General features: G+C 58.1%; 109 protein-coding genes (2 of these 109 cut by a window edge). 49 read left to right on the forward strand and 60 right to left on the reverse strand.

Going from position 1 to position 114,322, the window contains the following annotated elements:
* The 3 genes in view from V7730_RS01790 to V7730_RS01800 are tightly spaced (each overlapping or abutting the next) and all read right to left on the reverse strand, a layout consistent with a single transcriptional unit that may run on beyond the window.
* Positions 1-302 carry the 5' portion of an esterase-like activity of phytase family protein gene (locus V7730_RS01790; protein ID WP_335745865.1) on the reverse strand. Its footprint begins 562 nt before the window's first position, so 302 of the gene's 864 nt are visible here — the first part of the coding sequence; the start codon lies at positions 300-302; the stop codon falls past the left edge of the window.
* On the reverse strand, positions 299-1,243 hold the full coding sequence (mepA, locus tag V7730_RS01795; protein ID WP_335745866.1) for a penicillin-insensitive murein endopeptidase: 945 nt from the start codon (positions 1,241-1,243) through the stop codon (positions 299-301). Before mepA ends, V7730_RS01790 begins: the two co-directional genes overlap by 4 nt.
* On the reverse strand, positions 1,240-2,613 hold the full coding sequence (locus V7730_RS01800) for an MFS transporter (RefSeq protein WP_335745867.1): 1,374 nt from the start codon (positions 2,611-2,613) through the stop codon (positions 1,240-1,242). The genes mepA and V7730_RS01800 overlap by 4 nt, the downstream gene beginning before the upstream one ends.
* A 277-nt stretch (positions 2,614-2,890) precedes the next feature.
* On the opposite strand from V7730_RS01800, the gene V7730_RS01805 reads away from it, so the two are divergent.
* Positions 2,891-2,965, forward strand: a complete 75-nt coding sequence (locus V7730_RS01805) for a hypothetical protein (RefSeq protein ID WP_335745989.1) — start codon at positions 2,891-2,893, stop codon at positions 2,963-2,965.
* Positions 2,966-3,104: 139 nt separating this feature from the next.
* Here V7730_RS01805 and V7730_RS01810 read toward each other — a convergent pair whose 3' ends face one another.
* Entirely contained in the window at positions 3,105-3,647 is a 543-nt protein-coding gene (locus tag V7730_RS01810; protein WP_335745868.1) for an acyl-CoA thioesterase, read from the reverse strand.
* Positions 3,648-3,779: 132 nt separating this feature from the next.
* Between V7730_RS01810 and V7730_RS01815 the strand changes: the two genes are divergently transcribed.
* The 3 genes from V7730_RS01815 (at position 3,780) to yaaA (ending at position 7,029) form a co-directional block, all read left to right on the forward strand.
* The gene (locus V7730_RS01815) at positions 3,780-4,067 is read left to right on the forward strand and encodes a YggT family protein (protein ID WP_335745869.1); all 288 of its coding nucleotides are present in this window, start codon (positions 3,780-3,782) and stop codon (positions 4,065-4,067) included.
* 104 nt (positions 4,068-4,171) lie between these two features.
* Positions 4,172-6,220 carry a DNA helicase RecQ gene (recQ, locus tag V7730_RS01820; RefSeq protein WP_335745870.1) on the forward strand — a complete coding sequence of 683 codons (2,049 nt, stop codon included), beginning with the start codon at positions 4,172-4,174 and terminating at the stop codon, positions 6,218-6,220.
* Positions 6,221-6,249: 29 nt separating this feature from the next.
* On the forward strand, positions 6,250-7,029 hold the full coding sequence (gene yaaA, locus V7730_RS01825) for a peroxide stress protein YaaA (RefSeq protein ID WP_335745871.1): 780 nt from the start codon (positions 6,250-6,252) through the stop codon (positions 7,027-7,029).
* On the opposite strand, the gene V7730_RS01830 is transcribed toward yaaA, so the two are convergent.
* On the reverse strand, positions 7,014-9,215 hold the full coding sequence (locus V7730_RS01830; RefSeq protein ID WP_335745872.1) for a response regulator: 2,202 nt from the start codon (positions 9,213-9,215) through the stop codon (positions 7,014-7,016). The two genes, yaaA and V7730_RS01830, sit on opposite strands and share 16 nt — an antisense overlap.
* A gap of 133 nt (positions 9,216-9,348) precedes the next feature.
* Between V7730_RS01830 and V7730_RS01835 the strand changes: the two genes are divergently transcribed.
* From V7730_RS01835 to V7730_RS01845, 3 genes are read left to right on the forward strand one after another with little or no spacing between them, the layout of a single operon-like run.
* Positions 9,349-14,769, forward strand: coding sequence for an alpha-2-macroglobulin family protein (locus V7730_RS01835; protein ID WP_335745873.1), 5,421 nt, complete (start codon positions 9,349-9,351; stop codon positions 14,767-14,769).
* Positions 14,766-16,796 (forward strand): penicillin-binding protein 1C, encoded by a 2,031-nt coding sequence (gene pbpC, locus V7730_RS01840; protein ID WP_335745874.1) that lies wholly within the window; start codon positions 14,766-14,768, stop codon positions 16,794-16,796. Before V7730_RS01835 ends, pbpC begins: the two co-directional genes overlap by 4 nt.
* A gap of 27 nt (positions 16,797-16,823) precedes the next feature.
* Positions 16,824-17,735 carry an AEC family transporter gene (locus V7730_RS01845; protein WP_335745875.1) on the forward strand — a complete coding sequence of 304 codons (912 nt, stop codon included), beginning with the start codon at positions 16,824-16,826 and terminating at the stop codon, positions 17,733-17,735.
* Here V7730_RS01845 and V7730_RS01850 read toward each other — a convergent pair.
* Genes V7730_RS01850 through V7730_RS01870 form a run of 5 tightly spaced genes read right to left on the reverse strand, consistent with a single transcriptional unit; the run spans position 17,732 to position 24,873 of the window.
* Complete coding sequence (locus V7730_RS01850) at positions 17,732-18,160, reverse strand: GNAT family N-acetyltransferase (protein ID WP_335745876.1); 429 nt, start codon at positions 18,158-18,160, stop codon at positions 17,732-17,734. The genes V7730_RS01845 and V7730_RS01850 overlap by 4 nt on opposite strands.
* A 5-nt stretch (positions 18,161-18,165) precedes the next feature.
* Positions 18,166-20,208, reverse strand: coding sequence for a hypothetical protein (locus V7730_RS01855; RefSeq protein ID WP_335745877.1), 2,043 nt, complete (start codon positions 20,206-20,208; stop codon positions 18,166-18,168).
* Entirely contained in the window at positions 20,205-22,973 is a 2,769-nt protein-coding gene (locus V7730_RS01860) for a DUF4159 domain-containing protein (RefSeq protein ID WP_335745878.1), read from the reverse strand. The genes V7730_RS01855 and V7730_RS01860 overlap by 4 nt, the downstream gene beginning before the upstream one ends.
* Entirely contained in the window at positions 22,970-23,851 is an 882-nt protein-coding gene (locus V7730_RS01865) for a DUF58 domain-containing protein (RefSeq protein ID WP_335745879.1), read from the reverse strand. The genes V7730_RS01860 and V7730_RS01865 overlap by 4 nt, the downstream gene beginning before the upstream one ends.
* Positions 23,848-24,873 carry an AAA family ATPase gene (locus V7730_RS01870; protein ID WP_335745880.1) on the reverse strand — a complete coding sequence of 342 codons (1,026 nt, stop codon included), beginning with the start codon at positions 24,871-24,873 and terminating at the stop codon, positions 23,848-23,850. The genes V7730_RS01865 and V7730_RS01870 overlap by 4 nt, the downstream gene beginning before the upstream one ends.
* Before the next feature lie 70 nt (positions 24,874-24,943).
* On the opposite strand from V7730_RS01870, the gene V7730_RS01875 reads away from it, so the two are divergent.
* From V7730_RS01875 to V7730_RS01885, 3 genes are all read left to right on the forward strand, one after another.
* Positions 24,944-25,528, forward strand: a complete 585-nt coding sequence (locus tag V7730_RS01875; protein WP_335745881.1) for a DUF1285 domain-containing protein — start codon at positions 24,944-24,946, stop codon at positions 25,526-25,528.
* 141 nt (positions 25,529-25,669) lie between these two features.
* Positions 25,670-26,425 carry a hydroxypyruvate isomerase family protein gene (locus tag V7730_RS01880; RefSeq protein ID WP_335745882.1) on the forward strand — a complete coding sequence of 252 codons (756 nt, stop codon included), beginning with the start codon at positions 25,670-25,672 and terminating at the stop codon, positions 26,423-26,425.
* On the forward strand, positions 26,422-26,649 hold the full coding sequence (locus V7730_RS01885) for a DUF2798 domain-containing protein (protein WP_335745883.1): 228 nt from the start codon (positions 26,422-26,424) through the stop codon (positions 26,647-26,649). The genes V7730_RS01880 and V7730_RS01885 overlap by 4 nt, the downstream gene beginning before the upstream one ends.
* Positions 26,650-26,806: 157 nt before the next feature.
* On the opposite strand, the gene polA is transcribed toward V7730_RS01885, so the two are convergent.
* On the reverse strand, positions 26,807-29,605 hold the full coding sequence (polA, locus tag V7730_RS01890; RefSeq protein ID WP_335745884.1) for a DNA polymerase I: 2,799 nt from the start codon (positions 29,603-29,605) through the stop codon (positions 26,807-26,809).
* Between the two features lie 83 nt (positions 29,606-29,688).
* Positions 29,689-29,868 carry a zinc-finger domain-containing protein gene (locus V7730_RS01895; RefSeq protein WP_335745885.1) on the reverse strand — a complete coding sequence of 60 codons (180 nt, stop codon included), beginning with the start codon at positions 29,866-29,868 and terminating at the stop codon, positions 29,689-29,691.
* A gap of 518 nt (positions 29,869-30,386) precedes the next feature.
* Here V7730_RS01895 and gpmI point away from each other — a divergent pair.
* The 3 genes from gpmI to V7730_RS01910 are packed head-to-tail and all read left to right on the forward strand — an operon-like array spanning position 30,387 to position 34,367.
* Positions 30,387-31,904, forward strand: coding sequence for a 2,3-bisphosphoglycerate-independent phosphoglycerate mutase (gpmI, locus tag V7730_RS01900; RefSeq protein WP_335745886.1), 1,518 nt, complete (start codon positions 30,387-30,389; stop codon positions 31,902-31,904).
* Positions 31,901-33,028 (forward strand): murein hydrolase activator EnvC family protein, encoded by a 1,128-nt coding sequence (locus V7730_RS01905; RefSeq protein ID WP_335745887.1) that lies wholly within the window; start codon positions 31,901-31,903, stop codon positions 33,026-33,028. The genes gpmI and V7730_RS01905 overlap by 4 nt, the downstream gene beginning before the upstream one ends.
* Before the next feature lie 4 nt (positions 33,029-33,032).
* The gene (locus tag V7730_RS01910; RefSeq protein ID WP_335745888.1) at positions 33,033-34,367 is read left to right on the forward strand and encodes a S41 family peptidase; all 1,335 of its coding nucleotides are present in this window, start codon (positions 33,033-33,035) and stop codon (positions 34,365-34,367) included.
* A gap of 69 nt (positions 34,368-34,436) precedes the next feature.
* Here V7730_RS01910 and V7730_RS01915 read toward each other — a convergent pair whose 3' ends face one another.
* From V7730_RS01915 to ilvD, 5 genes are all read right to left on the reverse strand, one after another.
* Positions 34,437-34,874, reverse strand: coding sequence for a hypothetical protein (locus tag V7730_RS01915; RefSeq protein ID WP_335745889.1), 438 nt, complete (start codon positions 34,872-34,874; stop codon positions 34,437-34,439).
* Between the two features lie 73 nt (positions 34,875-34,947).
* Positions 34,948-35,322, reverse strand: a complete 375-nt coding sequence (locus V7730_RS01920) for a hypothetical protein (protein WP_335745890.1) — start codon at positions 35,320-35,322, stop codon at positions 34,948-34,950.
* Between the two features lie 42 nt (positions 35,323-35,364).
* The gene (locus tag V7730_RS01925; RefSeq protein WP_335745891.1) at positions 35,365-36,138 is read right to left on the reverse strand and encodes a DUF6478 family protein; all 774 of its coding nucleotides are present in this window, start codon (positions 36,136-36,138) and stop codon (positions 35,365-35,367) included.
* A gap of 136 nt (positions 36,139-36,274) precedes the next feature.
* Entirely contained in the window at positions 36,275-36,880 is a 606-nt protein-coding gene (locus V7730_RS01930) for a hypothetical protein (RefSeq protein ID WP_335745892.1), read from the reverse strand.
* Complete coding sequence (gene ilvD, locus V7730_RS01935) at positions 36,861-38,627, reverse strand: dihydroxy-acid dehydratase (RefSeq protein WP_335745893.1); 1,767 nt, start codon at positions 38,625-38,627, stop codon at positions 36,861-36,863. Before ilvD ends, V7730_RS01930 begins: the two co-directional genes overlap by 20 nt.
* 143 nt (positions 38,628-38,770) lie before the next feature.
* Between ilvD and V7730_RS01940 the strand changes: the two genes are divergently transcribed.
* The 5 genes from V7730_RS01940 (at position 38,771) to V7730_RS01960 (ending at position 45,387) form a co-directional block, all read left to right on the forward strand.
* Positions 38,771-41,842, forward strand: coding sequence for an ABC transporter transmembrane domain-containing protein (locus V7730_RS01940; RefSeq protein WP_335745894.1), 3,072 nt, complete (start codon positions 38,771-38,773; stop codon positions 41,840-41,842).
* Complete coding sequence (locus tag V7730_RS01945) at positions 41,842-42,738, forward strand: CPBP family intramembrane glutamic endopeptidase (protein WP_335745895.1); 897 nt, start codon at positions 41,842-41,844, stop codon at positions 42,736-42,738. Before V7730_RS01940 ends, V7730_RS01945 begins: the two co-directional genes overlap by 1 nt.
* Positions 42,739-42,797: 59 nt before the next feature.
* Positions 42,798-43,742: an acetyl-CoA carboxylase, carboxyltransferase subunit beta gene (gene accD, locus V7730_RS01950; RefSeq protein WP_335745896.1), complete on the forward strand. Its 945-nt coding sequence runs from the start codon at positions 42,798-42,800 to the stop codon at positions 43,740-43,742.
* A gap of 61 nt (positions 43,743-43,803) precedes the next feature.
* Positions 43,804-45,078: a bifunctional folylpolyglutamate synthase/dihydrofolate synthase gene (locus V7730_RS01955; protein ID WP_335745897.1), complete on the forward strand. Its 1,275-nt coding sequence runs from the start codon at positions 43,804-43,806 to the stop codon at positions 45,076-45,078.
* Between the two features lie 114 nt (positions 45,079-45,192).
* The gene (locus tag V7730_RS01960) at positions 45,193-45,387 is read left to right on the forward strand and encodes a hypothetical protein (RefSeq protein ID WP_335745898.1); all 195 of its coding nucleotides are present in this window, start codon (positions 45,193-45,195) and stop codon (positions 45,385-45,387) included.
* A 10-nt stretch (positions 45,388-45,397) separates the two neighbouring features.
* Here V7730_RS01960 and zapE read toward each other — a convergent pair whose 3' ends face one another.
* Positions 45,398-46,459 carry a cell division protein ZapE gene (gene zapE / locus V7730_RS01965; RefSeq protein WP_335745899.1) on the reverse strand — a complete coding sequence of 354 codons (1,062 nt, stop codon included), beginning with the start codon at positions 46,457-46,459 and terminating at the stop codon, positions 45,398-45,400.
* A gap of 166 nt (positions 46,460-46,625) precedes the next feature.
* On the opposite strand from zapE, the gene V7730_RS01970 reads away from it, so the two are divergent.
* Positions 46,626-47,807, forward strand: a complete 1,182-nt coding sequence (locus V7730_RS01970) for an MFS transporter (protein ID WP_443070177.1) — start codon at positions 46,626-46,628, stop codon at positions 47,805-47,807.
* 2 nt (positions 47,808-47,809) lie between these two features.
* Here V7730_RS01970 and V7730_RS01975 read toward each other — a convergent pair whose 3' ends face one another.
* The 7 genes from V7730_RS01975 to V7730_RS02005 all read right to left on the reverse strand — a co-directional run bounded on the left by V7730_RS01975 (position 47,810) and on the right by V7730_RS02005 (position 53,489).
* Positions 47,810-48,763, reverse strand: a complete 954-nt coding sequence (locus V7730_RS01975) for an alpha/beta fold hydrolase (protein ID WP_335745901.1) — start codon at positions 48,761-48,763, stop codon at positions 47,810-47,812.
* Positions 48,760-49,680, reverse strand: coding sequence for an ornithine cyclodeaminase family protein (locus V7730_RS01980; protein WP_335745902.1), 921 nt, complete (start codon positions 49,678-49,680; stop codon positions 48,760-48,762). The genes V7730_RS01975 and V7730_RS01980 overlap by 4 nt, the downstream gene beginning before the upstream one ends.
* Positions 49,677-50,297: an HAD family hydrolase gene (locus V7730_RS01985; protein WP_335745903.1), complete on the reverse strand. Its 621-nt coding sequence runs from the start codon at positions 50,295-50,297 to the stop codon at positions 49,677-49,679. The genes V7730_RS01980 and V7730_RS01985 overlap by 4 nt, the downstream gene beginning before the upstream one ends.
* Positions 50,298-50,340: 43 nt before the next feature.
* Complete coding sequence (locus tag V7730_RS01990) at positions 50,341-50,796, reverse strand: YaiI/YqxD family protein (RefSeq protein WP_335745904.1); 456 nt, start codon at positions 50,794-50,796, stop codon at positions 50,341-50,343.
* Positions 50,793-51,626: an S-formylglutathione hydrolase gene (gene fghA / locus V7730_RS01995; protein ID WP_335745905.1), complete on the reverse strand. Its 834-nt coding sequence runs from the start codon at positions 51,624-51,626 to the stop codon at positions 50,793-50,795. Before fghA ends, V7730_RS01990 begins: the two co-directional genes overlap by 4 nt.
* A gap of 67 nt (positions 51,627-51,693) precedes the next feature.
* Positions 51,694-52,635, reverse strand: coding sequence for an AEC family transporter (locus tag V7730_RS02000; protein WP_335745906.1), 942 nt, complete (start codon positions 52,633-52,635; stop codon positions 51,694-51,696).
* Positions 52,636-52,667: 32 nt separating this feature from the next.
* On the reverse strand, positions 52,668-53,489 hold the full coding sequence (locus V7730_RS02005) for a DUF3883 domain-containing protein (RefSeq protein WP_335745907.1): 822 nt from the start codon (positions 53,487-53,489) through the stop codon (positions 52,668-52,670).
* Positions 53,490-53,602: 113 nt separating this feature from the next.
* Here V7730_RS02005 and V7730_RS02010 point away from each other — a divergent pair, with 113 nt between their 5' ends.
* Positions 53,603-54,232, forward strand: coding sequence for a TetR/AcrR family transcriptional regulator (locus V7730_RS02010; protein ID WP_335745908.1), 630 nt, complete (start codon positions 53,603-53,605; stop codon positions 54,230-54,232).
* Positions 54,229-54,501 carry an I78 family peptidase inhibitor gene (locus V7730_RS02015; RefSeq protein ID WP_335745909.1) on the forward strand — a complete coding sequence of 91 codons (273 nt, stop codon included), beginning with the start codon at positions 54,229-54,231 and terminating at the stop codon, positions 54,499-54,501. Before V7730_RS02010 ends, V7730_RS02015 begins: the two co-directional genes overlap by 4 nt.
* Here the strand turns inward: V7730_RS02015 and paaK are convergent.
* Positions 54,498-55,808 carry a phenylacetate--CoA ligase PaaK gene (gene paaK / locus V7730_RS02020; protein WP_335745910.1) on the reverse strand — a complete coding sequence of 437 codons (1,311 nt, stop codon included), beginning with the start codon at positions 55,806-55,808 and terminating at the stop codon, positions 54,498-54,500. The two genes, V7730_RS02015 and paaK, sit on opposite strands and share 4 nt — an antisense overlap.
* A complete protein-coding gene (paaI, locus tag V7730_RS02025; RefSeq protein ID WP_335745911.1) occupies positions 55,805-56,248 on the reverse strand; it encodes a hydroxyphenylacetyl-CoA thioesterase PaaI in 444 nt (147 codons plus the stop codon). Before paaI ends, paaK begins: the two co-directional genes overlap by 4 nt.
* A 115-nt stretch (positions 56,249-56,363) precedes the next feature.
* On the opposite strand from paaI, the gene V7730_RS02030 reads away from it, so the two are divergent.
* A complete protein-coding gene (locus tag V7730_RS02030; protein ID WP_335745912.1) occupies positions 56,364-56,723 on the forward strand; it encodes a DUF2794 domain-containing protein in 360 nt (119 codons plus the stop codon).
* A 61-nt stretch (positions 56,724-56,784) separates the two neighbouring features.
* On the opposite strand, the gene V7730_RS02035 is transcribed toward V7730_RS02030, so the two are convergent.
* From V7730_RS02035 to V7730_RS02045, 3 genes are all read right to left on the reverse strand, one after another.
* On the reverse strand, positions 56,785-57,576 hold the full coding sequence (locus V7730_RS02035; protein ID WP_335745913.1) for a C40 family peptidase: 792 nt from the start codon (positions 57,574-57,576) through the stop codon (positions 56,785-56,787).
* The gene (locus V7730_RS02040) at positions 57,573-58,955 is read right to left on the reverse strand and encodes a leucyl aminopeptidase family protein (RefSeq protein ID WP_335745914.1); all 1,383 of its coding nucleotides are present in this window, start codon (positions 58,953-58,955) and stop codon (positions 57,573-57,575) included. Before V7730_RS02040 ends, V7730_RS02035 begins: the two co-directional genes overlap by 4 nt.
* 78 nt (positions 58,956-59,033) lie before the next feature.
* Positions 59,034-59,414, reverse strand: a complete 381-nt coding sequence (locus V7730_RS02045) for a hypothetical protein (protein WP_335745915.1) — start codon at positions 59,412-59,414, stop codon at positions 59,034-59,036.
* Positions 59,415-59,562: 148 nt separating this feature from the next.
* Here V7730_RS02045 and V7730_RS02050 point away from each other — a divergent pair, with 148 nt between their 5' ends.
* Genes V7730_RS02050 through V7730_RS02060 form a run of 3 tightly spaced genes read left to right on the forward strand, consistent with a single transcriptional unit; the run spans position 59,563 to position 61,537 of the window.
* Positions 59,563-60,213 carry a carbonic anhydrase gene (locus tag V7730_RS02050; protein WP_335745916.1) on the forward strand — a complete coding sequence of 217 codons (651 nt, stop codon included), beginning with the start codon at positions 59,563-59,565 and terminating at the stop codon, positions 60,211-60,213.
* A gap of 25 nt (positions 60,214-60,238) precedes the next feature.
* Complete coding sequence (locus tag V7730_RS02055; RefSeq protein WP_335745917.1) at positions 60,239-61,222, forward strand: sodium-dependent bicarbonate transport family permease; 984 nt, start codon at positions 60,239-60,241, stop codon at positions 61,220-61,222.
* 3 nt (positions 61,223-61,225) lie between these two features.
* Positions 61,226-61,537 (forward strand): P-II family nitrogen regulator, encoded by a 312-nt coding sequence (locus V7730_RS02060; protein ID WP_335745918.1) that lies wholly within the window; start codon positions 61,226-61,228, stop codon positions 61,535-61,537.
* Between the two features lie 748 nt (positions 61,538-62,285).
* Here the strand turns inward: V7730_RS02060 and V7730_RS02065 are convergent.
* From V7730_RS02065 to V7730_RS02095, 7 genes are all read right to left on the reverse strand, one after another.
* On the reverse strand, positions 62,286-63,905 hold the full coding sequence (locus V7730_RS02065; protein WP_335745919.1) for a DUF4139 domain-containing protein: 1,620 nt from the start codon (positions 63,903-63,905) through the stop codon (positions 62,286-62,288).
* A 105-nt stretch (positions 63,906-64,010) separates the two neighbouring features.
* Positions 64,011-65,033: an aspartate-semialdehyde dehydrogenase gene (locus V7730_RS02070; protein WP_335745920.1), complete on the reverse strand. Its 1,023-nt coding sequence runs from the start codon at positions 65,031-65,033 to the stop codon at positions 64,011-64,013.
* 79 nt (positions 65,034-65,112) lie between these two features.
* Positions 65,113-66,297: an MFS transporter gene (locus V7730_RS02075; protein WP_335745921.1), complete on the reverse strand. Its 1,185-nt coding sequence runs from the start codon at positions 66,295-66,297 to the stop codon at positions 65,113-65,115.
* A complete protein-coding gene (locus V7730_RS02080; RefSeq protein WP_335745922.1) occupies positions 66,294-67,070 on the reverse strand; it encodes an HpcH/HpaI aldolase/citrate lyase family protein in 777 nt (258 codons plus the stop codon). The genes V7730_RS02075 and V7730_RS02080 overlap by 4 nt, the downstream gene beginning before the upstream one ends.
* Positions 66,952-67,509 (reverse strand): hypothetical protein, encoded by a 558-nt coding sequence (locus V7730_RS02085; protein WP_335745923.1) that lies wholly within the window; start codon positions 67,507-67,509, stop codon positions 66,952-66,954. Before V7730_RS02085 ends, V7730_RS02080 begins: the two co-directional genes overlap by 119 nt.
* A gap of 28 nt (positions 67,510-67,537) precedes the next feature.
* Entirely contained in the window at positions 67,538-68,242 is a 705-nt protein-coding gene (locus V7730_RS02090; protein ID WP_335745924.1) for a winged helix-turn-helix domain-containing protein, read from the reverse strand.
* Positions 68,214-68,504 carry a hypothetical protein gene (locus V7730_RS02095; protein WP_335745925.1) on the reverse strand — a complete coding sequence of 97 codons (291 nt, stop codon included), beginning with the start codon at positions 68,502-68,504 and terminating at the stop codon, positions 68,214-68,216. Before V7730_RS02095 ends, V7730_RS02090 begins: the two co-directional genes overlap by 29 nt.
* Before the next feature lie 170 nt (positions 68,505-68,674).
* Here V7730_RS02095 and V7730_RS02100 point away from each other — a divergent pair, with 170 nt between their 5' ends.
* The 3 genes from V7730_RS02100 (at position 68,675) to V7730_RS02110 (ending at position 71,156) form a co-directional block, all read left to right on the forward strand.
* Complete coding sequence (locus tag V7730_RS02100) at positions 68,675-69,187, forward strand: hypothetical protein (protein WP_335745926.1); 513 nt, start codon at positions 68,675-68,677, stop codon at positions 69,185-69,187.
* A 147-nt stretch (positions 69,188-69,334) separates the two neighbouring features.
* Positions 69,335-69,949: a ribonuclease HII gene (locus V7730_RS02105; RefSeq protein WP_335745927.1), complete on the forward strand. Its 615-nt coding sequence runs from the start codon at positions 69,335-69,337 to the stop codon at positions 69,947-69,949.
* Between the two features lie 106 nt (positions 69,950-70,055).
* Positions 70,056-71,156: a site-specific DNA-methyltransferase gene (locus V7730_RS02110; RefSeq protein ID WP_335745928.1), complete on the forward strand. Its 1,101-nt coding sequence runs from the start codon at positions 70,056-70,058 to the stop codon at positions 71,154-71,156.
* A 430-nt stretch (positions 71,157-71,586) separates the two neighbouring features.
* Here V7730_RS02110 and V7730_RS02115 read toward each other — a convergent pair whose 3' ends face one another.
* The 3 genes from V7730_RS02115 to V7730_RS02125 are packed head-to-tail and all read right to left on the reverse strand — an operon-like array spanning position 71,587 to position 74,285.
* Positions 71,587-72,009 carry a response regulator gene (locus V7730_RS02115; RefSeq protein WP_335745929.1) on the reverse strand — a complete coding sequence of 141 codons (423 nt, stop codon included), beginning with the start codon at positions 72,007-72,009 and terminating at the stop codon, positions 71,587-71,589.
* Between the two features lie 60 nt (positions 72,010-72,069).
* Positions 72,070-73,221: an alkane 1-monooxygenase gene (locus tag V7730_RS02120; RefSeq protein WP_335745930.1), complete on the reverse strand. Its 1,152-nt coding sequence runs from the start codon at positions 73,219-73,221 to the stop codon at positions 72,070-72,072.
* Positions 73,222-73,250: 29 nt separating this feature from the next.
* Positions 73,251-74,285: an A/G-specific adenine glycosylase gene (locus tag V7730_RS02125; protein ID WP_443070178.1), complete on the reverse strand. Its 1,035-nt coding sequence runs from the start codon at positions 74,283-74,285 to the stop codon at positions 73,251-73,253.
* Positions 74,286-74,473: 188 nt separating this feature from the next.
* Here V7730_RS02125 and V7730_RS02130 point away from each other — a divergent pair, with 188 nt between their 5' ends.
* From V7730_RS02130 to V7730_RS02140, 3 genes are read left to right on the forward strand one after another with little or no spacing between them, the layout of a single operon-like run.
* Positions 74,474-74,983, forward strand: coding sequence for a DUF721 domain-containing protein (locus V7730_RS02130; RefSeq protein WP_335745932.1), 510 nt, complete (start codon positions 74,474-74,476; stop codon positions 74,981-74,983).
* A gap of 46 nt (positions 74,984-75,029) precedes the next feature.
* Positions 75,030-75,713 (forward strand): DsbA family protein, encoded by a 684-nt coding sequence (locus V7730_RS02135; protein ID WP_335745933.1) that lies wholly within the window; start codon positions 75,030-75,032, stop codon positions 75,711-75,713.
* Complete coding sequence (locus V7730_RS02140; protein ID WP_335745934.1) at positions 75,713-76,825, forward strand: CaiB/BaiF CoA transferase family protein; 1,113 nt, start codon at positions 75,713-75,715, stop codon at positions 76,823-76,825. Before V7730_RS02135 ends, V7730_RS02140 begins: the two co-directional genes overlap by 1 nt.
* 3 nt (positions 76,826-76,828) lie before the next feature.
* Here V7730_RS02140 and lpxK read toward each other — a convergent pair whose 3' ends face one another.
* The 6 genes from lpxK to V7730_RS02170 form a co-directional block, all read right to left on the reverse strand.
* The gene (lpxK, locus tag V7730_RS02145) at positions 76,829-77,821 is read right to left on the reverse strand and encodes a tetraacyldisaccharide 4'-kinase (RefSeq protein WP_335745935.1); all 993 of its coding nucleotides are present in this window, start codon (positions 77,819-77,821) and stop codon (positions 76,829-76,831) included.
* The gene (locus tag V7730_RS02150) at positions 77,821-79,053 is read right to left on the reverse strand and encodes a 3-deoxy-D-manno-octulosonic acid transferase (protein WP_335745936.1); all 1,233 of its coding nucleotides are present in this window, start codon (positions 79,051-79,053) and stop codon (positions 77,821-77,823) included. The genes lpxK and V7730_RS02150 overlap by 1 nt, the downstream gene beginning before the upstream one ends.
* A 7-nt stretch (positions 79,054-79,060) precedes the next feature.
* Positions 79,061-79,303: a DUF4170 domain-containing protein gene (locus tag V7730_RS02155; protein ID WP_335745937.1), complete on the reverse strand. Its 243-nt coding sequence runs from the start codon at positions 79,301-79,303 to the stop codon at positions 79,061-79,063.
* A gap of 70 nt (positions 79,304-79,373) precedes the next feature.
* A complete protein-coding gene (locus V7730_RS02160; RefSeq protein ID WP_335745938.1) occupies positions 79,374-80,150 on the reverse strand; it encodes a 3'(2'),5'-bisphosphate nucleotidase CysQ in 777 nt (258 codons plus the stop codon).
* Positions 80,137-81,483, reverse strand: coding sequence for a TldD/PmbA family protein (locus V7730_RS02165; RefSeq protein ID WP_335745939.1), 1,347 nt, complete (start codon positions 81,481-81,483; stop codon positions 80,137-80,139). The genes V7730_RS02160 and V7730_RS02165 overlap by 14 nt, the downstream gene beginning before the upstream one ends.
* 119 nt (positions 81,484-81,602) lie before the next feature.
* A complete protein-coding gene (locus V7730_RS02170) occupies positions 81,603-83,138 on the reverse strand; it encodes a DUF2125 domain-containing protein (RefSeq protein ID WP_335745940.1) in 1,536 nt (511 codons plus the stop codon).
* A gap of 166 nt (positions 83,139-83,304) precedes the next feature.
* Here V7730_RS02170 and V7730_RS02175 point away from each other — a divergent pair, with 166 nt between their 5' ends.
* Together V7730_RS02175 and V7730_RS02180 are read left to right on the forward strand one after the other, a co-directional pair.
* Positions 83,305-84,054: an SDR family oxidoreductase gene (locus V7730_RS02175; RefSeq protein WP_335745941.1), complete on the forward strand. Its 750-nt coding sequence runs from the start codon at positions 83,305-83,307 to the stop codon at positions 84,052-84,054.
* Positions 84,051-84,659, forward strand: a complete 609-nt coding sequence (locus V7730_RS02180) for an enoyl-CoA hydratase/isomerase family protein (protein WP_335745942.1) — start codon at positions 84,051-84,053, stop codon at positions 84,657-84,659. Before V7730_RS02175 ends, V7730_RS02180 begins: the two co-directional genes overlap by 4 nt.
* 132 nt (positions 84,660-84,791) lie before the next feature.
* On the opposite strand, the gene V7730_RS02185 is transcribed toward V7730_RS02180, so the two are convergent.
* Positions 84,792-85,109 (reverse strand): HNH endonuclease, encoded by a 318-nt coding sequence (locus tag V7730_RS02185; protein WP_335745943.1) that lies wholly within the window; start codon positions 85,107-85,109, stop codon positions 84,792-84,794.
* Between the two features lie 65 nt (positions 85,110-85,174).
* Here V7730_RS02185 and V7730_RS02190 point away from each other — a divergent pair, with 65 nt between their 5' ends.
* Entirely contained in the window at positions 85,175-86,506 is a 1,332-nt protein-coding gene (locus V7730_RS02190; protein WP_335745944.1) for a mechanosensitive ion channel family protein, read from the forward strand.
* The gene (locus V7730_RS02195) at positions 86,503-87,684 is read left to right on the forward strand and encodes a TIGR03862 family flavoprotein (protein WP_335745945.1); all 1,182 of its coding nucleotides are present in this window, start codon (positions 86,503-86,505) and stop codon (positions 87,682-87,684) included. The genes V7730_RS02190 and V7730_RS02195 overlap by 4 nt, the downstream gene beginning before the upstream one ends.
* On the opposite strand, the gene V7730_RS02200 is transcribed toward V7730_RS02195, so the two are convergent.
* The 5 genes from V7730_RS02200 to V7730_RS02220 form a co-directional block, all read right to left on the reverse strand.
* Positions 87,681-88,274, reverse strand: coding sequence for a glutathione S-transferase family protein (locus V7730_RS02200; RefSeq protein WP_335745946.1), 594 nt, complete (start codon positions 88,272-88,274; stop codon positions 87,681-87,683). The genes V7730_RS02195 and V7730_RS02200 overlap by 4 nt on opposite strands.
* Before the next feature lie 21 nt (positions 88,275-88,295).
* The gene (locus tag V7730_RS02205) at positions 88,296-89,294 is read right to left on the reverse strand and encodes a DNA polymerase III subunit delta (protein ID WP_335745947.1); all 999 of its coding nucleotides are present in this window, start codon (positions 89,292-89,294) and stop codon (positions 88,296-88,298) included.
* Positions 89,291-89,776, reverse strand: coding sequence for an LPS assembly lipoprotein LptE (gene lptE / locus V7730_RS02210; protein ID WP_335745948.1), 486 nt, complete (start codon positions 89,774-89,776; stop codon positions 89,291-89,293). The genes V7730_RS02205 and lptE overlap by 4 nt, the downstream gene beginning before the upstream one ends.
* The gene (gene leuS, locus V7730_RS02215; RefSeq protein WP_335745949.1) at positions 89,763-92,333 is read right to left on the reverse strand and encodes a leucine--tRNA ligase; all 2,571 of its coding nucleotides are present in this window, start codon (positions 92,331-92,333) and stop codon (positions 89,763-89,765) included. Before leuS ends, lptE begins: the two co-directional genes overlap by 14 nt.
* An 87-nt stretch (positions 92,334-92,420) precedes the next feature.
* Positions 92,421-92,906, reverse strand: a complete 486-nt coding sequence (locus V7730_RS02220) for a DUF3576 domain-containing protein (protein WP_443070175.1) — start codon at positions 92,904-92,906, stop codon at positions 92,421-92,423.
* A gap of 280 nt (positions 92,907-93,186) precedes the next feature.
* On the opposite strand from V7730_RS02220, the gene V7730_RS02225 reads away from it, so the two are divergent.
* Both V7730_RS02225 and V7730_RS02230 read left to right on the forward strand, forming a co-directional pair.
* The gene (locus V7730_RS02225) at positions 93,187-94,107 is read left to right on the forward strand and encodes a porin (RefSeq protein WP_335745951.1); all 921 of its coding nucleotides are present in this window, start codon (positions 93,187-93,189) and stop codon (positions 94,105-94,107) included.
* A gap of 98 nt (positions 94,108-94,205) precedes the next feature.
* Complete coding sequence (locus tag V7730_RS02230; RefSeq protein WP_335745952.1) at positions 94,206-94,862, forward strand: YggS family pyridoxal phosphate-dependent enzyme; 657 nt, start codon at positions 94,206-94,208, stop codon at positions 94,860-94,862.
* Between the two features lie 2 nt (positions 94,863-94,864).
* Here V7730_RS02230 and V7730_RS02235 read toward each other — a convergent pair whose 3' ends face one another.
* On the reverse strand, positions 94,865-95,344 hold the full coding sequence (locus tag V7730_RS02235) for a L,D-transpeptidase family protein (RefSeq protein ID WP_335745990.1): 480 nt from the start codon (positions 95,342-95,344) through the stop codon (positions 94,865-94,867).
* Between the two features lie 14 nt (positions 95,345-95,358).
* Positions 95,359-96,438: a GTP cyclohydrolase II gene (gene ribA / locus V7730_RS02240; protein ID WP_335745953.1), complete on the reverse strand. Its 1,080-nt coding sequence runs from the start codon at positions 96,436-96,438 to the stop codon at positions 95,359-95,361.
* Positions 96,439-96,603: 165 nt separating this feature from the next.
* On the opposite strand from ribA, the gene V7730_RS02245 reads away from it, so the two are divergent.
* The 5 genes from V7730_RS02245 to V7730_RS02265 all read left to right on the forward strand — a co-directional run bounded on the left by V7730_RS02245 (position 96,604) and on the right by V7730_RS02265 (position 100,156).
* Positions 96,604-97,290 (forward strand): response regulator transcription factor, encoded by a 687-nt coding sequence (locus tag V7730_RS02245; protein ID WP_335745954.1) that lies wholly within the window; start codon positions 96,604-96,606, stop codon positions 97,288-97,290.
* A 227-nt stretch (positions 97,291-97,517) separates the two neighbouring features.
* A complete protein-coding gene (locus tag V7730_RS02250; RefSeq protein WP_335745955.1) occupies positions 97,518-98,306 on the forward strand; it encodes an exodeoxyribonuclease III in 789 nt (262 codons plus the stop codon).
* Positions 98,307-98,385: 79 nt separating this feature from the next.
* Positions 98,386-99,303: a co-chaperone YbbN gene (locus tag V7730_RS02255; RefSeq protein ID WP_335745956.1), complete on the forward strand. Its 918-nt coding sequence runs from the start codon at positions 98,386-98,388 to the stop codon at positions 99,301-99,303.
* 26 nt (positions 99,304-99,329) lie between these two features.
* Positions 99,330-99,974: an LON peptidase substrate-binding domain-containing protein gene (locus tag V7730_RS02260; protein ID WP_335745957.1), complete on the forward strand. Its 645-nt coding sequence runs from the start codon at positions 99,330-99,332 to the stop codon at positions 99,972-99,974.
* On the forward strand, positions 99,971-100,156 hold the full coding sequence (locus tag V7730_RS02265) for a Trm112 family protein (protein ID WP_335745958.1): 186 nt from the start codon (positions 99,971-99,973) through the stop codon (positions 100,154-100,156). Before V7730_RS02260 ends, V7730_RS02265 begins: the two co-directional genes overlap by 4 nt.
* Positions 100,157-100,163: 7 nt before the next feature.
* On the opposite strand, the gene V7730_RS02270 is transcribed toward V7730_RS02265, so the two are convergent.
* On the reverse strand, positions 100,164-101,390 hold the full coding sequence (locus V7730_RS02270) for an FAD-dependent monooxygenase (RefSeq protein ID WP_335745991.1): 1,227 nt from the start codon (positions 101,388-101,390) through the stop codon (positions 100,164-100,166).
* Between the two features lie 84 nt (positions 101,391-101,474).
* On the opposite strand from V7730_RS02270, the gene V7730_RS02275 reads away from it, so the two are divergent.
* The 4 genes from V7730_RS02275 to V7730_RS02290 all read left to right on the forward strand — a co-directional run bounded on the left by V7730_RS02275 (position 101,475) and on the right by V7730_RS02290 (position 107,975).
* Positions 101,475-102,803 (forward strand): amidase, encoded by a 1,329-nt coding sequence (locus V7730_RS02275; RefSeq protein WP_335745959.1) that lies wholly within the window; start codon positions 101,475-101,477, stop codon positions 102,801-102,803.
* 117 nt (positions 102,804-102,920) lie between these two features.
* The gene (locus V7730_RS02280) at positions 102,921-104,108 is read left to right on the forward strand and encodes an aminotransferase class I/II-fold pyridoxal phosphate-dependent enzyme (RefSeq protein ID WP_335745960.1); all 1,188 of its coding nucleotides are present in this window, start codon (positions 102,921-102,923) and stop codon (positions 104,106-104,108) included.
* Positions 104,109-104,120: 12 nt separating this feature from the next.
* Positions 104,121-107,186 (forward strand): DNA translocase FtsK, encoded by a 3,066-nt coding sequence (locus tag V7730_RS02285; protein WP_335745961.1) that lies wholly within the window; start codon positions 104,121-104,123, stop codon positions 107,184-107,186.
* A gap of 198 nt (positions 107,187-107,384) precedes the next feature.
* A complete protein-coding gene (locus V7730_RS02290) occupies positions 107,385-107,975 on the forward strand; it encodes a LolA family protein (RefSeq protein ID WP_335745962.1) in 591 nt (196 codons plus the stop codon).
* A 73-nt stretch (positions 107,976-108,048) separates the two neighbouring features.
* On the opposite strand, the gene V7730_RS02295 is transcribed toward V7730_RS02290, so the two are convergent.
* Both V7730_RS02295 and V7730_RS02300 read right to left on the reverse strand, forming a co-directional pair.
* Positions 108,049-108,633, reverse strand: a complete 585-nt coding sequence (locus V7730_RS02295) for a transglycosylase SLT domain-containing protein (protein ID WP_335745963.1) — start codon at positions 108,631-108,633, stop codon at positions 108,049-108,051.
* Between the two features lie 76 nt (positions 108,634-108,709).
* Entirely contained in the window at positions 108,710-109,591 is an 882-nt protein-coding gene (locus tag V7730_RS02300; protein ID WP_335745964.1) for an AEC family transporter, read from the reverse strand.
* Between the two features lie 84 nt (positions 109,592-109,675).
* Here V7730_RS02300 and hspQ point away from each other — a divergent pair, with 84 nt between their 5' ends.
* A complete protein-coding gene (gene hspQ / locus V7730_RS02305) occupies positions 109,676-110,002 on the forward strand; it encodes a heat shock protein HspQ (RefSeq protein ID WP_259997474.1) in 327 nt (108 codons plus the stop codon).
* Between the two features lie 41 nt (positions 110,003-110,043).
* Here the strand turns inward: hspQ and V7730_RS02310 are convergent, their stop codons facing one another.
* The 3 genes from V7730_RS02310 to V7730_RS02320 form a co-directional block, all read right to left on the reverse strand.
* Positions 110,044-111,621 carry a gamma-glutamyltransferase family protein gene (locus tag V7730_RS02310; protein ID WP_335745965.1) on the reverse strand — a complete coding sequence of 526 codons (1,578 nt, stop codon included), beginning with the start codon at positions 111,619-111,621 and terminating at the stop codon, positions 110,044-110,046.
* A 264-nt stretch (positions 111,622-111,885) separates the two neighbouring features.
* On the reverse strand, positions 111,886-112,332 hold the full coding sequence (locus V7730_RS02315; RefSeq protein WP_335745966.1) for an ATP-binding protein: 447 nt from the start codon (positions 112,330-112,332) through the stop codon (positions 111,886-111,888).
* Between the two features lie 24 nt (positions 112,333-112,356).
* Positions 112,357-112,695, reverse strand: a complete 339-nt coding sequence (locus tag V7730_RS02320) for an STAS domain-containing protein (protein WP_335745967.1) — start codon at positions 112,693-112,695, stop codon at positions 112,357-112,359.
* An 88-nt stretch (positions 112,696-112,783) separates the two neighbouring features.
* On the opposite strand from V7730_RS02320, the gene V7730_RS02325 reads away from it, so the two are divergent.
* A complete protein-coding gene (locus V7730_RS02325; RefSeq protein WP_335745968.1) occupies positions 112,784-113,956 on the forward strand; it encodes a thiolase family protein in 1,173 nt (390 codons plus the stop codon).
* A gap of 81 nt (positions 113,957-114,037) precedes the next feature.
* Positions 114,038-114,322, forward strand: partial view of a GAF domain-containing protein gene (locus V7730_RS02330; RefSeq protein ID WP_335745969.1) — the 5' portion only. The gene runs 174 nt beyond the window's last position; the window shows 285 of its 459 coding nt (coding positions 1-285); its start codon is at positions 114,038-114,040; the stop codon falls past the right edge of the window.

Raw genomic sequence — 114,322 nt, forward strand, 5'->3', positions numbered from 1 at the left:
ATGCCCTCGGCATCGCTTGCTTTCTTGCCCAACCTTTCTCCGGCTGCTTTGCCCAATGCGGTTACGCGTTGCACACCGACGCCAGAGATGCGGCCGTTTGCGCGTTGCAAGCTCGCAGTCACAAGTTGCCCACGGTCGTTGATCACCGTCATCTGTGCACCTTGAGTACCAATCTCGATGCCGGACCAGCCCCCGAACCATGACGCGTCAAGCTGCCAACGCGGCGCTCCGTTTGCGTGCAGCGACGGCTCTGCAAGTACGCTTCCGCACAGGCAGATCAACGCCAGTGCAAGCCGGATCAATTTGCGTCAAGCACGGATTTACACTGTGCTGGAAGATCGGCCAGAATAAGTTCGCCACGCGGTTTGCTTGGCGTTTTCTTTGCGCCCGGTTTCGGCTTTGGTGGCTTGATGATGTTGGACTGCCATTGGCGGGCATCAGCACATCCATCCCCTGCTGGTGGCGGGTTCTGGTCCACACAGCCGCGCGCCCCTTTGGGGCAGCTCAGGCGCACGTGGAAATGGTAGTGGTGTCCGTACCAAGGCCGGATTTTGCGCAGATAGCTGCGATCACCCCGTTCGTCGTCACACATCTGGACCTTCGCGCCGGGGAATACGAAGATTCGTGCTACGCGCGGGTCTTTTGCCGCAGCTTTGATGATTTCATGATGTGACCGCGTCCAAAAGTTGTTCACATAGGCGCCGGCGGAACGGCGCGTAGAGATCGATGAGATGTTCTCGCGTTGGGTGCGCGTCAGGCTCAGTGACGTGGGCGGCAGCATCCAGATATCCGCATCCAGCCCCATTTGGTGGCTGCGGTGACCCGTTAGCATCGGACCGCCACGGGGCTGGCTCATGTCTCCGACATACAGGCCGTTCCACCCCGGTTTCTGGGCAGCAACGCGGCTGAGCTTTTTAACCATGTCGATCAGTTCGGGATGGCCCCAGTTGCGGTTGCGCGACAGCCGCATTGCTTGCCACGTCGGCCCGCTTTCTGGCAACTGCTCTGCTCCAGCCAAGCAGCCCTTGGCATAGCTGCCGAAAGCGCTGGGCGTTTGCGAGGTCGCAAATGACTTTGTGCCAAACAGCTTTTTCGCCTGCACATTGGCCAGCGGTCCGGCCAGTTCGCCTATGGCGGGCAGCACTGGCTGCTTTTCCTTGGAACCGCTGATGTCACGCGCGCCGCCGCAGCTGGCAACCAGAGCGCTTAGCACGGAGATCGTGAGTAATTTTCTGAAGTTCATTTGTTGAAATCCCCTCTCGGTTTAACCCAGATTAGCAGAACCAACCCGATGATGAACAGCCCCACAACGGGACTGACACCCAATCTTTGACTACCGGTGATCTGGCTGGTGAAAGCAATCAGCGCGGGGGCAAGAAACGATGTCGCCTTCCCGGATAGCGCATAAAGCCCAAAGGCTTCTGTCATTCGTTCAGGGTTGGCCTGCCGTGTCATCATGTTGCGCGAAGACGCTTGCAAGGCACCGCCAGCTGCCCCAATCACCGCACCGGCGATGAAAAAGGTCACATGAGGCAGGGTAGAGCCTTGGGCGATCGAGATAAAAAGAATTGATTGCGGTGTGATCGTCACGATGAGCAGCGACACAAAGGTCAGCGCCAGCACGCAAAAGATAATTACAGGCATTGGCCCCACGCGGCGGTCAACCCGTCCGGATATCCAGCAAAACACAGCGCCTGAAATTGCCGCGACGATCCCAAAAATGCCGACTTGGGCGATCGACCACCCCAATACACCCAAAGCATAGACTCCACCAAAGGTATAAAGACCATTGAGGGCGTCGCGATAGAACATGGACGATCCCAGATATGCCATCAGCGACGGATGGCGCGGCAACCCTTTCAGCGTCCGTCCCAGATCGCGGAGGCTTTGTCCGATCAGAAAGGGGGCCGCGCCGGTCACGCGTGTGTCGCGGGCATAGAGAAAGAAGGGCACCATGAAGACAGCGAACCATATCGCAGTAAGCGGCCCGACGACCCGCGTATCAGCCTTTGTTGTAGGATCAAGGCCGAACAACGGGGACAGACCGAACATCGTATTTCCGCTGGGTGTCGCCTGAAATAGGGCCAGCATCACGACAAGAGATAGCACGCCGCCGACGTATCCGAAGGCCCAGCCTGAGCCCGATATGCGCCCCAGTTCAGCCGTATCATCGTGAAGCTCGGGCAGGTAGGAATTTGTGAAAATCGTCGCGAATTCCATTCCGATTAGGCCGATCCCGAAAAAGAACAAAGCCCAGATCACCGAGAAATCCTGCGGGGCTGTCCACCACAAGGCATAAGAGCCGACGAAGTACATGACCGAGAACAACAATATCCAAGGCAGCTTGCGTCCGGAGTTGTCAGCGATTGCCCCCAGAATGGGTGCTAACACAGCGATGAATATGCCCGCCGCAGCAAGGCCCCAGCCCCAATAGGCTTGCGCCTGCGCGCGTGCGGCCCCTTCGGCCATCCCCTCGGCCATCAGATTGCCGGAAAGCGTACCGGTGAAATACGGTCCAAAGATAAAGGTGAGCAAAAGCGTGTTATAAGGCTGGCTCGCCCAATCAAAGAAATACCAGCCCCAGATGCGCTTGCGCTGTGACACTACTGACATTGAGCTGCCTCCCCCGTTTTCCCAACGTAGAGCAGCCTAAACCCTGTCGCGCAAGGGAGAGCTTTTTACTGACCACAAATCGGTTCGCCGACATCTTTGTTCTTGCTACCAAATTTTGTCTACCCTGAGCAGACAAGGTTTTAGGTAATACGACTGGACACGACCTATGATCGGGCTCGTGTATTTCAGCACAGCGACAAGCAACATGTCTTAAAGTGAGGTGGGTGCATGGGCCCTGAAATCGGCTGAAAAGAACCGTAAGCTTGGGATAAGTGGTGTGCTGGCTCTTAACGGGCGCAACTTTTGTCAGGTTCTGGAGGGGGAGGCGGATCAGGTGAACGGTCATCCGTGAGGATGGCCGCCACGCAGGCTTCAAAATCTTGGGTCAAATGCCGATTGAAAAGCGCCGCTTTGCAGAGTGGGCCGTGACGCGGGTGGACGAGCTTGATTTCTCCGATGTCATGGGCGCGATGGAGCCCTGAATATCTGCCTTAGCTGTCTTGCATCGGCGGCCAAGGCCGCATTGCCTCGGCTTCGGTCCATTTCTTGATCCAGTCCGGCATTACAGGAGAGGATACATCCAGCCCCAGCGCGGCCAATATGCGCGGCGGCTTCACGATGCCGTCCTTGTCAGTCATCGCGGCGCGGTACAGCACGTGACTGGCGCATTCGCCGTCTCGCTTCCACATGGACTGCTCAATATACATGAACTTGTCATCCCAGCACACCGCGCGGCTGCGCACCTCGAACCGCTCGAATCCGCGGATCCGGCGTCGGAACCGAACATGCGAGCCTGCCATTGTCATCCCCCAACCCTCGCGGCGGATCACATTCACCAGTCCCGCGCGCATGGCCATCGCACTGCGCCCCAGATCATAAAGCGTCAGCGCGCGCCCGTTGTTGAGCTCAAGAAACACGTCCAGATCATGGGGCCAGCAAATGTGGTGGGTCACATGGGTCTCGGTCAGGTTGGAAAAGCGCGGCTGGCGGCTGGCCAGAAACACGTCCTTGAATAGGCGAATAAACGGGAACATCGGGGTCTCCTTCGCGCCGTTCAAACGCCGCGAAGCGGGTCGGGGTCAACCACGAACCTTGCGGCACTCTTGCCCTTTTTGTGCTGCGCGCTTAACTGGAAGGTAGACCCACTTACAAAAGGACTGCCGCCTGTGACATCCCTGTTCATGATTTTGATGCTTTTGCTGAACATCCTGTGGTTCTTTATCATCGCCCATGTGGTGATGTCGTGGCTGATCAACTTTCAGGTGTTGAACACGCGCCAGCCTTTGGTTGCGCAGATTTGGTACGGGATTAACCGCCTGCTAGAGCCGATCTATACACCTATTCGCAATGTCCTTCCCAATATGGGTGGCATCGATCTGGCGCCGCTGGTTGTGCTGATCAGTGTGGCGGTTGCGCGGATCGTTCTGACCAACAACGCGGCGCTGTTCTACTAAATCAGGCAGTGTAAAAAGGCCGCACGCGCCTGAGTAGCCCTTGCCCCCCTTTCGACGATATGGGAGTTTGGCTGCGCTGCATTTCCCAACCCTAGGTCTGCCTTATGTCCGGCGCTGCCCCGCTGCTAAAAGATGTATTCGGCTTTGACGGGTTTCGCCCTGGACAGGAAGAAATCGTTGAGGCGGTGACCGCCGGTGAAAACGTGCTGGCCATCATGCCCACGGGCGGCGGCAAGTCTTTGTGTTTCCAATTGCCTGCGTTGATGCGTGAAGGGGTCACAGTGGTGATCTCTCCGTTGATTGCTTTGATGCGCGATCAGGTCCGCTCGCTGCAAGAAGTCGGCGTTGGTGCAGGTGCGCTTACCTCTGGCAATACCCCAGAAGAGACTGACGCGGTCTGGGCTGGCCTTGAGGCCGGTACACTCAAGCTTTTGTACATGGCGCCAGAACGTTTGGCCGCCGGTTCAGTCATCGGGATGCTCAAACGCGTCGGCGTTAAGCTGATTGCTGTAGATGAAGCGCACTGCGTCAGCCAATGGGGTCATGACTTTCGCCCGGATTATCTACGCATCGGAGAGCTGAAGCGCGCCCTTGGCGTACCGCTTGCCGCCTTTACTGCCACAGCAGATGCCGAGACTCAGGTTGAGATCATTCAGAAGTTGTTCGACGGCGAGCCACCGCGTGCGTTTCTCCGAGGATTCGACCGACCAAACATCCATCTGGCCTTTGCTGCCAAGAACTCTCCGCGCAATCAGATCCTGAACTTTGCCGCCGCGCGGCGTGGTCAGTCAGGCATCGTCTATTGCGGCACACGGGCCAAGACGGAAGGTATCGCGCGCGCGCTGAACGAAGCCGGACAAACCGCCATTCACTATCATGGTGGTATGGAAGCCGAGGACCGCCGCATCGCCGAGCGCCGTTTTCAGCAAGAGGACGGTCTGATCGTCGCCGCTACGATTGCCTTCGGTATGGGGATCGACAAACCGGACATTCGATGGGTCGCCCATGCCGACCTGCCCAAGAGTATCGAAAGCTACTATCAGGAAATCGGCCGCGCGGGTCGCGACGGTGCACCGGCTGAAACGCTGACATTATTTGGTCCCGAAGACATCCGCCTGCGTCGCACACAAATCGACGAAGGGCTTGCCCCACCAGAGCGGCGTAGCGCGGATCATGCGCGGCTGAATGCGCTTTTGGGCTTGGCCGAGGCGCTAGAGTGTCGTCGCAAAACATTGCTGGGGTACTTCGACGAGAGTGATGTCACCTGTGGCCGGTGCGATCTGTGTGACAGCCCTGTTGATACATTCGATGGCACTACGGCTGTGCGCAAAGCGTTATCCGCGATGCTGCGCACCGAGGAATGGTTCGGTGCTGGCCATCTGATTGATATTCTGTTGGGCAACGAGACCGACAAGGTCAAGCAACGGGGCCATCAATCTTTGCCGACCTACGGCGTGGGAACCGAATACTCCAAACCCGAATGGCAGGCCGTGTTCCGGCAAATGATGGGCCGTGATCTTGTCCGCCCTGACCCCGCCCGCCACGGCGCGCTTCGCATGACCGATGCGGCACTGCCGATCCTGCGCGACGAGGCCAAAATTACCCTGCGCCGCGACAGTATTAAGGCCGCAGGCAGCGCTAATCGCCGACCCGCCGTCAAAGCAATGGTAAGCGAAGAAGACGCGCCGCTGCTCAGCGCATTGAAGGCCAAGCGCCGCGGGTTGGCCGAGACAGCGAAGGTACCGGCCTACATCATCTTCACGGACCGCACCTTGATCGAAATGGCTGAAATGCGCCCTGCCAATCTGGACCAGATGGCGCAAGTCAGCGGCATTGGCGCCAAAAAGCTTGAAAGCTACGGCGCGGCTTTTCTGGAGGTCATCAACGGCGAGGCCCAGATGATGCATCCGCAGCGGCGCAAGTTGGCTGGGCGCGACGCGGGCAGTGTCTATGACCAATTGCTCGAGGTTCAGGCAGGGCTGTCACGCGGTGCGCTGGGCACGGAAAAGCCACTGAGCTGTTCGGCATCGTTGCTGGCCAAGGTCGCGCAGATGCGAAATGCAGATGCAGGCGGCATTGAGCGGATATTAGGAGAGCGGCGCGCCGAGCGTTTTGGGGCCGCATTTCTGGACGTACTGCGGCACGCTGACTAAGTACCCGTGCAGAACAAAGAGGGATACCTATGCTTGTTGTGATTTCACCGGCCAAGCGGCTGGATTGGGCTGAACGTGATGTAACAACCACAGCCCCTGATTTTCAGGAGGACGCGGTGCGTCTGGTCAAAACCGCGCGCAACCTGACATTGGGTGACATCAAATCGCTGATGTCGCTGAGCGATGATCTGGCCAAGCTCAACCGTGACCGTTTCAAAGCGTTCGAGGAAACCCCATCCACTGATCTAACCCGCCCAGCGGCACTCGCTTTCGCAGGCGACACTTATCAGGGGCTAGAGGTCGACAGCCTAGACGCTGATGAACTGGCCTTTGCACAAGAGCATTTGCGCATTCTCTCCGGCCTGTACGGTGTGCTACGTCCGCTTGATGCGATCCAGCCTTATCGGCTGGAGATGGGTAGCCGACTTAAAACGCGGCGCGGCAAGAACTTGTACGAATACTGGGGTAGCGATCTGTCCCGTGCACTGAATGCGCAGGCCGAAGCCACGGACAGCGACGTTTTGGTAAACTGTGCAAGTCAGGAATATTTTGGTGCGGTCGATCTTGAAGCGCTCAAGCTGCGGGTGATCACACCACAATTCATGGAAGACAAAGGCGACGGCAAAGGACCAAAGATTGTCAGCTTCTTTGCCAAGAAGGCACGCGGTGCCATGGCGCGATTTGTCATGCAAAACCGCATATCTGACACAGATGGTCTGTTTGATTTTGACACCGGCGGATACGCTTATACTCCGTCGCTGTCCAAGCCTGATGCGCCGATCTTTTTGCGTCCCTATCCAGCCTCCTGAACTACAGAGTTTCTAACAGGTAGTGTGCCTTTTGGTTGCGCCAGCAGGATGTGCTCTTCCAGCACTGCGCGGCGCAACGGTTTGGTCAGATAATGGTCAAGTCCAGCCTGCAGGATAGATTTGTCATCGTCCAAAAGCGCATGGGCCGTCATGGCGACAACGGGGATATGACCACCATTCCGAGCTTCGATCTCACGGATTTTGCGGGTGGCCTGTTTGCCGTCCATGCGCGGCATTGAGATGTCCATGAACACTAGATCCGGCTTGAACGTTTCATATAGAGCAACGGCTTCCTCGCCATTCGCTGCGAACTCCAGATCAATGTTCAGAGGTTTGAGCATCTTGCTTAAGACCAGCCGGTTGGTCCGGTTATCTTCTGCGGCGAGCACCCGCATCTTTCGCAATAGCTCCGTTCCTTGCGACGCTGGTAGTAGCAGGCCGCTCCGACCTTCATGCGATGGCGGCGGAGCAACTTGTTGCAAAGCTATGAAAAGCTTTTGCCGCGGCAACGGCTTTTGCAGCATTTCGGCAAAATTCCCGGCACGAGGATCATTTTTCAAACCAGCCAGGTTCGAGCTGAGCAGCAACACAGGCGCGGTAAATCCCCGTTTCTTCAGCTCTGTCGTTAGCGCAAGCCCATCAATCTGCGGCGGCTTGTGGTCGGTCATAACGAGATCAATCGTGGCATCCATCGCCTTTAACGCGTCGTCACTGGAGGATACTCCGACGGGCTGAAGCTGCAACTGCTCCAACTGCCGCTCAAGTACTTTGCGGTTGGCAGTCAAATCTTCGACGATCAGCACGCGGCGAATGTCCAGCGACAGCGAAGGATACGAAACGTCAATTGGCCCGGTGGCTGCCATTTCAATTCGGAAGCCAAAACACGATCCGGCACCTTCTTCGGAAGTGACCCAGATATCGCCCTCCATCAGTTGGACCAGCCGTTTGGTGATGGCAAGGCCTAGGCCCGTGCCATCGAACTGGCGGTTGCGTTCGTTCTCTACCTGATTGAACTCACCAAAGATGTGGTCGGTCATGTGGGATGGGATTCCTATGCCAGTGTCCTCCACTGCCATGTGAACGGCCACAGTTCCCTTACCTGCATTCGCAACGCCAGTCACGCGGATCAGGACGTGTCCCTGCGCAGTGAATTTGATCGCATTGCCGATTAGATTGGTCAGAACTTGGCGGACACGGCCCGCATCCCCCACTAGGTCGGTCGGTAGAAAAAGATCATAATCAAGAAGCAGTTCAAGCCCCTTTTCCCGCGCCATAGGTTGCAACAGCATGATGACTTCTTGGCAGGCCCGCTCCAGATCGAAGGCAGCGCTGTGTAACTCTAGCCTGTCGGCTTCGATTTTTGAGTAGTCCAGCACGTCGTTGATAATGACCAGCAACGCCTCGCCAGAGTTTCTGATTGTCTGGACGAACAGGCGCTGTTCTTCGTCCAGCACCGTATCGTCCAGCAGTTCTGCCATGCCAACGACACCGTTCATCGGGGTGCGGATTTCGTGGCTCATATTAGCAAGGAAAGCAGACTTTGCGCGGTTGGCGGCTTCGGCTTGTTGCCGTGCAGCGTCAAGCTCGCGCTCGTACACCACCGTAGCAGTGATATCGAGGCCGAGCGACACGACATCCCCCCCCGGTCCGCGCTGATCGATCATCTTGATATAGCTGCCATTCCACAGCTGGATCACTTCGGGTTCCGGATGGCGCGCCTGAAAGCGGGTGAGCATCCGCTGACGCCATGCCGTAGGCTCCATCCCGCCAAGGTCCACAATCCCCTCGTCGGTCAGCGCTTGAAGAATCGTGACGAAATTCACGCCCGGTTTGATGACTTCCAGCTCTTCGAACACCGCCAGATAAGACTGGTTTGCCATAATGAGCCGGTTATCTCCGTCAAAAAACGCAAACCCATCCTTAATTGTCTCGATCGAGTGCCAAAGCCGCCGTTCGACCACCGCGATCTTTTCATGTGCGGCACTTAAGTCAGATTTTACCTTACGATTCTCCGCGCCCATGCTTTCGACCAGCGCGCGCGTATCCCCGATCTCGTCGCTCAACTGGCGTGCGTGACGGCCGAGCTTGCGGTTTGCTGCAAACAGCTCCGCTTTCTTGAGCTCCAGCATCCGTTCGGCTGCCAAACGGCCGCGCCGCTCTTCGGTGAGTTTTTGCTGTAGACTCATCCATTCCTCACTGGTCGCATGCCGCAGGCCTATATGTGCGCTGATCTGCGTAAACATACGCTTAAGGTGAACGCCCTTGCTTGATGGCTTGGCCTCGTGGCACGCTGAAGACATTAGGAAATGGGATTCTGTCATGCGGTTTTTGCGGGTTTTTGCGGGGATGGTTCTCTGGCTGACGTTGGGGCTTTCGGCTGCTGTTGCGCAACAGGTCCTTCCCGATCACCGCTATGTAACGACGCCCGATACCGATTTTTTCGGCGCAGATTTGGGACCCTGGTTTGACACGTCGCGCGCCGCCTGTATGCGGGCCTGCGATGCGCAATCCAGCTGTGTTGCGTTTACCTTCAACACCCGTTCCAACGCCTGTTTTCCGAAATCCGATGTGACACGGGTAGAGTTCTTTGAGGGCGCGGTTTCGGCACGCAAAGTGCAAACCCCTGCGGCGGCGCAATCCCTGGCGTCACGCCGTAAAGCCGCGCTTGGATCATTGAAAGATGGTGATTACGCACAAGCTGAAGCGCTGGTGCAGATCAATGCGGACCGCCATCCTGACAGCGGCTTTTCGCTGGCCGATACCATAGCCGCCATGCAAGCCGCAATCACGCGAGGTGATACCGCTTCTGCCGCTCGCTTTGCTGGTAGCGCTGCCGCGTTGTCGGATCGGGGTGATCTCTGGGCACGACTCGCTTGGTTGGGGCTGCGTCCGCGCGGCATTACCCCGCGCGATCTTGCAAACCAGCTTGAGCGGGAGGCAGTGCCTGCTGCGCTAAACGCCTATCTGCGCGCGGAAACTGTTGATGCGCAGGTGACCGCGCTTGATCTGTTGGCCCGCGCGCTTGAGGAAAACCGTCGCGGGCGTGATATGATTGCCCCGCTGCGGCTGGCAATGGCACTGGAGCCGCGCGAGGAGTTGGGCACAGCGCTTGATACCGCCATCGAAAAATATGGATTTCGCATCACTGACACCCGTGTGGACAATAACAGCGCTCGCCCGCGTATATGCGCAGAATTCTCGGAGCGGTTGGTACAAGCGGGCACAGACTATCAGCCGTTTGTAAGAGTTCAGGACCCCACGCTGGTCGTTGAGGCGGACGAGCGGTCGCTGTGCATCGAAGGTGTCACTCATGGTGCGCGCTATACTGCGACTTTCCGTGCAGGTCTGCCTGCGGCCAGTGGCGGGATTTTGCACAAGGACGTGACCGTGACCCTTTATGTGCGGGACCGCGACCCTTCGGTCCGCTTTACAGGCCGCGCCTATGTACTGCCGCGCGGACCGGAAGCTGCCTTACCGGTTGAGACGGTGAACGCCGATTCCGTCACGCTTAAGCTGCGTCGCATCAGCGACCGCAACCTGCTGCGTGCGATGCAGGACAGCTATTTTGGCAAGCCGCTGAGCAAGTATGAAGAAGACAACTTCTCTAGCACCATTGCGCAGGATGTCTGGAGCGGTACGGGCATTGTTCAAAATACGCTCAACTCCGCAATGACCACGCGTATCCCGCTGGCCGAGGCGCTTAAGGACCAGCCCGCTGGCATTTATGCACTGACAGCGGGGATCAAAGGTGCTGACCCCTATGACAATCCTGCCGCTACCCAATGGTTCATCCTCACTGATTTAGGCCTAAGCACGATGTCCGGCACCGATGGATTGCACGCAACAGTGCGTGGTCTTGGCGATGCAGAGCCACGCGCTGGTGTGACGCTTTCACTGATCTCGCGTGCAAACGCTGTGCTGGGCGAAGCCGTGACTGACGCGGAAGGGCGCGCGCATTTTCCCGCGGGGCTGACCCGTGGCAGCGGCTCAGCTGCGCCCGCCTTGCTGACGGCATTGAATGCACAAGGCGACGGGGCTTTTCTGTCGCTAACCGATCCCGCTTTCGATCTATCTGATCGCGGTGTAGAAGGCCGACCTCCTGCGCCCGCGATTGATACGTTTCTGACCACGGATCGCGGTGCCTACCGTGTGGGCGAAACCGTTTTTGCCACCGTTCTCACTCGTGACGATCAGGGGCGCGCGTTAAATGGCCTGCCCTTGGTGGCGGTGCTGAACCGCCCTGATGGTGCTGAATATAGCCGAACTCTGAGTGCAAATGCAGTAGCGGGCGGTCATGTCTTTGCGCTGCCCGTGGGGGCGCAAGCGCCGCGTGGCGCGTGGCGTCTGGATATCTTTGCCGATCCTGTTTTGGGGCCGTTGGCATCCCAGACGCTATTGGTAGAGGACTTCCTTCCAGACCGGATCGAGTTTGACCTGAGCCTTTCTGATGCACCGATAGCCTTGGGCGATGAACCTGTGGCACAGATTGAAGCGCGCTATCTGTTTGGCGCGGCTGCCGCTGATCTGCCGGTCGAAGGGGAGTTGCGGTTGCGCACAACGCGCGTCCTTGATGCACATGTGGGCTACCTTTTTGGCCGCCATGATGAACGGTTTGACACTCGGACCTTGTACCTTGATCCGGTGCGCACGGATACACAGGGGATCGTGCAACTAAACCTCGCGATGCCGGATGTTTCGGAAATGCCCAGCCAACCGCTTAAGCTGGCGCTGGCCGCGCGCGTCGCCGAAGGATCGGGGCGTCCAGTTGAGCGTAGGCTCGACCGGACGCTTACGCCGCAAGTCCCCATGATCGGGGTGAAGCCCAATTTTGATGGCGTTCTATCCGAGGGTGCGGAGGCAGGGTTTAGCCTGATCTCAACAGCGGGTGAAATTCCTGTGCGCTGGGGCTTCAACCAAATCGAAACCCGTTACCAGTGGTACCAGAACGGAGGTGGCTGGGATTGGGAGCCTGTGACCCGCCGCATCCGTGTCGCCAGCGGAGAGTTGACGCTGTCCAAACAGCCCACTGATCTGGCACTGCCCACAACTTGGGGGCAATACGAACTGGTGGTTGAACGGACAGACGAGCCTTATGCAGCGTCCTCGGTCGCACTCGCGTCCGGTTGGTATGGCAGCGATGATGCTTCGGCCACTCCAGATTTTCTGGCCGTCTCGCTGGACCGTGAAGCCTACGCTACCGGTGATATTGCCCAGCTGCGCATCGTGGCACCAGAGGCGGGCGTGGCGATGATCTCTGTCCTGTCCAACCACGTGATCGAACAGCAAAGCATGAAGGTGGAGGCGGGTGAAACCGTGATCCCCCTGATCGTGACCGAGGAGTGGGGCAACAGCGCCTATGTCTCTGCGGCGGTCGTCCGGCCCATGGATGTTCAGGCTGGGCTTAACCCCGCGCGCAGTTTGGGACTGGCCCACGCGCGTATCGTGCCGGGGGAAAAGCAACTCTCTGTTACTCTTGAAGCTCCACAGGAAAGTGACGGGCAGGCGGGTATCCTGTCTGTGCCAGTGCGTGTGGCCGGTATCAAAGAGGGTGAAACTGCCTATGTCGCTCTTGCGGCGGTGGATGTGGGCATTTTGAACCTGACGGATTTCAAAGTGCCTGATCCCTCGGACCACTATTTCGGCCAGCGCCGCCTCGGGGTTGGTTTGCGGGATGTCTACGGTCGCCTGATCGACGGGTTTAGCGGTGCAATGGGCACTGTCCGGTCCGGTGGCGATGCGGCTGCTACAGCCCATCTGCAATCGCCCCCGCCGACAGAGGCGTTGATGGCGTTTTTCAGCGGTCCGGTCACCGTGGGCGCGGATGGGCGTGCGATGATCGAAGTGACGCGGCCTGCGTTTAACGGCACGATCCGCTTGATGGCTGTCGCGTGGTCCGAAACGGCAGTTGGCAACGCGACCCAAGACGTCACCGCGCGTGATCCGGTGGTCATTGCCGCCAGCTTGCCGCGCCTGCTAGCTCCGCAAGATCAAAGCCGGCTGCTGCTGGAGTTGATTCATACGCGTGGCGGCAGTGGTGTCATGAAGCTCACGGTGTTTGCCGATGCGGGCATCGCTATGGGGGACGTGCCTTCGGAAGTGAACATTGCTGAGGGTGGTACCTTGCGCCTGTCGCTTGACCTGACCGCGCGGGAGGTGGGGGATCATGAAATCACGGTTGAGCTTACCACACCGGACGGCGCGATCCTGCGCCGTGTCTTGCGCATGCCGGTCCGTATCCATGATCCCGAAATCGCCACCACCCGCCGCTTTACCCTCAACGCGGGCGAACGGTTCACCTTTGATCGCGCCGCGTTGACGGGACTGCGTGCAGGCACTGCCGAGGCGACCTTGGCCGTGGGACCATTGGCGCGGTTTGATATACCGGGTCTGCTGCGTCAGCTTGACCGCTATCCCTACGGCTGCACCGAGCAGGTCACCTCAGGTGCGCTGCCGCTGTTGTATCTTGATGGTCTGGCACAAGAAGCTGGCCTGGGCGAACCTGAAAGCATCAACGCCAAGATCGCTGACGGTATCGCGCGCGTTGCGGCGCGACAGACCTCTAACGGTGCGTTCGGGATGTGGCAGGCAGAGACGGGCGCCTTCTGGCTTGACGCTTATGTAAGTGATTTCCTCTGGCGTGCACAGGCCGAAGGCCATGCCGTCCCGTCGCGCGTGCTTTCGTCTGCGTTGGGCAACCTGCGCAATCGGATCAACTTTGCCCCTGACTTCGATGATGGGGGCGATGATATTGCCTATGCGTTGCTGGTTCTCGCACGCGCGGGGGCGGCCCAGATGGGAGATTTGCGATACTACGCCGATACCAAGGCGGGTGCTTTTACCACGCCGCTGGCAGCGGCACAGTTGGGGGCGGCGTTGGCGGCTTATGGCGATCCTCAGCGCGCGGACCGCATGTTTGCCCGTGCCGGTGCGCTGCTGTTGAAATCAACGGACCGGACGGCATGGCGGGACGACTTTGGCAGTGGCCTCCGCGACCGGGCTGCTGTGCTGACGCTCGTGACCGAAGCGGGCAGTAACGCGTTGGACCTTGTCGGGCTTTCGCAATCTTTGGTGCCGGACAACCGCACTTTGTCGACGCAGGAAGCTGCCCAAGTGGTGCTTGCCGCTCATGCTCTGGATAGTACTACAGGAAACAGCGGTATCGAAGTGGATGGCGTGCCTGCCACGGGAGCGATCATTCGTAAGCTCAGCGATCGCGATCTGCGCAGTGTTGAGGTGCACAATAGTGGTACCGCTCCGATGGATATTACCCTCACCAGCTATGGTGTGCCTGAGGTCACCCCCGACGCAGGAGGCTACGGCTATGCGCTGACCCGCAGGTATTTTACGACGGAAGGGGAACCCGTGACAGGCGCGGTTGCCACGGGAACGCGGCTGGTTGCAGTGCTGGATGTTCGCCCGTTCGAGGCTATCGGCGCGCGCCTGATGATCGACGATCCGCTGCCTGGCGGGTTCGAGTTCGATAACCCCAACCTGCTCGCCAGTGGTGCGATAAGCGCGCTTGACTGGCTGAAACCGGCAAAGCCGCAGAGTGTCGAATTCCGCTCGGACCGGTTTCTAGCCGCAGTGGATTATTCGGGGACGGAACCGTTTCAGCTTGCCTATGTGGTGCGGGCGGTGATGCCGGGTGAGTATCATCATCCGGCCGCGTTGGTAACGGATATGTACCGTCCCGAATATCGCGCAATTACGGACACATCCCGTCTGAGAGTCACTCCGTGAATCGAGCTGCCACCCTTCTTACGCTGACGGTCGTGCTGCTGGGCCTTGCCGCACATGGCCGTGACCGGCTGGATCGTTGGGTTGCTGCGACCGTGCTACCGCCAGTGCTGTCTGAAGTCGGGGCAGAGGTGCGCGCGCGCGATGGCACGCTGTTGCGCGCTTTTGCCGTTGAGGATGGTCGTGTGCGGCTTGCGATGCAGCTTGAGCAGGCGGACCCTGAGTTCATCAAAATGCTCATCGCGTATGAAGACAAGCGGTTTTACCGCCATGGCGGCGTTGATCTGCGCGCTGGTGTGCGGGCGGGATTGCAGGCTGTGCGCCACGGGTGGGTTGTCTCTGGTGGATCAACCTTGACCATGCAGGTTGCCCGCCTGTTGGAAAATTCTGGAACGGGAAGTCTTAGTGGCAAACTGCGCCAAATGCGCTTAGCGCTCGCGTTGGAGCGGCGGTTGAGCAAAGAGGAAATCCTCATGCTTTACCTGCATCATGCGCCCTATGGCGGTGCTGTAGAAGGGCTGCGTGCCGCGAGCCTGCTGTGGTTCGGCAAAGAACCTGCGCGTCTAACGCAAACCGAGGCTGCGTTGCTGATCGCGCTTCCGCAGGCGCCAGAGGGTCGTAGGCCTGACCGTCACCCCCATGCTGCCCGTGCCGCGCGGGGGCGGGTGCTGCAGCGATTGAATCTGCGTCCCGATATCAATCAAGCGGATGTGCCACGCGGTTTTCGTCCCTTGCCTCAGGATGCGCCGCATCTTGCCGCTGCTTTGCGCCGTAGCTCTCCGTCCGCGTTGCGTCATGACACGACCATTGACGCGCATTTGCAACGACAAATGCAGTTGCTCGCGCGTCGTGCTGTGGTAGGGCAGGCCGAAGGTGTCTCAGCGGCGATATTGGTCGCGGATCACCTTAACGATGAGATTTTGGCCTATGTTGGTTCGCCCGCGTTTTCCGCCGAAAATGGGGCCTTGGGATTTGTAGATATGACGGAGGCGGTGCGCTCACCCGGCTCAACGCTCAAACCATTGGTTTACGGGTTGGCCTTTGACGAAGGTCTGGTCCACCCCGATACCCTGATTAGTGATGCGCCTGTGAATTTTGGAGGCTACGCGCCACAGAACTTTGACGGCCAGTATCGCGGAATGCTGACGGTGCGCGATGCGTTGACGCTGTCGCTGAACATCCCCCCTGTTTTACTCACACATGAGCTGGGTCCAGCCCGGTTGATGGCGGGTCTAAGGCGCGCGGGTGCACAGCCGCAACTGCCTGCAGGTCAGGCTGGTTTGGCCGTGGCGCTGGGCGGCGTAGGGTTGAGTCTGCACGATCTGGTCCAGCTCTACGCGGGTATTGCGCAAGGCGGGCAAAGCAAGCCGCTGCGCGCGGACCTTCAGGAAGTGAAAATTGTACCCAAACGATTTATGTCGCCGGTTGCTGCGTGGCAGGTGTCACATATTCTCTCAGGCATCGCCCCGCCAAAGGGTGCAGCGGCGCGATTGGGAGAGATCGCGTATAAGACAGGCACGTCTTATGGTCACCGTGATGCGTGGTCGGTGGGCTTTGACGGGCGGCATGTGGTGGGCGTCTGGCTTGGACGGCCCGATGGCACGCCGGTGCCGGGGGCGTTTGGTGGCGCGCTTTCCGCACCTTTGCTGTTCGAGGCATTTGACCGTATCAACCCCAAACGCACAGCTTTTCCGCTGCCCCCTGCCGATGCGCTGATCCTTGGAACCGCGCATCTGCCAGAGCCTTTGCAGGTGTTCCGCAGCCGCGATGCTGTCTTTGCCGCTGATCCCGACACGCCTGTTGTGACATTTCCGCCGGATGGCGCGGTGCTTAGACGCAGCGGCTTTGGTGTTCCGTTGAAGCTGCGGGCTGGGCACTTGCCGATCACGGTTCTGGTGAACGGCGCGCCTGTAATCGCGCAAATGAACAGGCGCGATGCCGTCTTGCAGCTGGAGGCGGTAGGGTTCAACCGTATCTCTATTGTTGATGCGCAAGGGCGAAGTGCAAGCGTGGAGATCCGGCTGGACTAATCCAACAGCGGGTGGCACTGGTCGGGCATGTCACTTGCCCTATCCGTCCTTCCATTGCTGCTAATCATTGCCGCCGGTTATGCGTTGGCGAAATCGGCAATTATCCAGCGCGGTCAGTGGGCTGCGATTGAGACGCTGTCGTTTCGCGGCCTGATCCCTGCTACGCTGATCCTGGCAATTGCGCGCTCGGACCTGTCGTTTGACCGTTTTGGCGGATTTGGTATGGCGCTGGTGGGGACGCTGGCGCTTTTGGCGTTGCTGGCACTTGCCCTTCGCCTTCTGCCTCAGCGAAAGCTAGGCAATGCCGCGTTCACATCGATGTTTCAAAGCAGCATCCGTTGGAACGCTTTTGTCGCACTTGCGGCTGCAGAGCAGTTTCTGGACGGTGGCATCGCGGTCATGGCTGTGGCGATTGCTGTGCTTATCCCATTGATCAACATCACCTGCATTGTCGTACTGGCGGCCTATGGCCCGTCAAAAGCCAGCGTATCCAAGGTGCTTTCGACGCTCGCTCGCAACCCACTGGTGCAGGCCTGCGTCATTGGCCTGACGCTGAACCTGAGCGGGTTTTCCTTACCGCAGCCGGTGGCTGACGCGCTGGATATGATCGGACGCGGGGCGCTGGGTGTGGGTCTGATGGCGGTCGGGGCGGGGATCAGTGTGCGCCGTTTGGCACGACTGGATTGGCGGGTCTGTTTGGGCGCGTTCATTCGCCCAGTCTTGGCATCCAGCCTCTTCGTAGCGGTGGGGACCTCGACGGGGTTGCCCGCAGTTCAGGTGTTTGCCGGTGTGCTGGTCTTTGCGGCACCCGCTGCTTCAAACGGCTATATTGTGGCCAAACAGATGGGGGGCGATGCGGAGCTTTATGTGGACATCATGACGTGGCAAGTTGTGCTGTCGCTGCTGGTCTTGCCAATCTGGGCGCATGTGTTGTTCTAGAACCTTACGACGAGCCCGTGCTTCTCATGACCGGAAAAGCCAAGCTTTTCGTAAAACCTGACACCCCCCCGCGCATCGCCGGTGAGTAGCATGACCTTATAGGCTCCCTCGGCACGGGCGCGATCCAGTGCGTCCTGCATGACTTCGCGACCAACACCTTTACCGCGGTGCGCAGTGTCGGTGACAGCATTCTCGATCAGCGCATAAGGCCTGCCACCCGAAGTCATATTAGGGAGGAGATGCAACGTGACCATCGCAATGATCTGTCCGTCCTGCTCCTTCCCGATGATACTGGTGCCGTTGTGCTCTAGCACGGCATCAAAGGCAGCACGGCGGTCGCTTACCGGAACGGGATTGCGGGTCAGAACACGATACAGGCTTAGCGCGTCTTCGAAGTCATCGCGATTGAGCTTGCGGACGGGCATCCCGTTCAATTGCGCCCTTCGCGCAACCATGCAGCAGTGATTAAGAAGGCGCTCAGCAGCAGCACGAGCCATGCTGGCAGGATTGGAGTCTGGCGCACATCACGGGTCTCGTATGCGGCGCGCGGGGTGAGGCCGATCCAACCGCGTCCGGCAGCAGGGCGGCCAGCACGCACGTTGCGGATGCTCGGAAGCCCCTCTTCCAGTCGGGTCACACCGCCGCGCAATGCGGTGACGATGGGTTCTAGCACTTCTGCATCTGCTATCGTTTCGACGAATTCGCGTGGCGCGGCTGGGCCAAGGCCGATCACACTTACCTGCTCACCGTTCTCCAAGCGGTAGAGCCCGATTTCGGGGCCGGTAAAGACTGCTTCGAACCGACCGGGCGCAGTGGGAGACAAAGGTATTTCGGTCACGGTGCCATCGGGACCTGTGATGATCAGCGGCGGGACCTCTTCCGTCAGTGTCCGCCGCTCAATCCGCATGGTTTGACCTTCGGCGCTGGCGGTCAGGGCTTCTTCTTCCAACTCAGGTTCACCCATCATCCAATGGGCCAGACGGCGTAACAGTTCCAACTGTGGGCCGCCACCTTCATAGCCGCGATTCCAGAGCCACGCATGGTCAGAGGCGAGCAGCGCAACACGGCCTTCCTCAACGCGGTCAAGGATCAGTAAAGGCCGATCGTCGATACCGGTCATCACCACATTGCCAGAGGTAGCTGTCACATCAATCTGGCGCAGCCAACGCCCCCAGTCGCCGTCCTGGGGTAGTTCGGCGGTCACCGGATGGCGGTTGCCCAGATCCGATACCAAAGGCAGATAGGGCTCTTCCAAAACACGCGCGGTCGGTGTGGCGGGCAAGACGCTGCCCAGAGGTGTCCGGAAAAGACTGTCGGCGCTGGCATAATCGGGCCCTGCTGAGACCAGAACAGCGCCTCCGTTACGCACATAGTTGGCTATATTCTCAAGGTAGAGGCCGGGCAAAATCCCGCGCCGTTTGTATCGGTCAAAGATAATCAGATCGAAGTCTTCGATCTTCTCCATGAATAGCTCTCGCGTGGGGAAGGCAATCAGTGATAGCTCGGACACAGGGACACCGTCCTGTTTTTCCGGCGGGCGCAGAATAGTGAAATGAACCAGATCGACGGAGCTGTCGGACTTCAACAAGTTGCGCCAAGTGCGGCCGCCTGCATGGGGCTCACCGCTGACCAACAGAACGCGTAGACGGTCACGCACGCCGTTGATCTGGATCAGCGCGGCGTTGTTTCGGTCAGTTAACTCTCCATCCGCGTCGGGCAGAGAGAACCGGATCACATTGCGTCCTCCGTGAGGCAGAGTCACCGGCAGCTCAAGGTCTTGACCGATCGGCACGCGAAATCGTTGGGGGTCATCGCCGTCAATCGAGATATCCAAATCGGCGAATTCCTCACCTGCAGGAGCAGCGCCCAGATCATCTATGCGAAGGATCAGTACGACGGGCTCTCCGATGATGGCAAATGCAGGTGCACCTACCACGCTGAGACGGCGATCCCAGTCGGTCTGTTCACCGCTTAGTAGCACGTGGAAGGGGGCGGGTAGATCAACGGGCAGGTCGGCGTCATGCACGCGCCCGTCAGTCAGCGCGATGACCCCCGCGACCCGCGCGCGGGGCTCTTCTGCCAAGGCTTCGGATAGGGCGCTCATTAGCTCTGTGCCGGCATCGCCTTGACCGTCAGCAACAGTAATCCGGCGCAGCTCGGTGTTGGGGCGTGCCTCGATTTGGGCTGCAAGGGTATCTGCCGCAGAGGAGGTCTGTTCAGGTCGGTCGCCAAGGCGCTGGCTCGCGCTTTCGTCCTCTAGCATAAGGACGATATCACTCAGCGGCGCACGGTTCTCTTGCTGAAACGACGGGCCAGAGAGGGCCGCGAGTACGACCAGCCCTGCCAACCCGCGAAACGCCCACCCGCGCAGCCCGCGCACTAGCGCCAGCACCACACTAATGGCGGCAATAACGGCCACCATCACAAGCAGCGGCCAAGGGACAAGTGGATCAAATACGATGGTGGAAGTCATTGGCCCAACCTATCCAGTAAAGCAGGCACATGCACCTGATCCGATTTGTAGTTTCCCGTAAGCACATGCATCACCAGATTGATCCCGAAACGGTAGGCAATCTCGCGCTGCCGCTCACCGCTGAACCCGCGCCCTATGGGAAGCAATGGCGCGCCGCCTGACGTCACGGCCCACGCAGAGGCCCAGTCATTGCCGCCGATCACGACTGGCGTTACGCCGTCATTGAGGTCCCGAAAGGGCATGCCCTCAACCTGCTCAATATTGGGGTCAGAGGCTTCTATCCAGACATCGCGGCTGTTGTGACGGCCAGGGAAGTCTTGGAGCAGATAGAAGGTGCGGGTCATAACATGGTCAACCGGAACAGGCTCTAATGCGGGGATATCCAGGGGTGCTGCCAGTTCCTGCAGCTTGCGGCCATTCGGGCTGGAGGCGCCAAAGCTGGCAGTGTCGGCATCACGTGTGTCAAACAGGATTAACCCGCCGGAACGCAGGTAGTTATTTAGCTTGGCGTATGCCTCAGCCGACGGGGTCGGCTGGCGCGGGCTTATCGGCCAGTAGAGCATGGGAAAGAACGCCAGCTCGTCAGTTTCAAGGTTCACACCCATCGGGATCGACGGCTCAACCGAGGTTCGGAAAAACAACGTGTCGCTAAGGCCCGTGAGACCGGCAAGAGCAATCTCGTCCACTTGTGTGTCGCCAGTTATGATGTGGCCCAGCGTCAGCTCTGATGTCGCGGCCAGCGCAAATTCCTCTTTGGCGGTTTGAGCGTCGGTAGGGGCGGCAAATAGCACCAGTGCACCCAGCAGGGCAGCTGCGCTTGTATTGCTGCGGCTCAGCAAACGACCTGACAACGCCAGCGACGCAACCACATCGGCCAGTAGCAGCAAGATCGCAAGGCTCAATAGCCAACCGGCCACCGGCTGTTCGGGCGCAACAGACAGGCCTCGCACGGGTACATCGGCTGGCCATGTGGCAGGCGAGATCGTGGCGTCAGTGGTGAGCACGTTGCGCGCCAAAGTACGATCACCCGAGGTATAAAGACCAGGGGGCAGCATCGGACCTGTTGGCGCTTCAATCAGCGCGGGCCCGTCCACTCCGGGCAGCGTACCTGCCTCCGAAAGTGTGCCAAACCCGTCCAACACGCGGCGGGGTATCCATATGGTGCCTTCTAGCGCCGCCGAGTTCGCGCTTGCCGCCGAAGACGAGACTGCCAACCGCTCCAGCATTTCAACGAACACCCCCGAGAGTGGCAGCGTCGACCATTCCGCCGTGGCCGAGACGTGGAACAGGACGATCTGCCCCTGGCCCAGAACCTTGCGGGTGACAAGCGGCGTGCCGTCACTGAGCGAGGCGATCACGCGCTCCGCCAGTGTTGGATCCGGCTGGGCCACGACCTGAGCGCTGACGGTAACATCATCAGGCACCGTCAGCCCGAAGAATGGGGACCCGTTTGAAAAGGGGGATAACGATTTTGGCTCTCCCCAACTCATCGCGCCGCCGATGCTGCGGCCGCCTGCGCGCAGGCGCACAGGCATCAGCGGGTCTTCGTCAATGCGGGAAATGTCTGAGGCGGCAATGCGCGGACCGGCAAAGCGGACCAACATCCCGCCACCTTCAATCCATTTCGTCAGCGGTTGTGCCTCTGCTTCTGATAGCGTTGCCACGTCGGCAAGGACGATCACGTCTGGATTAGCGGGCAAGACATCACTCAGGCTGCCATCGATAAGGTCGGCAGTCGGCGCCAGCGCTTGTTCAATGTAATGGAGCGGCGAGAGTAGCTCCAACCCCTCACGGTTCTCCCGTGCCGAGATCAGAGCGACCTCGCGGCGGCGCATCCCGTCATCGCTGAGTGTACTGGCGCCGGCGGAGCGTTGGCCCGCGATGTCAAAGCGCGTGATCCGCGCCCGCAACTCGGAGGGTAGGACAAGGGCAGTCTGCGCTTCGGTTTCGCCTGCCTCGAACGTGGCTGTGGCAGAGGCGAGGATGCGGCCGTTGCCCGCCGGATCGCGGCCTTGCGCCTGAATGGTCACCTCGCGCGCCTCTCCGGCGGCGGCACGCAAAACGCGCAACTTAATTGCGCCATCTTCATAGGTGGCGGGTAGGATCGCCAGCACGTTGAGTGCGGTTTGATACGCCTTAACTGTGCCGTGCGATTGCAGCTCTTCCAGCAGGTCATCACGACCATCGTAAGCCAGCGTATCGCTGAACCAAAGCGTATCAAATTCGCCAGCATCGGCCAACACAGTGCGCGCAGTCTCAAGCATGTCGGCACTTGGCTGCCATGGCGCGGGGCTGAGCCCCGCAAGCCTGCTGCGCCAAACATCGGCAGACTGGAACACGGGTGCTTCGGGGCGGGTGAGGGTCAAGAAGCCCACCGTGCGACCCAGTCGACTGGCGCGTGTCAGTTGTGCTTCAATTGCTTCTTGTTGCTGGGGCCAACGGGTGGCACCGGCCCAAGAGCCATCCATCACGAACAGCAACGGCCCGTCGCCTTCGGCTTGCTCTGTTTCTGGGTTCAAAACCGGCCCAGCCAGACCTATGATGATGGCCGCAAAGGCCAGCATCCGCAGCAACAACAGCCACCACGGCGTGCGGTCAGAAACCGTTTCATCATCCTTGAGACCCAGCAACAAAGCCACACCCGGAAAGCGCTTTCTGACGGGCGGTGGCGGCACGGCGCGCAGCAACAGCCACAGGATCGGCAGCGCAGCCAAGGCCAGCAAAAGCCAAGGCGCGGTAAACCCGATGCCCCCAAGAACCATCATGCGGCCACCGCCTTTGCATCTAGCGCACCATAGAGCCAAAGCAGGCCCGCTTGCACTGTGTTGGTGGTGTGATGAAGCCCATAGCGCCAGCCGGTCAGACCGCACAGTGATTGCAGCTCTGCCTTGCGCTCTGCCAGTCGCTCCAGATATCGCTCTTTAAGGTCATTCGCCTTCAAAGTTTCATGGCTGAGCGTACCACCCATGCTTTGGAAAATGGTGCGACCGGTAAAGGGGAAAGCTTCTTCGGCGGGATCAAGCACATGACACAATACGCCACGCACGCCGCGATCCGCCGCTTTGGTGAGGGCGGTACGCACGCCGTCAAGATCACCCATGAAATCAGAGATAAACACAGCGCGGGCATGGGGGATCATCCCTCGGTGCTCAGGTGGCGCATAGTCAGTCGTATCATCACGGCAAAACAGCTGCGCCAAAGCCATAATTTGCGGACGCCCCGCGCGCGGTGGCAATTCGGTGCCAGTAAGCCCCACACGTTCGCCCCCACGGTTCAACAGGATCGCTAAGGCAAGCCCCAGCACGCGTGCACGGTCAATTTTTTGCGGGAAGTTTTCCGAGGACGTAAACCGCATCGAAGCACCCTGATCGACCCAAAGCATCACCGATTGCGCAATCTGCCACTCCCGCTCGCGGACGAATTCGGTGTCGCCTCTGGCAGAGCGGCGGTAGTCAATCGCGCGGCGACTGTCGCCCATTTGCGCTGGACGGTACTGCCAGAAATCATCCCCTGACCCAGCGCGGCGGCGGCCGTGCGCACCCAGTAAGACAGCGCCCGCCAAATGCTCAGCCCGCGCCAAAAGGGCGGGCAAAGCGGCGGCTTCAGTCTCTGCGCCAGCGCGAAGGGAGAGAGGATCGCTCACGCGACGGCAGCTTTCGGCGTTGCCAGACCTGCGGCGGTTTCGTCAATCAGCGCCGACAGGCTGTCGCCGCGCGCGCGGGCCGCAAAGTTCAGCGCCATGCGGTGCGTCAGCACGGGGCGGGCCATATCAATGACATCCTCGGTCGACGGCGCCAGACGCCCCTGCAGTAACGCACGTGCACGCACTGCTAGCATCAGCGCTTGGGCAGCACGTGGACCGGGGCCCCACGAAACGGTTTCTCTTACATGTGCGCTTGCACCGTCCTCATCCGGACGGAATGCGCGGACCAGATCAAGGATCATCTCGACGACGCTTTCGCCCACGGGCATCCGGCGTAGAAGACGCTGGGCGTCCAGAAGTTCACCTGCAGTGAAAACTTCGACCGATTGCGCCTCTGCCTCGCCGGTGGTCGCGATCAGGATGTCACGCTCCGTTTCGCGGTCAGGGTATTCGATGTCGATCTGCACAAGAAAACGGTCCAACTGTGCTTCGGGCAGGGGGTAGGTGCCCTCCTGCTCAATCGGGTTCTGCGTGGCCAGCACGTGGAACGGCGTGCCAAGAGGCCGGTTTTGCCCCGCAACCGTAACTGTTTTCTCTTGCATCGCCTGCAAGAGCGCCGATTGCGTTCGAGGCGAGGCGCGGTTGATCTCGTCCGCCATCAAAAGCTGACAAAATACAGGCCCTTCGATGAAGCGAAAGTTGCGTGTGCCATTGGCGTCGGTATCCAGGACTTCAGAGCCGAGGATATCGGCCGGCATCAGATCGGGGGTGAACTGTACGCGTTTGCCATCCAGCCCCATGACCGTGCTCAGCGTCTCAACGAGCCGCGTCTTGCCCAAACCCGGCAAACCCAGCAGCAGGCCATGCCCGCCGGTTAGCAAAGCGGTCAGGGTCAACTCGACCACGCGTTCCTGCCCGATGAAGCGCGCGGTGATGGATTTGCGCGCCTCCCCCAGTTTTTCGCCCAAGGCTTCGATCTGTTCGACCATATCTTCGGCTGCTTGAATCTCGGCTTGGGTCATGACTTCTCCGCTGTGCAGTTTATATCTATAACATGTAAGTGTATCTCGAACTGAGGAAATGGCAAAAGCAATGAGCGGACAAAAAACTGTGACCCCTTCAGCGCAAAGCCTTGCGGAGTCCATAAAAGCGGCCAAATCACGCGGATTACCGCCTGTCGAGAAATGGAATCCGCCGTTTTGTGGTGACATCGACATGGAAATTCGCCGCGACGGGACGTGGTTTTACGAAGGAACCCCCATTGGGCGGCAGGGCTTGGTCAAGTTATTTGCGTCAATTCTGATCCGCGAGGAGGACAAATACTTCCTTGTAACGCCGGTGGAAAAGGTGGGTATTCGTGTCGATGACGCGCCTTTTGTTGCTGTGGATTTCGAAGTCTCGGGCGAGGGGGACGCGCAACAGCTGACCTTCACCACCAATCTTGATGATGTCTCGGTCGCCGGACCAGACGCGCCTTTGCGCTTTGTCCGCGATCCGCAAAGTGGAGAGCCGTCGCCCTACGTCCGCATTCGTCGCAATCTTGAGGCGCTGATCGACCGCAAAAGCTTTTACAGGCTGGTCGATCTGGGGGTTCATCACGATGGCTGGTTTGGTGTCTGGTCGGGCGGTGCATTCTTTGGCATCATCCCGTCAGACGACCTGCCGGCTGAGGAGTAAGCGTGCGCCAATTTCGCCAGCTATTTGCTGTTATCACAGCTCTTCTAGGGCTATCGGGCCGGACTGTTCAAACGCTGCACGCTAGAGTGAGGTGTTTTTTGATCAGGTCCCGACGAAGACCTCCTACGCAGGAGCATCCGAATGAAAGCCGCAGCGAACCTCAGCCATCTATGGCCCGAGCTTCCGTTTTTGGACCGCTTTGACGCGGCTGCCAGGGCGGGTTTTACTGGGGTTGAAGTGCTGTTTCCCTATGATGTGGCCGCGAAAGAAACCCAGCGTGCCTTGATGCGTGGCGGCCTGAAGATGGTGCTGATCAATGCGCCGCCGCCCAACTATACGGGGGGTCAGCGGGGCTATTCTGCGGTAGAGGGGCCCGAAGCGCGGTTTGCCTCGGACATGCGTCGCGCGTGCCGCTATGCGCAGGAACTGCGTGTGCCGATGATCCATGTGATGACCGGAAATGCCCAAGGTGAAGCGGCAAAAGAGCGGGTCATCAATAACTTGAAGTCAGCGACAAACGCAGCGCCAGAGGGCATTACCCTGACGTTGGAACCTTTGTGCCCCCAATCTCAGCCTGACTACTTTCTGAATGACTATGCACTGGCCGCCGAAATCATTGCCGCCGTGGATGCCCCTAACTTGCGACTCCAATTTGACAGCTACCACGCGCAAATGATCCACGGCGATGCTGTCGCAGTGTTCAAGAAATACCGCGATCTGATTGTCCATGTACAAGTTGGCGATGCGCCGGATCGAAGTCCGCCTGGTAGCGGCAGCGTTGACTTCGAAGCGCTTTTCGCGGCAATGCGAGAGGAAGGATATGCCAGTTGGGTCAGCGGAGAATACACACCCGGCCCGTCCACAAACACAACTCTCGACTGGATGAAACTACTGTGATCCCAGCACGTTTTGCGCCGATCGTATTCGGCCTTATTCTGTCCGGCCTGATGTCCAGCATCGTTTCCGGTATTGCGATATTTTGGGCGCTGGATGCAGCGGACGCGTTCTTTCCTGCTTGGACATCGGCGTGGCTGGTTAGCTGGGGTGTTGCTTTTCCGGTCGTGCTGGTCATCGCGCCTTTGACGCGACGCATTGTGGCGATGCTGGTGCGTCCGGCTTAGCGCTTAGCCGCAGAGACCGATCTTAGAAAGAATCTTTTATCCTCGAAACAGGCGCGTTTCAAAGTGGTAACGGCGGGAGGCCGGCCCGCTCCGAATGTGAGTGGCCAATTCTATTTTATCTTGGTGACAGATTTTCGCTCAACCTCCGTCTGCAGCCCTAGTGCGCCTCAGCCCAATTTGCGCCGGTGCCTGCATCTACGTTCAGCTTCACATCCAGTTTCACGACTGGCTCGGAAGCGTTTTCCATCACATCGCGGGCAGCTTTGATCAGCGCGTCTTCAGCGCCTTTTTCGACTTCGAACAGCAATTCGTCGTGGACTTGCAGCAGCATCTTGGCGGGTATGCCTTTGATCGCGGCGGGCATGCGGATCATTGCGCGGCGGATCACATCGGCGGCGGTGCCTTGGATCGGGGCGTTGATCGCGGCGCGGGCGGCAAAGCTAGCACGCGGGCCTTTGGAGGCGATTTCGGGCGTGTTGATTTTGCGACCAAACAAGGTTTGCACATAACCGTGTTCTTTGGCGAAAGCTTTGGTCTGATCCATGTAGGTCCGGATGCCGGGGAACCGCTCAAAGTAGCGGTCGATGAACCCCTGCGCCTCGGCGCGCGGGATGCGCAGGTTGCGGGCCAGGCCAAAGCCGGAAATACCGTAAATAACGCCAAAGTTGATCGCCTTGGCCTGACGGCGGATGTCCGGCGTCATCTGGTCCATCGGCACGTCGAACATTTCTGAGGCGGTCATGGCGTGGATATCTAGCCCGTCTTCGAACGCCTGCTTCAGCTCGGGAATATCGGCAATATGCGCAAGCAGGCGCAGCTCGATCTGGGAATAGTCCAGCGCGACCAGCACACGGCCTTCTTCGGCCACGAAAGCCTCACGGATGCGGCGGCCTTCTTCGCTGCGGATCGGAATGTTTTGCAGGTTCGGATCGGTCGATGCAAGACGGCCAGTGGATGCGCCGGTGATCGAATAGGACGTATGCACCCGACCAGTTTCTTTGTTGATATGGTCTTGCAGCGCATCGGTGTATGTTGACTTGAGCTTGCTCAGCTGGCGCCAGTCAAGGATACGGCGTGGGAAATCATGTTCGGTTGCGAGGTCTTCTAGAATATCGGCTCCGGTGGAATACTTTCCGTTCGCACCCTTCTTGCCGCCCTCAAGGCCCATGTCCTCAAATAGGACTTCGCCCACTTGCGCTGGGGAGCCTACGTTGAACTTGCGACCCACGAGCGTATAGATTTCATCTTCGAGACCAGCCATCTTCTGCGCGAAAGCGTTGGACATCCGGCTGAGCGTGTCACGGTCGACCTTCACGCCGTAACGCTCCATCTGTGCCAGTACGGGAACCAACGGACGCTCCATCGTCTCATAGACGCGGGTGGTTTGGGCGCGGTGCAGGGCGGGCTTGAACTGCTGCCATAGGCGCAGCGTGATGTCGGCATCCTCGGCGGCATAGGGCACGGCCTGATCCAGCGGCACCTTGTCAAAGGTAATGGCAGATTTGCCCGAGCCAAGCAGCGGTTTGATCGGAATGGGGGTATGATTCAGGTAACGCTCGGACAGCGTGTCCATACCGTGACCGTGAATGCCGGCGTGCATGGCGTAGCTCATCAGCATCGTGTCATCGATGGGCGCCACGGTGATGCCGATCTGCGCAAAAATCTTTGAGTCGTATTTCATGTTCTGACCGATCTTGAGGATCGACGGGTCCTCAAGCATTGGCGTCAACATCTGCAAGGCTTCTTCCAGCCCCATCTGCCCTTCGGCCAGATCATCAGAGCCAAACAGGTCATCGCCACGGTTGGCCTTGTGGATGAGCGGGATATAGCAGGCCTCACCCGCTTCGACGCAAAGCGAAATACCGACCAGATCGACAGTCATTTCGTCAAGTCCGGTGGTTTCGGTATCCACCGCGACATAGCCGCGCTCGTAAATCTTATTCAGCCAAGTCTGCAGTGTCGGCGCGTCGCTGACCATGGTGTAGGTTGCCTGATCAAAGGGCACGGTTTCGATCTGCGCAGGCGCATCCGCGCTTGGCGTCGGCTCCGGGATGGCTGGCGCTTCGATATGCAGCGCATCGGCGATGCGTTTGGTCAGCGTGCGGAATTCCATCTTGGTGAGGAACTCCATCAGCTTTTCAGGCTGTGGCTCGCGAACCTCAAGATCATCAAGGGTGAAGTCCAACGGCGTCTTTTGATCCAGCTGAACCAAGCGGCGGGACAGGCGGATTTGATCGGCGTTGTCGATCAGGGTCTGACGACGCTTGGGCTGTTTGATCTCGCTCGCCCGCTCCAGCAGGGCATCAAGGTCGCCATATTCATTGATCAGCAGCGCGGCGGTTTTGATTCCGATACCGGGCGCGCCGGGCACGTTGTCCACCGAATCGCCTGCCAGCGCCTGCACGTCGACCACTCGTTCAGGGAAAACGCCAAACTTGGCGTGCACGCCGTCGCGGTCGATAGTGTTGTTCTTCATCGCATCGAACATCTCGACCCCGCCGCCGACAAGCTGCATCAGGTCCTTGTCAGAAGAGATGATCGTACAGCGGCCGCCGGCCTCACGGGCCTGCACGGCAAGGGTGGCGATGATGTCATCGGCCTCATAGCCCTCTTTTTCCTCGCAGGCGATATTGAACGCGATGGTGGCTTCACGCGTCAGCGGCATCTGCGGGCGCAGGTCTTCGGGCATCGCCTCGCGGTTGGCCTTATATAGGTCGTACATGTCATTGCGGAACGTGTGGGAGCCTTTGTCAAAGATCACAGCGACATGGGTCACGTCACCGCCTGCGTTCCCTTCAACATAGCGTTGCAGCATGTTGCAAAAACCCGCTACCGCCCCGATGGGCAGCCCGTCGGACTTGCGCGTGAGCGGAGGCAGCGCGTGATAGGCGCGAAAGATAAACGCAGAGCCGTCGATCAAATGAAGGTGGTGACCTTTGCCAAATGCCATGTGCATGCGCTCCCTAAATACGGTGGCCCCTCTTTTGCCACGGCACAGGCGGGGTCACCAGAGGCGAAGCGCAAGAACTGCCTTTGGCGTCAGACTTTGCCGACAAAGTCCTCGTGGATGAATTTGCAGTCGCAATACCCACATTCGACCCAGCCCTTGTCGGCGGGGATTTGCAGCCAGACGCGCGGATGGCCCAAGGCACCGTCGCCGCCATCACAGGCCACGCGGTTTGTATTCACGATGCGGGTTTCAGGTGCGTTCGCTGTCATGTCAGGCCCTTCGAGCGTGGGAGTAAGCTTTGCGTTGTTATGACCAATGCAGCGCGTGCGGGCAAGGGGGAGGCGGCGACCGGCTGCATATACCAAATGGTGTATTGATCCTGATTTCTCACGATTCATATCCATTAAGGCCGCGACTCCTGACTGGATGGCCCAGAATCGGGTTGTCATGCCGGGGGCGTGAGAGTGATCATATTTCCATAGAGTGATAAATTTTAGCCATCTTTTTTCATTATCTTCGACCTTAAATTCCCAAGGTGGAGGTGTATCGGAGCCGACAAGGACGCTTTTGGTTGAAATGTCAGAGCAAGCGGACATCATATTGATGTGTGCGTTCCCAAGTTGGTTTTAATCTCCTCCGCTGGTTCGGCCAGCAACCTTGGGGGCCATTCTTCTTGCTCTTGCAGAATTCCACCGACATTTCGGGTCAAACCAGAAAGTGGTTCCCGTTCGGCCATAGGGTCGGTACAAGGCGCAAAGAACGTATTAGTGCCGGAGCCAGACTGCCCATGTCATCCCCGAAACCAGTAGTGTTGTGTATTCTTGACGGTTGGGGGATCGGTGCAGGCCCTGAAGGCAATGCGCCGCATCTGGCCCATACACCGAACATGGATAGGCTGATGGCGCAGGGTCCTGCCGCCACACTCACGACGTTCGGTCCCGACGTTGGCTTGCCACGCGGCCAGATGGGCAATTCCGAGGTAGGGCACACAAACATTGGCGCGGGCCGCGTGGTGGCGATGGACCTGGGCCAGATTGACTTGGCTATCGAAGAGGGCAGCTTTGCCATCCACGCGCCGATGCAGAATTTCATCGTAACGCTGAAGAAAACCGGCGGGACAGCCCATTTGATGGGGCTGGTGTCAGAAGGTGGCGTGCACGGCCATATCTCGCACATGATTGCGGCGGTACGCGCGCTTGATGCTGCGGGTATTCCTGTGGTGATCCATGCGCTGACCGATGGCCGCGATGTGGCCCCGCAGTCGGTACTGGCGGATTTGGCGCTTCTAGAGAAAGCACTGCCAGCGACAGCGCGGATTGTGACAGTAACGGGCCGTTATTATGCGATGGATCGCGACAATCGGTGGGAACGTGTTTCACAAGCATACAGCGCGATTGCACAGGGGCGTGGTGCCGTCGCAGATAGCGCCCGTGCGGCTGTCGAAGCGTCCTATGCGGAAGGCATCTTTGACGAGTTTATCAAGGCGTCTGTTATTGGCGACTATAAGGGCGGGCAGGACGGTGACGGGTTCTTCTGCCTTAACTTCCGTGCCGACCGCGCGCGAGAGATTATGGCTGCGGTCGCGGCACCTGAATTTGACGGGTTTGATCGTGGCGATGCTGTTGCTTGGGCGGCGGTGATGGGAATGGCAGAGTATTCCTCACAGCATACCGCCTACATGACTACGATGTATCCCAAGCCAGAGATCATCAATACACTGGGCGCGTGGGTTGCGGCCAAAGGGCTGCGGCAGTTCCGCGTCGCCGAGACAGAGAAATACCCTCATGTCACCTTCTTCTTGAACGGCGGTGCCGAAGAGCCAGAAATCGGCGAAAACCGCGCGATGCCTCCGTCGCCCAAGGTCGCGACATACGATTTGCAGCCCGAGATGTCTTGCGCGCAGGTCACCGACCAATTCGTGAAAGCGATTGAGGCGCGTTATGACCTGATTGTGGTGAACTACGCCAACCCCGATATGGTCGGTCACACTGGCGATCTCGACGCGGCCATTGTAGCTTGCGAGGCAGTAGATGCCGGCCTTGGCAGAGCGGTTGAGGCGTTGGAAAAAGTAGGCGGTGCAATGATTGTTACCGCTGATCACGGCAATTGCGAGATGATGATTGATCCCGAAACAGGCGGGCCACACACCGCTCATACGCTGAATCCGGTGCCTGTTGTGGTGGTCGGCGCGCCTGAGGGCGCTCGTTTGCGCACGGGAAGGCTTGCTGATCTGGCGCCTACGGTGCTGGCATTGATGGGGCTGGATCAGCCTGCCGAGATGACCGGAGTTAACCTGCTTTTATGATCTTGCGTGCCGCTCTTCTATTGCTTGGTCTTGCCGCGCCGGCGTATGCGCAAGGCGATGCTGCCGCGCAGGCACGAACGGCGGTCGCGTTGCTGGAGGATGCTGCAGAGCAGATGGATGCAGCTGATGGTGCGCGTGACCGTGTACGGGCACTGACGGCGACGATTCAGGCGTTTGAGGCTGGCCTAGCCGCAATTCGCACAGGGCTGCGGCAGGTTGCCATCCGCGAAGCACAGCTGAGCGCGCGCTTGGCCGCGCGGGATGGCGAAGTGGGCCAACTGCTGGCCGTGCTGCAAGGCATGGGGGCAACCAACCCGACCGCGTTTTTGCACCCCGATGGCCCGACCGGCACGGCGCGCGCAGGCATGTTGTTGGCCGAACTGACCCCTGCATTGGACAAGCGCGCAGACCAGCTGCGCCGTGATCTTGAAGACGTGCAGACGTTGCAGCTGTTACAAATCGACGCTGAAGCACGCCTGCGGACCAGCCTCACCGCTGTTCAGGAAGCCCGAACAGCGCTCAATCAGGCGATGGCAGAACGCACTGACCTGCCCAAACGCTTTACCGAAGATCCGGTGTCGACCGCGATTCTTATCGCTTCGACAGAAACACTGGACGGCTTCGCCTCCGGGCTGTCTCTGATCGTCACAGAAGAAAATCTCAGCGTGGAAACTCCTGTGAACATCGAGGGTCGCATTGGTGCTCTGCCCCTGCCGGTACAAAGCATCGTTTTACGCAGCATGAATGAGGCGGACGCCGCAGGTATCGTGCGGCCCGGTTTGCTATTGGCCACCCGCCCGCGCGCCATTGTCACATCGCCGACTGCCGCGACGATCCGCTATCAGGGGCCTCTATTGGATTTTGGCAATGTCATGATACTTGAGCCGCGCGCTGACACACTGTTCGTTTTGGCGGGACTTGAGACGGTTTACGGCGAAATCGGTCAGGTTATTGCCGCAGGGACGCCCATCGGATTGATGGGAGGGGTAGAGTCTGGCAGTGAATTGTCAACAGATGGTGATGGCACTGGTGCTGCTCGCTCAGAAACGCTCTATATAGAAGTCAGACAGGACAACGTCCCCCAGGATCCCGCATCTTGGTTCAGGACCGACAAGGATGGATAGATACATGAAGAAGTTTTTGATGGCCGCTGCTGGTGGCACGGTCTTGGGGATCATCGCCACGACCCAGATCGCAGCCCCTTTGCTAGCGCAGGAAGCGGCGAAAACCAACAATGTCTACGAACAGTTGGACCTCTTCGGGGACATCTTTGAGCGGATTCGCGCCCAATATGTCGAAGAAGTTGACAGCGGGGCCCTGATCGAAGCGGCGATTGACGGGATGCTGACATCGCTTGACCCACACTCCAGCTATCTGTCGCCCAAAGACGCGGCAAGAATGCGTGAGCAGACCCGCGGCGAATTCGGCGGCTTGGGCATTGAGGTCACGCAGGAAGACGGCTTTGTCAAAGTTGTTTCTCCGATTGATGGCACCCCTGCGGATGAGGCGGGCATTGAGGCCGGCGATTTTATCACCCATGTAAATGGCGAAAGCCTGCTGGGTCTGGTGCTGGACGAAGCGGTTGAAATGATGCGCGGGCCTGTCGGCTCTGAAATCGTGATCACTGTGGTCCGCGAAGGTGAGACAGAGCCGTTTGATGTTTCCATCACGCGTGACACCATCGAGCTAACAGTCGTCCGCTCGCGCACTGAAGGTGACAGCGTTGTACTGCGTCTGAGCACGTTCAACGACCAAACCTATCCCAAGATGGCCGAACAACTGGCCGAAAAGGTCGAAGCCGCAGGCGGTATGGACAAGATTAATGGCTTTGTTATCGATCTGCGTAACAACCCCGGCGGCTTGCTTACTCAGGCGATCAAAGTGTCTGATGCCTTCCTGAACGAAGGCGAAATCGTCAGCACCCGCGGTCGCGTAGCCTCTGACGGGGATCGGTTCAATGCCAAGTTGGGTGATTTGGCCGAAGGCAAACCTATTGTTGTGCTGATCAACGGCGGCTCCGCTTCTGCATCCGAGATCGTGGCTGGTGCCCTGCAGGACCACCGCCGTGCGATTGTCATCGGCACTAAGAGCTTTGGTAAAGGGTCTGTTCAGACGGTGATGCCGCTGCGCTCGGAAGGCGCGATGCGTTTGACCACGGCGCGGTATTACACACCATCGGGCCGTTCGATCCAGTCGCTGGGTGTTTCGCCCGATATCATCGTGGCACAGCCGCCGCGCGTTGCTGACGGCGACGAAGAAGAAACACCGGTCCGCCGTGGCCGCTCAGAGGCGGACCTGCGCGGCAGCCTGAACAATGACAGCCTGACCGAAGACGAGATTAAGCAGATCGAAGCAGACCGCGAAAAGGCTGAGAAAGCCGCAGAATTGCGGATCGAGGATTACCAGCTGGCCTATGCCATCGACATCCTCAAAGGTCTGACCGCACTCGCTCCGAAAGAGTGATCTGAAGATACATTGACCTAAAAAGGGGGCGCTCAATTAAAGGAGCGCCCCCTTTTTGCAGCTAGGGCCCTATTCGCTAGGGCAGGGTCCCCATGCCTTCGTTGGGTGACCTTCCCAACACAGTCCAAGCGCAGTCTTTGCGTCGAAAAACCCTCCGCAATATCCCCATTCGACACTGTCTGCATCACAGGTCAGGTCTGCAATGACCCCATCGTCTCTGGTGATGTGGATGCTGCCATAGGTGGGGGATGGCACGGCGTCGCCCTCTCCGAACGGTCGTGAAGAACCGGATACGACTTCATAGCGGAAGGCGCCGTTTGCGAAGGTCACTGTTTCCCAGATATCGCATCCAACCCCCGGCCGAGGCAGGTAGTCTAACGTGCCCACTGGTGTGGTGATTTCCAGTTCCGGCGCGCCAGAAGTTGGGCCGTATTTGTTAACAGCATCAGACCCGTTCAGACAGACCTGACGATGTTTTGTGCCGCCGCGCAAGGTGCAGGAAATCACCTGTTCGTCGCAAGACTAGGCTGCCAGCGCGCCCACAGCGACGAGTGCATGAAGCGTAGCAAGAAGCGCGACCCTAACTTGTTTCAAGGCAGTGACGGCGAAAGGCGCGTTTGAGCATGTCGAGCTCTGCGCGCAGCAGGTCCACTTCAACACGCATATCATCGCCCAATGCTTCACCGGCGACCAGCGTGATTGATCCCAGCTGTGCTTCGGTGTCGGCGTCTGCGATCACAAGCGTCTGCATGCCGTCTGCCACAGCCTCTGGCGGGATCGGGATGCGAAGCGCATGCCCAGCATCACCTTCCAATGCGGCCACTGTAACATCCGGCACATCGGTGCCCTGATGTGTGACGGAAACCTTTGGAAGCGTGCCTTTGGCTGCGCCGGTCAGCAACCCTTCCCAAACGCCTTGCCGCATTTTTTTTTTGGTCAGCACAAGCTTGGTCATCGTATCCTCCATGGTCCGACATGCGGACCGAAAACTGTCGTCTTATATCTGTGCGCGTGGCCGCCGCGAGAACGTTAGGTCTCGCAGTACTACCTGATTCATCTCGGGTCCTTCAAAGATCAGATCGACCCATGCGCCATCAATCCGGCGCTCATTCAGGGTGGAATAGGCCAAATCAAACTCCGCCACGACCTGATCTTGCGACAGGTCCAGCTCGCGTACGATCTGCTCGGTGTTGGGGCCATTCTTGATGTTGAGACGTGCGAAAATTTCGATGTTTTTTTCCAGCTCGACGATCACGTCCATCCGGATGAGGTGGGTTCGCTTGAGCCCTTCGACACATTCCCTGGGCATGTCCACAACGAGGGAAAGAAACGAGCCGTCAAAGCGGAAGACGTCCATCCGCAGCCCGTAAGGTGCCAAATCCTGCGCGCGCAAGTTTCGCAGTTGGCGCAAGGTGAGCTCGGAGAATTCGCAGTCGTGAAACAGGGTGACTTCATTGCCCAGCATCGCACGATTCTGCACTGAGGACAGACCGGGGTTCGGCAAAGGGCCGCGCCATAATTCGGGGCGCCACGCCCAGTCCGCGTTATGTGGCTTGGGAAAACTGGTGGAGCCTTCGAGGGGGAGGGCCAAACGCTCATCCGCGATATGGATCAGCTGGTCCAGATGGGCCTTGAGTTGACGTGCGCGAAGGCGCTGTCGCCGCAAGCCGGTCAGATCAGCAGAGCGCGCCATGCGCGCGATACGCGCCCACTTTGCAATCGCCCGACTGTAAAAAGCGGCATCCAAAAGATTTTCGCCAATTTTGGCCATCATGTTTGCCTTGTTGCCCACTGCATCTTTTTATAGCGCTTAACGGTATTACTTCACTGAATGCCTGCGCATTGTGGGCAGGATGGCATGCATGGGCGGTGTCACGCAAGCGCGGTAACGCCCTTGGTTACAGTCTCTAACCCGGGTTGGTCTTGTCTGTTGTCCGCTGGATCATTTCTTGCAAAACCTCGGCGCCCTCTTCGGATACCGCGCGGCGGCCTTCGGGGCCGAACAGGGCCGCGCCCATGCTGAAGGCGCCGACCTTCGAAATCGCCCGCCAGTGACGTGGTGACAGATCACCGGCTAGAGGCGTGCCGCTGGTTCTAAAGATCACACCGGTTGCATAGCGATGGGTGTTTTCGGGATCGGCCAAACCAGCCGCGGCGGCAAATTCCTGCGCCGTGGGGAGCTGCACATCATTGCCAACGCGTGCAAAGCTAACTGTCATGACACCTACAGGCGCGCCAGAGCCGCCAGTTGCAGCGCCCAGCGCATCGCAACGCGCCATAAGCGCAAAGCTTTGGCTCAGGCTTTCGGGATCAATGCAATAGCCACCCGGTGGCACCAACGTGACCTTGCCCCGCATCATCAAGGCTTGTTTGAGCGGGACCGCAGGCAGGGCGGTGTCTGCCGGCGGGGCAAGGCCCGCCAGCAGAGTGTTGCCGCTGTCCACTACATCACAAGCCCCCAGCGCCCCGACAAAGCAGAGCGCTGTGAGATGTTTAGATGTCCATGTAGTCATGCCGCTCTTTCTTGGCACCCGGGTGCGTTACCGCGCCAAGATAGGTGGGGCCGACAAGCTGTGCATATTTCCACAGCGCACCGGAAGCATAGAGGGTCTCGCGTGGGCCTTCCCACGCCGCCTCACGCTCGGCCAGTTCTTCGTCTGTCAGATCGACGGAGATCGAACCGGTGATCGCGTTCAGCGTGATCATATCGCCATTCTTGAGCAGGCCGATAGGGCCACCCAAAGCCGCCTCTGGACCAACATGGCCCACACAGAAACCGCGCGTCGCGCCAGAGAAGCGACCATCGGTGATGAGTGCGACCTTCTTACCCATGCCCTGACCCGAAAGTGCCGCAGTCGTGGCCAACATTTCGCGCATGCCCGGACCGCCGCGAGGACCTTCGTTGCGGATCACGAACACATCGCCTTCAGAGTAGGTGCGGTTTTGAACGGCTGCAAAAGCGTCCTGCTCACATTCGAACACCAGCGCGGGGCCGGTAAAGACAATGTCTTCCTCGCTCATGCCGGCAATCTTTACGATCGCGCCTTCAGGTGCCAGATTGCCTTTTAGGCCTACAACGCCGCCTGTCTTGCTGATCGGATCGGTGATCGCGTGGATCACCTTGCCGTCCGCTTCGCGCGCGATTTTGTCCAACTCTTCACCCATGGAATAGCCTGTCACGGTCATGCAGTCTTCGTGAATGAGGCCTGCTTTGCGCAGTTCGCGCATGACAACCGGTACACCACCGGCTTCGTAAAGATCTTTCGCCACATAGGCGCCACCTGGCTTCATGTCGACAAAGTGGGGCGTGTCGCGGAAAATATCGCAGACGTCTTCAAGGAAGAACTCGATGCCCGCCTCATGCGCCATCGCTGGCAGGTGCAGGCCGGCATTGGTCGAGCCACCGGTGCAGGCAACGATGCGTGCAGCGTTCTCGAACGCCTGACGCGTGCAGATGTCACGCGCGCGGATGTTTTTCTCGATCAGGTGCATCACAGCCTTGCCAGAGGCAATTGCGTATTCGTCACGGCTCTCATACGGGGCTGGCGCGCCGGAGGAGTTGGGCAACGCAAGGCCGATCGCTTCAGAAACACAGGCCATTGTGTTGGCGGTGAACTGGCCACCACACGCACCCGCTGACGGGCAGGCTACACGCTCGAGCACATCAAGGGCAGCTTCGGACATGGTGCCGCCCTGCCAGTTGCCGACAGCTTCGAACATGTCCTGAACTGTCAGGTCGCGGTCTGCAAAGGACGCAGGCACATCTGCGCCTTTGGGCGCTCTACCCGGCAGGATCGAGCCGCCGTACATAAACACGGAGGGCACGTTGAGGCGGATCATTGCCATCATCATACCGGGCAGCGATTTGTCACAACCTGCCAGACCCACAAGCGCGTCATAGCAGTGGCCGCGCATGGTCAGTTCAACCGTGTCGGCAATCGCTTCGCGGGACGCGAGTGAGGAGCGCATGCCCTCATGGCCCATGGCGATCCCGTCAGTCACAGTGATGGTGGTGAATTCGCGCGGTGTGCCTTGTTCGGCTTTGACGCCTATTTTGACTGACTGAGCCTGACGGTTGAGCGAAATATTACAGGGCGCAGCCTCGTTCCAGCAGGTGGCAACACCCACCAGTGGCTGGTGAATTTCTTCTTCTGTCATGCCCATCGCGTAATAGTAGGAGCGGTGCGGCGCGCGCGCTGGCCCTTCTGTCACGTGGCGGCTGGGCAGTTTGGACTTGTCGAAACGGTTGTTGTTAGGCATCTGCAGCGCTCCCTTAAGATCTGTTCCAGAACGGCATAATCATGCAGCGCCCCTGCTGCAAGCATTTGCATCGTCTGCATACGTTGTCTTGCGAGGGGTCTGGCCCTAGGTTAGGAAGGCACTTCCCGATAGAAAGCCCGCCCATGGACCGCAGCCTGTTTGCCTTTATCTGGAAGTACTCCAAGCGCGAACAGCTGATATTGCTGGGTTTCACGCTATTCACCTTCCCGTTTCTCTATGTCTCGCTGGAACTGCCCAAGCGGATTATTAACGACGCCATCGGTGCCGATGGGCCGGTAATTGATCTTTATGGCTACGAGCTGAGCCAGATTCAGTTTTTGACCGGTCTTTGCATGGCATATCTTGTGGCGGTGCTGGTGCACGGGCTGCTCAAGATGCGGCTCAATACCATGAAGGGCATCACGGCAGAGCGGCTGCTGCGGCGTTTCCGTTATAGCTTGATTTCACGCATGATGCGCTTTCCAAAGCGGTATTTTCAGGACACGTCCCAAGGTGAGTTGGTGAGCATGGTCACCTCAGAGGCCGAGCCTATGGGCGGTCTGATGGGTGATTTTGTTGCTCAACCAGTGTTTCAGGCGGGGCAAATGTTGATCATTCTGATCTTCTTGTTTCTGCAATCGTTCTGGTTCGGATTGGCTGGTATCGCGCTGATCCCTTTGCAGGCCTATATTATCCCGATGCTGCAGCGTCAGATCAATCTGCTGAACAAATACCGGATTCAGGAAGTGCGTCTACTTTCGGCAGATATTGGCGAAACGGCTGCAGGCATTACCGATTTGCGGACCAATGGCGGTTGGCGCTTTCGACTGGCCGGTTTCACCGAGCGGTTGGGCCGCCTGTTTGATATCCGCTTCAAGATCTACCAGAAAAAGTTCTTCATGAAGTTTCTCAACAACTTCATCACACAACTGACGCCGTTCTTTTTCTATCTGGTGGGCGGTATTCTGGCGATCCGTGGTGACATCACCGTGGGTGCTCTGGTTGCTGCTTTGGCTGCTTACAAAGACCTTAGCAATCCGTGGAAAGAACTGCTGACCTATTACAACCAGACGCAGGACATGGCGCTGCGTTGGGAAGTGGTAACTGAGCGCTTCGATCCGGTAGGGATCATTGACGAGGACCTTTTTGCGGGCGCGCCGGAGGAAATTCCGCACCTAAAAGGCGACATCAATATCTCGCATGTTTTCGTGCGCAGCGAAAATGGGACACCGGTACTTGACGACCTGACGCTTGATATTCCGAAAGGCGCGCAGGTCGCGATCAAGACCTCGTCGGTCTCCGAACGGCGCGCGCTGGCCGAGCTGCTTACCCGCGAGGTGATGCCGACGCGCGGCACTGTCACGATGGGCGGGCACAACATCGCCACCTTGCATCAGGCTGTGATTGCAGCGCGCATCGGCTATGTGCAGGCGCAGCCCTATCTCTTTTACGGCTCCATTGGGGACAACCTAATGATGTCTCTGCGCACGTCGCCCAAGACTGTGTTGTGGGACCCTGATCATCGCGACCGCGAAGGTATTGAAGCGGGCCGCTCTGGCAACAGCCTTGACAGCCTGCGCGCGGATTGGCTTGACCCTGCCTTGGCCGGATTGGATACTCTTGAGGACGTGAATGCATGGTGGTTCGAGCTGAGCCGGGTGCTGAATACGGACGAAGGGATCATTCGCGGCATGTTGGGCGCGCGCATCAATGCCGATAAACACGCCGAGCTCGCGCAAGCGATTGTTGGTCTGCGCGAAGAGGTGTTTGAGGCTCTTAAAGAGCGCAACCTCGATCGCGCCATTTACCGATTTGATCCCGAGAAATTCAATCCGAGTATCCCGCTGGGCGGGAACCTTATGTTCGCTGCGCCACGCCGTGAGATCAGCCAACAAGGTCTGGTCGCCGAAAAGGCATTCATTGGCATGATCGCCGAGAATGGTCTGGCTGAGCAGGGCATCGCGATCTCGCAGACATTGGTCGAAACGCTGCACCAGACCTTCGGCATGGATGGCACGAACCATCCGCTTTTTACCGCGCTCAATATTGACGAAGAACTTTATGAGCAATTGGTCGACATCGCCGCCCGTCGCCGGAACCGCGGTGATGGTGCATTGAGCGAGGAAGAGTTCGCGCTGTTACTCACAGTCCCGTTCGCCTTCACGGCAGAGCAGATTGGCCCCGCCTTTCCCGAAAGCTTTAAAGAAGAAATTCTGGCTATCCGCCGTAGCCGCGGCGCAGAACTGCGGGCACTGTCGAAAGACCTGTTCGTGCCGATGACACCGGAAAACTATTTGCCGCGCATGACCCTGTTGGAGAACATGATCTATGGCCGCATCTCTGCGATGGCTGGAATTCAGGCGGATCTGGTGATGGATGTGGCATCAGATGTCCTTCGGAAACATAACCTGCGTGCGCAAGTGGCGACGAATGTATTCGATATGCCAACAGCGATTGGTGGCACCAACTTGCCAAAATCTATTCAGGAACGCGCGGCCTTTACTCGTGCAGCTTTGAAGCGGCCGGATATATTTGTCTTTGACCAAGCGTTGGCGGGTAGCGATCTGGAGCGTACCCGTGACCGGTTGCGTGACCTGATGCCGGAAACCACCCTGATCTTTCTGGATGACAGTTTCAGCACCCCCGAAAGCTATGACATGTACGTGGAAATCAACCACGGTCGTATTGACGGGGTTGAGAATAGCGAGCTCCGTGATGGCGCAGATAGCGAATCTGACGACCTGCGGCGCAAGTTGGTCTTGCTCCAACGCAACCCGCTTTTTGGTACGTTAGAAGCCCGCGCACAGCGTCTTCTGGCCTTTACCGCACAATGGTACGACGCCCCTGCCGGCACCGTGATTTTCAACTCGGGTGAGCCGCCGGATGCGACCTATCTGTGCCTGTCAGGTAAGGCTGAGCTGATTTATCTGGATAAAGAAAACAACGCGCAGCATATCGCGACAGTGGAGCCGGGTCGTGTAATTGGTGATTTGGCAGTGATCCTGCGTGAGCCACGACAGATGACGCTCAAGGCGCTGGAAGACACCCGCTTTTTGCGCTTTGGCGCCGAGCAGTATCGGTCGGTTGTCGAGAACGACAAGACTGTATTGCTCAGCTTGCTGCAGACCGTCGCAGGGCATTTGACCGGAGCAGCTGAAGTCATTCGTGAGGCGCGCATAGAGATACCGCGCGACGGGCGTAAAGGGCATGACTGATGCTTTCACTTCCTGATTATCGCGCCCATATTCTTCATACAGCCGCTGCCGCTCCACGGTCGGAAATCTGGCGCACGGGTGTTGGGATCGTGGGAATGGTTGCCCTCTATATCCTCCTGGCACTGTTCTTTAATCAGGCTCTGTTCGAACTGACCCGTTACCGCCCTACCTTCGAGGCAGAGCTGATCGAAGGTAGTACACCACTTGCCATGTATATTTTGCTGGCCAGCTTTGGGTTGATCACGGCCAGCGTGTTCGTTGTCGTGAAGCTTTTGCATCACCGTGCCGCACTCAGCGTAGTTGGTCCGCTTATCCTTGCTGTACCGCAGTTGTTTCGTGTGTTCGGGATATTGGTTGTGCTGGGACTGGTGTTGATGGTGCTGCCGCCCTACGGGTTTGGCGCGCCGATGGTCTCCAACATGTCGGCGAGCCTGTGGATGGCGTTACTGCCCCTGTCTCTGGTGGCCGTATTTGTGCAAATCAGTGCTGAAGAAATCTTCTTTCGCGGATACCTCCAACAGCAGCTTGGCGCGCGGTTCCGCTCGCCTCTGGTGTGGATGGTGCTGCCATCGATATTGTTTGCGATCGGTCACTACCAGCCAGCCGAAGCAGGTGAGAATGCTGTCATGATCACGGTCTGGGCTGGCGTGTTTGGGCTGCTGATGGCGGATCTGACGGCGCGTGCGGGGTCGCTTGGACCCGCGTTGGCAGTCCATTTTTTCAATAACATCTCGGCGCTGCTTATCGCATCGCTGCCTGACAGTTTGGGTGGGCTGGCGTTGTGGCACACGCCTTTCGGCATGAATGACGCGGCAGACGTACGTGCGTGGATACCAGTAGATTTCGCAATGATGTTCGTCAGCTGGCTGGCAGCACGGTTGGCCTTGCGCCGCTGATTGCAATTCCTGCACGAGGCCCTTATTTGAAGGGAAACGTAAAGTAACGAGGCGCTGAAATGAACTGGATCAACAACTACGTCCGCCCCCGGATCAACTCGATCTTTTCGCGCCGCGAAACGCCGGAAAATCTTTGGACGAAATGCGATGAATGCGGCACGATGCTGTTTCACCGCGAAGTCAGCGACAATCTGAACGTCTGCACCAGTTGCGGCCACCACATGCACATCTCGCCACGCAACCGGTTCGCCGCGCTGTTTGATGGCGGTGTCTTTAATGAAGTAAAAGTGCCTGCGCCCACGGTAGACCCGCTCCAGTTCCGGGATCAGAAAAAATATCCTGACCGCTTGCGGGCCGCCCAAAAGCAAACCGAAGAGGCCGAAGCAATGCTCGTTGCTACGGGTGAGATCGGGCGCACGCTCATCGTTGCCTGTGCGCAAGACTTCAGCTTTATGGCGGGTTCCATGGGCATGTATGTGGGCAACGCGATCATCGCGGCGGCGGAAGAGGCGGTAAAGCTTAAGCGGCCACTGGTCCTGTTTTCCGCCGCGGGTGGCGCGCGCATGCAGGAAGGTATCCTGAGCCTGATGCAGATGCCGCGCACAACCGTTGCTGTGCAAATGCTCAAGGAAGCGGACCTTCCCTACATCGTAGTGTTGACGCACCCCACCACAGGTGGCGTCACTGCAAGCTACGCAATGCTGGGCGACGTGCATATCGCCGAACCGAACGCCCTTATCTGTTTTGCTGGGCCGCGCGTGATCGAACAGACAATCCGTGAGAAGCTGCCCGAGGGTTTCCAGCGCGCTGAATACCTGCTGGAGCACGGCATGCTGGATCGCGTAACTCCGCGTCCACAAATGCGTGATGAGCTGATTACGATCATCCGTATGCTGATGGGCCTGCCCCCTGCCGTGCGTGGCGATCTTCCAGCCCCTGCGGAAGTGCCGCATGAGCTGTCGCCAGCGGACACTGCAGAAAAGATCGTTGAGCCTAAAAAATGACGTCGGCGCCTGCGGTGGCGACAGGCCTTTTATTTCCCATTTGTATAAGAGATCTCCGCGTATGACCTCCCCGTCCTCTGACGCCATCCTTGACCGGATGATGGCGCTGCACCCCAAGATCATCGACCTCACTCTGGACCGGATGCTGCGGCTGCTAGAAGCCTTGGGAAACCCGCAGGACAAGTTGCCGCCGGTTATCCATATCGCGGGCACCAATGGCAAAGGCTCGACGCAGGCGATGATCCGGGCCGGGCTGGAGGCTGCGGGCAAGACCGTGCACGCCTATACCTCGCCGCATCTTGCGCGCTTTCATGAACGCATCAGGTTGGCAGGCACGCTCATCACCGAGGAAGCGCTGACAGAGGTGCTGGATGAATGTTACGCTGCCAACAGTGGCGAAAACATCACCTACTTCGAGATCACGACTTGCGCAGCCTTGCTGGCATTCTCTCGGACGCCTGCGGATTATACGCTGCTGGAGGTCGGATTGGGCGGTCGTTTGGACGCGACCAATGTGGTCGAATACCCCGTTGCCACGGTGATTACGCCGGTTGACCTTGATCACCAGCAATACCTTGGCGATACGCTGGCTGAAATTGCGGGCGAAAAGGCGGGCATCATCAAGCGTCGCGTGCCCTGCATCGTCGGCCCACAACAAGAGGCAGGGCTTGAAGTGATCGAAGCCGTTGCCGCCCGTAACATGGCCCCCCTCAGCATCTACGGCCAGCACTGGCATGTTCATCGCGAAGCGGGGCGGATGGTTTATCAAGATGAACAGGGGCTGCTTGACCTACCCCTACCCAATCTGCCGGGCCTACATCAGGTGCAAAACGCTGGTGGAGCGATTGCCACGTTGCGGGCATTGGGATTTGACGCTGCGGCCTGCGAAGGTGCGGTGACGCAAGCGCAATGGCCGGCTCGGATGCAACGTCTCAGGTCTGGTCCCTTGGTCGAAGCGGCGGGTCAGGCAGAGCTTTGGTTGGATGGTGGTCATAACCCCGCGGCAGGGCACGCAATTGCTGCTTTGCTGGCAGAGTTGCCAAAGGTACCGACCTATTTGATTTGTGGGATGCTCAATACCAAGGACATCAAAGGCTATCTGCGTCCGCTAGCGCCGTATGTGGCTGGTCTGCGCGCTGTGTCGATCCCCGGCGAAGCGGCAACGTTGCCGGCAGAAACCACAGCCGAAGCCGCACAAGCCGTTGGCATGACCGCAACGCAGTCTGAGGACGTGGCTTCTGCGCTGAAGGAGATCGTCGCGCAGGACCCGCAAGCGCGTGTACTGATTTGTGGTTCTTTGTATCTTGTTGGCAACATCTTGAGGTATAATGGATAGGCAGTACTATATAAGCGATGCTATTCGTTGACCCTTGGTCATACCGTCTCTTATGACGGTCTCAAATCGGACGGCGTATTCTGCGCGCTCAACCGTAAAATCTGAGGACCGAACATGGATTCGAACACCGGAAAACCGCAAGGGTCTGCCGCCCCTAAATCAGCAACTATGCGACAGCTGATTGCCTGCGGTGTTGCGATTGGGATCATGGCGCTGGGCGCGTGGAGCCTTATGGGCCAAAATGCCCCCTACCATCCTGAAGCATACACCGATGATGTGACGCGCATGGACACTACCAGCACAGACTAGGTCAGTACCTCTAGATATCGGCCCAGTCTTCGCTTTGCATTTCGCGCAAGCGAGAAGCGGTGCGTTCAAATTCGAATGTGCCTTCGCCTTCCATATACAGCATCTCTGGTTTGGCCGCCGCCGAACAGATCAGCCGTACACGTGCCTCATAGAGCGCATCAATCAGCGTGACAAAACGCTTCGCCTCATTGAAGTTGCTACGCCCTAACGCAGGGATGTCATCCAGCATCAGAACTTTGACAGCCTCGGCAACGGCGAGATAGTCCGCAGCGCCAAGGGGCTGTCCGCACAACGCATGGAAGCGCGCGCGTCCAACGCCGTTGCGGAACATCGGAATCACCACATCACGTCCCTTGACGCGCAGGGTAAGCGGCCCCGCCTCGCCACCGGTCAGATCACGCCAGACAGCATCCATCGCCTCGCGACTTTCCGCGTTGACGGGTGTGAAATAGACAGGGCTGCCCGCCAACCGATCTTGCCGATAATCGGTGGGGCTGATCAACTCAAGCACTACCATCTTCTCTTTGATCAGCTCGATAAACGGGACAAAGAGGTTGCGGTTCAGACCGTCCTTATAAAGGTCATCCGGTATCCGGTTTGACGTAGTGATAATCACAACACCATCCGCAAAGAGGGCCTGAAACAGACGTCCCACAATCATCGCGTCCGTGATGTCGGTGATTTGCATCTCATCAAAGGCCAGCAACCGGACCGAACTGCTCACCGCTTTCGCGACGGGGGCAATCGCGTCATCCACACCCGTCTTTCGGGCCTCGTGCATAGCGTTGTGTATTTCTTGCATGAAGGCGTGGAAATGCACGCGCCGCGCAGGAATGCCGTCGAGGGTGTTCACGAACAAATCCATGATCATGGATTTTCCACGCCCGACACCACCCCAAAGGTACAGCCCCTTAGGCGGCTCCGGCGCTTTGCGGAACAGCCCCTTTTTCAAAGGTTGCAGTAACGCTTCGCGGATGCGGTCAAATTCTGGCAGGACCGCCACTTGCGCAGGGTCAGGGCGCAGGGTCCCTTTGGTGATCATCTGGTCGTATAGGGTGCTAAGGTTTGTCATGAGCGAATCCCTATCGCCAAGCGGCGCGGTTGAAAAGTGTGTGCATACAATCGGTTCATTGACGGGGCGTTCAGGGCTGCGCAATCTGGCGCGATATTTGCGGAGAAGCGCCTTGGAAAAATCCCCCCTGTTCTCGCCCGTGCTGATTGTGGGCTGTGTGATTATCATGGTGAGCTTTGCAATCCGCGCCTCTTTTGGTGTGTTTCAGATCCCTATCGCTGAAGAGTATGGCTGGCTGCGTTCCGAATTCTCGCTGGCGATCGCGATACAGAACCTTGCCTGGGGGATCGGACAGCCGATTTTTGGCGCGATGGCAGAGAAGATTGGCGACCGTAAAGCGATCGTCATCGGGGCTGTGATTTATGCGTTGGGCCTAATGCTGTCAGCAGGAGCGGACACCCCGATCGCGCATCAGACTTATGCGTGGCTGGTGGGTTTTGGCATCGCGGGCACAGGCTTTGGTGTGATCTTGGCGGTCGTGGCGCGCGCCGCCTCTGATGACAACCGCCCGATGGCGCTGGCCGTGGTCACGGCGGCAGGGAGCGCGGGCCAGATATTTGGCGCGCCTCTGGCCGAGTGGTTGCTGGGCATAATGAGCTGGCAGTCGGTGTTCATGGTTTTTGCCGCAGCGATCCTGTCGACGATCCTGACGCTGCCTTTCATGCGCGCGCCGGTTCTGGCCGACCGGGCAGAGCTGGAAGAAGCGATGGGCACGATCCTGCTGCGCGCCTTCAAAGACCCCAGCTATACGTTGATCTTTTTGGGCTTCTTTTCGTGTGGCTACCAGCTGGCCTTTATCACCGCTCACTTTCCTGCCTTCGTGACCGAGATGTGCGGCCCGATTTTAGCTGGTGGCGTGCTGCACAATATTGGAATCACCACGACCTCGGCGCTCGGCGCCGTGGCGATATCCCTGATCGGGGCGGCGAATGTGGCCGGTACGCTGCTGGCTGGCTGGGCGGGTAAGAGGTACTCCAAGAAATATCTGTTGGCGGGTATCTACACGGGGCGCACAATTATTGCAGCGGTGTTCATCATGCTGCCTATCACACCGCTAAGCGTGATTATCTTTTCCGTCGCTATGGGGTCACTTTGGTTGGCGACCGTGCCGCTGACGTCAGGCCTGATCGCGCATATCTACGGGCTGCGTTATATGGGCACGCTGTACGGCATCATCTTTTTCAGCCACCAGTTGGGCAGCTTTGCAGGTGTCTGGTTGGGCGGGCGGATGTATGATGCTTACGGGACATACACGACCGTGTGGTGGATTGGTGTCGCCGTGGGCGCGTTCAGCGCCATTGTGCACTTGCCCGTGCGAGAGAAACCAGTGCGCCTTGCGGCTGCCTGATCTCAGGTGTCATGGCCCCAATCATCGGAATCGGGGGCTGGCAGGAAGTCTTTAATGAGGGTGAGAACCGCATCGCTATGGGTGCAGGGCAGGCCGTGACCAGCATCCTCGACCACCTCATGGGTCACATCGCGGTTCCACGCAGCCAATTGGCCCATGGCACTGGCAGGGATCACGCCATCCTCGGCACCCCAGATGGCGAGCACGGGCAGGCCGATACGGCGCAGGGCCATGTGCTCACCCTCCATGGGCTTTGCGAGGATACCGCGCAGACTGGACATGACGGCTGGGATGAAGCCCTGAAACATCAACTGCGCTTCCTGACCTTCGATGATCTCGGGGAGTATAGTCTGAGAGGCCTGTTCAGCGCGAGTTCCGTTGCGCATCTGGGTCGGGAAGGCGGCAAGCATCAACCATTTTCCAGCGATTCCACGATCACGGATGAAACGCACCAGCGGCGTGTTGCGTACGGTCATACCGGCAGAGGCCAGCAGCACCAGACGGCGCACGCGGGCGGGGTAGGTGGCGGCAAACCCTGCAGCAATTGCGCCGCCCATTGAATACCCGATCAGGTGGAATCGTTCATCAAGCTCAAGATGGGTCAGCAGATTATCCAGCTGGCGATTGAAGAAAGTCTTGTCGTGCAGCCCCTCTGGCCGGTCTGAAAAGCCGCGGCCGTAAAGGTCATAAACCAGCACTCGAAACCCCAGCGCCACAAGCCCTTTCGTCAGAGGTGCCCAAACAAAGCTGGGTGTGGTCAGCCCGTGCACACACACCAAAAGAGGTCCGCTGGCAGGGCCAGACAGGTGGTAATGCGTGACGCCTTGGCTAAGCTCTGAAAACTGTCCTAGCGCAGAGCCCCTGCGCCCATCGCTCATAACGGCGCGCGAATGCTCCAACAAAAAAGGGGCTGCGATAACCGCAATCAGCAGCCCCAAGAAGAGCAGCCAGATCATCCTGCGGCGCGCCACTGCGCAAGGATGTAGCGGCTGGTCATCAGGTCCAGATGCGCGCCGCCGCCATTCTTACAAATGGTAATTTCCTCATCCGATGTGCGGGTGAAAGCGCTCAGATCGTAGTAATCAGCGATGATGTCTTCACGGGTGATAGCGCCAGTCTCCAGTGGGATCTTGATCTCACCGATATGACCGATGGTGGTGTCGAAACTGTCAACGAACAGGCGCGCGCGGCGCAGGGCTTCGTCGTCAACTTCGCGCATGTCGGGGCGGTAGGCGCCGATCAGGTCCAGATGCTGGCCCGGTTGCAGCCACGCACCTTGGATTACGGGCTCGGTCGCCATGGTGGCGCTGCCGATAATCTCCGCCTGACGCACCGCGCTTTCCAGATCGTCGGCGATGGCGACGTCTGGCAGTGCTTTAACCAATGCTTCGGCAGAGGCGCGCGTGCGGCTCCAAACAGTGAATCGGGCCTGCGGGAAGGCGGCTGAATAGGCGGCATGCAGGGACTGGGCCACAGTGCCAGCGCCAACCAGTAGGATGTGCGTCGCGTCAGGGCGCGCCAGTCGGCGTGCCGCCATAAGGCTGTCACCGGCCGTCTTCCATTTAGTGACCAGATGGAAATCGATAATCGCCTCAAGCGTGCCGTCGGTGTCCGAATAGAGGCTCACGCCGCCGTTGATATTCGGTTTGCCCTTTGCGCTGTTACCCGGAAAAATTATGGCCGATTTCACGGCCATCCCCATGCCGTCAATCCAAGCTGCACGGCTCAGTAGCGTGTCGGGGTCACGATAAAGGAACGTGTCCCCGATCTCGGCCTTGGGCAGGCTGTGACCTTCGGCCAGCGCATCGGTGAGCGTGATCCAGTCGAGCAGTTTTTCGCCTGCCTCAAAGGGGATAAAAGGTATGTCGGTCATTGTGCCTCCTCTGGCGTGAGCAGCCCCGCGGCAACAAGACGGTCTGCCCAGCCTTGTGATCCCTCGAACAGATGTGTTTGCCAGCCACGTGCAGCAGCGGCAGCGATGTTTTCGGTGCGGTCATCGGTGAACAAAAGTTGGTTACCCGTCAGGTCGGCACCTTCTTCCAGCATTTCATAGATACGCGAATCTGGCTTGATGACACCCATGTGGCCAGAAATGAAATCGAGGTCGAAGGCCCGCAAAAAATGGTAACGGGTAGCCGCCAAAGCGTAGGTTTCGATCCCGAAGTTGGTAAGCGAAAACACCGGTACGTCGCGCGCTTGCAAGGCAGTCATCAAGCGAACAGAGTGATCAATGGCCGGACTAGCAATGTCCAACCAGCGGTCATGCCAGATCCCAAGCTCGGCCTTGCGTTCGGGGTGCCGTTCAGCGGTTTCCGCCAGAACAGCCGAGAAATTCTCGCCCCGATCTACGCGGTCATTCATGGTGTGCAGGTCGATGGTGGCAAACAGGGAGTGGCGGTTCTCGACGCCAATTTCGGCATCGAAAAACCGCTCTGGTTGCCATTCGATCAGCACATTGCCGATGTCAAAGATCACGGCGCTTGGTGTCATGCTTCAGTCCTCGTAGCCAGTGGCGAAATCGGGAAAAGTTCAGTTACGGCAGCTTCTGGGCCGCTCTGATTTCGCGCTCCAGCGCCTCCAAAAAGCGGGAGCGGTCGGCTTTTGTAAAGCCTTTCCCGCCGCCTTGTCTGAACGGATCAGCAGCCCGCAGATCGGTCATCAGATCGCGTGTAGCCAGCACGTTACCGATATTGGCCTGCGTCAGCGCTTCGCCGTTATGTTTGATCACCCGCGCGCCTGCTTCAACACATTTCGCAGCGAGCGGGATATCTCCGGTAACGACGACATCACCGCGTCCTGCGCGATCGGCAATCCACATATCCGCCACATCGGGACCATCAGGGACAATAACCGTCTCTACATAGGGGTTTTTTGAGGGTCGCAGCCCGCCGTTGGACACCACAAACATCTTGAGCTTGTGACGCGTGATCACCCGCTCCGCCTCTTCTTTGACGGGGCAGGCATCAGCGTCAATGTAGAGTGCGGTCATGCGGACCACAGCGCGTCTGCATGGAAGGTTACGTGATCCTCCATGAAGGTGGAGATGAAGAAATAGCTGTGATCGTAGCCCGCCTGCATGCGGAAGGCGCCGTTCTGGCGGCGCTTGGCCATGGCACCGCTCAGCGCCTCGGGCATCAGCAGGTCCTGGAACTGGTCATCGGTCCCCTGATCAATCAGAACCGGACCGTCAAAGCCTTTCTCCTGCATCAGAAGCGTGGCGTCATGCGCGGCCCAGCTTGCCTCGTCTGTGCCCAGATAGGCGGCCAGTTGTTTGCGGCCCCAGTCGCTGGATGTCGGATGCGCGATTGGCGCGAAGGCAGAGACGGATTTGAAACGGGCAGGCAGCGACATCGCCAACGTTAGTGCTCCATGCCCGCCCATCGAGTGTCCGGCGATCGCCTGACGATCCATATCTAGCGGAAAGTTATCCGCCAGTAGCGCGGGCAGTTCGTCCGCGATATACGACCACATTTGAAAGTGGGGTTTCCATGGATCTTGCGTTGCGTTGACGTAAAATCCCGCCCCTTGGCCCAGATCATACGCCTCGTCATCGGCCACACCTTCGCCGCGCGGGGAGGTATCTGGGAAAACCAGCGCGATGCCTTGCTCGGCCGCCCAGCCCTGCGCACCTGCTTTGACCATCGCGTTCTCGTGGGTGCAGGTCAGGCCGGATAGAAACCACAGTACTGGCACGGGACCATCCTGCGCCTCGGCGGGCAAGAACAGGGCAAAGGTCATGTCGCAGTTGCAGGCCGCTGAGGTGTGTTTGATCACATGCTGGGTGCCGCCAAAGCATGCATTGGAAGATAGGGTTTCCATGGAGGTCTCCTTTTCGGGGTTGTCCATGGCTACCCAGCGCAGGCGCGGGGGGCAAGCCTTGTCTGTATCAAACGCCCGCGGAGGCCTTTGTGAGCCAGCCAATCCAGAGACTGACACTGACGATACTCACCGCGGTCGAGACAAGAATGGCCGCCGAAACACGCTGCGGCGCGACGCCGTAATGTTGCGCAAGCATATAGACATTACCTGCCACCGGCAGTGCTGCGGCAGAGATGATCACCGTGGCCTGATAAGGATCAACCTTGAACAGGGCGAAGCAGGCGAAAGCCACAAACAGCGGGTGCAGCACCAGTTTGCAAAAGCTCAGCCAGCCAGCGACCGACAACCGCTCGGTAGATTTGGAGGCCAGCGACGCACCGATGGCAAACAGCGCTCCGGGGGTGGCAGCAGCGCCCAGAAGGGCCAGAAACTCGTTCATCGGATCAGGGATCGGAATCTTAAGGCCAGACCAGAGAAGACCTAAAGTAATGGCGACAATCATTGGATTTCGGATAAGGCCCATCCCGACTGTGCGCAGGATCCTTAGGCTCATGCGGCCATCCCGTGAACCGGTGATCAGGATAACGATGAGCGAGGAAAACACGATCAGATCAACAGCCAGCGCGAGCATGACGGGACCAATCGCCTCTGGTCCCAACAACAGCGTGAGCATGGGTACACCCAGAAAGCCCACGTTGCCGATCACGGCGCATTGAGCTTCGATCGCGGTGATCTCAATGCTGAGCCCGCGGACATAGCAGACTATGGTGGCGATCCCGTAGACAAATGCCGTGCCCCAAAGGTAGGCCGCCACAAGCCGCCCGTTCCATACGTCGGCTAGCGACAGGTTTGCAGAAAACCGGAATAGCATCGCCGAGAGTGCGAAATAGAAAATGAACTTCGTCAGATACGCCGTCGCTTCGGCCGTGAAAAATTTCGTACGGCCAGCCCAATAGCCCAAACCGATCAGGGCAAAAAAGGGGAGCGTTTTGAGGAAGATCGCAAGCATTCGTCACAGATAGCTTGGCGATTTGCCGGAAGCTAGCGAAAATCCGCCTGAAAGCTGGTGGCGGTGAGAGAAACATGGGCATCCAACGGCGGTAAAAGCTCGAACGCGCGCGGGGTGCGGGCAAAGTCATAGTCTCGCATGAGACGCCAATGCGCGCGTTCACGCCTTGCCACTGCCAGTTCGTTTCGGGAAATGTGGAACGGCGTCCGGTCCCAGCCAGTTGTGGTTTTTACTTCGATCAGACGAGGCGTTCCGTCGGGCTCAAAACTGGAAATATCATATCCGGCGCCATAGCCGTTTTCGTCTGAAACCCAGCGCACCCGCTTGGCCAGATCATGCGCGCCGTGTTGTCGTAGGGTTGCGCGCTCATGTGCCAGCACGCGCACCTCTCCCGCGCGGCCCAAGGCGCGGTTGCGGGCATCACGGGCAGCAATATCGAATTTGCGCGCGATGGTGAGGTATTCCTCCGCCTCTTTGGGCGGGGGTGCACCCCGCTGGGTGGGCGGCGTGTCCAGATACAGCGGCGCATCCTCGGCCATGCCTGTAGTAGGACACGTGAATGCCGGTTCGCCTTTTTCCTGCAGATACCTGCCCACGGCGTGCGGCAGGTTAGAGTTGTAGTGCGGCAGAGGCTTGTACCCTTTGATAAAGGGCAGTCCAAATCCGATCATAATCGCGCTGATATTTTGGTGTAGCTTTTCGATGGAGCCTTCAGTATGTGCGACAAAGGGCAGCAAAGCGCGCCTACGGACGGCCTTCACGTATGGCTGATCAGAGACATCGGCATCCAGCATTGCAAAATAGTCTGCAACGCAAAGATCAAATTCTTCTTCAGTCCAAGGTGTTCCCGCCATAGTGGCAGCCTAGTTTGCGGATGCAGAACGTACCAGGCTGAAATCTCTGGTGTTTTGTACTTGGAAGTAAACTGATCAGTTTATATGCTGGGTGTTCATCGGCAGGAGCTGTAATGACCGCGCTGACATCGATCCCGCAAGACGCCATTCACCGTGGCCGAAAATATGATCAGGTGCTTGAGGGCGCGCGCTCCGTCTTTATGGAAGACGGATTTGAAGGGGCGAGCGTGGATGACATTGCACGCGCGGCTGGCGTATCGAAGGCGACGCTGTACAAGTATTTTCCGGATAAACGGATTTTGTTCATGGAGGTGGCGCATGTTGAGTGTCAGCATCTTACCCGCTCTGTTCTTGATAAAATTGATCTGACTGCCCCTCCGCGTGAAGTTCTGGGCCAGACTGGGCGGCATTTTCTTAGTTTTGTGACCAGTAAATTAGGTCTGCAAATCTACCGGATTTGTGTGGCCGAATCCGAGCGGTTTCCGGAGATCGGGCAGCGATTTTACGATTCCGGTCCAAACGTGATGCGCACACAAATGACTATCTATTTCGAACAGGCCTGTGCTCGGGGTGAGCTGAATATCGATGACTACGCGCTGGCGGCGGACCAGTTCGGTGAATTGTGCAAGGCCGACATATGGATGCGCCTGCTGTTCGGGGTTATCAAAGACGTAACTTCCGCTGAAATCGACCGTGTGGTCGACAGTGCGGTGGAGATATTTTTAGCGAGGTACGGGACATGAAATACACGATATTGGCAGGATTGATGCTGGCAGGTTGCGGTGCTGCTATCGCCCCCACAGCGGGCCGTGCCCCTGCAAATGCACCTGATACCTGCAACGCGGCAGCACATCAGGGCCTGATCGGGTCAGACGCCACGTCATCCTTGGCACTGCCAGAGCCCAAACGGCTGTATGGCCCCAACGATGCCGTCACGACCGATTTCAGTCCCGCACGGCTGAATGTTCAGCTGAACGAGATTGACAATATCGTTGCGATTACCTGCGGCTAGGTCTTTGGCCGGTTATCGAGAATGCGAACTGCCTTCCCCTCGGAGCGGGGGACGGCGCCTATTTCCCCAACGTCGATCTTGACGTTGATCCCGACGGATTGCTTGATCCCTGCGGATAGTTTTGCAGCCGCCGCTGCGCGGGCGTCTGCGCCCACTTCAGCGTCTGAGACTTCGGTCAGGATGCGCATTTGGTCCATCCGGCCTGGCCGCGTCAATTCGATCTGAAAATGCGGAGACAGGGCGTCGACCTGCATTAGTATCTCTTCGATCTGGGTCGGGAATACATTGACGCCGCGCAGAATGATCATGTCGTCGCTGCGCCCTGTGACCTTTTCCATGCGGCGCATACTGCGCGCGGTGCCGACCAGAAGCCGCGTGAGGTCACGGGTCCGGTAGCGGATGATCGGGAACGCCTCTTTGGTGAGCGAGGTGAATACAAGCTCCCCCTTCTTTCCCTCGCCGACAACTTCGCCAGTTTGGGGATTGATGATCTCGGGATAGAAATGATCCTCCCAGATGTGCAGGCCGTCCTTGCTCTCGACGCACTCCATCGAAACGCCGGGCCCGATCACTTCGGACAGGCCGTAAATGTCTACGGCGTGCATGTCGAACGCCTGTTCGATCTCAAGGCGCATGGCGTTGGTCCACGGCTCGGCCCCGAAAATACCAACCTGAAGCGAGCTGTCGCGTGGATCAAGGCCTTGCTTCGCGAACTCGTCCAGAATGGACAGCGCGTAGGAAGGGGTGACTGTGATCCCCTTTGGCTTGAAATCGTCGATCAGGCGGACCTGTCGCGGGGTCATGCCGCCAGAAATAGGCACGGTGCTTAGTCCCAGCGCATCAGCGCCAAGGTGGATGCCAAGGCCGCCCGTGAACAGGCCATAGCCATAGGCATTGTGCAACATGTCACCGGGCCGCATACCGGCTGCCCGAAGCGAACGTCCGACGACACTCCCCCAGTTCTTGAGGTCATTCTCGGTATACCCCACAACAGTCGGCTGACCCGTGGTGCCGGAGGACGCATGGATACGTTTCACTTGGTCTTGCGGGACCGCAAACATCCCGAAGGGGTAGTTATCCCGCAGATCGGTTTTGACGGTGAAGGGGAACTTTGACAGATCGCTTAGGTGGTGCAGATCATCAGGATGTACGCCTGCCGCATCAAAGCTGCTGCGGTAGAAGGGGACGTTGTCATAGGCATGACGCAGCGACCATTTGAGGCGCTCCAGTTGCAGGGCTGCGATCTCGTCGCGGCTGGCAATCTCGATCAGGTCAAGGCTGCTACGGGCTGGGGTGAGGTCTTTCATGCGGCGGTTTCTCCCTCTTCGGCAAACAAGTGGCCCTTAATCGTGCGCGACAGGCCGCGCATAGTGGCAACCATACGCCCGTCTTCGCCCGTGACATTGACATCATACACACCAGAGCGTCCGGCCAACGCGGTTTCCTGCGCTGTGGCGGTCAACAGCTCGTCTGCTTTGCCTGGGGCGATGTAGGTGATCTGGTTTTGCTGGGCGACTGTCAGCTTGTTGTAGCTGTTGCACGCAAAGGCAAAGGCGCTATCGGCAAGCGTAAAGATATAGCCACCGTGGCAGATGCTGTGTCCGTTCAGCATCCGGTCGGTGACGCGCATCGTCAGGGTGGCTGATCCCGGCGCAATCCGGGCGAGCTGCATGCCCAGATCGCGAGAGGCATTGTCGTTCGCCATCATCGCTTCCCCTGCTTTTTCCGCACGCATCTGTGGAGTCATCATCGCACCCTAATATGTTTCATAATTTGCGAACCATACCTCCATTTGTAACGCGATCAAGTAATTCGATCGCAAGGGGCTTGATTTGCACCGCGCTCAAGGCAAGTCTGTAGACATGAATATACCTACGATCCCGACAAACACCATGCGCACCAGCGGAGCGGAGCGCGTGGCCGAGCAGGTGGCGTTCCACCGAACCGAGCTTTCGGTGGTCCTGTCGCTCTATGGCCGGATGGTCGCTGCAGGCGAATGGCGAGACTATGGCATATCGTGTTTGCGTGAAGTGGCGGTCTTCTCTGTATTTCGCCGCACAGCAGAGATCCCGCTATATCGGATAGAGAAACGGCCCAAGCTGAGGGCCAAACAAGGCATGTATGCTGTTGTGGGTGCCAATGGTCAGGTGCTTAAACGAGGGCATGACCTTAAATCAGTGCTGGGCGTGCTAGAGCGCAAGCTGATCCGCGTGGTTGAATAGGCGGATAGATTGCAGCCAAGCCTATCGTGGGTTGGCGGCAATAGTTTAAGTCTAACGTGGGTTAATCCGTGGTTGGCAGCCTGCGGTGAGCAGTCACCGGACCGTCTGTCTCGGCGATACGCGCGATTGCGTCCTTGATCGGCTCAAACACGGTGGCAATGGCGTCACAGTTTGCGTGGATCAATGTATCCTCGTCCCAAACCAGTGCCACATGTCCTTTCCAGAACAACAGGTCATTGCGCTGCGGTGTGGTGTCCGGCTCAAGCAACGTGCCGAGGCTTTCCTCTTGCATGTCGCTGTCACCGCCGCAGGGAATGTTGCAGGCAGCACACGCCGCCTGAATAAGGCCGGAGCAATCAATCCCCCAGCGACTGTTACCGCCCCACAGATAAGGCGTGTCGAGGTAAAGCGCGGCTATGTCCGCCGGATCGCTGGCATAGACGTCAACGGCAGTGATGTGCTGTTTTGGCACAAAACCGTGGCTGGTGCGGATGAACCCATCTGCGTCGTCCAGCATGGCAAGCCTGCTGCCATGGCTCAGCGCGCAGCGGTCGATCGATTTGAAATTGGCATTCTGGTAGCCGTGGCTGGCTGCTGCGATAACCTTGTGGGTAATCGGCTGCGGCTTGGTCAGCGCTGACACGCCGACATAGCCGTAATACCCGTCTGCTGCCGATTGCACATAGGCCCAACCGTCTTCGCGCCACAGGATCGTCACGTCAGCGCCGATCAGCAGTTGGCGGTCACGTGCGCCGTTAGGTTTGCGCAGCAGGTTCACCACGCTGCGGCCGATCTGCGCAGGCTCGTTAAGGCCGACGCGGTTGGGATCGAGGGTCATGCGGGGATGGGTCATTTGGTCAGTATCCTGTCTAGAGCGTCCAGCAGGGCGCGTGTGGCTTGGCCCACACCACCTTTGGCACGTGCGGGTGCCGTGCTGGGTTGCCAGCCGTATATGTCGAAGTGCGCGTAGTTGCTATCCGTAACAAAGCGGCGCAGGAAAAGGGCGGCTGTAATGCAGCCGGCAAAGCCGCCAGAGGGCGCGTTGTCCAGATCGGCAATGGCTGGTTCGATCATTGTCTCATAGGGGGTATGAAAGGGCATGCGCCAAACCGGATCGGCCACGGCAACAGCCGAACTCTCCAAGGCGGCGACGAAATTTGCATCATCGCTGAAATAGGGCGCAAGGTCGGGCCCAACAGCCACACGAGCAGCTCCGGTCAGGGTCGCCATCGAGATGATCTGGTCCGGCTTTTCCTCATCAGCCAAAGCAAGCGCATCGGCCAGCACCAGCCGCCCTTCGGCGTCTGTGTTGTTAATCTCAACCGTGAGACCCTTGCGCGATGTCAGGATGTCCTGCGGACGGAACGAATTACTTGAGACAGAATTCTCGACCGCTGGGATCAGGACGCGCAGGCGCACATGCGCACCCGTTGCCATGATCATATGCGCAAGGCCCAGAACAGCCGCCGCGCCGCCCATGTCTTTTTTCATCAGGCCCATGGAAGCACCCGGTTTGAGGTTGAGGCCGCCAGTATCGAAACATACGCCCTTGCCGACCAGCGTCAGGGTTGGACCATGATCACCCCAGCGCATGTCGATCAGCCGTGGCGCGCGGTCCGCAGCACGGCCCACAGCGTGAATCATCGGCAGGTTTGAGGCAAGCAAATCCTCTCCGACGGTCACTTCGATCTGTGCGCCATGCTGTGCGGCCAGATCGCGAGCGGCTTTTTCCAGATCGGGCGGGCCCATATCGGATGCTGGCGTGTTGATCAGCGTGCGGGTCAGGGCTTCGCCGTTGGCGATGATCTCAACGCGCTGGGCGTCAATACCAGCCGGTGCGATCAGTTTTGCAGCCATCGGCGTGGCTGTTTTGTAGCGATCAAAGCGGTAACTGCTTAACAGCCAACCCAAAGCCTCCGTCTCGGCCTGCTCCGTCGATAGACCACTGGAAATACGGTAGTTGCCTTTGGGTAGCTTGGTTGCTGCGGCCGCCAATGCGAAACGCCCGCGTGCGCGGCTTTGCGGCGTTCCGTAGCCGGCCAGTGCCGTGGTGGGCAGCCCATCCGCCCCTGCGATGACAAGCGCCTCGCCGATGCTACCGGTAAACCCGTTTGCCTCTACCCAAGCTGCGACAGCCGGCGGCTGGCCTTCCAACCAGTCTTTTACATCGTCCTGAGCCAGAACAAGCAAATCAATCGTGTCAGAGGCGGCATCGGCAAAGCGTAGGGACATGAAACAGCGAACCTTTTAGTGGGGGATGGGATAGAGGCTTAGCCTAGCCCATCCTGCTGCCGCTGCAAGCGCCGTCACTTAAATGCTGAGGTCTTCCATTGCCCAGATCGCGGAAAGCGACCGCTCCCCTATGCGCAGCATCCGCGACAGGGTTGCTGCAATGGCCATGTCGTCCTCGGCATCTATGCAATTGGTCACATCCTTCGCGACCTGCGCCAAAAGGCCCATGCCGATCTGATCCGATATTGCGATCAGCGATCGGGCATGTTTGCGCAACTGACCCAGGTTTCTGGCCCGCCACAGCGTATCGCACTGCGACATCCGCACAGCCAATTCTTCCATAGCCCGAGAGACCACAGATTCGGCGCTTGTTGTGCCCAACTGGGCAAAAAGTATCCCCAGCCTTGCCTGATCAAGCTGGATCTGTTCGGACACACGTATGTTGACAACGTTACTCATGAAACACCCTTTATTTTGCCCCCACGGCTTGGGGTGTTTATCCGTGAGAAGGGTTTTCAAATGGTTTTCAGCCAGCGGTGTTTTCGCTCGAATTCGGGACGAATTCAGTCTATTTGAATGAAACTGAGTTTTGGGGTTAGGACAGATCATGGACAAGGCAAAGCCGCTTCCGGCATATCTGGTACAGCGCTATCACGGCTGGAAAGCGACCACATATGCGGAAAATAGCGCATGGTATCGCAAGCTGGCGACGGATGGTCAGCACCCGCGCGCTATGGTCATCTCCTGCTGTGACAGCCGCGTGCATGTCACGTCGATCTTCGGCGCGGATCAGGGCGAATTCTTTATCCACCGTAATATTGCCAATCTTGTCCCGCCCTATCAGCCTGATGGTGCGCAGCACGGCACCTCGGCGGCGGTTGAATACGCGGTACAGGTTCTGAAAGTGGCGCATCTGATTGTTTTGGGCCATTCCAACTGTGGCGGCGTGCAAGGCTGTATGAATATGTGCAGCGGCAACGCACCTGAACTGGATGCCAAGGACAGCTTTGTCGGGCGATGGATGGATATTCTGCGGCCTAAATATGAACTGGTCAAAGACATTGCCAATTCTGCAGAGCAGCTGCGTCAGCTTGAAAAACATTCGGTCATGATCTCACTCGAAAACCTGTTGACCTTCCCTTGGCTCGCTGAAAAGGTCAATTCAGGTGAGCTGACACTGCACGGGATGTGGACCGACATCGCCGAAGGCGGGTTGGAATACTACAACCCGTCATCAATCAAGTTCGAGTCGGTCTGATATTGAGCGGCACGAGGGAGCACCCATGTCCGAGTTTTTAAGCCTTGCCGGGCAGAACCTGCTTTCGCCCATCATACTCAGTTTCGTGCTGGGTGTCTTTGCCGCCCTCGCACGGTCGGATCTCAGCATCCCCGAGGCAGTCGCCAAGGGCATGTCGATTTATCTTCTATTTGCCATTGGTTTCAAAGGTGGCGCGAGCGTAGCGTCTTACGGTCTGGATCTGCGGCTTGGGTTATCCCTACTTGCAGGTGTTGTGCTTTCAGCGCTGTTGCCGCTGATCGCTTTTGCGCTGCTCAGAGTGATGACAAACATCAGCCGCTTGGATGCTGCGGCTGTTGCAGCGCATTACGGCTCAATTTCAATCGTGACGTTTGTCGCGGCGACCTCGGTTCTGGAAGGACGCGGAATTGAATCAGAAGGGTATATGGTTGCCGTTGCTGCGGCGATGGAAGCACCGGCCATTCTCTCTGCGCTATGGCTCATCTCTCGCGGTGGCGGCGAGCAGTCCAAGGGCATGGACAGCGCCTTGATGCGCGAGATCATGCTGAACGGCTCTATCGTACTGTTGGTTGGCGCGTTTGCGATAGGCTGGGCCACGGGCGAACAGGGGCTGAAAGAAATTTCGAGCTTTATCGTCAATCCATTCAAGGGTGTTTTGTGCCTCTTTTTGCTTGATATGGGGCTGGTCGCAGGGCGCGGTCTGCGTGGTGGCGGCGGTGTACTGACGCGAGGTGTGCTGGCTTTCGGCGTGCTGATGCCGCTTGTCGGTTCGGTGTTCGGACTAGCTGCCGGGATGATGCTGGGGCTCAGTGCGGGCGGGGTCGCATTGATGATGGTGTTGTCTTCATCGGCTTCCTATATCGCGGTGCCTGCTGCGATGCGCGTTGCTGTTCCTGAAGCCAATCCTTCGCTTTATCTCACGCTGTCGCTGGGCGTGACATTCCCCTTTAACCTGACCATCGGTATCCCGCTTTATGTGGGCATTGCCATGGCTGTGACCGGAGGTTGATCGATGCAAACACACAAAGCCAAACGGGTTGAGATAACCATTGAGAACGTAATGGAGTCGCGCCTGACCGACGCTTTGCGCAAGGCGGGCGTGACGGGATACTCCATCTTGCCCGTGCTTGGCGGTTCTGGCCGCTCCGGTGCTTGGTCCCGTTCGGGGCAGGTGAGCCGAGCTCAGGGCATGGTGCAGGTCGTTTGTATTATCCGGCCAGAACGCCTTGATGCGATGCTGGACGCTGCGTTCGAGGTGGTGGAGCGGCATATCGGTGTGGTCAGCATCGTTGATTGTGATGTATTGCGCGCGGAGCGGTTTTAACTCAGCGTTAACCATATCTGGCAGAGGTTTAGGTATGGAATTGGAATCAGTCACTCTCAAATTGCCACGCTACCTGTTGTCAGGTGCGCAACGTGTCGCAACTGCGCGGGACGTTACAGTAGGTCATTTGGTCCGGCACCTGCTCAAGCGAGAGGTGGAAAGACAACTCCCTGCCAAGGGACGCGTGGCGACTGATGAACGGCTCTTCAGGCACTCCTTGGTCGTGATGTGGAACAGGCTTCGGGTTGGGGCGATCTGGCAGAACGGCTGCGCCCGCACGGCTATTCGCTGCAACCCTCCAGCAGCGATATGACTTTGATCAAGACCAGCTGTGGCACCCGTGTGTGCAAAGGATCCGAGATCGGGTTTTCCTATACCACGCTGGTGAAGCGCTTTGGCGGCCATATGCCGGGCCACAGTCAGCTGACAGGTGGTCAAAGCGTAATGCCTGCAGGATCAATCTACGCCACCCGCCACGCGAAGCTAAGCGCCCATATGGAAACTGCACGCAGTTGGCCCGACCTGATCAACCGCCTCGCCGTTGAGGGGATGGAGCTGCGCGCGCTGGGGGCGGGATTGGGCATCTACTTGGCCGCAACCGGTCGCCACTTGTGCAACACTTCCACAGTCGGCACGCCCTATCGTGCATTGGTTGCGCGTTTTGGCGCGGATATCCCCGGCCCAAAGCCAATCGTGGCTTCTGAAGAAGAGGCTACCGACCTGATTGAACGTTCCGGCGGATGCGTGGTTAGCGTAGGACCTTCCCGTCGGGCCAGCGAATGGTTTGCGCGACTGTCACGTCCTGTGTTTCGCCCGCATTCAGTGACAGGTTCCACTGAAGCAGACCGCGGCGATCATCTACGTCTTTCACGTCAACGCTCGGCTGCGCCTCCCACTGGATAACCAAATCGTCCTGTTCACTGTAAGGCACCGCTTCGAGCAGTTCGACATCCCAGTCCTTAGTGCCGAGGTTTTCCAAGGTCATGCGGACCTCTTGAGTTTTGGCGTTGCTGCGGCTTATCAAGCCACGGTCGCCTTCGCTTCGGTCAAGCAGAGCATAGTTTAAGTGCAGGTCCTCTAGTGGGCCGAAAGCTTGTTTGATTTCACTGCCGACAGGAACAGCGGCAAAGCTGCTCCGCCCGACCAACGCTCCATCCACGAATATCTGCGCACTTGCCGCCTCCAGCAATGGTTCGCGGCTTTCGTTCGTTGCCACTGCCATCAAAAACGCGGTCGTGTCGCGCGCAGGCACAGCGCGGGCAAACACGCGAGCGTCGAACTCGAGTGCATCTAATTCCACCCGCGCCCCTTCGGCGTTTTGTGCAATCGTGATCGCGGTGGGCAGGGTGTAGGTCACGCCGGGTCCGTCAAAATTTGGCTGGGGTGCAGCCGGGGCCATCTCCATCATTACAGGCGGCGCTCCTACCGCGTCAGCACTGAGGCTACTGAGAGACCGTTCTAGCTTTGCACGCGCTTGCGGGTCTTCAAAGCGCAGCAATGGCGGATAGAGCTCGGACGGGAGAACCTGTCCACTGGGCGCCAGAGTGGAGAGCGTGAGGGTCACATTTTCCCAATTCTCACCACTGTTTTGATAGATCAGGGCAGCACGGCGGAGCGTCAGGCTGTCAGTGCCGCCTCTGTTCAGCATTACGTCATAGGTCGGTTCCCAAGAGGCGCGGGTAGGATAGGTGATGGAGGCTACCACATTGCCGGCCTCTGGTGCCGCAAGAGTGAGCGCGAGCAGGGATTTCGGATCGGTAGGCGGCGTCAGTGCCGCCAACGCAGCGCGTGCATCGGCCAGCGCTTTTTCGAGGTCGGGACGTTCTTCGCCAACCGCACGTGCCTCGCGTTGTGATGCGATTTGGGCCTGAGTGGCGGCCACCGTCTGAGTCTCTACCATCTGCCCAAGGGTGGCCAGTTCTTCAGGGCCTGAGGGTAGCTCTTTGTTCGTGGCCAACCCCATCAGAAAGCTCAGGCGCGCCTCGGCAGCCTTTGCGGCAACGCTCGCATCTTCGATCCGGTCATCCAGGTCACGTAAAGCGCGTGTAGCGTCTTCGATCCGTTCTTTGGCAGCGGTCACAGCCGCGCTATCACCGTCGGGCTGTGGCGGCAGTGCATCTGTGCGCAAACGTGTGCTGCCCAGTTGCGCGCCTTTGATGCTGACACGCAAACTGCCCGCATCCACCCACTGCGGCAGATCGGGAAGGACCAGTTCATGCGCGCCTGCGCTAACATCGACGCTCACTTCATGGGTGACCAAAGCAAAGCCGTTGTAGACCGTTACGGCCGATGGCGCTGAAAGCAGGGTGAATGTTTCCGCCAAGGCTGGCAGAGGCAAAGCGGCTAAGGCGATGGCAATAAAGCGCATGATTATGGAATCCTTTGATATTTGTGCCAGCATGCAACGCCGGTTGCCAAAGAAAAAGGGGCGCCCTTTCGGACACCCCTCAAACCATTCCCGCGTGGGCGGAAATCAGCCTTTCTTGAGCACTTCACGACCCAGCAGTTCCGCGATCTGAACTGCGTTCAGGGCAGCGCCCTTGCGCAGGTTGTCAGACACGCACCACAGGTTGATGCCGTTATCAATTGTGCTGTCCTGACGGATGCGGCTGATGAAGGTCGCATAGTCGCCAACACATTCAATCGGCGTGACGTAGCCACCGTTTTCGCGCTTATCGATCACCATGATGCCGGGCGCCTCGCGCAGGATGTCACGAGCCTCATTTTCGTCCAGATGGTCTTCGAATTCGATGTTAATCGATTCCGAGTGGCCCACAAACACAGGCACGCGTACGCAAGTAGCTGTGACCTTGATCTTGGTATCGAGGATCTTCTTGGTCTCGACGACCATTTTCCACTCTTCCTTGGTATCACCGGAATCCATGAAAACGTCGATCTGCGGGATCACGTTGAAAGCGATCTGCTTTTGGAACTTGTTTGGCGGCACATCTGTGACGGGATTATAGATGCTTTTGGTCTGGTCCCAAAGCTCGTCTGCGCCTTCCTTGCCGGCACCCGACACCGATTGATAGGTGCTCACAACGACGCGCTTGATCGTCGCGCGATCATGCAGCGGCTTGAGCGCCACAACCATCTGCGCGGTTGAGCAGTTGGGGTTGGCGATGATGTTCTTCTTGGCATAGCCATGAATCGCTTCGGGATTCACTTCTGGAACGATCAACGGAATTTCAGAGTCGTAGCGATAGAGGGACGAGTTATCGATGACGACACAGCCAGCGGCTGCTGCCTTGGGCGCGTACTTCTTCGTGGCGTCGGAGCCTACGGCAAACAGCGCCATGTCCCAGCCCGTGAAGTCGAACGTATCAAGGTCTTTCGTCTTGAGTGTCTTATCGCCAAAGCTGACTTCCGTACCCAGCGACTTGCGGCTGGCAAGTGCTACGATTTCATCCACAGGGAACTGGCGCTCAGCCAGGATGCTCAGCATTTCGCGGCCCACATTTCCGGTGGCACCTGCGATAACGACGCGATAACCCATCTCGTTTACTCCAATATATATGCGTTTGATGGTGCGGGCCTGTTATACCGCTTTGCAGCCTATGGAAAGGGGCTGGGTGTCATGCCTCGTTCGGTTTGGTGTCTGTCGAGAAAAGATAGATCACCAGACCTACAGCCAATGCCGCTGCGAAGAACATGAAAATCATCACGAACGGCAGTGATTCCCATTTTGCAGGCGTATTGGCTGCATAGATACGGCCCGTCACGAATTGGGCAATGCCAACGCCGCCGATGCTGCACAGGTTGAGAAGTGTCACGCCCCGCCCGACCAGATGCCGCGGCAACAAGCTGCGCCCGTGCGACATGATGGCAGGATAAGTGGAGCCGAAAAAGCCGATGACGCACATCAGGGCGATGATCCACAGCACCGACGTCTCCGCCAGAACAATGACGCCAATAGTGGCCAGTAGCACACCAAAGCTGCCGATGAAGATCACCCATTTGCGCGTGTTAAAGATCCGGTCCAGCGGGCTGTAGGCCATCGGACCGATCACCATCGCGATGCCCATGGCAAGGCTCGCCTGTCCGATCAGGCGCGGTTCGGCGTTGAAAGCTTCGGTGAGGTAGGGACCGATCCACAACCCGCGCAGCGCGCCAACTTCGGCATAGCTGACCAGCATCAGGGGAAAGATGAACCATAGTGCGCGGATGCGCAGAACCTCGGCAAAGCTGCCCCTTTGGGCGCTGGCTTCTTTTTCGGGATCGCGCACGGCGAACCAGATGCCCGCAGCGGTGGCCGATGACAGCGCGCAAAGTCCCCAGAGTGCTGCGCGCCATCCCATCGTCTCGGCTGCGATCGTCGTGGGGTAGGAAGCAACAATATTGCCCAATGTCCCAACCCCCACCATCAGCGCGGCAAGGAAGGCAAACCGCACGGGCGGGTGATCCAGCGCAAAGATATAATAAGAAGCCATCAGTACAGGCGCACAACCAGCCCCAATCAACGACATTGCGATCGCCAGATGTACAGGCGTGGCGGCCAGCGAAAAAACTGCGGCACCGCCGCCTCCGCCCAGCAGCAAAAGCACCGCGGCAGTGCGTCTTGGACCGACCGTATCCAGTGCCCAACCGATGGGCAGCTGCATAGCAGCAAAGGTCAGGAACCACATGCCGGAGGCAAAAGCGAGATCCTGAGGTGTAGCGCCGATGTCTGTGCCCAAAAACGGGCTCAGAACAGCAAGAAAGGCGCGAAAAAACTGGCTTAGGACATAGGCGAAAGCCAGTAGAGCGATACCAGCATTCATTCTTTGGTCGCCTGCCATTTTTCCGCAAGCGCGCGCGCGCCGTTGCCGAGAATTAGTACATCTGCACCCACAGCGACAAACAGCGCGCCAGCCGCGATGGCATCATCGGTCATTCCGTCGCGGGTAGACAGGATGCCGGGGGCTTTTCCAGCGGCCCTGATCCGTTTGATCGCATCCATGATCGTCGCTTGGACGTCTGGGTGATCCGGATTGCCCATATGGCCCAAATCTGCCGCCAGATCGGCAGGGCCGATGAACACGCCATGCACGCCCTCAACCGTAAGGATATCATCCAGTGCGGCCAGACCCCGCCGGTTTTCCACCTGCACCAGCAGGCAAATCTGCGCGTCTGCTGTGGTGCCGTAATCGGTGATCGTGCTAAACTGCGCGGCGCGTCCCAGCGCGTAGCCAACGCCGCGGTCACCATGTGGCGGGAAGGTGACATCACGCACCAGTTGGCGCGCTTGATCCGCGCTTTCAACCATTGGGACCAGCACCGTTTGTGCACCAGCATCCAGAATTTGTTTGAGCATATATGTCTCGCCCACAGGGACGCGGACAACGGCATGGGAATCGGTAGCGGCAAGCACTTGCAACTGCGCAACGGTCGAGCGCAGATCGTTTGGCGCATGTTCTCCGTCGATTACCAGCCAGTCAAAACCGGCTTGGCCCATCATCTCGGCGGAAAAGGTGTCGGCCAGCCCCAACCAGCAGCCGAATTGCATTTCGCCCTCGGCGAGAGCTTTCTTGAAGGGGTTCAGTGGTGCTGGCATCGGGCTTTTCCTTTTCGGCAGTGTTGCCGCACCCTAGCGCCGGATCATCCTCAATGACCAGAGGCTGCGCGTCTTCGGTCGCATTGTTCCACACCGCCCTCAACTGGCGACGAAGGTCAGTGGGGCCAGTCACGCTTTGGCCAATGGCTCGAACGGGTTGCACCGCCCGCGCAACGCCCGCAACTCCGGGAGTGCGCAACACCCCGTCGCGGATCAGCTTATCAAACACCCCTGGCGCGATCTCGGGCGACAGGCGCAGCAAACGCGATAACATGGCAGGATCGGCCTTTGCCTGCGCGCCCACAATCAGCTGCGCCCACTTGTAGGTAGAAGTAGAGACAGCAGGCGCGGCCACAGCGGCAGATGGCATGGCGGCCATAGGGAGTGTTGCCGCAGTGCCAAATGCTCCCAGTGATGCATTGAATTGTCGTCTGTTCATAAGACCTCTCTTGCGTGCTGGCGCCGATCTACAGGACTTTGATCACGTCCTTGTCGATGGCCAGCATATAGCCGCGCCGCGCGATGTTCTTGACCAGCAGTTCGCTCACCATCTGGTTGCCCAGCGTATCGCGGAGCCGCTTGATCCGCGTTGCACCTGCCGCCTCATCGCAATCGGCGGCGGTACGGCCTGAGATCACGCCCTCGATTTCAGAGCCGGTCAAAATGTCATCATCCATCCGCGCCTCTGCCAGCACGGCCAATGTTTCCATCGCCGCTTGGGTCAGCTTAAAGCCGAGGTTGTTGAGGTAGACCTTATTCTCTTCGCGGCTGATAAGAAGAGATGAAACCTGAATCCCCGTCCGTTCGATCTGGGCCATTCGGCGATTGAAAGTGATCAGCAGCATCAGGAACACCACAGCAGCCACCAGCATCGCGGCGGCAAATATCAGCAGCACGCCGATCAACACGCGATAGTTGGTCAGCGTATCGGAAAAGGCGGTGCCCGACTGCGCAAGGATCTCCAACAGCTTGATCTCGGCAGCCGAGGTCAGGTTGTCGTTCTCGACAAATATTTGTTCGACCCGCGCGTTAAAGGCGTTGGCATCGGGCAGCGCCCACAACAACACCACAGCGCCCAGCACCAGTAAAACGGCAACTGCCGAGATACCGATTGCCACAAGGCGGCCACCGCTGCGGCGGATATCAGAAGCGGAGGAAGTTTGATCCGGCACTATCTTTCCTTTGTGCTAATCCATCGGGGCCAAAGACAGACACTACATTCAGCAGTTTCCACCCCTGCGCGCCAAGGCGCTTTGCGAGCTCGCTGCGCGCGGCGGCTTTGGTACACTGTCCGTTCACCGCGGCCACACCATAATGCAGCCGCAGCGGATTGTCCTGTTTGGCCTTGTAGTCAGCATAGCAATCTGCGGCCAAGGCGGGCCCGCCAAGGCCTACCAGCAGTACAATGCAAGCGGTGAGAAGTTTGTGTTTCATGAAGCGACGATGCGACTTTCCTGCCTGATATACAATATCCGGCCACCTGTAGCGTGATGGTTATCCGATAACAGGCGGGCGTTATTGCCTGTCTTTGCCCCATGGCCCCATTTTGGTTTCACACTGCAGCACGGACAGCGTGCCGCACTCATACCGAAAGGAACACTCTCATGCGCTTTATGTTTCCCATTCGATTGATCGGCGCAGTCACCGCTGTCGCGATAGCCTTGACCACCGTTGCAGCAGCACCGGCCCATGCCGATGACCGGCGCAATGCCCGCATCGTGGCCACGATCTTGGGCCTGGCTGTGGTCGGAGCGATTATCCACGACAAAAAGCAGGATAAAAAGGATGAGCGTAAGACCCATCGCGCTCCGGTTCAAAAGAAGAAGGTATATAAAGAGCGCCGCAAAGAGGTTGTGCGGCATCGCGGTACAGTGCAGCCCAGACCGCTGCCGCAGCGAATAAACCGCAAGCAATTGCCTCAGAACTGCCTGCGCAGCTTTGATACCCGTCAGGGCCGTGCGCACATGTTCGGCCGTCGTTGCCTTGAGCGCAATTACCGCCCCGTAAACTGGCTGCCGCAGAGCTGCGCCATGACCATTCGTACCGATCGGGGCAAACGGGCCGGGTACGACGCGCGCTGCCTGCGCCGCAACGGCTATAGCCTCGCGCACGGCTGATATCGAATTCGGCGCGCGGAGTATCACCGCTTTCGCGCCGGAGCTCATGCGAAACGTTCCTCGCATGGGAGCAGGGAAGGGAGAGATGTTCGGGCATCTCTCCCTTTTCTCTTGCGCCGAACGGCCGCATCCGGTTTCTCGGCTGCCATGGAACCTGATTATTCATTTGAGACCGCTGTCCAAGCGCGCGGATATGCGCGGATTGCTGGTGTGGACGAGGTTGGCCGGGGGCCGTTGGCGGGACCGGTAACAGCCGCGGCTGTGGTGCTTGACCCCGCGCGCATCCCCCCCGACCTGAACGACAGCAAAAAGCTGACTCATAAAAAGCGCGAGGCGCTCTACGCGCAGATCATGGAGGTCGCCGACGTATCGATCGCGCACGCGACGGTGGAGGAAATCGACGAACATAACATCCTACGGGCCAGCCACATTGCGATGGTGCGCGCGCTGGAAGGGCTCAAAACTCCGCCCGACTATTGTCTGATCGACGGAAACATGATGCCGCGCGGATTAGCCCTTCCGGCAGAAACAATCATCAAGGGAGATGCCCGTTCTGTTTCCATTTCGGCTGCCTCAATTATGGCTAAAATATGTCGAGATTATGTCATGTTGTCCTTGGCGCAACAGCACCCCGGATATGGCTGGGAGACCAACATGGGATATGGATCAAAAAGCCACATATCCGCGCTTCAGAATTTGGGCGTAACCCCACACCATAGACGTTCGTTCAAACCCGTACACAACATATTGTGGCAAGATTAATTCTTAATACTTTGATTTAATAAACAAATTGACCACGAATCACTCTGGCGTCATCTTAGTAGCTAACCAATGAGTGCAAAAATGCACCGGGCAATGAGGCAGAGCAATGACAGTAAAAAAGAAGGAAGCGCATGCGCTTCCCCTGAACATGATCCTTGACGGTGACTGTATAGAAGTGATGAACTCACTTCCCGAGGCAAGCGTTGATCTGATCTTCGCTGATCCCCCCTATAACCTTCAGTTGCGCGGCGATCTGCATCGTCCGGACAACTCCAAAGTGGATGCCGTCGACAACGACTGGGATCAGTTTGACAGCTTCGCCGCGTACGACAAATTCACCCGTGAGTGGCTGAAAGCCGCCCGTCGCCTGCTCAAGCCGAACGGCGCGATCTGGGTAATCGGTAGCTACCACAACATCTTCCGCGTTGGTGCTACTTTGCAGGATCTGGGCTTCTGGATTCTCAACGATGTGGTTTGGCGCAAGTCTAACCCGATGCCGAACTTCCGCGGCAAACGCTTTACCAACGCTCACGAGACGATGATCTGGGCCGGTAAGAGTGAAGCCAGCAAATACACCTTCAACTATGAGGCGCTCAAGGCGCTGAACGAAGGCATCCAGATGCGCAGTGATTGGGTTCTTCCCATCTGCAACGGTCATGAGCGTCTGAAGGACGAGCATGGCGACAAAGCGCACCCAACGCAAAAGCCCGAAAGCCTGTTGCACCGCGTTCTGGTGGGTTCTACCAACCCCGGTGACGTGATTCTTGATCCTTTCTTTGGTACAGGCACAACAGGGGCCGTGGCCAAGATGCTGGGTCGTGATTTCATCGGGATCGAGCGGGAAGAAGCTTACCGCAAGGTGGCGACAAAACGGATCGCATCTGTGCGGAAATTCGATAATGAGGCGCTTCAGACGTCTACGTCCAAACGTGCTGAGCCACGCGTGCCATTCGGCCAACTGGTTGAGCGTGGCATGTTGCGTCCGGGTGAAAACCTCTATTCCCTGAACAACCGTCACAAAGCCAAAGTGCGCGCCGATGGCACGCTGATTGGCGATGACATTAAAGGATCTATCCATCAGGTCGGTGCTGCCCTTGAAGGCGCGCCAAGCTGTAATGGCTGGACATACTGGTGCTATAAAAAAGAAGGTAAGCGCGTTTCAATCGACGTGCTGCGCCAGCAGATCAGAGCAGAAATGCAAGCCTGATCGACCCCACACATTCGAACACCGCCAGTGTCACTGCGCCTTCCTAATGAAGGAGCGCATTGATGACACTCACCTTGGCCCCGCCTTTATGGCGGGGCTTTTTTATTTCAGGAGACTTAAACCAAAGATCAGTGCGAGGCAGATTAAAAAGCCAATGAGGGCAGCCCTATTAAGTCTGTGTAGCCATCGATCGAAAGGAACTGCTGAGGCGGGATCAGACCCGATGGGGCGTTTGAGAACTCCCCTCAGTCCATTTAACCCAAAGCTCAACAGAAAGCTGGCGATCACGGATATCGAAAGCAAAGGAAAAGTTAGCAATTGTGCCGCGGACAAAAAGAACATCATGAGGTGCATTGTGAGAACCTAAGACGCGTCAGGCTGCGCCACAAGCCACGGCATGGAACACTTAGAGATATTATGTGGCCGCTGGTCAGTTCAGCCTTGGTCGTTTGCGGACGCCATTGCGTAGGGCCTGCTCCACGTAGCGGACCCCGAATTCTGATTTATTCACGACATACAGCACCCCCGCCGACGCCGCCTTTTCCCACATGAAAGGGGTGGGCCAGTCGGACACCATGATCACGGGGATAGAGGCGTGTTTCGGGTCAGCTGCCAGTTCCAACGCAAAGTTTGCGCCGATCCCATCCGGCAAATTGTTGTCCAGTAGAATAAGCGCGAATTCCCCCGCTTCCAAAGCCTTGCGGGCGGAATTGAGCGTGGCTGCAACCTCAACCCGCATTTTCCCTTGGGACCGACCTATGACGCGCGTCATCATCTCTTGGTCAAACTGGCTGTCTTCAATGATCAGGCAGATCCCGTTGCCGGTGTGATCAACAGCGTCGTGGTATTGCATGAGAATCCCCTATTCGCTTGAGCGCGCCCTTGGGTATCCCAGAAAAGAGTAAAGAGGGTCTTATCGGGGCAGGGGATTGTCGGCGCGGTTGTAGGGCCGCCAGTCGTTGATTTCGGGGTAGTACATCTGCCGCCAACGGCGCACGCGCGGGTTCATCACACGCCGCCACAAAGGGGGGACCATCGCCAGCATGGTCATCACGGGATATCCGTAAGGGAGTTGCGGCGCTTCGTCGGGTCCGTAGTTCTGCAAAACTGGAAATCGGCGATCGGGTTTGTAGTGGTGGTCGGAGTGGCGTTGCAGATTGATGAGGAGCCAGTTTGACGCTCTGTGCGCCGCGTTCCAGCTATGGCGCGGCTGGACATGCTCATACTTGCTGTTGCCCAGATGTTTGCGGGTCAGGCCGTAATGTTCGATGTAGTTGACCAGCTCCAGCTGCCAGATCGCAACGCTGGCCTGCACGGCGAACAGCCCCAGTCCAGACCAGCCACCCAACACAACTGCAAGCACTAGGAAGCTCGCCTGTAGCGCCCAGTAGCGCCAGAATGGGTTGGCGGGATCGGTCCATGGCAGGCCCTTGCGCTCAAGCATGGCCTTTTCCGCAAGAAAGGCGCTGAACCAGCACTGGCGCAGAACGCGGGGGTAAAACCGATGGAACCCTTCATTATAACGTGCCGTCACCGGATCACGCGGGGTAGCAACGTAGCGGTGGTGCACCAGCATATGCTCTGACCGGAAATGAGAATACAGCGTCATTGCCAGCAGGACGTCAGCCATCCAGCGCTCAAGCTTGCTTTTCTGGTGCATCAACTCGTGAGAGTAGTTTATCCCGACAGTGCCGGTCAGAACCCCGATACCGAAGAACACACCAATACGCTCTGCCGTGTTCAAATGTTCGGCCTGCGGCACATACCACAACAGGCTTGCCAGTAGCACAAACTGCACCGGTGCCCAAATGAGGGTGATCGCCTTGTACCAGTACATGTCCGACTCATTCGCAGACAGATCGGCGTTTTCGGTGTTCAGGCCCAACGCTGCATCTAGCGCTGAAAAAAGATACCACGTGGCGACCGGCACCAGTACCAGTGTCCAACCTCCGTAAAGTGCAGAAATCCATGTCAGCGGCACCAGCACCAGAGATAGCCAGAAGGGCAGCGCGCGGCTGATCTTTGCAAGCTCGTTCGGGGGGATCGGATTTGCCGTTTCGGTCATAGTCTGGACTTACCTGTTGTTCGCGCGAATCATAGCAGGGAGCCGCGCCTTTTTTTATGTGGCGTTGCGTCTTGATGCAGCAGGTCGAATGCCTTGCGCATGACCGTCGGCAGGTCCGACGGGGCAAACTTGGTTTGCTCCATAAACGTACCTTGATTTGGTTCAGTATTATGGCCAAGGTCGGCGGTCATAATGCGCAGGATAAGGTGGAAATGCGTGAATGTATGGCGCACGCTGCCTTCATGCTCTTCCCAATCGCCCGCAACGGGCGGAGCGCTATCAGGGTGGGGCAGCGTTGTGTCGACCCAATCGGATCCCGGCCAACCAAGCATGCCGCCCAGCAAGCCTTTTTTGGGCCGCGTCTCTAACAGCCACGCACCATCGGCGCGGCGGCCAAGATAGACGGTGCCATGACGGGTCGGTTTAGCCTTCTTGGGGACTTTCTTTGGTAATTCCGACATGGTGCCTGCCAACCGTGCAGCGCAGGGTTCCCGCCACGGGCAGATGCCGCAGGCGGGGGATGTTGGTGTGCAGATGGTCGCGCCCAAATCCATCACGGCTTGCGCATAATCGCCGGGCCGTTTGGCGGGGGTGAGCCCTTGGGCATATTCCATCAGAATCGGTTTTGCCTTGGGAAGCGGCGTGTGGTTGTCGTAGATCCGCGCCATTACGCGCTCGACGTTGCCGTCAAGAACCGCGTGAGGCAAATCAAACGCGATCGATGACACCGCCGCCGCCGTGTATGGCCCGATACCGGGCAGATTAAGCAAGGCGGCATGGTCGGCAGGGAAGACGCCACCATGTTCGTCCACCACGGCGCGGGCGCATTTGAGCAGATTCCGCGCACGTGCATAATATCCAAGGCCTGCCCATTCTGCCATCACGTCCGCATCGCGCGCGGCGGCCAGATCGCGCACTGTGGGCCAGCGCGCGATGAAACGTCGGAAATAATTCTTCACTGTGGCAACAGTGGTCTGTTGCAGCATGATCTCGCTCATCCAGACGGCGTAGGGATCAGGCCGCACGTCGGCCTTGCGTGCTTGCGGGCCAACCCGCCAAGGCATTTCGCGCGCATTCGCATCGTACCAACCCAGCAAGATTACAGATATGTTATCTTTGTCACGCACTGTTTATGAACCAATCCTGAATTGCGACGTGGCAGGGCCGCTACCATGCGCTATGATGCCGAATATTAGATATAGCGTGGTGTCCATCGTTCTGCCACCGCAAGCACAAGAAAGCAGTACGCGCCATGCCGCCCCGCCGCACGACCACCACAAAGGGATTCGCCCGCACAGCCAGCCTGCTTAGCGGCAAAATCCGCAAGGTGTCCGAAAGCCGGGGCTTTGCCCAATCACGCTTGCTCACCAATTGGGCCGAGGTGGTTGGAGAAGAAGCTGCTGCAATGTCCCGCCCGGTTGAGGTGTCTTACGGACGTGGCGGCATGGGCGCGACGCTGACTTTGCTGACCACGGGTGCCAATGCCCCTGTGCTGGAAATGCAAAAAGAGCAACTGCGCACACGTGTGAACGCGGTCTATGGCTACAACGCCATTGCGCGGGTGCGGGTGACGCAAACAGCTGCCACAGGTTTTTCCGAAGGACGCGTGGCGTTTGAACATGCCCCGAAAAAGGCCGCCCCGGTCCCTGATCCCGCCTTGCGGGAAAAGGCCACACAGACTGCGGCGCAGATTGGAGATAACAGTTTGCGCGATGCCCTTGCCCGCCTGGGCGAAAACATATTGAACAAGAACAACCGCTGAGTATGCATCGCAGGCTCAAAGCAATACTGATCGAAGGAATGACAACATGAACCGCAGAAACATCCTCCTTGGCACTGCCGCAGTCATCGGCCTTGGCGGCTGGTACATGACCAGCAACCGTAGCAGCACAACCGTGGCGTTCCCTGATGCGCCGCTGCCTGGTGCCGCAAATGCCCAGACCGCCAGTGGTGATGTCGATACCTCGGGTATCATGGATATGGTTTCAGGCAATCCTGAGGCGACGGTCGAGGTGATGGAATACGCCTCCTTCACTTGCCCGCATTGTGCCTCCTTCCACACCGGCCCCTACAAGCAGCTGAAGTCAGAATACATCGACACCGGCAAAATCCGTTTTGTGTACCGCGAAGTCTACTTTGACCGCTTCGGTCTTTGGGCATCTCTTGTCGCGCGCTGTGGTGGTCCCGAGAAGTTCTTTGGCATTGCAGAGTTGATCTATGCTGGCCAGTCCCAGTGGACCCGCGCGGGAGAGCCTGCGGCGATTGTGGAAGAACTGCGCAAGATCGGTCGTTTGGCCGGACTGGACAACGACGCGCTTGAGGCGTGTTTGCAGGACGGTGAACAGGCGCAAGCGCTGGTTGCTTGGTACCAAGAAAACGCCGAAGCGGACGATATCGACAGCACGCCCAGCTTTGTCATCAACGGTAAAAAGTATGCCAACATGGCGTATGCCGAGATGAAGGAAATAATCGACAAAGCGTTGGCCGGCTGATGGCGGCGCCGCTTGCTGGGCTCAAGGTTATTGAGCTGGCCCGTGTTCTTGCTGGTCCATGGGCCGGTCAAACGCTTGCTGATCTTGGCGCTGACGTGATCAAGGTGGAAAGCCCCGATGGCGATGATACGCGCCAATGGGGGCCACCGTTCATCGAGCGTGGCGAGGACCGCTCTGCCTCTTACTTCCACTCGGCCAATCGGGGCAAAGCCTCCGTGGTGGTGGATCTGCGCACACCCGAGGGTCAGGCCAAGATGCTGGACCTGCTGGAAGATGCAGACATCATAATCGAAAACTTCAAAACGGGTGGTCTGGCCAAATACGGCATGGACTATGCCAGCCTGAAAGAGCGGTTTCCGCGACTGATCTATTGTTCGATCACCGGCTTCGGGCAGACGGGCCCCTACGCCCACCGTGCCGGATATGATTTCATCATTCAGGGTATTTCCGGCCTGATGTCCGTCACCGGAGAGCCGGACCGCCAGCCACAAAAGCATGGTATGGCGATCACTGATATCTTCACGGGCATCTATTCGACCACAGCTATTCTTGCAGCGGTCTATCAGCGGAACACTACCGGCGTTGGACAACATATCGACATGGCGCTTCTGGACTGCGCTGTGGCGATTACCGGTAATCAGGGCATGAACTATCTCACCTCTGGCAAGGCGCCCACTCGTATGGGTAACGCACATCCGAACCTGACGCCTTATGAAGTGTTCGAGACATCGGACGGCCATTTGATTATCGCCACAGGCAATGACGGACAGTACCAGCGTTTGTGTCACCTACTGGGACTCGACGACATGGCGACCGATCCCGATTACCTCAAAAACGCAGACCGCGTGGCAAACCGCCTGGCGATGAATGCACGTCTGGAAGGGACGACGCGCCTGCGTACCCGCGATGATCTGCTGGCCGCTTGCGAGGCCAACAACGTGCCCGCAGGCCCAATCAACTCTATGGAAGACATGTTCAACGACCCACAGGTCAAAGCGCGTGGCATGCAGATCGAGATTGACGGTGTGCCGGGTATCAACTCTCCGTTCAAGTTCTCTGGCGCAGAGCTGTCCCTGCATCGTCCTTCGCCCAAACTGGGCGAGGACGATTGAACCCTAGGCCGCGCTGTCAGTGATCGTTTTCAGCGCGTCCCACAGGGCGTTCTCGGGTGGCATTTTCAGGCGAACCGGCAGGGTAATGACCTTGGTACGAAACGCTGGCGGCAGACGAACGGCGTCTTTTTCAGTCGTGACCAGCTGCGCACCTTTGGCAAAAGCGTCCGCCTCCAGCCGTGTCAAAAGGGCGCCTGTCAGCGGTTGGTGATCTTCCAACGGTTCTGCATGGATCAAGGTTGCGCCAAGGCCGCGCAACGTGTTGAAGAATTTCTCCGGATGACCAATCCCCGCAAATGCCAGTAGCGGCGTATCTGTCCAGTCCATGCCAGTTTGCAGCGGCTCCAGCGCTGCGCGTACATGGGCAAGACCACTGGGCAGAATGGATGTGTCAAACGCCTGTTGGGCGGCCTCATCCCCGATCGAGAGCAGCAGATCAGCGCGCGCCAGCCCTGTGTCAACGGGTTCGCGCAGGGGGCCAGCGGGTAGGCACAAGCCGTTGCCGAACCCCTTCTGCGCGTCCACGACAACGATGCTGAGATCATAGGTCAGCGCAGGGTTTTGAAACCCGTCATCCAGCACAATCACCTTTGCGCCCGCCTCCTGTGCGGCGGCGGCTCCTGCGGCGCGGTCGCGGGCCACCCAGACTTCGGCGAAAGCGGCCAGTAGCAGCGGTTCATCGCCAACCTGATTGGCCGTGTGGCGGGACGGGTCAACGCGTACGGGCCCTTCAAGAGTGCCGCCATAGCCGCGCGACACGATATGCGGCTCAAGATACAGGTCGCGCAGACGTTCGACCACGGCGATGACGGTGGGGGTTTTGCCGGTGCCGCCCGCGTTGATGTTTCCCACGCAGATCACCGGAACGTTCATCTTTGTGCGCGTGCCTTGCGCAAGCCTGCGCGCCGTGGCGTTTGCATATAGCACGCCGAAAGGTTGCAACAGGCGTGCGCGGAGTCCGGGGCGGGGTTTGTGCCAGAAATCGGGTGCGCGCATTAGTTCAACACCTGCTCGGCATCCAGCGTGTCTTGTATCAGATCAGTGATACGGTCCATCAGGACGGCGCCTTCGCTAATTACGTCCCAGCCGGCATGCGCCATCATCGCAGCCTGATCCGGTGCGATCAGACGCGTCACGGCCATCCCCAGCGCAGCGCTGTCATTGATGATCCGCGCAGCCCCAGCAGTCGCAAGCCGCGAATAGCTTTGAAGATGTCGCCCAACACGTGGCCCGTATAAGATGGCAGAACCCAGAGCGGCGGCCTCAAGCGGATCGACGCCGTCTTGTCCTGCCACCAGTGACCCACCGAGAAAGGACAGAGGGGCAACGCGGTAAAACAATCCGACATCGCGCGGGTCCTCTGAGATGAGCACCTGCGTTGTTTCGTCGGGGTAGTTGCCGTCATCCCAACTAAGAACGCGAAAATCTTGCTGGCGGGTCTGCTCGAAAGCATCCTGCGACGTCAGGCTGCCTGATGGGCGCAGTACTAATAACAAGCGGTGCGAAAGGCGCAGAGCCTGACGATGAGCCGCAAGAACAGTATGCAGCTCTTCTGGCTGGACCCCGTTGGCAAACCAGATCGCGCGGCCGACACAGGCGGTGGAAAGATCGGCAAGGTCCGTCTCATTACAGGGGAGGGCTTGCCCGCCTGCTTGCAATGGCGAGGTGATTTCTACGTCATCTTTGTCTAGACCCAACTGCATCAGTCGCCGTGCGGCGGCAGGAGTACGGGCCATGACCGTGGTGAACAGGGGCAGCAGGTTGCGCGCCACATCCGGCAGCCACCGTTCCCGTCTACCGTCAAAGCCAACGGTATCGGCGTTGATCAGAAACAGAGGGCAGTGCCGTTCCGCTGCGGCCAGTATCAAATTCGGTCGCAAACCACCCCATGTCCAGACGCAGCAATCCGGCGCCCAATGCTCAAGAAAGGCAGTCACGCTGGCAGGATGTTCGTCGCATATCTCTGTCAGGTAGACCCCTTTTGGACGTGGTCCGCTTTCGGGGCCACTCTCACGCGGGATCGCGGTGAGGGAGATCAGTACACTCAGGCCAGGGCGACTGGCAATTTGACGCTGGGCTAGATCCTGAACCGCAATAAAAGCGGCCGTCTCTGCGCAGTGAAGCCACTGCAATTCGCCCGCTGGGCGCGCGATCTGAAAGGTAGGTAACCGGGCCTCGCCACGCCGCGCAAGTGCGCGGTATGCAGACAGACCCAGCGAACCAGCCATGTCCGGCTTAGCCCAGTTCTTCGGTAGACGAAGCTGGGGTGGCTTCATCGCGCAGACGGTGCAGGTGCGCGATGAAATATCGCATATGTGCGTTGTCTACAGTGCGCTGTGCCTCGTTTTTCCACGCGTCATAGGCGGCAGCGTAGTTCGGGAAGATGCCGACGATATGCAGGTCGTCGACGTTCTTGAATACGTTTTTGCTGGGGGTCACCAGTTCTCCGCCGAATACAAGATGAAGGCGTTGGGTCATGGCAGTGTTCCTCTCAGAGTGTTTAGCTGTGTTTGCACGGTAGAGCGGCCTGCCGTCAAGCGGGCAGGCGTTAGGCCAACGCCTCTAGCAGGGCTGCATGGATCAGCGAGCCGCCTGCAACAACGCCGTCAAGGCGTGGATCAGCACCGTTAAACCGTAGAGGAGCGCCGCGCTGGTCTGTGATGGTGCCGCCAGCTTCGGACACAATAAGCGCACCGGCGGCGATGTCCCATTCCCAGCTTGGGCGCAGCGTCAGCATCGCATCAAAGCGCGCCTGTGCGACCAGCCCAAGGCGGTAGGCAAGCGAGGGGCGGTAGGCTGGTTTGAACGGAGGGCAGGCGCCACTGAACCATGCGGTTCCGTGCAGCGCAGGCTTGGCAGCGAGGATGGTTGCCTCTTCAAACACGCCGATGGCGGAGGCGTTAATGGGCTGCCCGTTCAACTGCGCACCCGCGCCGCGCGCCGCTGAATAGAGCAAGCCGCGCAAGGGCAAGTAGATAACCGCGGCCGTAACCTCCCCCTGTTCAGCCACTGCGATAGCATGCGCCCACGTGTCAGCCCCTTCAGTAAAGCTGCGCGTGCCGTCGATCGGATCAACGATAAACACGCGATCATGGCCAAGCCGTTTCGTCCCGTCCTCGGTTTCTTCCGACAGCCAGCCATAATCGGGTCGAGCCAGCAGCAGGACGTTTTCCAACAGGTTGTTTACCGCAAGATCAGCTTCTGTCACAGGACCGGCACCGCCGGGTTTGTCCCAACGCTGCGCCGATTTTCCGACAAAGCTGGTAGCAACGCGACCCGCCATGCGCACGGCGTCAATCAGAAGGGGAAGGTCAGATGCCGGCAACGGTCATCCCCGGCACAAGCAAAGATGGCACAACGCGGCTGAGATGCGCGCGTGCGTCATTTGCGGGCACCAGCGCCTGCAGCATGTCACGCAGGTTGCCTGCGATCGTACATTCGTTGACTGCGTAGGTAATCTCTCCGTTTTCGATCCATAGCCCCGCCGCCCCACGAGAGTAATCGCCGGTGTTCGGGTTAATGGTCGAGCCGATCATTGAGGTAACCAGCAAACCAGTGCCCATATCGCGGATCAAATCGTCGCGTGTTGCGGTCCCTTGCGTTAGGGCCATATTCCAAGCGCTTGGTGAGGGGCTGGAACCGGTGCCGCGTGCAGCGTTCCCGGTCGAGGGCATCCCAAGCTGTCTGCCCGTAGCCAGATCAAGGGTCCAACCCTGCAAAACACCGTCGTCCACCACGGCCCGCTTCGACGTGGGCAGGAATTCGGCATCAAACGGGCGGCTGCCGCCGGTGCGCGGGCGGTGCGGGTCCTCAATCAGTGAAATACCCTTCGGCAGCACTGTATTTCCCATTGAATCGCGCAAGAAAGAAGCACCCCGCGCAATCGCACTGCCGTTGATCGCACCCAGTAGGTGACCGATCAGCGTACTTGCGATGCGTTCATCAAACAGAACCGGATAGGCGCCAGTGGGCGGTTTGCGCGCATCAATCCGGAGCAAAGCCCGCTCTGCCGCGCTGCGCCCGATCTCGGCCGCGCCGCGCAGGTCGCTTTGAAAGATGCGGCTGTCGCCGTCATAATCGCGCTCCATCCCCGTACCGGTGCCTGCAATCGCGACACAGCTCAGGCCCCTGTCCGTGCGTTGGTAACCGCCAGAAAACCCGTTCGAGCCGGCAAGATGGACCTCGCGCACGCCGTACGCCGCGCTGGCGGATTGCACCTGAGTGATCCCTTCGACTTCCAGTGCCACGGCTTCAGCCAGTTTGGCATCTTCTTGCAGTGCTGCGGGCTCTGGCTCGGGCGCAGGATCGTGCAACTCAAGCGCGCCCACATCCCAATCAGTGACCAGCTGTTCTGGTGAGGCAAGGCCAGCATAGGGGTTTTCGGGTGCTTCGCGCGCCATCGCGACAGCGCGCTCGGCCATCTCGGACAGGGTGCGCGATGTTGTGTCAGAGGAAGAGACGATGGCACTGCGCTGCCCGACAAACACGCGCAGACCGATATCTGTGCCTTCTTCGCGTTGCGCTTCTTCAAGCGCGCCGGCGCGCACATCCACCGATACCGAGGTGCCGCGCACGGCCATTGCATCAGCGTTTTCTGCACCTGCGGCTTTTGCCGCATCCAGCATCTGCGCGGTCAGCGCATCAAGGGCTTGGGTCATCGTCGTCTCCTGATCAAGGCCTAGAGGTAGCTGCGGCAGTCCCCCCCCGCAAGGGCACGGGAAAAAAGAAAAAGCGGCCCACCGGGGGCCGCCTTATACTTTGGGTAACTGGACTGCGCCTATTTGATCCGCTGACCATTGGCGAGAATCTGGCCAGCGTCGTTGAATTCAATGTTGGATTTAAGCGTATCCGGTGCGTCACCGGGAACCGCAAATACCCCCATCATCATTCGCGCGCCCATGACTTGTTCGGCAGGCAACATGCCCATGGCCACCAGTTTGTCTAACAGGCCATTCGCGCCTGACAGGTTGATGTTGATATCGCCCACAGGCTTGGGAAAGCCCGGCAAAGTTGTTGTGTCGCTGTTGTCAAAGGTGACGTCACCGGTCGCGTCAAGCTTGGCACCCACGGCATCAACGGTCAGTCTATCAATCCGAAGTGCGTGCAGCTCTGCCGGTACGGTGTCGCCAGCGGCGACCTTCTCCATCCCTTGAGGATCAAGTGAATCTACAAGAACCTTCGCTTTGCCGCTCATGTCCAGCGCGATTGTCGCGGGATCGCGGGGCAACTGCCCTGACGGATCAAACAGCGCCCAGATGATATCGGACATGGTGAACTGCGTGGCGTTGAACGCCAGTTTAAAGTCTTGTGGATCATCCGACTTAAGGATCGGCGCGACCATGCTGAAGCCTGATTTATCCATCTCGGCAAACAGCGGGAAGGGCAAACCTGCAATCTCGGCGCCTATCCGCACTTGCTCTGCGGCTACATCGTACCGGATCCCATCGGCGCCCATCGCCACCCCAAGGGTGGAAGCTGCCGAACCGGTCTTGATCCGTGTAGGGCCATCTTTTGAGACAATCTCAACCTTCGTTTCGGTGCCACTGGTGGCGAAGGTACCGTCAAAGGCAAAGCCCGCCGCGAGCAGCGGTGTCAGTTCCTGGGTCTGGGAAATCTGGCCTACAGGCACAGCGCTGGTGCCTGCAAAGATAAGGCTTTCTACCGTAGATGCGATTTTGATGGATTCGACATCGGTAGGGTTCTTGAAGAAGGCATCATAGGCGATGTTGCCTATGTCCATGCTCTGATCATAGCTGCGGGTTTCCCCGACACTCACGGTCGTCTTTGATTTCAGGTCGTTGCCAGTCATGGACAGCCGGGCGTTGTCCTGACCCATAGTGGTTCCGTCCACCAACAGAGAGGTCAGCGCCAATCCAAAGCTTGGCGCAGCATAGTCATAGACCATTGCATACGCATCGCCGCTCACGGTCATCTTCTGGCCGCTTTGCGTGTAGGACAGCTCAATCCGCGCAGGCTTTTCTGTACTTTTAGGGGTGACGTCGATCACGATAGGTATCGTCGCGGGCATCACAACCTCAACGCTCCCGTCGCTTGCCTCAACGAATTGGATTGCGCCGAGGCTCATGGTCATCTTGTCTACGTCCGGCCCACCATTGATCTGCACGGCAATGTCACTGACCGACAGTGTGCCGCCGTTCCCGGTCTCGGTCGCTGTGACGGTGTATCCCATGCCTTCAAGATATCCGCGCCAGTCGCCCCAGACCTCTGCGGCAGATAGATCGGCGAATGCCGCATTTGCCATGAGCGATAGACTGATCGTGGTGGAGGCCAAAAGAGAGCGTTCAAGTGACATGTCTGTAACTCCTAAAGGTCAAATATTTGCGCAAAGGTCTGGCAAAGTGCTTCGCGGGTCAAGGGGATGCCACACAAGTTAAGCTGCAGGCTGGTCCCCAACGTGCGGGCGCGCTAGGTATCGGGTAAAAAATAGTCCGCAACCTGAGATAACAGGGAGAATACCCATGGATATGACCTCAAAGACCGTGATGATCACCGGCGCAAGCCGCGGCATTGGTGCCGAAGCTGCGCGAGTTTTCGCCAATGCGGGCGCCAATGTGGTGCTGCTGGCCAGATCTCAAGACGATATTGCCGCGGTTGCAGGAGAGATCGGCGCGCGCGCAATCGCCATTCCATGCAACGTGGCCCGCTACAGCGAGATGTCATCGGCGGTTGCAACTGCTGTTCAGGTGTTTGGCGGGCTTGACGTGCTCATCAACAACGCCGGAGTGGTCGACCCCATCAGCCATCTGGGGGATGCCGATCCTGATGCTTGGGGCCAGTTGATTGATATCAACGTCAAAGGTGTTTTCAACGGTATCCATGCCGCGCTGCCTGCGCTCAAGGCGGGGGGCGGCGGTTCGGTCCTGACGATCAGTTCAGGCGCCGCGCATAACGCGATAGAAGCATGGAGCGCCTACTGCGCTTCCAAAGCGGCAGTCAATATGATGAACCGCTCACTGCATCTGGAAGAAGCGGCTAACGGCATCCGTGCAATTGGGCTGTCACCGGGCACGGTGGCAACCGAAATGCAACGCAAGATCAAGGCGTCGGGCATCAATGCTGTAAGTCAGCTGGATTGGGATGTGCATATCCCTGCAGACTGGCCTGCAAAGTGCCTGTTGTGGATGTGCAGTGCCGAAGCTGATGTCTATTGCGGCAAGGAAATCTCCCTGCGCGATGATGACATTCGCCGCGCGGTTGGCCTGATATGATCGAACTGGCGCAAGACGGCGGTATATGGACGGTCACTTTGAACCGTCCGGAAAAAGCCAATTCGTTGACCGAGGATATGCTGCGCGAGCTGTGCGAAATCATGGAGCGCGCAGGCGATGCGCGCGCCGTGATCCTCACCGGACGCGGGAAAATCTTCAGCGCGGGTGCCGATTTGGACGCCGCGCGCGCGGGCTTGGCTGTATCTGATCTGTGGGAGCGGCTGTCCGGCGCGATTGTGGCGTTGAACGGCCTGACGATCACAGCCCTCAACGGGACATTGGCGGGGGGGTCGACTGGTATGGCCTTGGCCTGTGATATCCGCATCGCGGTGCCAGATGCCAGGTTCTTCTATCCGGTGATGAAGCTCGGTTTTCTGCCGCAGCCCAGTGATCCCGCGCGGATGAGCGCGCTGATCGGTCCTGCGCGGACCAAGCTGATCCTGATGGGTGGGCAGAAGGTCACTGCGGATGAGGCGCTGGCATTTGGGTTGATCGACCGCATTGTCGAACAGGATGCACTAATGGAGACCGCGAACGCACTATGCGCCGATACGGTCGCCGCTCCCCAAAACATCGCTCACGGGATCAAGGCGATGTGCCGCTAGTTGCTCAGATCAGAGGAACGAAGGGCACATCACAAGCGGTCAAAAGCAAAAGGGACGTGAGGATCAAGGCGATACGCATGGGAATTTCCTGTATTTTTTTTGCCCTCTCTTAGCATGGCTTTTCTGCCTGTCCTATCTCTTGCGCATGCCGCCCGGTACTTTTGAGCGGAAAGACGGCGGCCTTTTGCTGACCCATGCCGTAAATTTTGCCAAACGGGGATGGGCGCGCAGCGCTTCGGGCGTGGCATAGTCCCGCGCTAGCTCTGCTTCGGTCAGCGTGGCGTGGATTTCGCGGTGGCAAATGTGATGCATCAACACCACCGGCCCGCCCTTGCCGCCTTTCAGTTTCGGGATAAGGTGACGCAGGCTTTGCGGCACATCGGGCGGAATTGGCCGCCTATAAAGCGGACAAATCGGGTCTTCAGCCTGTGTGTCCAGTGTTCGCGCCACTTGATCCTCCTGCGTGCCTGCGTCAAGAGGGTGGCACGGTCAATCGGATAGGCAAGGGCGCTGACATGAATTTCGACCTCTCGGAATACCCTCCCATTGTTCAGAAAATCGCTGGCTATGCGACGCAAGGCTATGATCTTGCTCTAGGCTGGTTGCTAAGTCCGGCTGCGTGGTCCCAGTTCGCCATTCTGGTCGGGGCCTATTTGCTGGCCGTTCTAATCTCGCGCCGCCTTCGGCCCGCGCTGAAAGGGCTGATCGACCCCGTTGATAAGCAGAACATGTTCACGGCACCCCGCCTGTTTGTGCTGCAATTCCTGCCGTTGATCCTGCCTCTGTTGGCCTATGCGCTTACCGGGATCGGTGAGCAGGTGGTCCGGTCGATCTTTGACAGTGGTGCGGTGATTGCCTTTGGCAAACGGGTTTTCCTGTTCCTTGCCGTGCGGGCATTCGTGCGCGACATCTTGAAAGACCCGTTCCTCAAGCTGTTGGGCCGCTTCATGCTGTTGCCGATTGCAGCGCTCTACACCTTTGGCTTGCTCGATATCGTTACGCTTCAATTGACCGAGACAGTGGTAGGCGTGGGCAACATCCGCTTCTCTCTCATCTCTATCGTTCGCGGGCTGATTGCCGGCTCGCTGCTATTCTGGCTCGGGCAGTGGTCTAACAGCCAGACGTCGGCGCTGATTGAGAAGCAGGAAATGCGCCCGTCGATCCGGCAACTGCTGATCAAGACGGTCGAGTTCATGATCTTCGGTATCGCCTTCCTTGTGCTGATGAACGTCATGGGAATTAATCTGGGTGCGCTGGCGGTTCTGGGTGGTGCTATTGGTGTCGGTCTTGGTTTTGGTCTGCAAAAGATCGCGTCGAACTTCATCTCTGGTGTTATCCTGCTGGTCGAAGGTCAGGCTACGGTGGGTGATTTCGTCGAACTGGACGGAGGCGAGTCGGGCAAGATCGTCAAGATGACCGCTCGTGCTGCAATTTTGGAGACGTTTGACGGCCGCTGGATCGTTGTCCCTAACGAAGATTTCATCACGACACGCGTAGTGAATTACTCTGATTCAGGCTCTGCCAACCGGTACGAGGCCCCGTTCTCGGTCAGTTATGACACTGACATCAATCTGGTGCCCGAGATTATCGAAGCGGCGGTATCAAAGCACCCCGAAGTACTGGACCTGCCCTACCCCCCCGACTGCGAACTGCGCGGATTCGGTGATAGTGGCATCGATTTTGCGGTCGAGTTTTGGGTCAACGGAATTGATGATGGCCCGAACAAATACACCTCGGATGTGCTGTTCCTGATTTGGAATGCGCTGAAGGACAACGGTATCGAGATCCCCTACCCGCATCGCATTGTAGAGATCAAAGGCGGCCTTCCCGCAGCGGTGTCCGAGTGAAACAGGCAGTTGTCATAGGCAGTGGTCCCGCAGGTCTGATGGCCGCAGAAGTGTTGGCTCAGTCGGGGATCGCGGTGACGGTGTGCGAGGCGAAGCCGTCTGTCGGGCGCAAGTTTCTGATGGCGGGAAAGTCCGGTCTTAACGTCACCAAGATCGAAGAAGAGACCGCTTTTCGCGCCGCCTTTGCTGACGATAAGACGTGGCTTTCACCGATGCTCGATTCTTTTGGACCACAGCAGGTGCAGAATTGGGCCGATGGGCTGGGCGAGGCGCTGTTCACAGGCTCGACGGGGCGTGTGTTTCCCAAAGCGATGAAAGCTTCACCATTGCTGCGCAAATGGCTTGTGCGGCTGGACGGGTTGGGCGTGCAGTTCAACACCCGTTGGCGTTGGACCGGATGGGACGTTTCGGGTAATCTGACCTTTCAGACAGAGAAAGGCCCGCAAAGCATAAGCGCAGATGCGACCGTTCTGGCGCTAGGCGGCGCCAGCTGGCGCAAGCTTGGCTCCGACGGGGAGTGGGCCGCGATTTTGGCGCCGCTGGGCGTGACGCTTGCGCCATTTGCACCTGCCAACGCTGGCGTGGCGGTGGCGTGGTCGGCCTATATGGACAAACATTTTGGTGCAGCACTTAAGGGTATCGCACTACGCGCGGGCGACTATGCGTCGCGTGGTGAGGCGGTTCTCTCGCTCAGAGGGCTTGAGGGCGGCGGAATTTATAGTGTTTCGCGAGGTGTCCGTGAGGGACATCCGCTGATCCTTGATCTAGCACCGGATCTGGACGCTGCTGCGGTTGCGGGCAAGCTGGGCAAGCGGCGGGGCAAAGCGACCCTGACTAACCATTTGCGCAAGACGCTCGGGCTAGAGCCTGCAAAGATCGCGCTGCTGCAGGAGATGGCCGGACCATTGCCCGATGATCCGGCCGCCCTTGCCGCGCTGGTCAAGGCGCTGCCAATTCGTCATGCAGGGCTGCGCCCGATAGACGAGGCGATTTCGACTGCGGGTGGCGTCACACAAAAGGCGTGTGATGCAGGTCTTATGTTGCACGCACGGGCTGGCACCTATGTTGCGGGTGAAATGCTGGATTGGGAAGCGCCGACAGGCGGCTATCTGATCTCTGCCTGCCTTGCGACAGGGGCATGGGCGGGCCACCATGCGGCGGCCCGATTGAAAGCTTAGGCTGTATCGCGGGCGCGCACTGCTTTGAAGGCATCGCGTTTGCGCAGGCTTGATGCCCACTCTGCCAGCGTGTCGTCAACAGGCGGGAAGCCCGCACCAATCGACCAATTGATGCAGTGCACTGCCAGCAAATCCGGCACCGTAATTTCGTCTCCCATCAGGAACGGCGCTTCAAGCCGTTCTGACAGTAGAACCGCCGCCCGTGTGAACTCTGCCTTTAGGCTGTCCTTGATTTGCGGCACGCGCAGCTCTTCAGGAAAGACAAAACTGTGCTTTGCAGCGGCCCAGAGAATTGCATCAAATTCATCAATCAACCAGAACAGCATAGCGTCCTGCCGCGCGCGGGCAGGGGTGCCGGCAGGGGCGGTCAGGGCGCCGTGTTTGTCTGCAAGGTACTGCATGATTGCCACTGAATCAGTAAGCACCTCATCACCATCCAGCAATGCGGGGATTTTGCCTGACGGATTGTATTTCCGTGCTTCCTCCGAGCGTGGGCCTACTGGAATCACGTCATAGCTTTGACCAAGTTCTTCAAGCATCCACATGACGCGAAACGCGCGCGATTTCTCGCTGCCGATCACTGTATACATAATTGTATCCTCCCAAGGGGTTTAGCTGGCACCGTACATTGCCAGCCTGATAAATGTCCGCTCCATTATTGCCATAGCCGGGGCCGTTTGCCCTGCCGAGCGTAGCTGCAGGTCCGTATCTGTCAGAATTCCAAGCGCGGTTTCCAGCTTTGCCATGCCCCATCCGCGCGATTGGCGCATAACGCGGTCGCGGTCGCGTACGCCCCAAATAGGTGCGCCCGGGTTGCAGGCTGTGCGGTGAAGGGTACGAAAATGGCGCATCGCCATAATGCTCAGGGTCACGGGGGCCACACCCTGACTTTGCAGCCGACGCATCAGCGGCCCGATCTCGGCCGATTTCAGCTCCGCTACGATATTGAGGATGTCATCCACAGCCGCTTCGACAGACGCGGGCGCACAAGCGCCGATGTCATTAAGGCTCACCGGCGTATTCGGCTCACTGAGTTTATAGAGTGAGAGTTTTTCGAGAGTTTGACGGAAATCACCGGGATCAAGGCTGCGCGCAAGGTTCTCAAGGGCGGCCATAGAGGTGCCATCAGCGCGTAGCTGCGCCTCACTCAGCAGCCGCTCGATTTCGGTGCGGTCGGGCGGATCATCATAGATGCCCCAAGCATAGGCATCGCGATGACCCTCAAACGCTTTGAGCAGTTTTGAGGTCTTTTTCAGATCGCCGGCTGTGACGATAATTTGCGCATCGCCCGCCTGCCAGTCAGCCATGGTATCAATGATAATTTGGGAAACAAGCTCGTTCGCGCCCTCGACAAAGGCCGCACGGGGGCCGGGAAAGAAACCAACGGCCTTGATCGCATCCATCAGCAGTGCGGGCTCGCGGCGCAACTCTCCGGCTGGAATGCGGCTTAGGCGCATTTCCTCTTCGGCAGCGGGACCCAAAAGAGCTTTGAGGTATTCTTGTCGCTTAAGGGCAACGCGCATGGCATCGCCGCCATAAATAAGCAGGCCAAGTTTATCCTTGGGTGGCTTGGCCACAATTCCTGCACCATCCCTGCGGCCCAGTTTCATGCAGGCAAGTCCACCGCATAAAGCCGCGCGGTGATCTGGTCGCCGAGGATGACCATCAACCGCTCTACGGCGTCGCGTTCAGCCGCAAGAGTCGCCACGGTTGTGCCGGTGGCGGAATAGGCCGTGAAGTTCTCAACAGTGCCGGAGCTTACGATGGTGCCCGTCAGGATGTCACGCAGCGCATAAACCACCTCCCCGATCAGGTTGAAGCGGGTCGTGTCGCCAGCCGAGTTAATCGCAAGGCCGTCTTCTTCGGTGGCAATGGCCAGATCAAGCGCATAGCGCGGTTCCGCGCCGCTGCGCCCCAAGCGGGCCTCAAGATGTCGGGTCAGGAGATACCCAGCTTGTGTAGATGGCTCTTGTACCAGAACCTGACCGCGCAGTTTCGTACCTGCACCGTCTGGCCCATAGACTGGCGTAAAGCCGCAGGCAGCTAGTGCCAACGGCAAAGCTAGTAAGGTTCTGCGATTATACAACGACATTCACAATCCGCCCGGGCACGACGATCACCTTCTTGGGTGTTCCACCGTCAAGGATACGGATCACAGCCTCATGGGCAAGGGCCAGCTTTTCGACCTCGTCCTTTGGCATGTCAGCAGGCACGTCGATCTCACCGCGGCGCTTGCCGTTGACCTGAATCGGCAGAGTGACTGTATCGTCCTTAAGCATAGCCTCATCAGCAAAGGGCCAAGGTGATTTAGCAATCAGACCTTCGCCGCCCTGTGTGGCCCAGATGTCTTCCGCCAAGTGTGGGGTCATGGGAGACATCAGCTTGGCCAAGGTCATTACCGCTTCGCGTTGGGCTGCCTTTGACGCTTTGGATTTTTGCAGTGTCGCGGTGAAGCCGTAAAGCTTGGCGATGGCGGCGTTGAAGCCAAAGGAATCAATGGCCATGGTCACGTCGTGGATGGCTTTGTGCATCTGGCGCAGCAGATCATCGTCACCCTCGCCTGCGGTTCCATCAGTCATCGCAGCGATCCGGTCAGAGATGTTCCACACGCGCGACAGATGTTTATAGGCGGCTTCCGCACCGGATGCCGTCCATTCCACGTCCCGTTCGGGGGGCGAATCGCTCAGAACGAACCAACGGGCAGTATCAGCACCGAAATCGGAGATGATGCTGAGCGGGTCTACCACGTTGTTCTTGGACTTGGACATTTTGGCAGACGGGATGATTTTGACCTCAGCGCCGCCGTCTTTGAGGAACGCCTTGTCGCCTTTGAGACCCACTTCCTCGGGGTAGTGGTAGACGGGGCGGCCGTCAGCGCCCTCGGAGGTGTAGATAGCATGGGTAACCATGCCTTGGGTGAACAGGGCATCGAAAGGCTCGATCGCCGATTCGGGCAAGTGTCCGGTGATATGCATCGCGCGGGCAAAGAAGCGGGCATAAAGCAGGTGCAGGATCGCGTGCTCAACCCCGCCGATATACTGGTCTACGTTCATCCAGTATTCCGCGTCCTCCATGACCGTTGGCGTATCGGCGTGCGGTGCAGTGAAGCGGGCATAGTACCATGACGAATCGACAAACGTGTCCATCGTGTCGGTTTCACGCAGCGCGGACTTGCCACAGGAGGGGCACGGCGTTGTGCGCCATTCGGTGTGACGATCAAGCGGATTACCCGGAATGTCGAAAGTGACGTCTTCGGGCAATTTGACCGGCAGGTTCTCTTTCTTCTCGGGAACAACACCGCAATCGTCGCAATGGACAACAGGGATCGGGCAGCCCCAATAGCGTTGACGCGACAGGCCCCAGTCGCGCAGGCGGAACTTGGTCACGCCCTGGCCAACGCCTTGGGATTCGCAAAAACTGATGGCAGCATCAATGGCCTCAAGGCCGGTTTGCCACGTCTCTCCGGCAAAGCCGCGGTTGTAGAACACCTTTTCGGTCTTCTGCGGCACGTAGGCTTCTTCAAGATCTTCCGCGCTGTCTTCGGCTGGCAGGAAAGTAGAGACGATGGGAAGATCATATTTGGTGGCGAACTCAAAATCACGCACGTCGTGGGCAGGGCAGCCGAAAATCGCACCAGTGCCGTACTCCATTAGGATGAAGTTGGCGATATAGACGGGCAGTTCCTGCGATGTGTCGAATGGGTGCCGCACGCGGATGCCAGTATCCATGCCCAGCTTCTCGCCGGTTTCAATTGCTTCTTCTGTGGTGCCGCCTTTGCGACATTCAGCGGTAAAGGCAGCGATTTCAGGACTGTCGCGCTCCAACAGCTTGGCAATCGGGTGATCAGGGGAGATGCCTACAAAGCTTGCACCAAGAAGGGTGTCGGGGCGGGTTGTATAGACTTCGATCCGGTCATGACCGTCAGGCGCGTTAATAGTAGAGAACGCAAACTGCAGGCCGCACGACTTGCCGATCCAGTTTTCCTGCATCAGGCGCACCTTCGCAGGCCAATTTTCTAGACGATCCAGCGCGCTGAGCAATTCGTCCGAATAATCAGAGATCTTGAAGAACCACTGTGTCAGCTCACGCCGCTCAACCAACGCACCAGAGCGCCAGCCGCGCCCCTGTTCGACCTGCTCGTTCGCAAGCACGGTCATATCCACCGGATCCCAGTTGACCACGGCATTCTTGCGATAGATCAGTCCGGCTTCGATCATGTCGATGAACATGGCCTGCTGGTGCTGGTAATAATCTGGGTGACATGTCGCGATCTCACGCGACCAATCCAGCGAAAAGCCCAACGGCTTCATCTGATTTTTCATGTCCTCGATGTTTTGGTAGGTCCATTCGCCCGGGTGGATACCTTTTTGCATGGCAGCGTTTTCAGCCGCCAGCCCGAACGAATCCCACCCCATCGGGTGCAAGACGTTAAATCCCTTCGCCAGCTTATACCGCGCGATCACATCACCCAGCGTGTAGTTGCGCACATGGCCCATGTGGATGCGCCCTGACGGATAGGGGAACATCTCCAATACATAGTACTTCGGCTTGTCGGCAGAGCGGACCGCTTTGAAGATTTCGGACGTCTCCCAAGCAGCTTGCCAGCGGGCTTCGATCTCGGAGGGAGTATAACGGGTTTGGGATGTCATTGGGGGCGGGCCTTTTTACGCAAGAACGCCGGACGTGTGGTGATCACAAGGCCCGGCGCTGGAAGATAGAACAAAGAGTGTGGGCTGTCAGAGTTTGTTGTCTGTAATCCGCATCTCGCGGGCGCGGGATAGGATCGCGTCTTCGACAGCGCGGCTGGTTGCAGCGCTCACCGGACCGCCACGCGTTTGCAGCGCAAGGTTGAGTGAGCGGGCATCAAGGGCGGGATCATCGATCAGCACGGTCGCACGGTAAGCACGCCCGCCGCCGGGCGGAGTGCCATATCCAGTGACGATCACACCAGTGAACGGATCAATCGATTGTACAGGAAGAAAGTTGAGCACTTCGAGCGAAGCGCTCCAAAGGTACTTGTTCACCAGAACAACACTTTCGGAGCTCTTCTTGTTGAAGAGGGACCAGATTGTATTGTCTGGATTCGTTTCCACGTTGCTCGGAACGTTAGGATTATCGTAGTAGGCAGGCTTTTCAGTCGCAGGAGAGCCGAAGCCGCAGGCCGTTACGGCCCCGCACAAAATCGCAAACGCTACAATGTTCCGAGCTTTCATGCGCCCCATATCCACTACCCTTTATACCGTTTTGCTATGCAATACCCAAGCGGGCGCATCTGGGCAAGGTCTATGTACTATAGTGAGCACAGGCTTCCGGCTGCCATATGTAAGGAATTGAGCACTGGGCCACATTTGCGACTGTGGCAAAGCTGCACCATCGCAAACCACTTTGCGTCAGGGCTGTTCGGTTTGCTTGCCAAAAGGTCAGGTGCGGCGCAAAAGAAGCTCATACCTAGATCGGAATTCCCCGGTCGGGTCCTTATGAATTCAAACCGAGGGAAAACTCATGAAAAAAGTTCTCTTCGCTACAACAGCTCTGGTTGCGACAGCCGGCGTTGCAGCAGCAGACGTCACATTCTCTGGCTACGGCCGTTTTGGTGTTCAGTACACTGACGACGTTTCTTCCGGCGAAAGCTCGACAAACGTTACGTCTCGTCTGCGTATGCAGATCGACGCAACAGCTGAGTCCGACGCTGGTGTGACTTTTGGTGGACGTGTTCGCTTCCAAGCTGACGAAGGCACAAACGCCGCAGGCGATCCAACAGGTTCCGCATTCGACGCAAACGGCGTACGTTTCTTCGCACGTTCCGGTGGTCTGGAAGTCGGCGTTGGCAACATCTTCGGCGCTCTGGAATTCATGCCTGGCATGTACCCAATCGACCTTGGTCTGACAGGTCTGGGCTACGATTACACAGCATTTAACTTCCGTGGTGATGCATACGACTCCAACGGCTCAGGCGCCTACGGCAGCAACGGCGTTGAACTGATTTACTCCTTCGGCGACTTCTCCGTTCACGTATCTGCTTCCGACGTAAACGACCGTATCGCAGCACACGCCGCGTACACATGGAACGGCTGGACATTTGCTCTGGCTGCTCAAGACTCCGACAACGACTATGACACAGAGTACGCAGCAACTGTTGCCGGTTCCTTCGGCATCGCAGATGTTTCCTTGGCATATGCCAAAAACGGCGACGACGATGCAACTGGCCTGGGCGGTGATCACATCGTTCTCGCAGCACGTTTCGACGTAGGCGCAGCCACAAATGTTGAAGTATACGTTGCAGACGCGGATTACTTCGCAGAAACATCCTACGGTATCGACTTCAACCACGACATGGGTGGCGGTACGTCCCTCCGTGGTGGTGTTGCTTCCTTGGGTAACGACGACACACGCGTAGACATGGGTGTTCGCTTCAACTTCTAAGTTGAACGAAATTGCCTAAGTGATTTGGGGCAGACTTCGGTCTGCCCCTTTTCTTTTGTGCAATGCTGTTATCTTTAGTCTCCAAACAGGAGACCTTTATGACACTGGACACCATCACCGATAAAATTGCCAAAGCCGAAGCCGCCGCAGGTCGTCCTGCGGGGTCTGTATCGCTCATTGCTGTCAGTAAGGTTCAGCCGGACGAACGGGTCGAGGCGGTCTTGCAAGAAGGGCACCGCGTTTTTGGGGAAAACAAGGTGCAGGAAGCGGCAGGCAAATGGCCCGCATTCCGCGAGCGCTTTGACGGGATAGAACTTCACCTGATCGGCCCGCTACAAACCAACAAGGCACGGCAAGCGATGGAGTTGGCAGATTTCATTCACACGCTGGATCGCCCCAAATTGGCAAATACACTCGCGCGCCTCGCGCAGGAGATGGGCCGCTGCCCAGAGCTGTTCATTCAGGTCAATACTGGTGCAGAAGACCAAAAGGCCGGTGTTCTCCCCTCCGAAGCAGACGGGTTTATCGCAGAGTGTCGCACGCTTGATCTGCCAGTACGCGGCCTGATGTGCATTCCGCCTGTTAATGAAGAGGCGTCGTTGCACTTTGCGCTGCTGGCGAAAATCGCTGCGCGCAACGGTTTGGCTGGCCTGTCTATGGGCATGAGCAGCGATTTCGAAAAGGCGATAACCTTTGGCGCGACGCATGTCCGTGTCGGCTCTGCCATCTTCGGAGAGCGTGTCGTAGGGGGCTGATTCTAAGGAACGATCAGCCGGGTGCGGTAGCGGATTTGTCGCGCGATTGCGTGCAGGTTGCTGCGTGAAAACGCTATGCACCCTTCGGTCGGGCATCCGGGTCGTCGCCATTGGTGAATGAATATGGCCGATCCGCGCCCGCGGACGGCGTAGGGCCAGTTCCAATCCGTGAGAATCACCAGATCATAAAGTGGATCAGCGCGACGCAACCGCTCATGGCTATGTGGATAGGGCGCGCGGACCATCATGTTATAGTCCGCATCAGACGCGTCATCCGACCAAAGATCCAGCGGTCCGATAGGTTTTGCCCAAGCAACCGGTTGCGCGATTCTGTCAGGCCGATATAGCATGCCGACAATGCGGTGAACTCCGCGCGGCGTGGCGCCGTCGCCCTCACGTTTGCGGCCAGAGATTCCGCCTTTGCCGATGGTGCAGGGCCAAAGTTGACCGCGAAAACGCACCCCTTGTGGGGTCAGGACCATGTCATCGGGTGTTGTCACAGCAGGTGTCCGGACTTTGCGGCTTTGGTTGCTAGATAGGCCGCGTTATGCCGGTTCTCGCCCACTGTGAGCGGCACACGTTCCGTCACGGTGACGCCGCATTGGTTCATCATATCGACCTTGCGCGGATTGTTGGTCAGCAGCCGGACCGATGAAAAGCCCAGCTCTTTGAGGATATCTGCACCGAGTCTGAAGTCCCGTTCATCATCTTCGAACCCTAGCCGATGATTCGCCTGGACAGTGTCAAACCCTTGATCCTGAAGAGAATATGCACGCATCTTGTTTGCAAGGCCGATGCCGCGCCCTTCCTGATTGAGGTAAAGCAACACGCCATGTCCCTCGGCGCCCATTTGCGCCAAAGCAGCGCGCAGTTGTGGCCCGCAATCGCATTTCAGGCTGCCCATGAGGTCGCCGGTAAAGCAGGCTGAATGGAGCCTGCATAGAACGGGCGCGCTGCGATCCGGTCGCCCGATCTCGATCGCGTAATGCTCTTCGCCGCCGTCTTCGGGACGGAAAACATGCAGACGGCCAGCCTCGGAAACCTCCATAGGCAGCCGCGCGTGCACGACGGAATGAAGCGGGCTGCGCGTGTTAAGATGGGCCGCTGCGGCAGCCCCGTCCACCCGCGTTAATGCATGAGTTGTGGCAAAGCCTCCGGTATCCTGAAGTGGAACAATAACTGCTGCTGGCAGCAGACGTGCCGACTTCACAAGGTTCAACGCGGTGCTGTAATCGCTCGCGTCCCCCTCGCGCATCGCGGCCAACGGCCCCTTCATCGGCGCGCGCAAATCGTCGGCGGGGTCTGCCACGCTCTGAACCCATGCAAGCGTTGCGTCGCGCGGTAAGATGATCCGCGCCAGATCGCCGTCATAGGCGCGCGCCTTAAGCGTCTGTGCACGTCGCGCGGTGATCGCCAGAACGGGTTGCCCTTCCAAGGCCATAACGTCTGCTAGGCGTTGCGCGGTCAGCGTTTCGGTTGCCAGCACCAGAACGTCGCCCAACACAACAGGCACGCCCATGCGTAAATCAGCCCGCGCGCGGGCTAGCATCTCGGTCACATCAGGAGTGAATGTCATGGCGATTGTTACAACTCATCGGATCAGTTGAAAGATATCTAGGCCATGGCCGCGGGAATTGAAACATTTGACCGCTTTTGTGACACAGCGATGTGAGTAAATCCTGCAGACCCTTGTTGATTGACGTTGCGTCCATATCTTTGGGTAGAGAAACGGAGACATAATATGGCACAGCTCAAAAAGATTCTTCTGGTGGACGACGATGACGACCTGCGCGAGGCGTTGAGCGAACAGTTGATCATGACTGAAGATTTCGATGTATTCGAGGCCGCGAACGGCGCCGAAGCCATGAGCCGTGCAAAAGAAATGATCTATGATCTGTTGATCCTTGATGTCGGCCTACCTGATACGGATGGGCGCGAGCTGTGCCGCCTGCTGCGCAAGCAGGGCATCAAGAGCCCGATCATGATGCTGACGGGTCATGACGGCGATGCGGATACGATTTTGGGGCTGGACGCAGGTGCCAATGATTATGTCTCTAAGCCGTTCAAATTTCCGGTTTTGTTGGCGCGTATCCGCAGTCAGTTGCGCACACATGAGCAGTCCGAAGATGCGATTTTCCAATTGGGGCCTTACACCTTCAAGCCATCGATGAAGATGCTGATTACCGAAGACGACAAAAAGGTGCGCCTGACGGAGAAAGAAACCAACATTCTGAAATTCCTTCACCGGTCATCAGAGGGTGTTGTCGCCCGTGAGGTGCTGCTGCATGAGGTCTGGGGATATAATGCTGGCGTCACCACCCATACGCTTGAAACCCACATTTATCGCCTGCGCCAAAAGATCGAACCGGATCCGTCGAACGCCCGTCTGCTGGTCACTGAATCAGGTGGGTATCGATTAATGATCTAAGTGTGGGAACTTTTTTCATACTTAGATGTTAGTCTGATGAGAGACGGATTTTTTTCATGAGTTTCCTGTCTGAATAAAGCCGAAGCCGAGCGGCCGGGACGACTGCCGCTCTTTCCTCCCTGTTGGACTTGGCCGGGCCTCTGTGCCCGGTCTTTTTTGCCCTGATTGTGGTGGTTGCCCGCTGTCTCAGGCGTTAGGGTGCGCCAACACAACACCGGAGCCCACCCATGTCCTTTACCCTTGCCACCTGGAACATCAACTCAGTCCGCCTGCGTGAGCCTATCGTTTGCAAGCTGTTGGCCGAAGAAGGGCCTGATGTTTTGTGCCTGCAAGAGTGCAAAAGTCCGGTAGACAAGATCCCGATGGAGGCATTCAGCGCGCTTGGCTACACGCATATGGTTGCGGAGGGCCAAAAGGGCTACAATGGTGTGGCGATCCTTTCCAAACTGCCGCTTGAGCCAGCCGGCGCGCATGATTTTGCTCAGCTGGGCCATGCGCGGCACGTCGCTGCAAAGCTGCCGAACGGCGTGACTGTGCACAACTTTTACGTTCCCGCCGGCGGCGATGTGGCTGACCGTGAGGTGAACGAGAAATTTGGCCAAAAACTCGATTACCTGACGCAAATGCGGGACTTCTTTCGCGGAGACGCGCCGCAGAAATCTATTCTGGTAGGTGATCTGAATATTGCCCCGCGTGAAGATGACGTGTGGGACCACAAGAAACTGCTCAAAGTCGTGAGCCACACGCCAGTAGAGGTCGAAGCACTGGCACAGACACAGGACTCAGGAAAATGGGTGGATGTCACCCGTCAGGATATCCCTGATGGGCTGCTATACAGCTGGTGGAGCTACCGCGCCAAAGATTGGGACGAGGCGGATAAGGGCCGCAGGCTGGACCATGTTTGGGCCACGCCCGACATTTCCTCCTCCGCGCACAGTAGTCGCGTTTTGCGCGCCGCACGAGGCTGGGAAAAGCCCTCTGACCACGCACCAGTTTTTGCAACTTTTGATCTTTAAAGCTAAGGCTCTTTGAAACTGGTGGCCGAGGCTACATATAAGCGTCAACAGCCACGCATTGCATAATAGGACCGATGACATGATGGATATCAACCTGACCGCAGCCGCCCCCGCCGCCGACCTGATCAAAGACGGCACAGAAGCCACGTTTATGATAGATGTTGTCGAGGCGTCACAAACAACTCCGATCATTGTCGATTTTTGGGCGCCGTGGTGTGGCCCCTGCAAAACGCTTGGTCCCCAGCTTGAGGCGGCTGTGACAGCAGCCAAGGGCGCTGTGAAAATGGTCAAGATCAACGTGGACGAGGCTCAGGGGATTGCCGGTCAGCTGCAAATCCAGTCGGTCCCGACGGTTTATGCGTTCTGGCAGGGGCAGCCCGTCGACGGTTTTCAGGGCGAAGTGCCGCAATCTGAAATCACGGCCTTCGTGGACCGTGTGATCAAAGCCGCAGGCGGAGAATCCCCTACCGACACACTTAACGATGCAGTTGAGGCTGCTGAGGAAATGCTGGGCGAAGGGCAGGCGGAGGATGCGGCGCAGACGTTTGCAGCCATTCTGGGCGAAGACCCAATGCATGCGGGCGCTTATGGCGGGCTTGTGCGTGCGCATATCACCTTGGGCGATTTGGATCAGGCCGAAGGGCTTCTTAACGGCGCACCCATTGAAATCTCCAAAGCACCAGAGCTGGAGGTAGCGCATGCCCAGTTGGAGCTGGCGCGACAGGCAGCAGATGCAGGCCCTGTAACCGAGCTGGCAGCTGCTGTGGAGGCAGATGAGACTAATCTTCAAGCGCGATTTGATCTCGCTCAGGCGCTCTACGCTAACGGAGACGCCGAGGGTGCAGTGGATCAGCTTCTGGAACTGTTCAAACGCGACCGTGAATGGAATGACAGCGCCGCCAAAACCCAGCTTTTCACAATTTTTGATGCGCTAAAGGCTAGTGATCCTGTGGTCTTGAACGGTCGTCGTAAATTGAGCTCGATGATATTTGCCTGAGGCGATTGTCGCGCTAGTTCCAGCATATGATAAAAAACGCTGATTTACCTGACACGATCCCGATCTTCCCGCTGGGCGGAGCGTTGCTATTGCCGCGTTCCCGCTTACCGCTCCATGTCTTCGAGCCGCGTTATTTGCAGATGATCGAGGATGCGTTGAAAACCTCCACCCGCCTGATCGGGATGGTCCAGCCAAACATTGTCCCCGGCCGTGATGGCCCCGGGCTTCAAACGATTGGCTGCGCCGGACGGATCACCCAATTCTCCGAAACCGAGGATGGCAGGTACATGGTGACCCTTGCAGGGTTCTCACGCTACCGCGTGGTGAAGGAGGTAGAGGGCTTCAGCCCTTACCGTCGCTGCGAAGTTTCCTGGGACGGATTTGGTCAGGATCTGCAAAGTGAAGAAACCGATCCTGGCTTCAAGCGTAAGGTATTTTTGGATGCCCTAAGCCGATACTTCGACGAGAGAGGATTGTCGGCAGATTGGGAGACGCTCAAAGACGCCGATGACGAGTTGCTCATTAACTCGCTTTCCATGATGCTGGACTTTGATGCCGAGGATAAGCAGGCCTTGCTTGAAGCACCCTCGCTCAGCACGCGGCGCGAGACTTTGGTAACTTTGATAGAATACGCCCTGCGCGGGGGCGGAGACAGCGAGTTGATGCAATGAGCGATACAGTTGTAGAATTTGATCGCCGGATGCTTGAGGCGTTGATATGCCCGCGCAGCCACGAAACGCTAAGATATGACGCAGAGCGCCAAGAACTGGTGTCAAAATCCGCAGGTCTGGCCTATCCAATCCGAAACGGCATCCCCGTAATGCTGATTGACGAGGCGCGTGTGTTGGAGTGATACGGCTTTAAAGTGGCAAGCCGCGCATCAGCCGTGGTAGGTCGCCATTCAATCCCGCAGCTTCACGTATGAAAGTCCGTCGCAATCCGGGTAGGGCGCTGATAATCCCCATGCCAATATCGCGGGCAATCCGAACAAAGATATTATCGTTCGAGAACAGCTTGTTAAAGCTGTCCGTGGCAAGCGCCAGCGAAGTGTTATCAAATCGACGCCACTCCTGATAGCGCGCCAACGCGACGCCAGAACCGAAATCCTCTCCGCGCCGCTGTGCATCTACAATAACCTCACTAAGAGCGGCAATGTCACGGAAACCGGCGTTCAGGCCTTGGCCTGCGATGGGGTGCACACCGTGGGCGCTGTCCCCCACAAGTGCGATACGCGGTGCAACCATCTCATGCGCCAGCGACAGGCTCAGCGGATAAGTATAGCGCGCGCCAGCCAGTGAGATCTCGCCCAGAAAATCGCCAAAGCGAGGGCGTAAGACATCCAGATAGGCACTATCGTCTAACGCATGAATCCGAGCGGTGTTCTCGGCGCTTTCGGACCAGACGATCGAACTGCGGTTGCTGGTGAGCGGAAGGATGGCAAGCGGGCCGGGGGGCATGAAGAATTGATGCGCAATGCCGTGGTGGGGCAACTCATGCGCCACAGCGCAGACAAGGGCGGTTTGGCCATATGCCCAACCTGTCCGTTTGATACCCGCACGCGCCGCAGTGCCTGAACTGCGCCCATCCGCACCCACGCACAGCCGCGCCCGAAGCTGTTTGCCTGAAGCAAGGGTGAGCGTAATGCCCGTTAAATCGGCGTCTTGCGCGGATACTTCCGTGCTGTTCAGCACTTCGATCTGGTTGGAAGCCTCTACCGCCTCCATCAAGGCGCGGCGCAGGTGGCGGTCCTCAACCATATGGCCCATGGGGCCTTCTTCGATCTCGGCGTGATCGAAATGCATAAAGAACGGCGACGGGCCTTCACCGGCGCGGCCGTCCGTAACCTTGATCTCAAGCATCGGTTGGGCATGGTCAGCAACGGCGTCCCAAAGGCCGATTCCTTCGAGCAGCCGCACCGACGTCAACGCCAGCGCATAAGAGCGACCATCGAACCCGTCTGCCGCGCGCGGTGCTTTTGGCAGCGCATCAATAACTGTAATTTTGAGGCCGCTCTCTGCCAGAGCAAGGGCAAGGGCAGGGCCGTTCAGCCCCCCGCCAACAATCGCGATATCTGTATCAAATTTCATGTGGTCCAATATGGCCGTCAGCGGGGGATTGTCCATGCGCCCAAGCGCCGCTACCGTCACGTCCAACAAGATAGGGAGAGCAAAATGCAAGACTGGCTCAACATGACAGCCGCAGACCTTGGCCGTGGCATTGCGACAGGCGAAATTGATCCGGTCGCATTGTGCGACACCTACCTGAAAGCGATTGACGAACACCCCCTGCGCGACCGGATTTATGCGCGCGTCACCACAGATCGTGCACGCTCCGAAGCATCAGCAGCTGCGGCGCGGGCGAAGGCACGGCGGCGGCTTTCGCCGCTTGATGGTGTGCCGATCAGCTGGAAAGATCTGTTTGACAGCGCAGGTATCGGGACAGAAGCCGGCACCAAATTGCTGGCTGGCCGCATCCCTGATCATGACGCGATTGTTTTGCAGAATGCGACCGCCGCAGGCCTTGTTTGTCTGGGCAAAGTCCACATGAGCGAGCTTGCTTTTTCCGGTCTGGGGTACAACCCGTCAACGGCCACACCGCCCTGCGTGAACGATGCGGATGCGGTGCCTGGTGGGTCTTCATCTGGCTCTGCCGCCTCTGTCGCGTTCGGATTGGCTGCAGCAAGCATCGGCTCTGATACAGGCGGGTCCGTGCGTATTCCGGCGGCGTGGAATGATCTGGTGGGGCTAAAGACCACTCACGGGCGGCTTAGCCTTGAAGGCGTTGTGCCGCTTGCGCTGAAATTTGATACCATCGGGCCGCTGTGCCGTTCAGTCGAGGATGCAGCCCTGCTGACTGCTGCGCTAGAGGGCAGCAAAGCCCCTGACTTGCGTGGTGCATCGCTGAAGGGGCGGCGCTTTGCCATTCTTGAGACGGTGATGATGGAGGGCCTGCGGGACGCACCGAAGAAAGCATTTGTGAGCGCGGTTGCGCGACTTGAAGCGGCAGGTGCGGTGATTGACACAATCGAGGTGCCTGCTGCCCAGCAAGCGTTGGACATTTCCGGCCCTCTCATTACGTCCGAGGCTTACGGTCTGTGGATGGAAGTAATCGAAGCGGCACCAGAGAAAATGTACGCGGAAATTCTGCGGCGCTTCCGGCTTGGTCGTGACTATTCCGGCCCTGACTATGTCTCGGCGTGGGCTAAACTGGACGCCGCGCGTCACGCCTATGATCAGGCTACGGCAGGGTATGACGCAATCCTCGCGCCATCCTCGGCTGTGTTGCCGCCCAATCTGGAGCGGCTGAACGCCGACGCCGACTATTATGCGTCCGAGAACCTGATGGCGTTGCGCAACACACGGATTGGCAACCTGTTGGGGCTATGTGGGCTTACCCTGCCTACGGGTACGCCAAGCTGTGGTTTGATGATGCTTGCAGCGCCGGATCTGGACTATGCGTTGCTTCGATTGGGTGCTGCCGCCGAAGCGGCCCTGAAATAAGGGACCAAAAAGCCACAAGCGCCACCGATACATGGGGTTTTTCCTAGACGGCAGACAGCGGTTTAAGCTACCTTGGGACAAACGGGGCGATAACGACCCCGATCCGAGGCAGTTTTGATGAATTTTCCTGAGCGGTTTTCGAACCTTCCTGCTCATGCGTGGCCCCGTTTGCGTGCTCTTTTAGACGTGCACGAGGGGGGTGGTCCGCTGATCCAGATGACCATAGGCGAGCCGAAACATGCGTTTCCGGCTTGGGTTACTGATGTGATCGTAGAGAATGCTGCCGGTTTTAACAGCTATCCGCCCAATGACGGCTCTCCGGCGCTGCGCGGTGCGATTGCGGGCTGGATTAATCGACGCTACGGCGTGCCAGTTGATGCAGACACGCAAGTGATGGCGCTCAATGGTACGCGTGAAGGGCTGTACAACGCGGTGATCGCCCTTTGCCCTGAGACGAAGAATGGCCAGAAGCCTGCGATCCTGATTCCGAACCCTTTCTATCAGGTTTATATGATTGCTGCGATATCGGGTGCCTGCGATCCGGTCATGGTCAACGCTACCGAAGCTACAGGCCATCTGCCCGATTTTCAGGCCGTGGACGCGGCGACGCTGGACCGCACAGTTGCGGTTTATATCTGCTCTCCCGCCAACCCTCAGGGCTCTGTCGCGACACGCAGCTATTGGGAAGACCTGATCCGTCTGGCTGAAAAGCATGATTTCCTCATCTTCGCGGATGAGTGTTACTCTGAGATTTACCGTGACGCACCACCGGTCGGCGCGCTTCAAGTAGCGCACGAAATGGGCGCCGACTTGAACCGCGTGGTCATTTTCCACAGCCTGAGCAAGCGTTCGAACCTGCCGGGGTTGCGGTCGGGCTTTGTAGCCTCCGGAGCGGACTCAATTCGTGAGATCAAACAACTGCGCAATTATTCAGGCGCGCCCTTGCCGTTGCCACTGCAGGCGGCTTCGGCGGCCGTGTGGGACGACGAAGCACATGTGATCGAGAGCCGCGCGCTTTATGCAGAGAAGTTCGAGATTGCTGACCGCGTCTTTGGCAATGTCGCAGGCTACACCAGCCCCGAAGCAGGTTTCTTCCTGTGGCTGCCCGTTGAAGATGATGAAGAAGCCGCGGTCAAGCTGTGGCGCGAGACTGGGGTCAAAGTGCTGCCCGGCGGCTATCTGGCACAGGATGTGCCAGGCGTCGATAACCCCGGCAAAAAGTATATAAGAGTGGCTCTTGTGGCCCCGAAAGAAGAGACAGAGCGCGGCCTCACGGCCATCCGTGACTGTCTTTATCCGGTATAAGAGGGACGAGTTATGGCATATCACACACGACAGCGCGAGCCGCTGCTAGATAGCACAACAGCGGAAGCTATTGAAAAGCGTGGCAAGGAATTGCTGGGCGTTGTGCTTGTTGTACTGGGCGTGATGGCCGCAATGATGATCGGCAGCTATACGCCCGACGATCCTAACTGGATGCTTGCCACAGATGCACCTGCGCAGAACTGGCTTGGCCGGATGGGCGCTTCGCTTGCTGCGCCGCTGTTTATGATTGTGGGCTGGGGTGCTTGGGGTCTGGCGATTGTACTGCTGGTCTGGGGTGCGCGCTTTGCCCTGCACCGTGGGCAGGATCGTGCCATGGCCCGCCTGATTTTCGCGCCAATTGCTGTCGCTTTCGGCGCCATCTACGCCGCAACACTGACGCCTGGTACGGAGTGGCTGCAAACGCATAGCTTTGGTCTGGGCGGTTTATTCGGTGATACAGTTATGGGTGTGATCCTGACAGTGCTGCCCATCGGCTCTACCTTCACGATCAAGCTGATGTCGCTTTTGATGGGGCTGGTAATTCTGGGGATGGGCGCATTTGTCCTTGGCTTCACTCGGTCCGAGCTTTCGCGGTTTGCGCGCTTCCTGCTTGTGGGCACGATCATGGCCTACGCTGCATTGATGAACACTCTGGGCCGTGGTGCCTCTGGCGCTGTGGGTGTGGCGCAGAACCTGCAGTCCAAGCAGGCAGATCGTCGCGAGCATCGCCGCTCGGAAGTGGAGCAAGTCGCCGCCGAGGCGCGCGCACAGGCACAGGTTGCCCCAGCTGCCGCACGCCGATCACCGCTTGTTGCGAGCCGCGCAGCACCAGCCGAGGGCCACTGGGCTAACGAAAGTGCCGACTATGCGCGCGTTCAAGAAACAAAAACTGGGTTGCTGGCCCGTATGCCGGCGTTGATCAAGCGCCCGGATGCCTTGCCGGAGCTAGAACTTGTGGATACTTATCAGGACGTTGTTCTTGAGGATGCACCGGACTCAGACCGGATCAAGACCAAGATTTCCGACGTAATCAAGAACCGTGTTCGCTCAACAAACGCCGTACATGTGCCCGCAACTGCGCCCCTGACACGCGGACGTGGTCGCGGACCGGACCCACTGATCCTGAAAACAAGCCGCGCCGAACCGCCGCTGACCGCGCATGCCAGCCCAACGCCTCTGCCTGTGGAGCCGCAATTGACTGCACGGATCACCAATGCTGTCGCGACAGCTGCTGCGCGTGCGGTCGCGACAGCTGCTGCGCGTGCGATCCCGGCAGCCCCACCGGCACCCCATTACGCGGATGCAGCCCCGATGGATAGCTATGACGCGCTGACTGAGAATTACGCCGAAGACGAGACGAACATCTTTGTTGAGCCGGACATGGCGGAGGAGTGGGCCTACGTTGAACCGACCCCTGTCGTTTCTGCTGCCCAGGCGCCACAGATTCCCGTTGCAGAGCCGAAGCGCGTTGTGATGCCAATGATGCGCAAGCCTGTTCCGCAGAGCAAACAAGCCAAGGCCGAAGCGCAGCCCGCACTCTCATTCGACGAGACGCATGCAGGGTTTGAACTGCCTCCGTTGAGCTTGTTGGAGTCTGCGGATGACGTGCCACGCCTCCACCTCAGTGACGAGGCGTTGGAAGAGAACGCGCGCATGTTGGAAACCGTTCTGGATGACTACGGCGTTAAGGGTGAGATCGTCGCCGTGCGCCCCGGTCCGGTTGTCACCATGTATGAGCTTGAGCCCGCTCCCGGTCTTAAAGCGTCACGCGTGATCGGTCTGGCCGATGATATCGCTCGGTCAATGGCCGCTCTTTCCGCGCGTGTCTCTACGGTGCCGGGCCGTTCGGTCATCGGGATCGAACTGCCGAATGAAAACCGTGAGAAGGTCGTGCTGCGCGAAATCCTCAGTAGCCGTGATTTCGGCGATGGCAATCAGAACCTGCCGCTGGCGTTGGGTAAAGACATCGGCGGCGAGCCTGTTGTGGCGAACCTTGCCAAGATGCCTCACCTGTTGATCGCGGGTACAACGGGTTCAGGTAAATCCGTTGCGATTAACACCATGATCCTCAGCCTGCTGTATAAACTGACACCGCAAGAATGCCGGATGATCATGATTGACCCCAAGATGCTGGAACTCAGCGTCTATGATGGCATCCCGCATCTGCTGTCGCCGGTGGTGACCGACCCTAAGAAGGCGCTTGTGGCCCTCAAATGGACGGTGGGCGAGATGGAAGACCGCTATCGCAAGATGTCCAAAATGGGCGTGCGTAACATCGAAGGCTACAACGGCCGCGTGAAAGAGGCGCTTGCCAAAGGCGAATTGTTCAGCCGCACAGTCCAGACCGGATTTGACGAGGATACCGGCGAGCCGATTTTCGAGACAGAAGAAAACACGCCCGTGGCACTGCCCTATATCGTCGTGATCGTGGACGAGATGGCAGACCTGATGATGGTTGCCGGCAAAGAGATCGAGGCCTGCATCCAGCGTCTGGCGCAGATGGCGCGGGCATCTGGTATCCACCTGATCATGGCGACGCAGCGTCCGTCGGTGGACGTGATCACCGGTACGATCAAGGCTAACTTCCCGACTCGGATCTCGTTCCAGGTCACCAGCAAGATCGACAGCCGCACCATTCTGGGTGAGATGGGTGCCGAGCAGCTGCTGGGGATGGGGGACATGCTTTATATGGCCGGTGGCTCCAAAATCGTGCGCTGCCACGGTCCGTTTGTGAGCGATGAGGAAGTTGAGGAAATCGTCAACCACCTCAAGCAATTCGGCGAACCTGATTACGTTTCTGGCGTGGTAGAAGGCCCGCCGGAAGACAAGGAAGCGGACATCGACACGGTGCTTGGCCTTAACACGGGCGGGAACACCGATGGCGAGGATGCGCTTTACGATACGGCTGTTCAGGTAGTGATCAGGGATCGGAAGTGTTCCACCTCGTACATCCAACGAAAGCTTGCAATCGGCTATAACAAAGCCGCCCGACTGGTAGAACAGATGGAGGAGGAGGGACTTGTCTCTCCAGCCAACCATGTCGGTAAACGCGAAATACTCGTGCCGGAACAGGGCTAACCTCCCCCACCGGCATCCTCGTAGAAATGGCTCTCCTTCTCAGAGGAGGGCCATTTTGCATTTCGGGTTGGCGCTTGATCGCCCATTCGGGGGGAAACGGCGGAACATATGCGCAAGCCGTGCAGTTGATATCGCATATCAATGCGTCCCCGCCTATGTTGAGGGTAACGCAAAATAAACGAGCACAGGAAGATCCATATGCGATTTCTGAAGACCATCACGCTGGGCGCAGTTCTAGTCCTTGCAGCAACTGGCGCATGGGCTGACAAGCTGCCCTTGGGTAGTATCAGTAGTTATCTGAACAGCCTGACGACCGCCAAAGGAGAGTTCACCCAGATCAACGGCGACGGGACCATCTCGACCGGTACGATCTATATCAAACGTCCGGGCCGTGTGCGGTTTGAATATAACGCCCCTGATACTGGCCTTGTGATCGCAGGTTCCAATACGGTTGTGATCTACGACACCAAGTCAAACCAGCCGCCTGAAACCTATCCGCTGTCGCGCACACCGCTGTCGATCATTCTGGCGCGGAACGTGAACCTTGGGCAGGCCAAGATGGTCACCGGACACGCGTATGATGGCAAGGCCACAACGGTCACGGCGCAAGACCCCGACAATCCGCAATACGGCAATATCCAGATGAAGTTCACCGGCCCAACGCCGGAGTTGCGCCAGTGGATTATCAATGACGGAAACGGCTCTCAGACGACAGTTGTTCTGGGCGATCTGAGGAAGGGCGGAAGCCTGCCCAATACTTTGTTTGATACCAGCAAGGACGGCCGCTAACCGATACTGATAAGTGCGAAAAGGCGCGGACAGTTCCCTGTGCGCGCCCTTTTTACTGTCTATTGATAGCTCTTTAACGAAGCCTGCATCCTGCGATCTGGTCGCGATACATTAGCGAACGGGCCTCGACCTTACTGGCTACACCTACAAGCCACGGCTTGCTGTTATAGCTGGCGCGGTTAAAGCCTGTGTGGCCCTCATGATAGGCCAGATACTGGTTGCGCGCATCGGTCAACGGAATGCCGTTACGCTGACGACTGATGTTCATATACCAACCCATAAAGTCGGTGGCGTCTTTGATTCTATTGCGCTTAGCGCCCATCCGTCTTTCGGCACTAAGGTATTCACCCCACGTGGCGTCCAACGCCTGACTGTAGCCGTAGGCGCTGGATTGGCGGCCCATTGGAATCACCCCCAATACATAGCGAAAGGGTGTACGCGCATCGCCAACGAACTTGCTTTCCTGATGGATCGTGGCCATTTGCACGTGAATAGGAACGCCCCATTTCCGCTCAACCGCTTTGAAAGCTCTGTGATATTCAGGGCGCTGTTTGAGAATCGTGCAGGCATTGTCCAGATCCCGCGGCGGGTTGCTGGACGAACCGCCGCAGCTTGCCAGCAGCAGCACGAGTATCATAGCGCGAAGGGGTGTTTTCATCTGCCTATCGCCTCAAATGTCGTTTTTATATTTGGAGCAACTATAGCGTAGATAGGGTCGGATTTACAGAGAAAACCTACAATAATACTGCCAAAAGAAGCGGCAATGCGCCGACCGAGATCAGGGTCGATACTACCACAAGGCCCGCGACCGCTTGTGCGTCGGCACCATATTTTTCGGCCAACAGATAAGAGGTTACGGCAACAGGCGTCGCTACTTGCAACACGAGCACGCCGAAGGCGACCCGCTCCAGATCAAAAGCCAGCGCTGCAATCCACGCAATTCCCACGCACAGGGCGAGCTTGACCACCGACAGCAACACTGCGCGCCCGATCCCGCCGGGGGTGAGTCGCGCCACGGCGACGCCAAGCGTGATCAGCATCAGCGGTATGGCCATCTGCCCGATCAGTTCTAGCGTGTTGGTCACGAAGGTCGGTGTCTGCCAACCTTGCCACAAGAAGACCCCGCCTAGAAGTGTGGCCCACACCAGCGGTTCACGAAGCACTTTGCCGAAGCTGCCCGTGCCTGCGACCAACCAAATGCCAAAGGTGAATGTCCAGATCGCCATGATTGCAAAGACGATCACAGCATAGCTGAGCCCTTCTGGGCCAAAGGCAAACAGGGCGAGCGGCAAACCCAAATTTCCGGTATTTCCAAAAATCATGGGGGCCATATATGTCCGGCGGTGCAGGCCCGCAGCCCAGAGGAAAACCGCCGCCGCAACCGTAAGCGCCAGATAGGCCGCGATCGTGGCAAGCGACAGCGCTGTAAGAGCGGCCGGATCAATCTGGGTCTGCATGAGGGATGTGAAGATTAGGCAAGGTATCGCAAGGGTCATTGCCAACTGTGTGACAAAGTTGATGCGGTACTCAAATCCCAGCCTCACCCAGCAAAAACCAACCGCAGCCAGTAAAAAAACGGGTGCGACGATCTCAAGCACGGTTAGCGTCAAGTTCACAGACTGTTTCCTTTAACTAAGCTGCATTGATTGGACAAAATGCCCTTGTTTCGGGTAGAAACCAAGGGTAGGGAGCGCATTGCTATGATCAGAACGCGCGCAAAATATCACTTGGGACAGGTTGTCCGTCATAAGAAGCACCCGTTTCGCGGGGTTATTTTTGACGTGGATCCCCAATTCGCGAATACCGAAGAATGGTACGAGTCGATCCCTGAAGAAAGCCGCCCGATCAAAGGCCAGCCCTACTATCATCTACTGGCCGAAAATGATCAAAGCTATTACGTGGCATATGTCTCTGAACAGAATCTTGTGGCGGATTATTCAGGTGAGCCTGTCGACCATCCTGACATCGGTGATCTGTTTGGCCCGTTTGAAAACGGCGCCTATCCGCTACACTTCCAACTAAACTAAGAAGGTTTGCGGGGACGCCAGAAGCGCCCCCGCAACGTTGTTCAAAATCCAAGCGCACAGCCATCTTTGCGGGCATCGGATGCCCCTTCCAGAACGCCGCTTTCGTGGATCTTGATCGCCTGCGCACCGCCGATTGCGGTTCGCGGAATTTCCACCTTGTGGCCCATGTCTGACAATTCGGCGCGGATTGCGTCGGAATAACCGCGCTCGACGTTGAGAACGCCTTTGTCAGTAAACGCGCGCGGCGCATCAATTGCTGCCTGCGGGTCCATGCCGAAATCAGCCAGATTGGTCGCAAAACGGGCGTGTCCGCAGCACTGATATGCGCCACCCATCACGCCAAACGGCATGGTGACGCGGCCACCTTCCCGAATCATCCCGGGGATGATGGTGTGCATGGGCCTTTTGCCGCCCTTAAGCTCGTTCGGGTGACCTTCCTCAAGTGTGAAGCCGGCGCCACGGTTTTGCAGAAGCAGGCCAAATTTGTCTGTACCGATGCCCGAGCCGAAGCCGTGGAAGATCGAGTAGATGAGCGATACGGCCATGCCATCACCATCCACCACAGTGATATAGATCGTGTCCTTGTGAACGGCCTCTGTCAGCGCGGCGGGGCTTTGCATTGCTTTAGACGGATCGATCAAGGCCGCAAGCCGTTTGGCTGTATCCATCTCCAGCATATAGTCGGCGCGGCTGGCATAGTCGGCATCTGCAAGGAAGCGGTTGCGCGCATCGTAAGCCAGTTTTGTCGCCTCAGCCTCGATATGGACACGCTGGGCGCCCAGCGGGTCCATCCCTGCAATATCGAACTGGGACAGAATGTTAAGCATCAACAGGGCTGTTGCGCCTTGGCCGTTCGGCGGATGCTCGACCACCTCGATATCTTTGTAGGACCCCGCAATGGGTGTAGTGGGTGTGCAGGAAACAGCAGCGAAATCCTCGGTCGTGTGTACGCCGCCCATGGCGTTCAACGCGGCCAGCATATCCTCTGCGATTTCACCGGTGTAAAAGGCGTCGCGGCCGTCTTTGGCAATGCGCCGTAGCACCTCTGCCTGACCGGGTGCGCGGAAGATATCACCCGCTTTCGGTGGTTTGCCGCCCACCAAGTAATGATCCCGCGCGGAGCCCTGAAGCGTGTCCGCATCGTTGCTCCAGTCAAAGGAAACACGAGGCGCCACGACAACGCCCTGATCCGCATAGCGAATCGCGGGCGCAAGCAAAGCATCAAGGCCCAGCTTGCCGACTGTCTCGGACAGGTGACAAAATGCGTCAATTGCGCCTGGTATCGTCACAGCATGGGCCGAGCGGAGCGGGACTTTTTTTTCTCCTGCATCGCGCAACATGGCTGCGTTCAGGGCCGCTGGTGCGCGGCCAGACCCATTGAGTGCATGAACTTTGTTGCTGCCCCCTTCTGACCACAGAACAAAGCAGTCGCCGCCAATACCTGTCATCTGCGGCTCGCAAATTCCCAGCAGCACAGCGCCTGCAATGGCGGCATCCATCGCGTTGCCGCCCTGCTCAAGCACGTCAATGGCTGCTTTTGCCCCCAAAGGGTGGGACGTGGCACACATGCCGCCTGTTGCCAGCACCGGCGACCGGCCGGGGAATTGGAAGTCACGCATCAGAAAAAACCTCGTTGAGTCATATGTTCACGCTGAACCTAGTGTGTTCATGCAGGCGTGCCAATGCGAATGACACGTATATGATTTGCGGGAGGTTAGTGCCCCGGCGCCGCGTACTGGGTGGGGGCAATGAAACGCGACGCCGAGGGAAGCTATATGCAGCTACAAGACCATGTATGCCGTCCAAGAGTGACAAGAATGTGATGGTGATGGGGCAATGGCAAGGTTTTGCGGTGCCATTTTCATGCCAAGCGGAAGAAGGCGCTACGACGTGATATCGAAGTGCAGGCTTAGGTGATTTGCTTCGCTGACCCGCACATATTCTACATCACGAGCAAGCGCATGGATCATATGCCAGCCGAAACCACCTTCGGGCAGGTTCTCAAATTCCACATCCAGTTCGGGGGCATGCCCTGTTGGCAGCGCTTCGTGTGGCATCGGTTTGCCCTGATCGATAATTGTAAGACGCAGGCAAGCCGCGTTGTAACTTCCCCTGATCTCGATTCGGGATTGGGGTGTTACCGTTGCCAGTGCATGCTCCACCGTGTTGTTCAGCGCTTCTGCCAGCACCAGCTCCACAGAGCCTGCCTTGTCTTGTGGAAGGTCCAGCGATGCCAAGCGTGCCATCGTCTGTGCAATCCCGTCACGTACGGCATCTTGCGATCCCGCGATTACGATACTGAAGGGCTGAATTTTGCACCGCTCAGCCATCGCATGGGTCCGGTCGGGGCAGAATCATGCCTTTATCTCCGCCAAAGCTTCTTCAACTGTCGAAAAGACGCCAAAGACGCTATCCATACGGGTCAGACGAAATACCTTAGCCACGGTCGTAGTTAGCCCTGCCAGAATTAGTCGGCGGTCCGGTCCAAGGTTCTTCATCGACGCAACAATAGCACCAAGGCCGCTGGAATCGATAAATTGAACATGGTTGAGATCTAAAAGCACTGGCTCCGTGCCTTCCTCCGTTATCTCACGCATTCGGTCCTTGAAGGCCAATGCCACGGCGGCATCGATGCGCTGTTCCTGAACGGTTACGATCTGTATCCCCGGTTCCCTTGAGCTGGTAAGTTCCATGATATATTCCTGCAAACATTGCGTGCGACTCCTTCTTAGAACCAAATGGCTAAGAAGTTGTAAGTATGCTCGGAAAAGGAGAGTTGATATGCGCAAAGTGGTGATAGCAGGTGCGTCACGCACACCAATGGGGGGCTTTCAGGGCGCTTTTGCGGATATGACAGCATCTCAGCTGGGCGGCGTGGCTATTCGTGGGGCTTTGGATGGCGCTGGTCCCGCCGTAGTCCAAGAGGTGCTTATGGGGTGCGTTTTGCCCGCAGGGCAAGGGCAAGCACCTGCGCGTCAGGCAGGCTTCGCGGCCGGTCTGGGTGAAGAAGTTCCCGCAACCACCCTGAACAAGATGTGCGGCAGCGGCATGAAGGCAGCGATGATCGGGTACGACCAGATTGCCCTGGGCCACACGGATGTCATGGTCGCCGGCGGCATGGAAAGCATGACAAACGCGCCCTACGTTCTACCCAAAATGCGCGGTGGTGCGCGGTTAGGTCATGCCGCTGTTATCGACCACATGTTTCTCGACGGTCTAGAAGACGCTTATGACAAAGGCCGCCTTATGGGCACTTTTGCCGAAGACTGCGCAGAAACCTATCAATTCACCCGTCAGGTGCAGGATGACTACGCGCTTGCGTCGCTCAACCGAGCGCTTGAGGCGCAAGAAAGCGGTGCGTTTGCAGATGAGATCAGCCCCGTAAGCGTGGTTTCTCGTAAGGGCACAGAGACCTTGGACGCAGATGAGCAACCCAAAACAGCCCGTCCCGATAAAATCCCGCAGCTGAAGCCTGCTTTCCGCGAAGGTGGCACAGTCACGGCGGCTAATTCGTCATCTATCTCGGATGGCGCTGCCGCTCTTGTGCTTGCATCGGAAGACGCGGCTAAAGCGCAGGGCCTTACGGTCAGAGCCTATGTGGTCGGGCACGCCAGCCACGCCCAAGCGCCGGGCCTTTTCGCGACAGCACCTGTTCCTGCCGCGCAAAAGCTACTGGAACGTATCGGCTGGAAAAAAGAAGACGTAGACTTGTGGGAGGTAAACGAGGCTTTCGCGGTTGTCCCGTTGGCTTTCATGCATGAGATGGGTCTTGATCATGACAAAGTTAACGTCAACGGCGGGGCCTGTGCGCTTGGCCATCCCATCGGTGCCTCCGGCGCACGGATCATGGTGACCCTTCTTAACGCGCTTGAGAAGCGCAGGCTTAAACGCGGTGTCGCGGCAATATGCATCGGCGGTGGCGAAGGGACTGCCATCGCGATTGAGCGGGCCTGACCTATACCGTAAAATCATCACCGAATAGTCTGCTCACTTAGCGCGGTCCATCAGGCCGCCCTCAAAAGATGAAATACTCCTATGTCCCTAGATTATGATTATCTCGCTAAAACCATTGCTTCGCTGACCGAAGGCGAAGATGATGCCGTCGCATTGATGGCAACAGTCGCTTGCGAAGTTCATCACAGCGATGACCGGTTTGACTGGACCGGATTTTACCGCGTCACCGCACCGGAACTGCTTAAAATCGGTCCTTATCAGGGCGGTCATGGCTGCCTTGTGATTCCTTTTTCACGCGGTGTTTGTGGAGCAGCTGCGCGGACCGGAGAAGTGCAGCTTGTACCGGATGTTGACGCATTTTCCGGG

It is taken from the genome of Sulfitobacter sp. (assembly GCF_036961165.1).
Classification (GTDB): Bacteria; Pseudomonadota; Alphaproteobacteria; order Rhodobacterales; family Rhodobacteraceae; genus Sulfitobacter.

Coding starts and splice junctions, on each gene's coding strand:
- V7730_RS02255 (WP_335745956.1), top strand. CDS start 98,386: ATGATGGATATCAACCTGACCGCAGCCGCCCCCGCCGCCGACCTGATC.
- V7730_RS02235 (WP_335745990.1), bottom strand. CDS start 95,344: ATGGTCCTGACCCCACAAGGGGTGCGTTTTCGCGGTCAACTTTGGCCC.
- V7730_RS01845 (WP_335745875.1), top strand. CDS start 16,824: ATGTCACTTGCCCTATCCGTCCTTCCATTGCTGCTAATCATTGCCGCC.
- recQ (WP_335745870.1), top strand. CDS start 4,172: ATGTCCGGCGCTGCCCCGCTGCTAAAAGATGTATTCGGCTTTGACGGG.
- V7730_RS02080 (WP_335745922.1), bottom strand. CDS start 67,070: ATGCCAGCACCACTGAACCCCTTCAAGAAAGCTCTCGCCGAGGGCGAA.
- V7730_RS02155 (WP_335745937.1), bottom strand. CDS start 79,303: ATGACCCAACGCCTTCATCTTGTATTCGGCGGAGAACTGGTGACCCCC.
- V7730_RS01910 (WP_335745888.1), top strand. CDS start 33,033: ATGAAGAAGTTTTTGATGGCCGCTGCTGGTGGCACGGTCTTGGGGATC.
- V7730_RS02105 (WP_335745927.1), top strand. CDS start 69,335: ATGGAACCTGATTATTCATTTGAGACCGCTGTCCAAGCGCGCGGATAT.
- V7730_RS02310 (WP_335745965.1), bottom strand. CDS start 111,621: ATGCGTGACTTCCAATTCCCCGGCCGGTCGCCGGTGCTGGCAACAGGC.
- V7730_RS01830 (WP_335745872.1), bottom strand. CDS start 9,215: ATGAGTCTACAGCAAAAACTCACCGAAGAGCGGCGCGGCCGTTTGGCA.
- yaaA (WP_335745871.1), top strand. CDS start 6,250: ATGCTTGTTGTGATTTCACCGGCCAAGCGGCTGGATTGGGCTGAACGT.
- V7730_RS02320 (WP_335745967.1), bottom strand. CDS start 112,695: ATGGAACTTACCAGCTCAAGGGAACCGGGGATACAGATCGTAACCGTT.
- V7730_RS01880 (WP_335745882.1), top strand. CDS start 25,670: ATGAAAGCCGCAGCGAACCTCAGCCATCTATGGCCCGAGCTTCCGTTT.
- V7730_RS02035 (WP_335745913.1), bottom strand. CDS start 57,576: ATGACCCATCCCCGCATGACCCTCGATCCCAACCGCGTCGGCCTTAAC.
- accD (WP_335745896.1), top strand. CDS start 42,798: ATGAACTGGATCAACAACTACGTCCGCCCCCGGATCAACTCGATCTTT.
- V7730_RS01835 (WP_335745873.1), top strand. CDS start 9,349: ATGCGGTTTTTGCGGGTTTTTGCGGGGATGGTTCTCTGGCTGACGTTG.
- V7730_RS02115 (WP_335745929.1), bottom strand. CDS start 72,009: ATGCAATACCACGACGCTGTTGATCACACCGGCAACGGGATCTGCCTG.
- gpmI (WP_335745886.1), top strand. CDS start 30,387: ATGTCATCCCCGAAACCAGTAGTGTTGTGTATTCTTGACGGTTGGGGG.
- V7730_RS02315 (WP_335745966.1), bottom strand. CDS start 112,332: ATGGCTGAGCGGTGCAAAATTCAGCCCTTCAGTATCGTAATCGCGGGA.
- V7730_RS01925 (WP_335745891.1), bottom strand. CDS start 36,138: ATGGCCAAAATTGGCGAAAATCTTTTGGATGCCGCTTTTTACAGTCGG.
- V7730_RS02220 (WP_443070175.1), bottom strand. CDS start 92,906: ATGGGGCGCATGAAAGCTCGGAACATTGTAGCGTTTGCGATTTTGTGC.
- V7730_RS02140 (WP_335745934.1), top strand. CDS start 75,713: ATGGCGGCGCCGCTTGCTGGGCTCAAGGTTATTGAGCTGGCCCGTGTT.
- V7730_RS02225 (WP_335745951.1), top strand. CDS start 93,187: ATGAAAAAAGTTCTCTTCGCTACAACAGCTCTGGTTGCGACAGCCGGC.
- V7730_RS02200 (WP_335745946.1), bottom strand. CDS start 88,274: ATGTATACAGTGATCGGCAGCGAGAAATCGCGCGCGTTTCGCGTCATG.
- V7730_RS02030 (WP_335745912.1), top strand. CDS start 56,364: ATGAATATACCTACGATCCCGACAAACACCATGCGCACCAGCGGAGCG.
- V7730_RS02100 (WP_335745926.1), top strand. CDS start 68,675: ATGCGCTTTATGTTTCCCATTCGATTGATCGGCGCAGTCACCGCTGTC.
- V7730_RS02190 (WP_335745944.1), top strand. CDS start 85,175: ATGAATTTCGACCTCTCGGAATACCCTCCCATTGTTCAGAAAATCGCT.
- V7730_RS01985 (WP_335745903.1), bottom strand. CDS start 50,297: ATGACACCAAGCGCCGTGATCTTTGACATCGGCAATGTGCTGATCGAA.
- V7730_RS02250 (WP_335745955.1), top strand. CDS start 97,518: ATGTCCTTTACCCTTGCCACCTGGAACATCAACTCAGTCCGCCTGCGT.
- V7730_RS02245 (WP_335745954.1), top strand. CDS start 96,604: ATGGCACAGCTCAAAAAGATTCTTCTGGTGGACGACGATGACGACCTG.
- V7730_RS01870 (WP_335745880.1), bottom strand. CDS start 24,873: ATGACCCAAGCCGAGATTCAAGCAGCCGAAGATATGGTCGAACAGATC.
- V7730_RS02285 (WP_335745961.1), top strand. CDS start 104,121: ATGGCATATCACACACGACAGCGCGAGCCGCTGCTAGATAGCACAACA.
- V7730_RS01970 (WP_443070177.1), top strand. CDS start 46,626: ATGGTGAGCTTTGCAATCCGCGCCTCTTTTGGTGTGTTTCAGATCCCT.
- V7730_RS01940 (WP_335745894.1), top strand. CDS start 38,771: ATGGACCGCAGCCTGTTTGCCTTTATCTGGAAGTACTCCAAGCGCGAA.
- V7730_RS01875 (WP_335745881.1), top strand. CDS start 24,944: ATGAGCGGACAAAAAACTGTGACCCCTTCAGCGCAAAGCCTTGCGGAG.
- V7730_RS02165 (WP_335745939.1), bottom strand. CDS start 81,483: ATGACCCAAGCCCTTGATGCGCTGACCGCGCAGATGCTGGATGCGGCA.
- V7730_RS02095 (WP_335745925.1), bottom strand. CDS start 68,504: ATGAAACACAAACTTCTCACCGCTTGCATTGTACTGCTGGTAGGCCTT.
- V7730_RS02045 (WP_335745915.1), bottom strand. CDS start 59,414: ATGAGTAACGTTGTCAACATACGTGTGTCCGAACAGATCCAGCTTGAT.
- V7730_RS02275 (WP_335745959.1), top strand. CDS start 101,475: ATGCAAGACTGGCTCAACATGACAGCCGCAGACCTTGGCCGTGGCATT.
- V7730_RS02050 (WP_335745916.1), top strand. CDS start 59,563: ATGGACAAGGCAAAGCCGCTTCCGGCATATCTGGTACAGCGCTATCAC.
- V7730_RS02065 (WP_335745919.1), bottom strand. CDS start 63,905: ATGCGCTTTATTGCCATCGCCTTAGCCGCTTTGCCTCTGCCAGCCTTG.
- V7730_RS02120 (WP_335745930.1), bottom strand. CDS start 73,221: ATGACCGAAACGGCAAATCCGATCCCCCCGAACGAGCTTGCAAAGATC.
- V7730_RS01980 (WP_335745902.1), bottom strand. CDS start 49,680: ATGACCGACATACCTTTTATCCCCTTTGAGGCAGGCGAAAAACTGCTC.
- ribA (WP_335745953.1), bottom strand. CDS start 96,438: ATGACATTCACTCCTGATGTGACCGAGATGCTAGCCCGCGCGCGGGCT.
- V7730_RS02060 (WP_335745918.1), top strand. CDS start 61,226: ATGCAAACACACAAAGCCAAACGGGTTGAGATAACCATTGAGAACGTA.
- V7730_RS02110 (WP_335745928.1), top strand. CDS start 70,056: ATGACAGTAAAAAAGAAGGAAGCGCATGCGCTTCCCCTGAACATGATC.
- lpxK (WP_335745935.1), bottom strand. CDS start 77,821: ATGCGCGCACCCGATTTCTGGCACAAACCCCGCCCCGGACTCCGCGCA.
- V7730_RS02000 (WP_335745906.1), bottom strand. CDS start 52,635: ATGCTTGCGATCTTCCTCAAAACGCTCCCCTTTTTTGCCCTGATCGGT.
- V7730_RS02265 (WP_335745958.1), top strand. CDS start 99,971: ATGAGCGATACAGTTGTAGAATTTGATCGCCGGATGCTTGAGGCGTTG.
- V7730_RS02010 (WP_335745908.1), top strand. CDS start 53,603: ATGACCGCGCTGACATCGATCCCGCAAGACGCCATTCACCGTGGCCGA.
- fghA (WP_335745905.1), bottom strand. CDS start 51,626: ATGGAAACCCTATCTTCCAATGCATGCTTTGGCGGCACCCAGCATGTG.
- V7730_RS02290 (WP_335745962.1), top strand. CDS start 107,385: ATGCGATTTCTGAAGACCATCACGCTGGGCGCAGTTCTAGTCCTTGCA.
- ilvD (WP_335745893.1), bottom strand. CDS start 38,627: ATGCCTAACAACAACCGTTTCGACAAGTCCAAACTGCCCAGCCGCCAC.
- V7730_RS02205 (WP_335745947.1), bottom strand. CDS start 89,294: ATGAAACTGGGCCGCAGGGATGGTGCAGGAATTGTGGCCAAGCCACCC.
- V7730_RS01860 (WP_335745878.1), bottom strand. CDS start 22,973: ATGATGGTTCTTGGGGGCATCGGGTTTACCGCGCCTTGGCTTTTGCTG.
- V7730_RS01855 (WP_335745877.1), bottom strand. CDS start 20,208: ATGACTTCCACCATCGTATTTGATCCACTTGTCCCTTGGCCGCTGCTT.
- hspQ (WP_259997474.1), top strand. CDS start 109,676: ATGATCAGAACGCGCGCAAAATATCACTTGGGACAGGTTGTCCGTCAT.
- V7730_RS01945 (WP_335745895.1), top strand. CDS start 41,842: ATGCTTTCACTTCCTGATTATCGCGCCCATATTCTTCATACAGCCGCT.
- V7730_RS01920 (WP_335745890.1), bottom strand. CDS start 35,322: ATGACCAAGCTTGTGCTGACCAAAAAAAAAATGCGGCAAGGCGTTTGG.
- V7730_RS01850 (WP_335745876.1), bottom strand. CDS start 18,160: ATGCCCGTCCGCAAGCTCAATCGCGATGACTTCGAAGACGCGCTAAGC.
- zapE (WP_335745899.1), bottom strand. CDS start 46,459: ATGACAAACCTTAGCACCCTATACGACCAGATGATCACCAAAGGGACC.
- V7730_RS02280 (WP_335745960.1), top strand. CDS start 102,921: ATGAATTTTCCTGAGCGGTTTTCGAACCTTCCTGCTCATGCGTGGCCC.
- V7730_RS01955 (WP_335745897.1), top strand. CDS start 43,804: ATGACCTCCCCGTCCTCTGACGCCATCCTTGACCGGATGATGGCGCTG.
- V7730_RS02295 (WP_335745963.1), bottom strand. CDS start 108,633: ATGAAAACACCCCTTCGCGCTATGATACTCGTGCTGCTGCTGGCAAGC.
- V7730_RS02085 (WP_335745923.1), bottom strand. CDS start 67,509: ATGAACAGACGACAATTCAATGCATCACTGGGAGCATTTGGCACTGCG.
- leuS (WP_335745949.1), bottom strand. CDS start 92,333: ATGACATCCCAAACCCGTTATACTCCCTCCGAGATCGAAGCCCGCTGG.
- V7730_RS02135 (WP_335745933.1), top strand. CDS start 75,030: ATGAACCGCAGAAACATCCTCCTTGGCACTGCCGCAGTCATCGGCCTT.
- V7730_RS02260 (WP_335745957.1), top strand. CDS start 99,330: ATGATAAAAAACGCTGATTTACCTGACACGATCCCGATCTTCCCGCTG.
- V7730_RS01905 (WP_335745887.1), top strand. CDS start 31,901: ATGATCTTGCGTGCCGCTCTTCTATTGCTTGGTCTTGCCGCGCCGGCG.
- V7730_RS01960 (WP_335745898.1), top strand. CDS start 45,193: ATGGATTCGAACACCGGAAAACCGCAAGGGTCTGCCGCCCCTAAATCA.
- V7730_RS02070 (WP_335745920.1), bottom strand. CDS start 65,033: ATGGGTTATCGCGTCGTTATCGCAGGTGCCACCGGAAATGTGGGCCGC.
- V7730_RS01810 (WP_335745868.1), bottom strand. CDS start 3,647: ATGTTCCCGTTTATTCGCCTATTCAAGGACGTGTTTCTGGCCAGCCGC.
- V7730_RS02055 (WP_335745917.1), top strand. CDS start 60,239: ATGTCCGAGTTTTTAAGCCTTGCCGGGCAGAACCTGCTTTCGCCCATC.
- V7730_RS02005 (WP_335745907.1), bottom strand. CDS start 53,489: ATGGCGGGAACACCTTGGACTGAAGAAGAATTTGATCTTTGCGTTGCA.
- V7730_RS01975 (WP_335745901.1), bottom strand. CDS start 48,763: ATGATCTGGCTGCTCTTCTTGGGGCTGCTGATTGCGGTTATCGCAGCC.
- V7730_RS02130 (WP_335745932.1), top strand. CDS start 74,474: ATGCCGCCCCGCCGCACGACCACCACAAAGGGATTCGCCCGCACAGCC.
- V7730_RS01990 (WP_335745904.1), bottom strand. CDS start 50,796: ATGACCGCACTCTACATTGACGCTGATGCCTGCCCCGTCAAAGAAGAG.
- V7730_RS02170 (WP_335745940.1), bottom strand. CDS start 83,138: ATGTCACTTGAACGCTCTCTTTTGGCCTCCACCACGATCAGTCTATCG.
- polA (WP_335745884.1), bottom strand. CDS start 29,605: ATGCACATGGCATTTGGCAAAGGTCACCACCTTCATTTGATCGACGGC.
- V7730_RS02230 (WP_335745952.1), top strand. CDS start 94,206: ATGACACTGGACACCATCACCGATAAAATTGCCAAAGCCGAAGCCGCC.
- lptE (WP_335745948.1), bottom strand. CDS start 89,776: ATGTCGTTGTATAATCGCAGAACCTTACTAGCTTTGCCGTTGGCACTA.
- V7730_RS02325 (WP_335745968.1), top strand. CDS start 112,784: ATGCGCAAAGTGGTGATAGCAGGTGCGTCACGCACACCAATGGGGGGC.
- V7730_RS02040 (WP_335745914.1), bottom strand. CDS start 58,955: ATGTCCCTACGCTTTGCCGATGCCGCCTCTGACACGATTGATTTGCTT.
- V7730_RS02270 (WP_335745991.1), bottom strand. CDS start 101,390: ATGAAATTTGATACAGATATCGCGATTGTTGGCGGGGGGCTGAACGGC.
- mepA (WP_335745866.1), bottom strand. CDS start 1,243: ATGAACTTCAGAAAATTACTCACGATCTCCGTGCTAAGCGCTCTGGTT.
- V7730_RS02175 (WP_335745941.1), top strand. CDS start 83,305: ATGGATATGACCTCAAAGACCGTGATGATCACCGGCGCAAGCCGCGGC.
- V7730_RS02150 (WP_335745936.1), bottom strand. CDS start 79,053: ATGGCTGGTTCGCTGGGTCTGTCTGCATACCGCGCACTTGCGCGGCGT.
- paaK (WP_335745910.1), bottom strand. CDS start 55,808: ATGAAAGACCTCACCCCAGCCCGTAGCAGCCTTGACCTGATCGAGATT.
- V7730_RS01895 (WP_335745885.1), bottom strand. CDS start 29,868: ATGACAGCGAACGCACCTGAAACCCGCATCGTGAATACAAACCGCGTG.
- V7730_RS01930 (WP_335745892.1), bottom strand. CDS start 36,880: ATGACTACATGGACATCTAAACATCTCACAGCGCTCTGCTTTGTCGGG.
- V7730_RS02015 (WP_335745909.1), top strand. CDS start 54,229: ATGAAATACACGATATTGGCAGGATTGATGCTGGCAGGTTGCGGTGCT.
- V7730_RS02125 (WP_443070178.1), bottom strand. CDS start 74,285: ATGCCTTGGCGGGTTGGCCCGCAAGCACGCAAGGCCGACGTGCGGCCT.
- V7730_RS02180 (WP_335745942.1), top strand. CDS start 84,051: ATGATCGAACTGGCGCAAGACGGCGGTATATGGACGGTCACTTTGAAC.
- V7730_RS02075 (WP_335745921.1), bottom strand. CDS start 66,297: ATGAATGCTGGTATCGCTCTACTGGCTTTCGCCTATGTCCTAAGCCAG.
- V7730_RS01800 (WP_335745867.1), bottom strand. CDS start 2,613: ATGTCAGTAGTGTCACAGCGCAAGCGCATCTGGGGCTGGTATTTCTTT.
- paaI (WP_335745911.1), bottom strand. CDS start 56,248: ATGACTCCACAGATGCGTGCGGAAAAAGCAGGGGAAGCGATGATGGCG.